Consider the following 114,699-nt stretch of genomic DNA (forward strand, 5'->3'; position numbering starts at 1 on the left):
CCCGGCTCCTTCGTTGTATAACCGCTTTTCATGGCGCGAAATACCCTGCGATCTGGTCAATATCACCATTATCCAGAACGCCAGCCTGCCAGCGTAGGGTTAACCAAGCCAGCAGATAATCATAGCGCGCGCGAGATAGATCGCGTAGTGCCTCGAAACGTTCACGCTCGGCATTTAGCACATCCAGATTGGTGCGCTCACCGCCGAGAATGCTTTTACGCGTGGCTTCCAGGCGTTCTGTTGCGGCGGCAACGGTATATAGATAGGCCTCGATGCGTTGCTGGCTGCTACGGGTTAGACGGTATTGGCGTTCAACATCATTGAGTAGCGCTACTGTTGCGGCATCTAGCTCGTGACGCGTCTGTTCATAGGTATTATCTGCCTGGCGGCTAGCAGCGACAACCCGGCCGCCTGAATAGAGCGGTAGATTAATCTCAACGCCAATGCTGTCGGTGTCGTAACGTTGCCCAATCATATTTTCTGAATTGGAGTCGGATATCTGGCTTCGCGCGTACAAGCGCACACTCGGCAGATGTCCGGCACGCTGCTGATGCAATTGGTGCCGTGCTGCTTCCAATAGACTGCGCTGTGCGGCTAGTTCAGGATTATGGGCGAGCGTAAGTTCGTGCCAGTGTTCCAGAGATAGCACTGGGTTTTCCTGGGTGGTTTGCACATTATGGGTTAGCTGACCGGCCTGCAGTGGGGCGAGTGAAGCAGGTGGGGCTGCTGTGCCGGTCAGAGCGTGCAGTTCATTGCGGGCGTCGTTCAAGCGATCTTCGGCTTCGATCAGTTGAGCTTCCACCAAGCGTGACTGAGCGGCAATCTCCAGTTGGTCAGTACGGGTGCCTTCACCGTAATCGATAAAGCGCTGGCTGCGTTCATTTTCTTCTTGCAGGGCACGTAGGTGGGCTTCAGCCAGCTCGATATCGTCGTTTGCGTAAAGCACCCCGGTGTAAGTCTGTAGGGCTTGAACAGCAAGTGCTTGATGGGCGCGTTCAAGTGTTAGCTCAGCGGCTTCGGCCTGTGCCTTGCCTGCTTGATAGCGGGCGAAAGCTGCAGCATCCAGCAGGGGTTGTGTCAGCGTGAAGGCCGACGAGTAGCTGGAGTAATTCATATCGTTTGTGGTTGTGCCTAGCGGTGTTTCCTGCAGCACCTCCGACCAGTTTTCGGCCCGTGAGTAGCGATAGCTGAGTGAGGGTAGTAACGCTGAGCGGCCCAGGGCTCGCTCCTGTTGCCCTGCTGCACTTTCACTCTGTGCAGCCAGCCAACCTGGGTTGTGCTGTTTGGCTAGTTCATAGGTATTACGAAAATCTAGAGCGAATGCGCTGAGAGGCCAGCAGAGGTAAGTGATCAACAGCCAAGTACGATATCGAAGTAATACTGTTCGGATCATGCATCCCCCCAGGCTGTGCGTGCGCGGTCCAGCAGCGGCTTGAACATATAGTTGAGCAGCGTACGCTCGCCGGTGCGTACAAATGCTTCGACCGGCATACCCGCCTTGAGCGGTTGGCTTCCCAAGGGTGAGAGGTCATCGGCGGATACTTCGACATACAGTCGGTAATAAGGCAGCCCCGTCTGTTCATTGGTAAGCCGGTCGGCGGAAACTTGGCTGACAACTCCGGGTATGCGTGGTGTGCTGCTACGTTCGAAAGCGGTAAACGCAAGCTCAACCGGAAGGCCAGGGTGAACTTGGTCAATCTGCTCAACGGGTAGTTGTCCCTCGACTAATAGGGGTTCACCGCGGGGTACAATTTCCATCAGTAGGGCACCGGGTTGAACGACACCGCCTTCGGTATGCTGCGTCAGCCCCACAACCGTTCCCGAGCGGGGAGCACGTATCTGGGCGTCGGCCAGATCGAATTCACTGCTGGTGAGTTGAGCAGCCAACTGCTGGGTACGTAAGCGTGCTTGGGCGAGTAGATCCTGCACATCACGCTGAGACTCTTCATTGCGCTGGGTGTGCCGTAACTGTAATTCATCGACTTGTCGCCGCGTTTGCTGCAGAGTGCCGGTGGCCGAAGCAATATCGCCTTGCAGCTGAGCGTAGCTACTTTCAATCTCTAGCAGCCGGTTACGAGGAATATAGCCGTCGGTCGCCAATTCGCGCAGGTTATTGCGCTGCTCTCCCAGGACTGACAGCTGAATGTGCTGCTGAGCCAGCGAGGAAATAAGGCCCGATGCCCTTGCTCGCTGCCCTTCCAGGTTAGCGTCGATCCCTGAGAGTTCGGCTGACAACGCATTACGCCGGCTGGCGAACAGTTGGCGCTGTAAGGTCAGTAGCGTTTCGATGGCGATATCTCCGCTGTTAGCGAGCTCTGCCGGGGTGATAAAGGTATCAAGGTGATCACGTTCCGCTTCCAGGCGTGCAGTTTCAGCCAATGATGAAGCCCGCTGCAGTCGCAGCGCGCTTGTCTCGTTTTGCAGCCGTGTTGTATCGAGGCTGATCAGCGGCTGACCTTCTTCCACTTGTTCTCCCTCACGTACCCAAAGCCGCTCAACAATACCGCCGGTTGGATGCTCGACCGCCTGTCGATTGCCGGAGACGACCACTGTCGCCGGTACCGCGATACCATTATCCAGCGGTGCCCAGGCTGCCCAAGCCACAAACAGTGCTAAGCCTCCCAGTAGTAGCCAACTTCCTATACGTAGCGGTCGTCGCTTGCGGCGCATGGCGAGTGCTTGCCAGTCGGGTGTTGCTGAGGAGGTGTATGGTTTTGCAGCAGGCGGCGCCTGTGAGATATCGCGAAGGGTCATGCGCGCTGCTCCTGACGATTGATGGAAACATTGCCGTAGGTATAAGCGCTTTGCGCATACGGGCTGGCCATCGCGCCATTGGCAGGTGCTGCCGCTGGGCGGGCAGCGCTCAGGGTTTGCAATATCTCTTCAGTGGGGCCGAACTTCTGCAGGCGGCCTTCACGTAGTACTAGCAAGTGAGAGGTGGCCTTGAGTACCTGAGGGCGGTGGGTGATCAGCACCACCGTAACGTGGCGTTCGCGCAGTCGCTGTAACGCTTCCAAGAGTGCTTTTTCTCCGGCGTCATCAAGGCTTGCATTGGGTTCGTCCAGCACAACGAGCGCCGGGGGGCCGTAGAGCGCCCTGGCCAGGGCAATACGCTGGCGCTGCCCGCCCGAAAGGCCGACTCCACTGTCTCCCAAATAGGTGTCGTAGCCATTGGGGAGTGCCAGAATCAGTTCGTGTACGCCAGCCGTTTTAGCGGCCTCGACGACCTTCATGGGGTCTGGTTCGCTGAAGCGGGCGATATTCTCCGCCACACTACCTGCAAACAGCTCGACATCCTGAGGCAGGTAGCCGATATGTGGCCCCAGTAGCACTTTGTTCCAGCTCTTGATATCGGCACCATCAAGACGCACGGTGCCGATCTTCGGCTTCCAAACACCCACCAGCAGTTTGGCCAGAGTAGATTTGCCTGACCCCGAAGGCCCGATAACACCGAGCACGCTGCCTGCTTCCAATTGGAAGCCCACTTGAACCAGCGTGGGTACTTTTCCGCTGGGCGGCGTGGCGCTCACCGGCTCCACATTAAGCTTGCCCAGCGGGGCAGGGAGATCCATGCCTGGCTGGCGGGCCGGGTGTGCTGTTAGCAGGTTACCCAAGCGTTGGTAAGCCAGCCGTGTCGATGACCACTGCCGCCAGGCATTGATGACCTGATCAATGGGGCTGAGCGCACGGCCCATCAGGATAGAGCCCGCGATCATCGTGCCAGGGCTGATCTGCCCGCCAATCGCTAACCAAGCGCCCAACCCTAGCACCAGTGACTGCAATGCGACGCGCAGACTCTTGGAGATAGCGGTAACCAGAGCGGTACGCTCGCTGGCCAGCCCCTGCAGTGCGACAAAGCCAGCGTGTAGGTGCGACCAACGGCGGGTAAAGGCCGACAGCATACCCATCGACTCGATGGCATCGGCATGGCGCAATTGTGCTTCCGCCATGGCATTGGCCTGTACAGAAAACGAGCCTGCTTCACGCAGCGGCGGCTGGGAAAGCCGTTCATTCAGCCACGCTAAGCCCACCAGTACCACGGCGCCCCCCAGCGCCAGGCAGCCAATCCAGGGGTGGAACATAAACATCACCAGCAAATACAACGGGAACCAGGGGGCATCGAAGAACGCAAATACCGCGTTGCCGGTGATAAATTGGCGCAGCGAATCAAGATCCCGAGTAGCTTGCCCCGCCTGAGCTGCCTGGCCGCTTAGCCCGCGCTCGAAGGCTGCCGCGTAAACCCGCTCCCCCAGTTGTTCATCGAACCGTTCGCCAATATGAATGACTGCTAGGCTGCGTATGTACTCCAAGGCACCCATTAACGCCAACAGCCCCAGCGCCATGCCCGTTAGCATCATTAGCGTGGTGGTATTGCCGGAAGCCAGTACGCGATCATAGACCTGTAGCATATACAGCGGCGGCACTAGCATCAGTAGATTGATAACCGCACTGAACAGCCCTACCGAGCGCAGTGTGCCGCGATAGCGGCCAAGTGCTCGGTAGAGTTCGTTTCCGGGCTGGCGTTGGGAGGGGGTCATTAGCTATGTCCCTGAAAATAGACGTAACAAATCAACGAATCGCCATAGCAATTCGTCTCGAATTCGTTCTCTCATTAGTGCGTTGGTCACGTCTCTGCTTGACTTCTCGTCTCATCGGGCGAGAATGCCGAGGCACCGCGCCAAGGCATAACGCCCCTGACGCGGTGTTTGAACGTTGCGGCAAGGGGATTCCCCTTGCCTTTTTTATTAGGTGTTTATAGCGATGGCGTTGCTCACGCAGCCAGGGCGAAATCGAATTCGCTGGTAGAGACACCAGTGACGGAAGCTGGGATGGCATCACCGAGAAGGCCTGCATCGTCCAGCACCGCCAATAAGCCGCCGTTGGTGCCAGTGCCAGCGCTGTCATCGGCACCTTCCACCGAGCCGTTCATCAAGCCCCAGATGATGTCGTGCACTTCGTTGCCACGACCGTTATGGCTGGCGACGATGGGATCGTCGAAGGTAAAGGTGATGAAATCGTTGATCACTTCCCCATTATTAAGGCCCGCACCCAACGTAAGCCCCGTCAAGGTGCCCGTCAGTGCATGGTCAGCGAAGTTATAGGAAAGGCTGCCAGTGGCGGAGAAAGCGAAGTCGCCATCATTGTTGGCCATAGCGTAAGTATCGCCCGCCAAGCCTGAGTTAACTCCGTTGGTGAAGAATCCTCCAGTATTGATACCACCTGGGTTATCGTCGCTGTGCTCTCCACCGGCTCCCTCCTTTTGAAACTCTGTTAACAGGAATTCTAGCGTGCCGGTTGAAAACGTATCAGGGAAATAGGCTTCATCATAAGTATAGCTAATGGACATTTTCAGTCTCCTTGATCTATCAATGTTGGCCTTGAGGCCGTGATTGGCAGATAACGTTAGTTATCTGCCCTGCATGCCCACTGAACGGGCATATTCGTTAGCAACACAATCGCGCTGCCATTAAATTAAAAACGCAGTTCTGCCCCGGCCATTAGGGTGCGGCCCGCCCCGTAACTCTTGGAGAAAATATCCGAGTAGCCGGTGACGTAGTTGCGATCACGCACGTTAAGCATGGTGGCGCGTAGTAGCAGGTTAGGGTTGACTTGGTAGCTGGCAAACAGATCCCAGGTGACGTAGCTGGGCCATAGGTCGAAGTCGAAATCTTCTGGCCCGCCTGCGGCGCTATAGTTAAGGCGTGTGCCCACATCCAGGCGCTGGTCGAACCAGCGGGTGCCGAATACCAGACTGCCGCGATCCATCGGCAACTGACGGGCGCTGTTCATACCGATCACGTCGATACCGCAATAGGTCAGGTCATCTCGCATGGCCTCATAAGAGTCGTAGCCAGCCTCGATGGCTTCGTAGTGAGCGTCAGAGTAGTTGCCGTTCTCATCCGGTATATCTTCGCGGATATTACCGCTGCCCAATGGATAGATCTTCTGGCAGAACTGATTATCGCTACCCAGTACATGGGTATAATTGGCCTGGGTGTACCAACGTTCGGCGTCGTAATCGATCTCCAGCTCCAAGCCACGGAAGTTCATCGGTAGCAGGTTGGGCACGAACATGGTGTGGCCCAGCCCCCCTTGCTGCCCTGGCATCACGTTAACCATGGAGGTGATCAGGTAGTTGTCCACCCGGGTGTCGTAGTAGGAGAGCTTGCTGAAGAAGCGATCCCCACTTTTAAACAGGTCCTGGGCGGTAAAGTTGGCGCCAACATCCCAACTGCGTGAGGTTTCCGGCTGGGCGTGGGGATTAGGGAACATCACCGCGAAGGGGTCGCCGGGGTGGCTGCCCTGCATTAGTGTTTCTGTGAGTGCGGGTGGCCGCCAGCCGCGGCCCCAATTAGCAAATAGCTCGACGTTCTCATTGGGGCGATAGGCTGCGGATAATGTAGGCAGCAACTTATCCATGCTGTTATCGACGTCGTAATCTTGCATCACAGTGTCCGATAACCAAGTAGGTTCGTAACGCCAATGTGTCTCATAGTTGGGGAGAGTGGTTGGGTCGTTGGCGTAGCCTTCAAAAGCAGCAAGGCTATCGCAAGCCATCTGTATCGAGCGCTCACTTGAACCGGGGGAGGGGTTATGACAATTTCTGGTTCGACTTGCCAACTGATTCTCTGCGTACCGCGAAGCCCTGGCATAGCGGTCATAGTAAGTCCACTCTACTCCAGGCAACTTTGTTGATCCCTTAAGCTTGTAGTAGTCGTAGCGAAGCCCTGCCGCCAGGGTAAAGGCCTCATTTTCCCACTGTAAGTTACCAAAGGCGCTGGCAATGCTGCGTTCGCCGTTGGGCTGCATGGTGTTGTCGTTAGCGCCAAACTGACGGCCACCGCGCTCTTGCGTCGTCGTCGATTCGCCTTTATCGATAAAGTATTCGATCCCGTGGTTAGAGGAAAAGCCATCCATTCCTCCCAGTGAAAAGCGCGCTGTATTCTCCAGTGTAAAGCCGTAGGTATCGATTTGAGTGCGGTTATTGTTATCCAGACCCGCCCGGCAGGCGTTGTAGTACATATCCTGAACCGGATTGGTCTCGCAGACGCCTATCATCCAGGCCAGCTCGGTCATGTTGGTGCCACCCTGAACCACAGGCCGGCCAGCTTCGGTATAACGCTGCCCTTCTGTTGAAACGAAGTAGGCGTTAGCCTCCAGGTTAAGCAGAGGGGAGGAGGGGTTAAGGTTATAGCGCAGGCTGACCGAATCGGAGGTGGTATTGGCATCGCCAAAGCGGCGCCAGGCATTATCGCCGTCGACTACCTCTCCGGCTCGTAAGACCTGCCGGTCAGAGACGTTGTTGTAAGAAAGTTCGGTGCCTAAGTAGGAAAACGTTAGCGACTGATCGTCATCGATATGAAAACGCGCTTTGAACAGGTTCGAGTCTTGCTCGTTGTCGGTAAACCGAACGCGCTCTACATCTTGCTGGAGTTCTTGGTGAAATTGGTCCTGCACGCCGACTGTCAAGAAATCGTAATTAGGGCGCCGACGGCCAGGCGCATATTCGCCGAAATTACGGTTGCTGCGTGCCGCCAGTAGTTCCCAGCGATCGCCAAGGCGCCCGGCCACAGCCGCGCTACCAATAAAGTTGACTCCATTGCCTTCGCCACCTACGCCGGTCATGCCGCGTAAGCGCACGCCGATATCTTTACCCGGTAAAAGAACATCATCTACATCGATGGTGCGGAAGTTGGCGCTACCGGCGATGGCACCTGCACCATGTACACCCGTGCTGGCGCCTTTCTCGATCACCACATCCGACAATAGTTCTGAGTCAACATACATCGTGCCGTTGCGCTGCTGGTGACCGTTATCGTTGAAATTCTGGCGCATGCCGTCAACCATCATGTTGACGCGTCCGAAATCCTGCATGCCGCGGATATTAACCGACAGTCCTGGGTCCTGGGCATTGACCGCACTGTAGACACCCGGGGTCTCCTGCAACATATCGGCGGCATGGCGAGGCGGCGTTCGATCAATCTGTTCCCGGCTGATAACACTCACCGAACGTGGTTCGTGATAGACCCAGTTATCGCCAATACGATCAGCTGATACCGTCAGAGTGCTAAAGGCTGTTTGGTTGCCCACTGTAAGCGAGGTTGCTGGCTCCAGCAGTTCCGCTGTTCTGCCATTGCGGTATGAAATGGTCAGTGACGAGTCGGCTAGCAGTGTGCGAAGTGCTTCATCGGCGGTCATTTCGCCGCGTAAGGCAGGGGCGGTGCCGTCGATGGGCTGGCCATCCTGGCGAACGACGGAAATCTGGGTGATGCTGGTGAACTCACCGAGCGAGTAGAGCAGGTGCTGCTCGGGCAGGTCGAACGTGTAGCGCTGTTGTAACGGGGTTTGCTGCGTCGCCTTGGATGAGTTCGGTACAGAGGGCTGGGCCTGTGCCAGTGCCAGTACCTGAGTTTGCGCGGCAAGCAGGCCCAGTATCACAGCGGCAGTGATTGGGGATCGGGAAAAAACCTTAAAATGCATTGAAATAACGCTCCATTGTTACGCTAATAATAATCGTTTGTATAATCATTAACGTTTGCAGGGACGGTTTCCATCATGAAAAAACAGTTTTTTAGACAACTATTTCTAAAAACCTGTGATTTATATGGCTTACGTTAGGTGGTTGGTTCGGCTATTACGCAAATGGTTAATGCGAGTACGATCACCACACTATGCAATAGAGCACCCGCTCCTACCGCGAGGAGCAGTGAAAGCCAAACCTCCAGGGTCTCCTGGAAGAGCCCATAAAGAGTGCCTAAGCATCCACTGAATAATGTGACGATACACAGGCTGGCTGCCCACCAGTTGAGTAGCAAAGATGCGATGGGAAGACTGCGAGTAAGTAAGTTGAATGGTTGTCCTTGTATAGTTTGAGTCATTGAAATTCCCTGTGGTGCCATGTTAATGAAAGCGTCTTACAGCGCTATTTTTCTATTGGTTATTTAGTGCTATTGAGGCCAGCGATTTGACGAACTGAAATGCTTCTCTCGCGCCGCTTAGTGCCTGGTTTGTTTGTTCGTCTGACAGTGATATGGCATCCAATTGGGCGGTAAAGCTCCGCCAATGGAGGCCTCGCCCTGAATCGCTGGGTGCAAGGTGCCGGGCGCCAAAGCTAGCAGAGAGTCCTAGTTGGCTGGCGTACTTGAGCAAAAAGGCGGCTCCCAGGTTCGAGCCTTCATTCACATAGAGCCAACCAAGCGCTGCTGCCTGGGAATCGATAGTCGGTTCGGGGGAGAGAGTCTTTAAATCGTTTAGGCTAAGGGCTAGGTCTTGGCAATCGCTAATCACTGCGTCGTAACGGCAACGCTCGGGCAGCCCTTCCAACCAAGCCCCCAGATTTTGCTGATGATAAAGAGGTGCTGTGCGGCGTTGAAATTGGTACTGAACTATAAGAAAACGCTGGTAACCTTTTAGGCTGGAAAATGGGGATAGCGCCATAATGGCTTCATCAACACGCTCATGTGCCGCATGTGTATCAAGTTTTAGCCGTTTGCTTAACGGGAGAGTGTTTGCCCCTTTGGTCGGGGAGAAAAGTGCTTCCATGATGAACTCGCTGCTGTGGGTGGATAAAAACGGCAAGGTTAGTAATTTGTATCCGGCAACTAACACTGCATTGGCTACTCTTAGCGTTATCAACTGGTATGGGTGGGGCGTAGCCAAAGCAGATTGCCAGGCAGGTGATGCACCGTGATGCCAAACACATCGGTTAATGTTTCAATTAGTGCAGCTGGTTGGTTGGCATGAAAACTGCCAGAGAGACGAAGCTCGGAAAATGCTTGATTATCAAGAAGTACACGCCCTGGTAGCATGCGTTCAAGCTGTGCCACGACCTCGCCGATTTCAGCATCGTCAAAAATTATTCTTCCCTCCTTCCAGGCGCGCGTCAGGGGGATTGCCACTGTTGAGACTGGGCCAAGTGCACCACCTTGCAAGGCAATTTGCTGGCCTCCCACTAGCATGGCTTGGTGGTCCAGGTTGTCGCTGACCGCTACTTGCCCCTCTTCCACCGTGACGGTGACACGATCGCCGCTACGCATTACCGAAAAGTGAGTGCCTATAACGCGCACTAAGGTGTCCCCCGCCGTAATGAGGAACGGTCGCTGAGCATCTTTGGCGACATCAATCCAGAGGCGACCGCGGCGTAGCGTTAATCCCCTTTGCGTCTGTTTAAAATCAGCCTTTATCGCGCTATTGCCATCAAGTAGCAGCGTTGAACCATCGGTCAGTTGGAGGTGCTGTGTTTGCCCTGGTGCTGTTATCGTCGCAGCCATTAGGTGATCCCAGTGACCGGGCTCACGCCATAATTCAAAACTTAGCAGCAAGCACAGTACGCACAGCGCAGCCGCTGCCCATCCCCATCCCCGTGCTCGTTCCGTTACCCGTGTGGGTTTGGAGGGTGATGACTGAATAGCAAGAAGGCGAGCAGGGGCTTCAATCGCTTGCCAAAGATGCACTGCCTCTTGGTAGGCTTGATAATGGCTGGGGATGGCGTTTAACCAAACTTGAAAAGCCTGATGATCTTGTGGTGTTGCGCTTTCGTCTTTAATTTTTAGGTGCCAAGCGGTGGCCTCATCAATGACGTCGTCGTCATCAATAGGCTCTTGCGTTTGCTGGCGTGTAGGTTCATTTGGCTTAGTCACGATCTAGCCCTTTCTGAATACATGGCTTGTTATTATTAATACAACGTTTAGCCGTTGCTTCTTCCTCATTAATTGATTGTCGTTTCCATTCACGACACAGGCGCATTGCCCGCATCATGTCTTTTTCAACGGTGCTAATAGAAATGCCAAGGCGTTCAGCAATCGCTTTATAGGTCTCACCTTCAATGCGATTAAGTAAGAAGACACGCTTTGTCCTTGGCGGTAAGTCGTTGAGTTGCTCTGTAAGCCGCTGCCACTGTTGCATCGTATTCGCTATTTGCTCTGGGCTTGGTGCCTGAGGCGGCTCATCAGCAGCATTTAGTTCATTAGTTTGGTAACGCCGCCGTACTGCCTGAGAGCGCAAATAGTCCAACGCTAAATTTTGCGCAGTACGGTGCAGCAAACCCGCGGTATCGGTGTCTTTGGAGGAGCGCTGCCACAGCTTTACGAACGTGTCCTGCGCTAAGTCTTCTGCGACACTAGTACTTCCAACGACTTGCTTGATGCGTTTAACGAGAAGGTGCCTTTCGTTGAGAAACATACGCAGCAGCACAGCAGGGGGCTTAGTCATGCGAAGCTCGCTCATAACATAAATAAAAGCATCAAGGTCTAAGGGCAAGAAAAGGCGCCGCTGCAGGGCTGGCGCGAATGAGCTGGAGTTCCGCTGCATAAATGTCAGCGATAGTGTCGAGGCTAAGCACCTGGTTTGGTAAGCCGTGGCTAATGCGCTGGCCTTTATTGAGCAACCACACCCGGTCAGCGTAGATGCTGGCCAGATTCAGGTCGTGTAGCACACAGACGATCGCCATCTGGTGCTGTTCCGCCCAGACGCGCAGTTGGCGCATGAGCCGCTGCTGTTGGCCAATGTCCAGTGCGCTTGTCGGTTCGTCCAGTAGCAGAAGCCCCCCATCCTTGGCGGTAGCCGAGCGTCTGGAGAGAATCTGGCAGGCGCCTCGTGCGACCATGACACGCTGGCGTTCGCCGCCGGAAAGCGTAAGCGCACTGCGCTTAGCAAGATGGATGAGATCTAAGTCATCGAGCAGTTCGGCAATGAGCGCCTTTTCTGGGTTGCAGCCTAAGCACACTAACTCCTCCACTCGCCAATCAAAGCCCAGCGGTTCTTGCTGTGCGACCAGCGCACGGCGGCTGGCCAGGGCATCTATCTCCCATTCCTGTAGTAAACGACCATCCAGACGTACTTCGCCCTCCTCGCAAGAGCGATAGCCTGACAACATGCTGAGTAGCGTGCTTTTACCGGCGCCGTTGGGCCCGACAATAGCGAGTAGCTCACCAGGGCGAAGGGTGTCGTCGATAGGGACTAAGGAGGGCGTCGTCGATAATCCCGCTTTATGCAGGGTCAGCATGACGGGCTCCGACGCATCAATAAGTAAAGGAAGTAAGGCCCACCCAGGAGGCTCGTGAGCAGACCCACTGGAATCTCTGCCGGTGCGCCTAGCGTGCGCGCCAGCGTGTCGGCGACGACCAACAGTAGTGCGCCACCCAGCATTGACGCGGGTAGCAGCAGGCGATGGCTGGGCCCTAGCCACAGACGCAGACAGTGGGGAACGAGCAGGCCAAGAAAACCAATGACACCGGTCAGTGCAACGCACAGCCCGACGCCTAACGAGGTGGCGACGACGACGCGACGCTTGAGGCGCGAGGCATCCAGCCCTGCCGCATGGGCGGTGGATTCGCCAAGCTGCAGCAGGTCGAGTTCGCTGGCGCTGCGCAACAGCATCCATAGCGCAATGCTAATCAGTACCAGCGCGATGGCGGTAGTACGCCATAACGCGTTAGTGAGCGTACCCATGCCCCATAAACTGAGTTGGCGCAGCTGTTCGTCGTTGGCGATAAAGGCCAGCACGCCGCCACCGGCGCCTGCCAACGTGTTAATCGCCAGGCCCGCTAACAGCAGCGTCATGACCGCAGCACTGCTGCCGCCTTGGCGTTTAGCTAAGCCAAAGACGATGACACAGACGCTTAATGCACCTAAGAATCCGGCGGCAAACTGTCCATAAAGACTGCCCATCGCGCTGCCTTGAAACAGTACGATCCACAGCGCGACAAAGAGTCCCGCGCCGCTGGCCAGGCCGAGCAGCGTGGGGTCGGCCAGCGGATTACGAAACAAGCCCTGCATGGCGGCGCCGCTGCCTGCCAGCATGGCACCAACGGCAACGCCTAGCAGCAGCCGGGGTAAGCGCAACTGCCACCACACCTGCACGCTGAGCTCACTGGCGTTACCACTCATCAGCGCCCAGGGAGAAATGCCCAGCGCACCCGAGGCCGCGCCCCACATTAAGGCGATGATCAGCGCGATGGTTAAGCCCATAAGAACGCGCGGAGCGCGGCTGGCCGGCAGCCAAGTGCGGTGACGGTGCGCGCTTAGGCTAATGCTCATTGATTAACCCGCGCCGTCGTTGGCGCGGTTAATAACGCTTCTACCTGTTGGCGCAGCGCGAGTAGTTGATCCGGCGCACGGGGGCCAAAGCCGAGCAGCGCCTGGTCATCAATGGGTATCAAGCGCTGCGCCTGGCCTGCTGGCGTTAATGCCATTCCCGGTAGCTGCCACAGCGCCGTTTCGCCACTTAGCGCATCTAACCCGCGCTGCGACATAATTATCAGCTCGGGGGCCTCTTTCGCCAGCGCTTCAGCGCCCACATTGTGGTAGCCCTGCATGGCTGAAAACGCGTTTTCTAGCCCAACGGCCTCTAAGGCGGTATGGGCTGCCGTGCCGCTTCCCGCCACCCTAGGCGTCAGCCCACTATGTTGCATCACAAACATGGCACGGGTCGGTGGCAGTGCAGGCAGCGCGGCTAGGCGTTCCAGCTTTGCGGTTAAAGACACTGCTAGCCGCTCTCCCTCACGTTGACGATTAATCTGCTGTGCCACCGCGCGGACCTTGGCAGGAATAGCCTCTAGCGTGTTGGGGGCTGCGATAATGTCGATAGCTACCCCTACTGCCGTCAGCTGTTCCAGCACTTCTTTCGGGCCGGCATGCTCGGCGGCCAGCACGCGGTCAGGCTGAACCGACAGCACGCTTTCCGCAGAGAGCTGGCGTAAGTAACCCACCGAAGGTAAGTCAGCCATGGCCGGGGGATAAAGGACGGTATCGTCGCGAGCGATCACGTTGGCCTCGGCACCCAGTGCGGTCAGTGTTTCGGCGATATCACCACCGAGGACTACCCAGCGCTCGTTAGTCGACGGTTGATCGTCGGCATGGGCGAGAGGCGTGCCCGCACACAGCCATGCCAGTGTCATCATGGCCACCAAGCGGGAAGCCATGCGCTGCTGAGTCATGCGACCTCCGCACAGCTTTCCAGCGTGCTTAGTAGCTGCCGCCAGTCCCGCCTTTCTGCCTGACCTTCTTGGCGTTTAGCGTAAATTTGTAGCGCAAGAGTCCCTTCACTATCGAAAGCTTCAATGCTGGTAACGCCGCCGTCACGGTTGGGCTTGCTGACTTGCCAGATGTGATTAATCGCCGTGTCATCAATGTGCAGGGTGAATTGATCGCCAAATAGGTTCAGCCAACCGCGGGCGCGCTGCGGAGGAGGGACGATGCCCGTACGTATCTGCACGCAGCCGGGGCTTGCCACAAAGAGCATCAGCGGCAGTGCTTGTTGGCTCGCCTGGGTGAGTAATGTTTCTAGTACATTGGTAGGCAAGGCTCGGGTGAAACGACCTTCCATGAGTGTGTTGGCCTCGATACGCTCTAATTGATGCCGTCGCAGTAGCGTGAAAAATTGGTGGACATCGCGCATCGCGCTCCACTCGCTGGCGAGAGAGGGCGCGTCGGGAAGCTGTCGCGGTAAGCGTGGCGCTAACTGGGTAAAGGCCGGCGAATCTCTATTGCCCATGGCCATTAGCTCGCCCCAAGGACGCGGCAGCGGGTTTTCGAGGGCAAAGCATTTGTGGATAGCGCGCCCATGGCGATCAAACACCTGAATGCTCCAGCGCCATGTCTCTTTGCCTTCGAGTGGCGGCATCGTGTCCCGAATTAAGCAGGCCCAGTGCCAGTGGGAATAGAGCAGTCTTAGATCTAAGCCGCCGGGACCAAGCAGCAGCCCCGTTTGCGGCCCGCCGTTTAGTTCAGGGTAATCGCCGTTTTGCTCGAGTACTGCTAAGCGAGAGCGGGTGAGCGCTTTAACACAGCCCAGTTGGGGTAGGTAAGCGGCAAGTTCATTCGGTGCTAAGGGTAGCGTCCACACATCGCGCCCGAGGCGGGCGGCCTGGAGTTCGCCTTCGCTAATCGCTAAGCGCTCGGCAATGTCAATCGCGGGTAGCCGTGGCTGGGCCGCTCGCGCCGCGTCGAAAGCTTCGGAAATAGCGATTTGTTGAGACTCAATCATGACTTACCTCTGCATAGGTCACTGAGTGGGTTGATGACTATCTTGGTTACCACTGCCAGTTGAGCGTCGCGAACAGGCTGCGCCCATCGCCTAGACTGCCATCGGGGCGGTACCACACTTTGTCGCCTGCATTGGCGAGCCGCAGTGAAGTGTCAACGGCCGGAGTAAGACGCCAGGCAAGATGTAAATCGTGAAGGCCGTAGCCAGGTAGACGCTCGTCGTCGCCCTGCTTATCGAAGGATTGAGCGAATCGGCTTTGCCAGCCTAGGCGAATATGGCTGCCATAGAGCGCCAGCTCACTGCCCAGCGTTGCTTCTAGCGGTGTTTGGCTGCCCAGTGGGTCGCCAGAGTCGCGGTCTTTGCCGGAGACTTCCGAAAGGCCGGCAAAACTGGTCAGTGATGGGAGAGCGCTAGGCTGCCATGTCACGCGGGCGTCATAGCCCCATAGCTGAGCACGTTGAATGTTCACCGCCTGGGTAGTGCCTGCCATGATGTCGACCTGAGTGTCGATAAAGTCGTCCGCGCGGGTGTCGAAATAGCTGGCGCGTACCTGCCAATCGCCCTGGTGCCAGACCACGCCGCTTTCCCACGTGGTGCTGGTTTCGGGGGAAAGATTGGGGTTGGGTATCCAGTAGTTGTCCGGGGTGCAGAAAAATGGCCCGGCGCAGAAACCGGCAAAATGACGCTCGTTGGCGTAAAGCTCGGAGAGACTAGGTGCGCGGAAAGCCTCGGCGTAGCCAGAGAACAGCATCAGCGCATCATCAGGACGCCAGGCAAGACGAAAGCGTGGCGATACTTGATCATGGACACTGTCACCATCGTCTTGCCCGGTAGCGTCGTAGCGATCAAAGCGCGCACCCAAACCAACATCAAACTGACCCGCGCCGCCATCAGACAAATAGCGCCCCGCCGTTAGCGTGGTATCTAAATACGCGGCTTGGGTATCAATATCGGCTTTTGGGAAGCCGTTGGCTTCGCCGTCCGGGCGCTGGCGGGCCTGTTCCAGTTCGGCGCCGAACACCAGCGTTTGGGAGAGCCAGCCGTGATCCATACGATGGTAGCCATCGCTTTGCAAGCCGATACGTTCTAATGAGCGGCTGGCCTGGGGCTCATCAATATCCTGCTGGCTAAAGGTTAGCCGCGAGGTGATCTCGGTCGCGGCGCCAGGCTGCCAGCGATGGCCAAGCTGCACGTTATTGCTTTCAACATCGCGGTCGCGCAGTGGGTTGCTGCCATCTGTTGAAAGCTGCTGCGGGTTGGCAGGCTGAGTCGCGCGCTCATCGTAATGCTGCCAACTGATAAATACTCGCTGGTCGTCGCTTGGCTCCCAGCCGCCTTTTAGCAGCAGGCTGTTGAGGGTGGCATCTTCCTCTGCTTGATCGCCACCGGCGCGGCGAATATCGCCTGACTCACTGCGGCCGACTGAAAATAAGCCATCCACCTTGCCGTTGGCGGTATCGCGGCGGCCAAAGGCCGTTAGGCTGCCGCGTAATTCATCGCTAGCGGTGGCGCCACCAACGGAAAGGCGTACGCCGCTGTCTTCGGCAGGTGCCAGCAGGTCATCGGCATCAACGCTCGTAAAGCTGACCACACCCCCCATCGCATTGCTGCCGTATAAGCTGGAGAGGGCACCGCGAGCTACCTGTACTTCCTGAATTAAGCCAGGGTCGAGGAAAAAGTTGCCGACATGGCCCGTCGAAATATCCTGCCGCACGCCGTCTAAACGTACCAGCACGCCTGAACGACCAAAACCACGCATGCTCAGCGTCTGACCGTTGCGGCGTCCCTGGCCAGCGACATGCAGCCCCGGCTGGCGGCTAAGGATGTCTTCCACTCGGCTAGCCGTTGCTAGCACCGCATCATTGCGGTTAATGATGTCGATAATCAGCGGTGCCCGAGAGAGGTCCGTCGGCGCGCGAGTGCCCGTCACCGTTACCGGATTAAGTTCTGCATCGTCTGCAAAAGCGGCGAGTAGAGGGAAAAGAGTGAGGCAAAGGCCGCTGAACGCGCATGTGTATTTCATGAGCCGGATAGTTCCAACAAAGAGAGGTGGAAGACATCGCTGGCTGAGTGCAGTCAGGCTGCAATATGGCTGGCTGTTGCTGTATTAGTTTTTAAAATTAGGGTGTGCTTATGCGTTAAGGATTAACTTGCCGCTTTTGGTGCGCCGCAAGATATAGCGTCTTTGTTCATGATGAATAATCAGCTGGCCAGCGCTGCCCAGCAGCTCTTTACTCTCCACTTCACGCGCCACGATAGGCGCCACTACTGGTGCATGGCGTTGCTCAGCGCCCTTGTCGGGAAACTGCATGCGATAATGACTCCTGTGTTAATGATAACTATTAGCGTTAATTTAACAGAGTTGAGAATGCCACTCAATAGGCTTTGGAAGGTAAACGCTTATTGTCATGCGACTAATGGCAGCAACTGCGCCAAAAGGTGTCTTTAATTTACCTATATACAGGCAGGCAGACCGTCATCGCGCTGTCATTTAGCTCAGCTAGAGTCTCTTGAAATTCAATCGTTAGCTTAAAACGATAAGAGGGAGACCCAGCATGAGTAAAGAGATCGAAGATCACCGTCTGCTTAACACAAGCCGCAATAAACCGTTCGCAGCCGTATTAGCAAAACATGTATCTCGACGCGATGTGATGCGTGGCGGCTTAAGCATGGCGGCGGCCTCAATGCTTAGTTTTGGTGGTGCCGCTCAGGCACTTGCCTCAAACGGCACGCAAAAAACACCGCTGACGCTGGCGTTTGAAGCGGTTCGCGGGTCGCTAACTGATGCTATCGTGGTGCCAGAAGGCTATGTGGCACAGGTGCTAGTACCTTGGGGTACGCCGCTAAACGACGGCGACACCTGGCAGGCTGACCAGCCGATGACGCCTGATCGCCAGGCAGCGAGCGTAGGCATGCACCATGACGGTATGGCTGGATTTGCGCTGGATGCCGATAACGCATCGCGCCGATTTGTACTGGCGCTCAATAATGAATATATCGATCAAGAAGCGCTGTGGGCACCTCAGGGTGGTCCGACTAATGCAGAAAGCGGTAAGCGGCCCGCCGATGAGTCACGCACCGAAATCAACGCCCATGGTGTCACCCTGGTTGAAGTTGAGAAAGACGCTAACGGCCACTGGGCACATGTGCCGGGCTCGTCGTATAACCGCCGCTTTACCAGCGCAACGGTGATGGAAATCGCAGGCCCTGTTGCCGGTAGCGACTACGTCAAAACGCAGTTTTCACCGTCGGGCATGCAGACCCGAGGCACCAACAATAACTGTGGCAACGGTGTTACTCCCTGGGGCACCTATATTGCCTGCGAAGAGAACTGGCCGGATATTTTCGTTAACCGTGGTGAACGCTTCCAGGACGATGCGCGCATCGGTATTCCTACCGATAAAAGCCGCTATGGCTGGGATACCTCGGCAGGCGATGCCTCTGAGGACAACGATGAGTTTGGCCGTTTCGATATTACTCCAAGAGGTGAACACGCGGCTGACGACTATCGCAACGAGGCGCGCTCGTTTGGCTATCAGGTGGAAGTCGACCCGTATAGCGATGCGCTCGCCGTTAAGCGCACGGCACTGGGCCGTTTCCGCCACGAAGGCTGCTGGCTGGGCAAGCTGAAAGCCGGTCAGCCGGTGGTTTACTACTCTGGCCATGATTCGCGCAATGAGTATGTCTATAAATACGTCTCTGACGCCCTCTGGAACCCCGCTGATGCCAACCGCCCCGGCGAAGAGTACGACCGCCTGGCTATCGGTAGTAAATATATGGATAGCGGCACGCTGTATGTGGCCCGTTTCCATGCCGATGGCAGCGGTGAGTGGCTAGCGCTGACGCCTGATGCGACAACGCAGGATGGCCGCACGCTAGCCGTGGCGCTGGGCTTGGCAGACGACGACCACGCAGGAATTATCATTAATACCTGTGATGCGGCGGATTTTATGGGCGCAACACCAATGGACCGGCCAGAATGGGCGGCTGTCGATCCTACATCAGGCGAGGTGTACCTCACGCTGACCAATAATACTCAGCGTACCGCCGAAGAAACCACGCCGACGTTTACCAATACCGGTGATGACATTGAGCAGTTAGGCGTTGGTTATGGCACAGCGCCCACCAATGCGTCCAACCCGCGTGCCAATAACGAAGCGGGGCATATTATCCGCTGGCGCGAAAGCCGCTTGCCGAACGCCTTCACCTGGGAAGTGTTTGTGTTTGGCGCCGCGGCAAGCGATGTGGATAACCACTCTGGCCTGAGCGAAATGAACCAGTTCGCGAGCCCCGATGGGCTGTGGTTCGACGAGCGTGGTTACGGCCAGGGCATTCTTTGGATTCAAACCGATAATGGCTATGGCGGGTTAACGGAATATACAAACGATCAATTGCTTGCGGTAGTACCTAACGGGCTGGGCGATATCCAAGGCACCGGCCCGGTAATTAACAATAGCAATCAGCAGCAGCTAAAGCGTTTCGCGGTAGGGCCTAATGGCAGTGAAGTCACCGGGATCTTTGCCACGCCGGATAAAACCGCGCTGTTTATCAATATTCAGCACCCCGGCAACTGGCCCGCTGACGGCGGCGCGCTGGTTCAAGACGCCACCATTGCCGCCAGCGGCCAAGTGCGCCCACGGGCCGCGACCGTGGTTATTCAGAAGCGCGATGGTGGCCCGGTGGGGGTGTAACCTCAGCCCTGTAGCGCACAGCGTCGAACTACTCGGCGATGGCTCTAAAACCCACCCACAAGCAGCTGAAAGGCAATGGTCGCCATCATAATGGCCACGCCGATATCGATCAGTCGCCAAGTTAACGGCCTTGATAGCCAGGGCGCTAGCCAGGAAGCTCCCAGGGATAGCGCGCTAAACCATAGCGCCGAGCCGCTAGCTGCGCCCAATGCGTAGGCGCTCGGAACTGGCTGCTGGGCACCTAGCGAGCCAATCAGCACGACTGTGTCGAGATAAACATGCGGATTGAGCAGGGTCACGGCCAGTGTCGCCAGCATCACCGAGTGGAAAGAACGCGCCTGCGTGTCGTTTGCCTTAAGCGTAACGGGGCGCCAAGCGCGGCACAGTGCTTGGCTTGCGTACCAAAGCAGAAAAGCTATGCCTCCCCAGCGTGCAATGGCGAGCAGAAGCGGGCTTTGCATCAATATGCTTGCCAATCCGAATACGCCCGCGGCTACCAGCACCGCGTCGCAAACCATGCATACCAACGCTACGGCTAGATGGTATTCACGGCGCAGGCTTTGTGAGAGCACAAACGCATTTTGAGCACCAATCGCCATAATTAGCCCGATAGCAACCAGTAGGCCGTTGATATAACTTTGCCACACACCCTGCCACATAGCGCCCTACTTAATGTTGATGAAATTGCTGGTAAGTGTGCTGACGCTGCGTGTATAAGGAAAACGAATATTGCTGATATACCATTAGGGAAATGAATTGCTTGATTACAAATTATTGGCGGCGTTAGCAGCAGTCATCGAGCAGGGTGGTTTTGAGCGGGGATCACAAGCGCTGGGGTTGTCGCAGTCGGCTATCTCTCAGCGAATCAAGCTGCTTGAAGCACGTATTGGCCAGCCTGTGCTGATTCGCGCGACGCCGCCCGCGCCGACCGATGTTGGCCGTCGATTGCTCAATCATGTGCAGCAGGTGCGCTTGCTTGAACGCGACCTTCAAGACCAAGTGCCAATGCTCGATGACGCCATGCCGGAGCGTCTACGTTTAGCGATCAACGCTGACAGTTTGGCAACGTGGTGGGCGGCGGCGGTTGGCGATTTTTGCGCCCATCAAAACGTACTGCTGGAACTGGTAGTCGAAGATCAGGAAGTGGGATTAAAGCGCATGCGCGCTGGCGAAGTGGCGGGCTGTGTATGCGCCGCCGAGCGCCCGGTGGCGGGGGCGAATAGCGAAGTGCTTGGCATCATGCCCTATCTTGCCGTGGCAAGCCCAGCCTTCATCGCGCGGTATTTCGCAGCTGGCGTTAGGGCGCAGGTTTTACCCCAGGCGCCCGCTATCGTATTTGGTGCAGATGACTTACTGCAGCATCGCTATTTAGCAACGTTTGGCGTAACGGGCAGTTTTGCCTATCATCTGTGTCCCTCTTCTGAGGGCTTTGTACGTTTGCTTGAGAGCGGGTTTGGCTGGGGAATGGTACCGGAGCTGCAAGTGCGTGATGAATTAGCGCAAGGCAAGCTCGTGGAGCTGATCCCAGGACGTTCCATCGATGTGCCGCTTTACTGGCACTACTGGCGTAATGGCGGGCGCCTATTAGCCGGTTTGACGCAGCACCTTCGCCGCACCGCGTTAAAAGCGTTGGTGCCGCTTTAGTGATCCTCGCCAAGCGTCGAGAAGGGCTTTATGCGGTCAATTAAAGTGTTAACGATGATTTAATCTTAAGTTGACGGTGTGCCCAATCCACTGTCGCCTTCATAGGTAAGGTTGGTTTCCCAGCTGTCGCTACTAACGGCAATCGCCGCATGAATGCCCGCGCTATCGCCTGCTTTGAAAGCTTTATAAATCGCTTTGTGATCTTTTAAAGCGGTTTCAGGTAGCGACCGCATTGAGGTTTCCAGCGCGGCCTCAATCAGTTGCAGTAACGTTTCACCCACTCGAATGGTCATGGGATTATGGGTGCTGTGCAAGATGGCGCGATGAAAGGCGATATCGTGCTGAGCGGTTTGAGCGCCTGACCGAATAGCCTCTTCCATGGCGTCGATACTCTGCTGAATAAGCTGATGATCCAGTGCCGTTGCTTCGCCCATTGCTTGAAGGGTATACGCAGGTTCAAACATGTTACGAAATTCCAGCACGTCCCTCGTCATACCGCGCGCTAAAATCATCCCAAAGGCCATAGGATCTACCAGCGGCTTGCCTGGCTCGCGGCGAATCATAGTGCCCTGACCACGTTTGACTTCCACAATGCCGATGGCTTGCAGCATTTTTATGGCTTCGCGCACGCTTGATTTGCCAATGCCCAGGCTGTGGGTCAATTCAGTTTCTGAAGGTAAATAGTCACCCGGCTTTAGGTCGCCGCGTATCAAGGCGCTTTTGATGCGCTCAAGTAGTTGCAGCGCGACTGAGCTGCGCTCCATCGAATCTCCAAAAGAAGTCGTGTTCGTGGGGGTAGTCTCGGGCTGGCGTTTAAAACTCATGTGGGCCTCACGTGGCTCATCGGTATTTATTACATGCTAATAAAGCGTAAGCCTAGCGGCTTAATACGCTTGATTGCATATATTTAAAAGAAATATGCATATTTTTTATTGTTTTATGTGCGCTGCTTGCATAAAGCTCGTTATTAGGTCTAGCATGATATCAGACATCTGATGTCTGGTGTCAGAGTAGATTAGACATTAAATGCGAGAACCTGCATGACCAAAAAACACATCGTGGTGTTGACGACGGGCGGCACCATAGCCAGTAAGCCTGGCGAATCAGGGCGTAGTCAGTCAGGCGCATTAAACGGTGAGCAACTGCTGGAGCGTGTAGTGCTACCGCAGGGGGTCGAAACCACGGTAGAAGTTATTTCGATCCTGCAAAAACCCAGTAACGCCATCACCCTCGCTGATCTCGCTGAATTGTATCTTCAAGGGCGAAAAGCGCTGGCACGCCCGGATGTGGACGGGCTGGTGATCACTCATGGTACCGATACCTTAGAAGAGACCGCTTACTTTCTGTCACTCACGCTGCCAGCTGATAAACCCTGTGTCATTACTGGTTCGCAGCGGGCACCTCATCAGCTAGGCACCGACGCGTTTAAAAATATCTGCGATGCCATTGTGGCGGCGACAAGCCCGCAGCTGCGTCAGCATGGATGTGTGGTGGTTTTTAACGAGTCGTTATTCACTGCGCGCTATGCCCGAAAAATGAGCAGCTTCCAACTGCACGGTTTTAATGCGCCCGGCGCCGGGCCGTTGGGATATATCGATGGGCAGCGCGTAAAGCTTTATCACGCGGCAACGGCGGTGGCGAACCCGATCGAAGGATGGGACTTTCCGCTACCAAGAGTCGATCTACTGACAGCCTATTTGGATGCCTCACCAGACGTATTGAAAGTCTGTGTCGAGAGTGGGGCAAAGGCGATAGTAATTGATGGTTTAGGGCGTGGCCATGTGCCGCCTAGCTGGATGAACGCAATAAGGGAATTGGTTAGCGCGGGTGTGCCCGTAGCGGTTGTGAGCAGCTGTGCTCAAGGACCGGTGAACACCAGCTATGAATTTAGCGGTAGCCTCGACGATTTATTGTCGGCCGGAGTGATAGCGCTCAACGATATCAGTGCACGTAAGGCAAGACTCGCGCTTGCCTTACTGCTGAGTAGTACCCCGCGCGCAGCGTTGGGTAATGCGATGGAACGCATGATGGCATGAGTGGACTCTTAATCTTGCTCAAATGCAGTAACAAAACACTAAAAAAGTAACCCACCATAATTAAATAAGGTGCTGGACATGAAACTAATACTAAAAAAAGTCACCCTATCCGCTGCTATCGCAATGGCCTCTTTTAGTGCAGCTCAACTTCAGGCGGCCGATTACACCTTTAGTTTTGCTCATGTACTAATTGAAGGGACACCTAACGGCCAAGCGGCACTGCAATTTAAAGAAGAGGTAGAGGAAAAATCTGACGGGCGTATTCAAATCAACGTATTACCTGCCGCTCAAGTGGGCGGCGATGTGGAAATTATCGAGCAGATTCAAATGGGGCTCGTGGATATTGGTATTCCACCAACGGCTACGTTAGGCAACTTTGAACCGCGCATGCAAATTTTGGATTTACCGTTCTTAATTGCAGATTACGACACCATGGTTACAACTCTTGATGGTGAGGTAGGCCGAGAAATTCTCGATACTTTGAGTGGCCATAATATGATTGGCATCAACTTCTGGGGAGCAGGTTTTCGTCATATTACTAACAATGATCGCCCTATTGAAGCGCCCGAAGATATGGCAAATATTCGCATGCGCACCATGCAAGCGCCCATCATCATCTCCACGTATCAAAACCTGGGTGCGAATGCGACCGCAATGGCTTTTACCGAGGTTTATAACGGCTTACAGCAAGGGGTAGTGTCGGGCCAGGAAAACCCACTGGCTAATATCTACACCATGCGTTTCCACGAAGTTCAGGATTACCTTTCGCTGACCAGTCATGCTTATCACGCCTATGCTGCGGTGATGAACCAGGATTCCTGGGACTCACTGCCGGAAGACCTGCAGGCGGTCATGCTGGAAGCCTTTGATAATGGTCGAGACACGTCCCGTGAGCTAACGCTGCGGGATGAAGAAACCATTATGGAAGAAATCAAAGACGAAATCGCGATTAATGAACTCACCCCAGAGCAGCGCGAAGCCTTTATTAAAGCCAGTATGCCGGTGCACAAAGAGTATGAAGATATCGTCACGACTGAGTTGCTGCACAAAGTATATGACGCTGTTGGTATTGAGTACTGATTCTAGGATCTCCTAAAACCTAGCTCCTTTCCTTTTACCCAATTAAGGGTGCGGATGTCTCATGTTCGAAGCGCTCAATAAATGTCTTGATCGCTTGGAAAGTGTGGCGATGGTCGTTTTCATGTCGATTGCGACCATCCTCACCACCATCCAAGTCGTCTATCGCTACGGCTTTAGCGGTTCGCTGTTTTGGGCTGAAGAAGTCGTTATTTACTCCATTATCTGTATGAGTTTCGTAGGAGCCAGTATGGGCGTGCGTCATGGCACGCATATTTCGGTGGATGTGATTAATGCAATTGCTTCGCCCGCCGTTAATAGATGGCTGCATATGATCGCGGCGATCATTGGCATCATATTCGCAGGCTTTATGACCTATTACGGCTTCGTCCTCTATTTCAGTACGCTAGACCGTGGACAGCTAACAGCGGCACTTCGCCTGCCGATGGCATGGTTTTATCTGCCTATTGGCGTATCCGGTGTTTTGCTGACTCTTCGCTATCTATGGGTCATTAATGAAGTTTGGAAAAAGCCTCCGGTAGGTCTCTCCGAAGAGCTTGTGGCCGGCTCGGATAAGCTCATTTAATCCCAGGAGAGCGACTATGATTACTGCATTATTACCCATCTTTTTTGCCGTGCTACTGCTTGGGTTACCTATCTTTGCTTCTTTAGCACTAGCGGTGTTTTTAGCGATCGAGTTTTTTGGCACCACCAACCCGGTCATTGTGCCGATGCGCATGTTTACCGGTATGAATAACTTCTCGCTCATGGCGATTCCGTTTTTTATTCTGGCGGCAGAGCTAATGCGCATTGGTGGACTTTCAGATCGGTTGATCAATTTAGCCAAAGCGTTAGTCGGATGGGTGCCCGGCGGTTTAGCAGCGGCTACCGTGCTTTCATGCTTATTCTTCGGTGCCATTTCCGGCTCAAGCCCCGCAACGGTGGTGGCGATTGGCTCGATTATGTTTCCGGCGCTGGTAGCGGCTGGCTACGATAAACGCTTTGCGATTGGTTTGATTGCCACCGCCGGTACGTTAGGGCCGATTGTGCCGCCGAGTATTGCGCTGATTATCTATGGCTCTGTAACCGGAACTTCGGTTGGTCGTCTGTTCGCGGCAGGTTTACTACCGGCCATTGTCATTGCCTCTATTCTGATTGCCTACTGCATTGTATTTAGCAGCATCAAAGGCTATGAGCGCTCCTCATTTCCGACACTGCGTCAAATTTTGGCGGCTTTTAAAGACGCCGCTTGGGGGCTGGGTCTGCCGGTGATCTTGCTGGGTGGTATCTACAGCGGAGTCTTTACCCCCACGGAGTCGGCAGCCGTTGCCTGCATATATGGGCTGTTTGTTGGCATGGTGGTGTATCGCACGATCAATGTCATGGAGCTGATGGGTACGCTGAGAAGTTCAGGGCTGATTTCCGCCACGCTGCTGCTGATTACTGCGGGTGCCTCCGCTTTTTCTTGGCTGCTCGCCATTACCGGCACCCCGAGCCAACTGGCGGGGCAAGTGTTGTCTTGGACAGATGATCCGTTTCAGGTCATGGCGCTCTTTAACGTCGTGATGATTATTGCTGGTTTTTTCCTCGATAGCGCTTCAGCGATCATCGTGCTCTCACCGCTACTGCAGCCTATCGCCGCGCAAGTTGGCGTCGATCCGGTTCATTTCGGCATTATCACGTTAATCAATTTCTCGGTGGGCATGATTACACCACCGGTAGGGCTGAACCTGTTTGTCGCCATGGCAATCTCCAAAATGTCACTTCAGGAAGTATTTAAGGCCTGCTTGCCGCTCATTGGTTTGATGCTAATCGCGCTGATCATTATCACTTATATACCCTGGTTAAGTACCTGGCTGCCATCGCTAATTTATTAATTAATAGCGTGAATACGTTAATCAATAAGGACAACGCACAATGAGTAAAACAATTGAACAAGCGGTGGCGGAGCAGGGCCTTACGCTTCCCGCGATTCCAAAACCGCGTGGCATGTTTTTGCCTTGGTCTCAGTTGGGCAGTCAGCTGTTTTTAGCCGGACAAATTTGTGAGCGCGGAGGTGATGTTCTCTATTCGGGAAAGGTGGGCGCTGAGTTTGACCTTGAAACCGGTAAGCTAGCAGCCCAAGCATGTGCTTTAAATCTGTTGGCATCACTTAGCGATGCACTTGAGGGTGACTTCTCTAGAGTGGTGCGCTGCGTACGCATGAATGGCTTCGTCAATGTGGCGCCGGGCTTTCACGATGTACCGCTGGTTATCAACGGTGCCTCGGAGCTATTTGTCGCGCTGTTTGGCGAGGCTGGGCGACACGCCAGAACAGCCATTGGGGTAGCTACTCTACCTGGCAATGCTGCAGTGGAAGTCGAAGCGATTTTTGAAGTAAGTTAGACACCGGATGGAGGTACGTGACGTATGCAGGATTCACCGATATTTCTACCTTTGCGTGAGCAGCATGCTCGCTTGCGAGCGGGTACGTTAACCGCCACTACACTTGCCGAGGCATCGATAGCTGCTTATCAACAGCGCGGCAAACATGATCATGCTTACCTCACCTGGAACGGTGAACAAACGCTAGCGATGGCCAAAGCCTCTGATACTGTGCTCGCCCAAGGTGGTGATGTCGGTGCGCTGATGGGGATAGCGGTCTCGATCAAGGATATTTACGCAGTGCCTGGATTGCCCACTTATGCGGGTTCTTCTCAGCGACTGCCGAAACGTTGGGAGTCTGCTGGGCCTGTAGTGAGTGCTTTACTGAAACAGTTACCTTCCGTGATGGGTAAAACCCACTCCGTTGAGTTTGCTTTTGGTGGGCTGGGCACGAATGCTCACTGGGGAACGCCGCGTAATCCCTGGGATATTGGTCAGCATCGAGTGCCTGGCGGTTCGAGCTCCGGAGCGGGTGTTTCGCTGGTGAGTGGCACTGCTAGCCTGGCGCTGGGCACTGACACTGCTGGGTCAGTGCGCATTCCTGCGTCGATGACCGGCGTCGTCGGGTTGAAAACCACCGCCGGGCGCTGGTCGACCCAACAAATTGTGCCACTCTCTACCACGCTGGATACCCCAGGCCTGCTGGCGCTGCGGGTGGATGACCTGGCCTTTGCGTTTGATGGACTGGATGGTCAGTTGGGTGATGGCGCGCGAGGTGGCAACGATGACCGAATACCGGCTATCCCAGTGCTTGCGGACCTCACCTTTGGCGTGCCGGAAACGTTTTTCTGGGATGACTGTAGTCCAGGCATTGCAGAAACCGTTCGCGCGGCTATAAAACAGCTGGAAGGCGCCGGAGCAAGGATAGTGACGTTGGAATTGCCAGGCATCGAAGAAGCGTATGAACTCTTCAAACTGGGCGGTGTAGCCGCCGCTGAGCTGGCAGCATTTCTAAAAACCGCACTACCCGAGATGATTGCTTCTCTTGACCCTAATGTGGCTGCCCGTATCGCAGCGGCTGATGATATGCCTGCCTGGGAGTACGTGCGTCGTCGTACGGTGCTGGATTCGCTCTATCAATCCGCCGCCGCTCGCATGGCGGATGTGGATGCCGTGCTTACCCCTACAGTGGCCATTACCCCGCCCACTATTGAGAGCCTGCAGCCGGAAGGTGCTTATTCAAAAGCCAATATGCATGCCCTTCGAAATACGGTGATCGCTAACTTTCTGGGTCTATGTGCGCTAACGCTGCCGGTGGGAAAAGATGCTGCAAGCATGCCCGTTGGCCTGCAAGTGCTAGGCGGCCCATGGCAAGATGCCAAGCTGCTGGCGATTGGCCAGACAATTGAAAATGAGCTGGGCACGGGGTTGGATATTCTTGGTCACCCTCCAATGTTGTAACTGAGTGCAATGCTAAGTACTGCCACCCGCCTGGAGGGTAAAACCAACATCATGCTGGCGGTGTTCAACGGCTTTGCCGCTGAGCCGCTGTATTAAGGTGCTGGCGGCTAGGCGGCCTATCTCTTCTCTGGGTGAGAGAATAGTGGTGAGCTGTGGCGTTACGTGTTGACCAAGCGGCAAACCATTGAATCCGGCAATGGCGATATCTTCTGGCACCCTTAGGCCTTGGCGCTGGGCGGCCAGCAACGCGCCTGCGGCCAAATCGTCGTTAGCGAAGTGGATGGCTTGGGTTTGCGGGTAGTGTGCCAGCACCTGGGCTAGGCCTTCCGCGCCAGCCTGCAGGCTGCCCAGCGTGTTTAACTCTACCAGCGGTGCTGCAAGTCTGTTCGCTTGCAGCACCGCTTTATGCCCTTCAAAGCGCATGCCTGCGCGATAATCCTGAGACAGGCGAGCACCGACATAAACAATATGGCGATAGCCTTTTTTAATAAGATGGCTAGCCATGCAGCGCCCTGCGGTCACATGGTCGAGCCCAACGTTAAGATCCATCGCTTGACCCAGCTCCATCACCTCCATAATGGGATGGTTCCAGTTGGCGAGCAGCGTATGACATGCTTGGTTATGGCGTAGGCCTGCGGTCACTAGTGCCGAGCATGACCAGCCCAAAAAAGTGCGCACCAGCTGATATTCACGATCCAGGTCGTAATCGGTATTGCCGAGCAGGATTTGGTAGCCCTGTGCCTCTAACGTTTCTTGAAGCCCCTGAATAACCTCAACAAACACAGTGTTAACCAGCGAAGGCACAATGACCGCAACCAGCCGTGAGCGGGAGGAGGCTAAGCTGCCTGCAATGAGATTTGGGACATAACCTAAACGCTCTACCGCGGTATGAACGCTGTGCCGAGCGCGGTCGCTAACCTTATCGGGATGATTCAGCGCTCGTGAGGCGGTAATCGGTGATACGCCGGCCGCCTCTGCCACTTGGCTAAGCGTGACCTGATCGGAGCGGCGGCGTTGTTTAGTGCCGCTAATAGGCTCTTTAGACATTGGTCGCGCATCTCTCATGTTCAGCTTGTCGATACGCAAAGAATAATCTAGAAAGGATGGTAGCGCTATCATTCGCAGCACTGCTATAGCCAGTAAAGCGACAGCCAATACAACCGCAGCGAGGTATCGCCAGGTGAGTGAACGTAGCCAACAAGCCCTTCGAATCGGGGTCATAGGCCTAGGCGTTATGGGGATGGGAACCGCTACCGCCTTGCTTCAACGTGGGCTTAATGTGACAGGCTGTGATATTTCGCAGGCAGCCCGCGAAGCCTTCACGGCAGAGGGTGGCAAAAGCGTTGCAACGCCTGCAGAGCTTGCCGACTGCCATATTGTGCTGGTGGTAGTTGTTAACGGCGGCCAAGTTGAGCAAGTGTTGTTTGGTGAGCAGGGAGTCGTCGGCCATTTGGCACCGGACAGCCTCGTTATGCAGTGCGCGACGGTGGCGCCTAGCCAAGCAAAGCAGCTTGGCGAGCGCTTAGCGGCGGAAGGCTTAATGATGCTTGATGCACCCATTAGCGGCGGGGCGGCTAAAGCGAAAAGCGGTGACTTATCAGTGATGGCGTCCGGTTCGCCCGAGGCTTTCAGCTACGCTCAGCCTGTGCTTGATGCCATGGCAGCCAAAGTCTATCGCCTAGGCGATGCGCCGGGCGTTGGTTCTAGTATGAAGCTTGTGAATCAACTGCTGGCCGGGGTGCATATTGCCACCGCTGCTGAAGCGATGGCGCTAGGTATTCGTATGGGACTCGATCCAGAAGTGATTTTTGACGTCATTAGCCATTCGGCAGGCAACTCTTGGATGTTTGAAAATCGCGTGCCGCATATTCTAAGCGGTGACTATACGCCGCTTTCAGCGGTGGATATTTTCGTTAAAGATCTCAATATCGTGCATCAAACCGGGCGGGAACTAGCGCTAACAACGCCGATCGCAGCTAGCGCGCTGCAGCTGTTTACCGCTGCTAGCGGCGCGGGTTTTGGACGTGAAGACGATTCAGCGGTGATAAAAGTTTATCAGCGTTTATCGGGCATCACGTTACCTGAAGCGGCTAACGATGCCTGCGGAGGCTGAGAACAATGCCGCCCATCAAAAGAGCGCCGCTATTAAAAAGAGCACTGCGATGATTCGACTAGCCGCTAACCTCAGCATGCTGTTTAACGAGCACGCCTTTATAGACCGCTTTGCGGCTGCCGCAGAGGCAGGCTTTAAGGGCGTGGAGTACCTGTTTCCGTATGCGTTTGCTGCGGAAGAATTACGCCATGCGCTGGCAGAAGCGCAGTTGGAGCAGGTGCTGTTCAACCTGCCGCCAGGTGATTGGGACGCGGGTGAAAGAGGCTTGGCGAGCCTACCGGGGCGCGAAGGTGAATTTCGTGACTCGTTAATTGAGGGCCTACGCTACGCTGAAACGCTTAACTGCCCGCGGATACATGCCATAGCAGGGCTGCTACCGCAGGGCGCCGATGCCGATACCGTGGCTGAGCATCACGCGATCTATATCAGCAATTTGCGCTATGCGGCGCGCGAGGCGGCGAAAGTCGGCCGAGATATCCTGATCGAGCCCATCAATACTCGCGATATGCCCGGCTTTTTTCTGTCTCGCCAAGCCCAGGCCATGGCGGTACTCGAAGAGGTCGGGGCGGATAATGTGAAGCTCCAATTTGACCTTTATCACTGCCAGATTATGGATGGTGATTTGCTACGTCATCTTGAGCGCCAGTTTAGCGCCATCGGCCATATTCAGATTGCGGGCGTGCCAACGCGCCACGAGCCTGACGTTGGGGAAGTACATTATCCTGCCCTTTTTGAGCGCATGGGCACCTTGGGCTATAGCGGCTGGGTCGGCTGCGAGTATCGTCCGCAGGCGGAAACCCGCGCAGGCTTAGGCTGGGGTAAGCCGTGGGGTTTAACGGATCGCTGAGCTATCTTCAGCTGAAGACACAATAACAATTGCCACATAGGATCGACACAATGCATATCGCTATTACCGGGGCGGCTGGCTTTCTCGGCCAGCGCTTAGTCCAGCAATTACTGGCGCGAGGCGAGCTTCGTCAGCAGCCTATCACCCGGCTAACGCTGATTGACCAAGTTGAGGCGCCGCAGCCATCACAAAGCAATGTCTCGGTGACATCGCTGGCAATCGACATTACTAAGCTCGGTGCGCTGGATAGCGTGCTGGATCAACGCCCTGACGTTATTTATCACTTGGCCGCGGTGGTGAGCTCCGCGGCCGAGGCAGATTTTGACCTGGGGATGCTGGTCAATTTTGATGCCACGCGAGCGCTACTAGAAGGTTGCCGTGCCCGTGAGCTGAGCAATACCCGCTTGATCATGGCAAGCTCCGTGGCTGCTTATGGCGGTGATTTGCCCGACGTACTTGATGACATGACTGCCTTGCAGCCGCAAACGTCTTACGGCACGCAAAAGGCAATGTGTGAGTTGTTAATTAACGACTACAGCCGTCGTGGGTTTATTGATGGCCTCGCGCTGCGCCTGCCAACGATTGTGATTCGCCCTGGGCGGCCTAATGCAGCGGCCTCAAGCTTTGCCTCAAGTATTCTGCGTGAACCTTTGAATGGTGAGAAGGCCGTTTGCCCTGTCTCGATCAACCAGCCGCTGTTCGTGATGTCGCCGGATAAGGTGATTGATGCGCTGATACACGGGGCCGATATTGCTCAAGAAGTGCTCGGTAAATTTCGTGCTTTTATCCTGCCGGGTATCACCACCCATGTCGCTGAGATGCTGGATGCTTTGCAGGAGGTTGCCGGGCCAGAGGCGGTCGCGCTGGTACATCATGAGCAGGACCCTCGCATCGAGCCCTTAGTGGCGAGCTGGCCCGCCCGCTTTGAAACCGAGAAGGCTACTCAGCTTGGATTTGTCGGAGATCGTGATTTTCGGCAGATTGTTGATGCCTATGTGGCCGAGTATCACTGATGTCGCTATTTCTAGATGCCACGACGCCTAGTTGATGGGCGAGCAATAAGGGGAGCCAAGGCTCCCGTCATCCTAACTAATAAATACAACGAAGGAGCATCACCATGACCACTCATTTCACTCAACGCACGCTCGTAACGGCCATTAGTACCGCTATCGCTCTGACGGGGCTTGCGTTTCAAGCCCAGGCGGCCACGGAAGTCAGCGTGGGCTACGCAATCTCCAGTAACTCTCACTACGGTGCTGGCTCGCGCGCTTTTAAAGAAACGTTAGAGCGCCTCTCTGATGGTGAATTTACCGTGTCGGATCATCCTAGCGGCTCACTCGGCGGAGAGCGCGCCATGATTGAGGGGCTGCAGATTGGTACCGTCGATGTCGTGATCACCTCCACCGGGCCGCTGGGGAACTTTGTTCCGGAGACCTATGTGCTTGATCTGCCGTTCTTGTTCACCAGCTACGAGCAGGCGCGCTGTGTGCTTGATGGCGAGATCGGCCAGGAGCTGCTGGATAAAATGGGTGAGCACGATTTGGTTGGCCTGTCCTGGTCGGAAAACGGTTTCCGTCATATCACCAATAGCCAGCGTGCCATCGCAGCACCTGAGGACGTTAGCGGCCTGAAGATTCGCACCATGGAGAACCGTATCCACCAGCAGGCGTTTGAAGGATTAGGCGCAAGCCCTACGCCGATGGCCATGCCTGAGCTGTTCACCGCGCTGCAACAGGGCACGGTCGATGGCCAAGAAAACCCGATTGCGGTCATTGTTGCTGCGAACCTTTACGAAGTGCAGGACCAGCTGTCTTTGACGGGACATGTTTACTCGCCCGCGATTTTGCTGGGCTCCCCCGTGCTACTTGATGGGCTGAGCGATGAAGAGCGAGAGTGGTTTGACGAGGCCGCTCAAGCCGCCACCGATGCTACTCGCGCTGAGGTGTCGCGGTTAGAGGAAGAGGGTGTCGCGTTTCTACAAGAACACGGTATGACAGTGACGGACAATATTGATCCAGCGCCTTTCCAAGAGGCTGTGGAGGATGTCTACGCCCGTTTTATTGAGCAATACGGCGACGAGATGCTAGAGCGCATTCGTAACAGCAGCTGCTGAACCCATCCCGTGGCGCCCGCTGGGCGCCACTTTCCCACAACCTGACGGGGTGAGGTGACTCATGGTGTCTTGGCTTTTGCGTGTCGAACATGTCTTGACTCGTCTGGCACTAACGATCGCTATTGTGATGTTGATCATATCGGTGTCGCTGAGTTTCTATCAGGTGCTCACTCGGTTTATCTTTAATGCACCTTCCACGTGGTCGGAAACGCTATCACGGGCATCGATGATCTGGTGTGTCTTTATGGCAGCGGCGGCTACGTTTCGTGGCGGTTTTATGATGGCGGTGGAGGTGATCTATAAGTTAGTACCCAAGCGCACCCTGCTGGCGCTGGAGTGGCTCATTGGGCTGTGTTGTTTGTTGGTGCTGGCCGTCTTGGTTTATTACGGCATTCAAATGACCCAGAGAGTCAGCCGCCAGACGCTGTCGGCGCTTGAGGTCTCAATGGCGTGGGCATACGCGGCGATTCCCGTGGGCAGCGCGTTTGCGATGTTGGCCGTGCTGGCAAGGTTGCTTGCGCAAAGCTGTGGTCTTGAAGCGCTGGGGCCGATGCATGACGAAGCTATTGAGCAAGATGCGATCCAGCAAAACTTAGGGTCGACCCAGAGAGAGCCACGCCCATGAACTTAGCTATCGGTCTTTCTCTGCTAATTTTATTCGCCACCGGCGTGCCGATCGCGATTTCGATCTTGCTAGCATCGATCATCGGTATCGAGTTTTTCTCACGGCTGCCGCTGGTCATGGTTCCGCAGCAGCTGTTTGTGGGGCTTGATAACTTCCCACTAATGGCGATTCCCTTCTTCATTCTAGCCGGAAATCTGATGGCGGCTGGCGGCATCTCTAGTCGCCTTGTCGACCTGGCAAAATCTATCGTCGGTGGCGTTCAAGGCGGCTTGGCGATGACGTGTGTGCTGACCTGCATGATGTTTGCTGCCGTGTCAGGTTCAAGCGTGGCAACGACCTTTGCTATCGGTGCGATCCTGATTCCGGCAATGGTCAAGCATGGCTACCCGAAGCCGCTCGCCGCTTCTATTCAGGCATCGTCTGCGGAGCTCGGGGTGCTGATTCCTCCTTCTATTCCGCTCATTTTGTTCGGGGTGAGTACCGATACCTCCATTGGCCAACTGTTCATTGCCGGTATTGGTCCAGGGATTCTGATCGGCAGTGCGCTGCTGCTCTTTCTGTATATCTTCTGCAAGCTAAGTGGTTTTGGCCTTGAGGATAGCAAAGGCCGTACTCGTTTCGTGACGGCTTTCCAGCGGGCGTGGGCAGCAATGCTCATGCCCATCGTGGTGATTGGCGGTATCTACGGCGGTGTTTTCACCCCGACGGAAGCTTCGGCCGTAGCGGTGTTCTATGCCTTAGTCGTCGGCGCTTGCTACCGCGAGCTTAAGCTTGCGGAGCTAATGCCGGTGATGCGCCAAAGCGTTATCTCAACGGCCGCTGTAATGCTGATTATTGCCGCGGCGGCGCTGTTCAGCTTTCTTATTAGCCGTTCTGGGCTGCCGGTTCACGTTGCCGCCTGGGTAACGGCCGTGTTCGATAGCCCCTGGGCATTTTTGTTGGCGGTCAATGCGCTGCTGCTCGTTGTCGGCATGTTCATCGAAACCGGCGCTGCCATTTTGGTGCTGGCGCCCATTCTTACTCCGATTGCAATGCAGTTCGGCATCCATCCCGTTCACTTTGGCCTTGTGATGGTGGTGAACCTGGCGCTGGGTATGATTACGCCACCGCTGGGTGTGAATCTCTTTGCCGCCTGTGCTGTCGCCAAAATATCGATTGATCAAATGCTGCCCTGGTTGGTTCAGTTTGTGCTGGTGGTGCTGGTTTGCCTCATGATGATTACCTATATGCCATGGATTTCGATGGGGTTAGTCAATCTTTTTTACGGTTAGATACACGGCTTTTAAATCCTTACATATAGCCACAATAAAGGAGTGAACTATGTCCCATGCGTTGGCCTTGCCACCTCAGCAGGCACTAATTGGCGGGCAGTGGATAGATACCGCTACGACGATTCAGGTCGAAGCACCCGCCTCCGGTGAGCCGTTGGCGCGTATTGCTCGCAGCCAAGCTGCAGAGGTGAATGCCGCAGTGCAGGCAGCCCAAAACGCTTTTGTTGGCCAACTAGGCGAGTGGTCTAGCTGGTCTGCGCGCCTGCGCAGCGAATGGCTGCTGAGCTTTGCCGGGGTGATTGAAGCTCATCACGAGCAGCTGGCGCAGCTTGAGTGTGCCGACACGGGTAAACCCATGACTCAGGCGAAGGGTGATATTGCCGCCTGCGCGCGCTACTTCCGCTTTTACGGCGGTGCGGCGGATAAGCTACACGGTGAAACCATTCCCTTTGAAAATGACTTTGCCGTCATGACGCTGCGTGAACCTTACGGCGTCTGTGCACAGATTATTCCCTGGAATTACCCCGCACAAATTTTTGGACGCTGCGTGGCGGCAGCGTTGGCAGCCGGCAATACCATCGTCCTTAAGCCAGCAGAAGATGCCTGTTTGAGCGTGCTGCGCCTTGCTGAGCTGGCGACCAATCATGGCTTACCTGCCGGTGCGCTTAACGTAGTACCTGGGCTGGGCTCTGAGGCTGGCGCTGTGCTTGCATCACATGCTGATATTCATCACCTGTCATTTACCGGCTCGCCAGAAACCGGTACGCAGGTTGCCCAGGCAGCCGCCCAGCACCATGTGCCGGTGACCCTAGAACTCGGTGGGAAATCACCTCAGCTAGTGTTTGCTGATGCTGATCTTGAGGCAGCGTTGCCAGCGGTGGTGCGCGGGATTATCCAAAATGCGGGCCAGACTTGCTCGGCCGGCAGCCGGTTGTTAGTACAGCGCGATATTGCCGATAGCGTTGTCGCTACGCTGTCTGAGCTCTTTGCGGCACTGCGTTGCGATGTGGGTGAAGCCGATGCCGACTGCGGGCCGCTAATCAATGCGCGCCAGAAATCCAAGCTAGAAGAGCGTTTGGCAGCGGCTGAAGCCGACGGTATTCGGGTGGCCGCCAAAGGCCAGCTGGCTGCCGGCGCACCGGCTGACGGGCACTTTGTACTTCCGCAACTGCTAACCAATATTCCCGACGGGCACGAAGTACTGCGCGAAGAGCTATTTGGCCCCGTGCTGGTCGTCCAAATTTTTGAGGATGAAGCGCAAGCGTTGGCCTTGGCAAATGCGACTGATTTTGGCCTGTGTGCGGGTGTTTGGACGCGTGATGGGGGGCGTCAGCTGCGCTTGGCCAAAGGTATTCGCAGTGGCCAGGTCTTTATTAATAATTACGGCGCAGCGGGGGGCGTAGAACTTCCTTTTGGCGGTATTGGCCGCTCGGGGCATGGTCGTGAGAAAGGCTTTGAGGGGCTGCGTAGTTACACGCGTATTAAAACCATTGCGATTAAACATTAACAGGCGCTTTCTCTTAAAGGAGACTCCAATGACAGCAAAACGCCAGGTAGGCATCGTCGGCGTGGGCCTGATGGGCCACGGCATTGCCAGCAGCCTGCAGCGCGCAGGCCATTTTGTCAGTTTTCTAGAGCACCCGGGCAATCAGCCCGTTGACGATTTGTTAGCCGCCGGCGCCCACGCACAGCCTTCAGGACGCGAACTAGCGCAGAGCGTTGATGTAGTGATTTTGTGCGTGACGGGATCGCCCCAGGTGGAGGCCGTGCTCTTTGAATCTAACGGTGTGCTGGAAGGCTTGAAGCCCGGCAGCATTGTGATGGACTGCTCCACGGCGCTGCCTAGCTCAACGGAAAAAGTTGCTGCCCGAGTTGCTGAGGCAGGCGGCCGCTTTATGGATGCAGCCATGACGCGCACGCCAAAAGAAGCGGCCGAAGGACGGCTCAATCTCATCGTGGGCGCACCAAAGGCGCTGTTTGATGAAACTTTGCCGCTGCTAGAGGGATTTGCGGAAAACATCGCCCATGCGGGCGACGTTGGCGCGGGTCATACCCTGAAGTTACTGCATAACTTTGTATCGTTGGGCTTTTCGGCGGTATTGGCGGAGGCCACCGCTGCCTCCCGCAAAGCGGGGATCCGCGATAGCGCATTGCTTGAAGTGCTAGGGGCCGGCGGCGGCGGTGGGGTCGTGTTAGAACGGCTGCGTCCTTATATTGCCGAGAACGATCCATCGGGCTTTAGGTTCTCCGTCGCCAATGCCAGTAAAGACCTGGGCTATTACCACACGATGACCGATGATCTTGGCGTTGAAGGAGGCGTTGCCGCTGCTGTTCACAGCCTTTACACCTCCGTTGAGGATCAGAGCCTTTCCATTCCCGAGCTCATTGGCGTTTTGGCGAAACGTTAACGGCAAGTCGTCAGTTAGAAAATGGCGCGAACGGCTAGATAAAGCACCGACGGCGCGAGCAATGCGCCAAGCCCGGTGTAAAACGTTGCCGTCATCGCGCCATAAGGAACAAGCTTAGGGTCGGTTGCCGCAAGCCCTGCCGCAACGCCGCTGGTCGTGCCCATTAGGCCGCCGAAGATCATGGCCGAGCGTGGGTTATCCAAACCAATATGACGTGCCAGCATGGGCGTCATAATCATGACCAATATGGATTTGAACAGACCGGCGGCAATGGAGAGCGCAATAATTTCAGAAGAGGCGCCAATGGCGGCACCGGCAATCGGGCCGACGATATACGTGGCGGTACCTGCACCAATGGTGGTTAAGGTGACCGGGTCGCGGTAGCCGAATGCGTAGGCAACCGCAACACCTGCAACGAACGACACTATCACGCCTAGAAATAAGGCCACCACGCCGCTCATGCCCGCTTCGCGGATCTCCTGAAAACGAACGCCGTACGCCGTGGCGATGATGGCTAGGTCGCGCAGCATGCCGCCGCCCATCAGCCCTAGCCCAGCAAACAGGCTGATATCGGCAAGTCCTTTCGTACCGCCGGTCGCGACTCCCCCCACGTAGGCCAGTATCAAACCGACCATGATAGCGATGGCCGACCCATGAACGCGGCCACGGGTTAGCTTATCGCTGACAATATAAGACAGGTACATGGCCCCGCCGACCAGTGCGAAGGCGGCAATCAGGTGCTGTTTTTCCAGCTGGGTAAGCAGTGATTCAAGCATAAATATGGCCTCTTTTTAGCGCGTAGGGCGTGAGTGGCTGCTCGCCACGGAGCGAGCGGATAGCGGATCCTGCGCGGTCGAAGGCGCTTCTGATGAAGGCTTTTTCTTGCTTGAACGACCAAAAAGAGGAATCAAGGCAAAGCTAGCGCCAACGGCAACAAGGCTTGCGAACAGTGCAATCAGGCCGCCATCAATGGCTGCCGCGACGTTCTGGCTGGCCGCCATGGCGACCACAATGGGGATATACATACCGTTCCAAAACGTAATGCCACTCTCGGTGCTGGCCGGCAGTTTCTTCTTGTCACTAAGGTAGCCGCCGATAAAAATGAGCAGCAGCATCGCAATACCTACGCCACCGACATTAGAGTCGATATCCAGCAGCATGCCGAGCACATCTCCGGCCCATAGGCCAACCAACATACACCCTGCGAGGAGGGCAACTCCGTAGATCACCATAGTTAACTTCCTGTTTTATGTTTATTTTGAGTGGCGTTGCATAGGCTTTTGCTACATAGGTTTTAGCCGCAGGGGTTATCTCCCGGTTTCCCTCTGCGGCGTAGGAAAGTATTTAGGATAGTATTAAGCGTTGGCAGCGGTCTGTTTTGATGCAAAGGTATCGGCGAAAGTATCGCGCAGCTGGTTTTTTTGTACCTTGCCCATCACATTGCGAGGCAGGGCGGGCGCAAAGAAGACCTGCTTAGGCTGTTTATAACGCGCCAACTGATCGCTCAGGGCCGCCAGTATGCTTGCTTCGCTGACCTCGCCTTGCGCTTCGCGAACTACAACGGCGATAACGCCTTCACCCAGGTCTGCATGCGGTACACCGACCACCGCCGACTCTGAAACACCTGAGAGATCGTCGATCAAGAGCTCGATTTCTTTCGGGTAGACGTTGTAACCGCCTGAGATAACTAAGTCTTTGTCCCGGCCAACGATGTTCAGATAACCGTGCTCGTCGATGCAGCCCAAATCGCCGGTAATGAAGAAGCCGTCGTCACGAAACTCAGCCTGGGTCTTCTCAGGCATACGCCAGTAGCCCTGAAAAACATTGGGGCCGCGTAGTTCGACCATGCCCGTTTCCCCTTGAGGGAGTGAGGCACCGCTTTCACGGTCAGCAATACGTATTTCCACGCCCGATAGCGGCATGCCTACTGTGCCTGGGCGGCGTTTGCCCTGGTAAGGGTTGGACGTGTTCATATTGGTTTCTGTCATGCCGTATCGCTCAAGAATGGCATGACCGGTGCGTTGCTCGAAGGCTTCGTGAGTTTCCGCCAGTAAAGGCGCCGAGCCTGAGATGAACAAACGCATGTTGCTGACCACTTCACGGCTGAGACGTGGCGATTGCAGCAGCCGGCTATAGAACGTCGGCACGCCCATTAACACGGTGGCGCGTGGCATTAAGTCAATCAGTTGATCGACATCCAGCTTGGGCAGGAATGTCATGGAAGCGCCGTTAAGCAGGGTGATATTGCAGGCGACGAACAGGCCGTGGGTATGGAAAATGGGCAGGGCGTGGATAAGATGGTCGTGCTCGCTATACTGCCAGGCTTGGGTCAAGGCCTGGCTGTTGGATGCCAAGTTGGTGTGGCTGAGCATCGCACCCTTAGAGCGGCCGGTCGTGCCTGACGTATAAAGGATAGCCGCAAGATCATCGCCAGCCACCTCACAAACCTCCTGCGTTTGTGTTGCTGTTGCCACCTTCTCCATGAAGCTGCCGTCAGCATGCGTTCCCAGGCTTTCAATGTGCGTGACGCCGCACTGCTCGGCGGTCACACGAATTGTATCGTGATCCTGTGGGCGGCAGATAAAGACATGGGGCTCAGCGTCGCTGAGAAAATAGTGAATTTCGTTATCGGTATAGGCGGTATTGAGCGGAAGGTAAACAGCACCAACTTGCAGGCATGCTAAATAAAACATGACGATTTCAGGGCTTTTGTCGACCTGTATCGCAATCCGGTCGCCGGGCGTAATGCCTAAGGAAATCAGTACGCTTGCCATGCGGCGGCTGGAGGCAAGCACATCAGCGTAACGGTAGTCAGTGCTTTCCTGGGTATGCATGAGCACTTTGTCGGGCTGGCGCTCGAAATGGGGGTAAAACTGTAAATAAAGGTTGTCGCTCATGGGGACTCCTTCTTGTTGTCGTTACGCTCAGGCGCTGGGCTCTAAGCTCAATGGTTGTTTGGCTTGGCTGGCCAAGCGCCGAATGTCGCTAGTACATACCACGCTGTAGTCGCGGCTGAAGGTCTCGTGATTATGTTCGATACGGTCTAATTGATAGAGATAGTTGACCATCAGGCCCTTCGATTGCTGCAAGCCTTTTGCGGACATATCTGCTTGAAAATTAATACGATGTAAGCTTGCGCCATTGCCAAGGTGGAAACGTGCAACGGGATCTAGCGGCTGACCACTGCGATGTTTGGCGTTAACTAAATACGTGGCGGCAAGGCGCGACAATTCTTTCTGAGTGCCGCTATCGGGCGTAGGTTCCTCGCCAGACTGCGGGCTTTCCAGCTGCTGATCCAACCAGGCTGAGAAGCCAGGAATTGGCGACAGCGTGACAAAGTTCTTTAATTGAGGCAGTTGCCGGCTGAGTTCTTGGACCACCTGCTTAATCAGGAAGTTGCCGAAAGAGACGCCTTTAAGGCCCGCTTGGCAGTTGCTGATGCTGTAAAAAACCGCTGTATCCACCTCGTCTAGCGGCACCTCCTCGCCGTGTTCGAGTATTTTTTGCACGTTGCCAGGAATGCCGCGGCACAGTGCTACTTCAACGAATATCAGCGGCTCATCGCCGGTAGCGGGGTGGAAAAAGGCGTAGCAGTGGCGGTCTTCGGGGTCTAAGCGGCGGCGCAGGTCATGCCAGTCACCAATCTCATGCACGGCCTCGTACCGAATCAGCTTCTCCAGAACGGCTGCCGGTGTATTCCAATCGATACTTTCTAGTACTAAGAAGCCACGGTTAAACCAAGACGCAAATAGATGAGCAAAGTCTGCGTCTAAGGCTGAAAGCTCAGGGTTCTGCTTGAGTCGTTTAAGCAAGTCCGCACGCATGTGAACCAGCTCAAAGGTGCCGCCAGGACATAGGTTCAGGCGTCGTAGTAAATCCTGCCGGCGTGGCTCGCAGGCATTAAAGAGGCGCTCCAGCGCAGCGTTATCTTGATGCTCGCAATAAAGCTGGTAAGCGGCATGAATAGGAGCAGGATCAGCTGAATAATCGTCGGCTAGCAGCGTGAAAAAGGCCAGCTTCTCCTCATCGTTTAAGCGTCGATAGTGCTCCAATGCCCGCTGGGCGGTCAGAATTTGCGAGGCCTCACCGCCGCGATGCATCAGCGTATCGCAAGCTGATATCAGGTTTTGCAAAGAACTGGCGCCCTTGTCCAGCGTGCCGAACAGACTGCTTCGGCCTCGGGTGCGCATGCTAATGTTGGAAAGCAGGTCCTGTAAAAACGACATGTTCATATTCATGCGCCAACCTCGACATTAAAAACGGTGATTCCAATAAAATGATTAATAAATTTATCATTCGCAATTGATATATATAACAGATAGCCTCTTGAAATATATTAGTCAAGGCGGACACCCCCGACCTTTGGCCAAGGCGCACGCATTCGGCCCATTTTTTAAGCGACTGGTTTTAAGTGACTGATTTTAAGTGACTGATTTTAAGTGACTAGCTTTAAGAGCTAGTTTTAGAGATTAACTAAATGGGACGCGCATGTTTGAAGATGACGGCGCTAGATGCAGGGAAGGGCGGGGCGAAAAGCGGGGCCAGAGAGACGCTAGGCGACCATGCCATGGCTTATCGTAAGCAATGACGTGGTCGCGTGGATAACGCTGCGGTAGCGAGGGCTAACTATTTAGGATCGCGATCAATCGCAAAGGGTGACCATGCTTGGCGTACCGACATAATTTCAAGGCGGTTTATATTGATGTGCGCAGGCAAGGTTGCCAGATAGAAAAGCTGCTCGGCAATGTCCTCTGCCTGGAGTGGCGTGGTGCCTTGATAAAGCGCGTCGGAGGCCGCTTGATTGCCTTTCGTCCTTACCAGCGTGAACTCAGTTTCGGCCATGCCGGGGGCAAGGTCGGTGACGCGCACGCCCGTACCCAGCAGGTCACAGCGCAGGTTGTAGCTGAACTGTTGGACAAAGGCTTTGGATGCCCCATACACATGACCACCAGGGTAGGGCCACTGCCCCGCGACTGAGCCTAGGTTCAAAATGCTCGCACCAGCTCCGGTTTTAAGCAGTAACGGCATCGCTGCGTGAGTCACGTTGACCAACCCTGTGATATTGGTGTCGATCATGGTGTGCCAATCTTGCAAATCCACCTTTTGCGCCGGTTCTGGCGCTAGCGCTAGCCCCGCATTGTTAATTAAACAGGTGAGCGGCAAAAAACTTTCTGGCAGATTGCTAATGGCGTCGGTCACCGCGGCGCTGTCGCGTACGTCGAGTGTCAGCGTTAGCACGGGCACGTGCTCAGAAAGCTCTTTCTCAAGTGCTTTTAGGCGCTCTTCTCGGCGTCCCGTGAGAATCAGCGACCAGCCTGCTTTAGCAAAGCGCTGGGCGGCGGCTTTACCAAAGCCGGAAGTAGCACCGGTGATGAGTACACTAGGCATTTTTATATCTCCATGTTACTTAACGCATTAAAAAGCGAAGGTGGCGATCTTTCACTGTATTTGTGTTGAGCCTTATGATGCTCTTTTGCCTGCGCTAGCATTTTAGCTGACAATGCCATGCTTATCCTTCTCAGCCTTGGGTATTATCAATGCAAGCAAACGCGATGCAGGCAAACGGCTTTTTTGACGAAATAGGTGAAACCATCGGCGAAGCAATCCGCGTGGTGGTTGAGTTCCTACTAGGCATTTTCACTAACTTCTTTGGTGCCTTCGGCGATTTTATTGATGGCCTCACCCGGTCTCTAGGTATCAATGATTCGTTTTTCAGCATTGCTGTGTTGATCGTCGGGCTATTGATCCTATGGGGTGGGCTGCGGGCATTTTTACGTGGCTCACTGATAGGCGGCATTGTGCGCACTTTACTGGGATTATTTATCCTCTCGTGGTTGATGATGTAATCCGAATTGCGGACTTGGGGTTTAAGTAAGCTTGCTAAGTATTTGTGTGGAAAGCGTTAATTCGCACTGACGGTAAGCGCCTGAACTTCATTCATAACGCTATGATCAATTGTCATTTGCCTATTTGGTGCAATTTGCCATTATGTCGCACTTATTTTGTGCAAAGCGGTGGCGATGAAAACTTATCTGGGCAAGATGCGGGGGCAACGAAGAAAACGCGCCCGAGTGGGCTGGCAGGATGCGCTTTGGTCATGGATCGGAGCCTTTACCGGTATGGCGGTCATTTGCTGGCTTAGCTCGGCTTGGCTATCGCAGCAACTGCTAATCGTGGGCTCCTTTGGGGCAACGTCAGTGCTGATTTATGCAGCGCCTGAAAGCCCTTTTGCGCAGCCAAGCCACGTCCTATTTGGCAGTATGTTGTCGGCAGGTATTGGCGTTGCGTGCTATCAACTGCTGGGTACTTCTCCGCTTTCCATGTCGCTGGCCGTATCGCTATCGGTGCTTGGCATGCAGTTAACGCACACGGTCCACCCGCCAGGAGCGGCAGCGGCATTGATTGCTGTGGCGGGAGGTGCGAGCGTTCATCAATTGGGCTGGTGGTACCCGCTATTGCCGATTGGAGCGGGTAGCGTACTGATGCTGATCATCGCGATATTAGTCAATAATCTTGCCCGGCATCGCCGCTATCCAAACTACTGGTAGCGTTAAAGAATCCTCAGCTGATGTTCTAAAGCAAAGATATGGTCGTCTTCGGCGCCCAGTTCACGTAGAGCGGTTGCAAGGTTTAGTAAGTACTCTTTATTAGCGCCGCTGGGCCCGTGTGCATTAGCAATTTGCTGGGCAATATCGGTAAGCGGTGCTTCACCTAGAAAGGCCGGATTATCGTCGCTGGCTAAATAAATAAGCCCTTCGCTTTGTTCTGTTCCATTGCCCTGCTTATCGACAAACGTCAGCGGCACTTTCTCCCGCAGGTATCCGTTTTTCTCCCTTACATCCAGGGGCGCCAAAACTTCAGGCGTAATGCGGTAGGCCATGCCGTGGCAAATCGCATTCTTGGCGCGTATCAGCGTCGCCACCCGCCCTGGCGTTTCAGGGGTGCCACGGTGATCATGGGAGCCCTGCCAAAACCGCCGCTCCCAGCCGGTGATAAACGCCGGGCGGCGCTCTAAATAGGCAAAGTCCGCCTTCCAGATCAGCGAACCATAGCCAAATAGCCAAATCTCGGCATGGCCATCGAAGAAATTTCTTTGCTGGTTAAGCGCAGTGGTATCAAGCATCGGTATTAGGCAACGTTTTTAAGTCACATTTTTCAAGTAACATGGTGGGCAGCTATGGTGTAAAACCACCATCTTAACATGTCATGGATGATCACCCACTTGATCGTCAAGACCCCAACATGAGGCTGCCATGCGCGCGATTTTTTTGGTCGATAACGGCTCGCTACGAGCGCAGGCAACGCTGAATTTACGTGGCGTGGCGGCGTCGCTTAGTGAGCTTATGGGTGAAACCGTACAGGCTGCTTCGCTGCTGCACTCCAATAAGATTCCCGTGGAAGCCGTTGATGGCATTCCTGCCACGACGCTTGGCCCCGCCGCTGAGCGCAGCGCCGAGCAGGGGGCAACGGAGATTATCGTTTTGCCGTTTTTTTTCGGTCCGAGTAAAGCTCTCACCGGCTACCTGCCTGAACGCATGGCTACACTACAGGCGCGCTTTCCGCACGTTAAGATACGTGTGGCCCAGCCGCTGGTCGATGAGCGAGGCGATAATGATCTGCGCCTAGCTCATTTACTGGCTGATAACGTGCGCGAAAAGTACCCGACCGGCACTGCGCCTCGCGTGGCCTTGGTCGATCACGGCAGCCCGATCCCTGAGGTCACCGCTGTACGTAATCGCTTAGCGGGGCAGCTTAGCGTGCTGCTGGGCGATGATGTCACTAGCGTTACCGCTGCTTCTATGGAGCGCCGTGAGGGTGAAGAGTACCGATTTAACGAGCCACTGCTGGAAAGCCTGTTGGACTCGCCTGAATTCAGTGTAGGCCCGGTTATTTTAGCCATGCTGTTTCTTTCACCAGGCCGCCATGCAGGTGAGGGTGGTGACATTGCTGAGATTTACACAGCGGCCCAGCAGCGAAATCCACACTTAGAGATCAGCGTGACTCGGCTTGTGGGGGAGCATCCTGGCATTGTCGATATTTTGATCACTCGATTGCGCCAAGCGATTGATGATGAACGCTTTCTGCTCGATATTCTGGCAATTGCCGGAAACCACTAACGGATGGTGGATGAATACGCGCCCAAGAGCGCGTAGAATCGCGAGCCTTTCGTATAGTAAAACTGTCATTACAGGTATGCTAACCAGGGCTTTTTTTTGTGATCGCAACCGCCAATATCACCATGCAGTTTGGGGCTAAGCCCCTGTTTGAAAATGTTTCCGTTAAATTCAATAACGGCAACCGTTACGGCCTGATTGGCGCAAACGGCTGCGGAAAATCCACCTTTATGAAAATTTTAGGTGGTGATTTGGAGCCCTCTTCCGGCCAGGTGATGCTGGATAGCAGCACACGGCTAGGTAAACTGCGCCAGGATCAGTTCGCGTTTGAGAACGAGCGTGTGATCGATACCGTGATCATGGGCAACGTTGAGCTGTGGTCAATAGCCGCTGAACGTGAGCGTATTTATAGCTTGCCAGAAATGAGCGAAGAAGACGGCATGGCCGTCGCTGACCTTGAAGTACGCTTTGCTGAGTTGGACGGCTATACCGCCGAGCCGCGCGCTGGCGAACTGCTGCTGGGTTTGGGTATTCCTATTGAACAGCATACTGGCCCGATGAGTGAAGTCTCACCCGGCTGGAAACTGCGCGTGTTGCTGGCCCAGGCGCTGTTCTCTGATCCTGATGTGTTACTGCTGGATGAGCCTACCAACCACCTGGATATCAACACGATCCGCTGGTTGGAAGATATGCTTAAAGCGCGCAACAGCACCATGATCATCATTTCTCACGACCGCCACTTTCTGAATAGCGTATGCACGCACATGGCGGATCTGGACTACGGCGAGATTACCCTGTTCCCCGGTAATTATGATGATTACATGACCGCTGCTACCGCCGTTCGCGAGCGTCAGCACTCGGATAATGCCAAGAAAAAAGCGCAAATTGCTGAGCTGCAGCAGTTTGTTAGCCGTTTCTCTGCCAACGCCTCGAAAGCCAAGCAGGCCACATCGCGTGCGCGTCAAATCGATAAAATCAAACTCGAAGACATTAAGCCTTCCAGCCGCGTTAGTCCGTTTATCCGTTTTGATCAGGCCAAAAAAATTCACCGTAACGCCGTGAATGTGGATGCGATTACCAAAGCCTACGATGGCAACGCGCCGCTGTTTAAGCGCTTATCCATGACGGTTGAAGCCGGTGAGCGTATTGCCATTATCGGACCTAATGGTATCGGCAAAACCACGCTGCTTAAAACGCTGGCCGGCGAGTTGCACCCGGATGCTGGTGAGGTGAAATGGACGGAAGCGGCGGATGTGGGTGTTTTTGCCCAGGATCATGGCGATGATTTCGCTGTCGACGCTACGTTGTTTGAGTGGATGTCTAGCTGGACCAATGGTGGTGAGCAAGTGGTTCGCGGCGCACTAGGGCGGATGCTGTTTTCCAGCGACGATATCGGCAAGTCGGTGAAGGTGATTTCCGGTGGTGAGCAGGGCCGTATGCTGTTTGGTAAGTTAATCCTTACTCAGCCCAACGTAATGCTGATGGATGAACCGACTAACCACCTGGATATGGAGTCTATCGAAGCGTTAAACCTAGCGTTGGAAAACTACCCCGGTACACTTATGTTTGTGAGCCACGATCGCGAGTTTGTGTCATCGCTGGCCACGCGCATTATTGATATGCAGCCAGAAGGCATTGTCGATTTCAGCGGCAGCTATGACGACTACCTGCGCAGCCAGGGCGTTGTTTAAGGGACAACACGCTGATTAAGTAGCGTCAGTGGCGGGCACTCGATCAGCATCGAGACGCTCGCCCTGGAATATCTCGTGATATTTGCTCATTCAATTAACGTCGATTAAGCCGCCAAATAGAAGCATTGAGTGCCAGCGCAAGAGCTACCCACAGCCAGTAGGGCACCATTAGCCATGCGGCTAGGGTACTCACCTGTGAAAACACCGCAATAGCGACCGTTATCAGGCTCAGTAGCCCCACGATATCGGCAAGCGCTGCAACAATCTGCTTACGGCCAAAGAACAGCCAAGACCACGCAGCATTAACCAGTAACTGCAGTGCGTAAACGACTAAACCCGCTGTCCGCCAAGATGAGTGATCGGCCATATACAGTCGCCATGCGGCTATCGCCATCAATATATACAGTATTCCCCAGGCGATCGGGAACGCGATATCTGGCGGTGTCCAGGAAGGCTTGCTCAGTTCGCGATACCAGCTGTCAGGCCGAAAGCGTGCGCCTGTACTCGCCGTTAATCCCACCAGCGCTATCGAAATCAGTAACACAATCAGTGATTCAAGCATTTTAACGCTGCTCCTTTAGCGCAGAGAGTAATAGCCTACCAGCGTTTGAAAAGGAGTAGGCATAAAAAAAGCACCGCGTGAGCGGTGCTTTTCTCGCATAGCCTTTTAGCCGTGCGCTAAGCGCATACCTTAGCTGCGACGATCATAGCCGTTATCCATAAACGGGTAGTCGGTGTAACCCTTCTCGTCACCGCCATAGAACGTTTCATGGTTCGGCTGGGTGAGCGGTGCGTTAACGCGGAAGCGTTCCGGCAGATCAGGGTTGGCAATATACGGACGGCCAAAGGCAATGGCGTCGGTCGTATTTTCACCAATGCGAGCTTCGGCGCGTTCGGCATCGTAGTTGCCACAGTAAATCAAGCTGCCGCTAAAGCGCTCGCGCATCTGCGCACGGAAACCGTCAGGGAAGGTGATATCGCCACCGGCCCAGTTGGGTTCGTTCAGGTGCAGATAGGCAAGACCGCGCTTGGAAAGCTGCTCGGCCATGTAAAACGCCATGGCTTCTGGCTCGTCGTCGGTCAGGCCAAAGAGCTCGATAAATGGCGTCATGCGGATGCCCACCCGATCACCGCCAAATACATCAACCACTGCGTCGACGACTTCTAGCGGGAAACGGGCACGGTTTTCCAGCGAGCCGCCGTATTGGTCGGTACGCTTGTTAGAGCCGGTCGCCAGGAACTGATTCAGCAAGTAGGCGTTGGCTGCATGGACTTCGACCATATCGAAACCAGCACGCTTAGCGCGCTCAGCCGCTTGGCGGTAGTCGTCGACAATGCCCGAGATCTCATCGGTTTCCAGCGCACGCGGTGTGCTGGTGGGGTGCTGGCCCGCAGTGCCGTCTTCAAACTCGACGAAGCACTGGGCGCCTTCGCCTTTCAGCGCGCTGGGCGCAACCGGCTGCTGGCCGTCCGGTTGAACCATTTCGTGTGACACACGACCAACGTGCCATAGCTGAAGTGCAATGCGGCCGCCTTTAGCGTGCACCGCGCTGACCACACCTTTCCAACCGGCTTCTTGGGCATCAGTCCATATGCCTGGCGTATAAACATAGCCACGGGCGGTGGGAGAAATGTTGGTGGCTTCGCTGATGATCAACCCTGCGCCCGCGCGTTGGCCGTAGTAAGCTTCCTGCATCTTGCCGGGTACGCTGTCCGGGGTACGTGAACGCGTCAGCGGCGCCATGATAATGCGGTTAGGAAGAGACAGGCTGCCCAGCTGAATGGGCGTAAAGAGTGTTTCGAAAGCCATCAAATAAGCTCCTTTGGAACGCTATGATAAACAAGTAAGGCGCAGAATAGACCAGTTTACTAGTTAACGCCAATCGAATCTTTTTTGGCACTGTCTGTGCTTAATACTGTGCTTAATAGCCCACCAAGTGGCCGATGATCAGCGCAACCCACGCCAGACCGTACACCATCACCATAAAGGGCAGAATCGCTTTTAGCCACTGAGCGTATGACACGCGCCCGAGTGCCAGCATGGCCAGCGTACCGCCTGACGTAGGAATAATGAGGTTGGTTAAGCCGTCACCAATCTGAAATGCAGTGATCATCAACTGGCGGCTCATGCCAACGAGATCAGCGACAGGGATAAGAATTGGCATGGTGACTAGCGCCTGGCCGGAACCAGAAGGAATAAACAGGTTGATAACGCCCTGTACTACGCTGGCCATAATGGCAGCAAATACGGATGGAATGCCGTCGATCAACGTACTCAACGCATTAACAATGGTGTCGATAATTAATGCTTGCTCAAGAATCACCTGAATAGACGCCGCTACCCCAATCACCAGCGCTCCTGCAGTGACGCTAGCGGCACCTTCCATCAGCTGTTTAACAATGCCATTCGCAGACAGGCCGTTGATCGCCCCAATGAGGATCGCCAAAATCAGGAAAACGCCGGCAATTTCATTGATATACCAGCCGCGGGTGAAGACTCCTACCAGCATGGCGATCAAGCCACCCACAAACACGACCATCGTCAAAATGTCGCGTTTGGTCAGGCTATATTCGCTGAGCGGTTTGCTAAGCGACTCGGCATTATCAGGCTCGTCAAACTCCATGTTGACGACGCGCTTGCAGATATACAGCGAGAGCAGGCCCAGCGATGACACTACCAATAGCGTGCGCAGCCAAGCGCCTGAGAACGTCGGTAGCTCGGCGATACCTTGAGCAACGCCCACGGTATACGGGTTAATAGGCGACAGCGCAAAGCCAATGCCAATGCCCCCAACGGCCATTGCGACACCCACCAAGCTTGAGCAGCCAATCGCGCTGGCAATCAGTATGGCAATCGGCACTAGGGCAATGTTGTTTTCAAAGCCAACGGCCACGCCAAAAAAACCGTAAATAAAAGTGCCGACTACGATGATGATGTTACGGCGCTCAACGCCTACGCGGTTAACCGCTACGCCAATGGCATTCTCTAATGCACCGGTTTTTTGCAGAATATGAAAGAGCCCGCCCGCGATGAATACGATAAATAGGTAGCGCGAGGCAGCGACAAGCCCTTCAGGAATGGCCACAAAAATATTAAACAGCGGGATGTTGGCTACATTTTCCAAATAGGTAAATGAGCCGGGGACCACCATCGTTCGGCCGTTTTGCGTGACGCGCTCAAATTCGCCGGCGGGAATAATAAACGTCAGTAAATACGTCGCCACGAGGATAAGAAAGATAAGCACCATGGGATCAGGAACCGCCTGATACCATTTTTTAGGCGAGCGAGAAGCCGCTGCCGCAGCATTTTTTTCAACCATGGAAATACCCTTAATGAGATGAGTCGTAGCGTGAGCGCTCACTGGCGTCTTACTTAGCGTGACGCATGATAAATCAAGGGGGTACGGAAACGTATACTGGCCAAGTGTTGATTCCAGTTAAAAACGCATGGGATGCCAAAAATACACGGCGCTGGTTAATGGCGTTGCCAGAGCCACCGGCGTTTGGTGGGCGTATCAATATGCTGTAAGGCATTCGACAGCGACCGCCTGATAGCAGCTAACTGGCGATAGCAGACAGCGCTGCTCAGTACGCCAGGGCACTGCTTGAGTAGCAGTTCGCACTGTTGTGACGCCAGATAAAGCTGTTCCGTTGTCGACGGAGAAAATAGTGGTTGCGACTGATGGCCACAGCGTGAGAGCTCCCGCGCCAGCATGGAAAGCATGCTGGTATCCATCCAGCAGGGCAGCGGGTCTTCTAGGCGGCCAGCAATAGAGTGCTGAACTGCTTCAAAAGAGGTGCGCAAAAACATGACTGTTTGGCGAAGTTGCCGCTGCTCGCTCGTCATCTCACTGATCCCTCGCGCTTATGGCTTTCGATGGTGTTGCTGGCCGGAAAACCAATTTTAAGAAGAAAGTGTTTCTCATTTGCATTTGTGGTGACGATAGCGCTAAGCCGAGTTATTGTCAAAAGTTGTGTATATTCGCTTGAGTGGCCTCGTGTCTTACTGATCGACAAAGGGCACATTCCCCTTTGATAATCCGAGCCGAGTATTTGCATTACAGAGTTGTACCGCGAACATGGCATACGCTTGGGGCGCTAAGTGATTGCTGACTTACTTAACAGGAAAGCGCTACCTTATGCACAAAGTTGCGATATTTGTTGATACACAGAACGTCTACTACACCACGCGTGACGCGTATCGAAAAAACTTCGATTACAACAAATTCTGGGCACAGGCTACCGCTAACAGAGAGGTTGTAGCTGCGTTTTGCTATGCCATCAATAAAGGCGACAAAAAACAGCGCGAGTTCCAAAACATACTCAGAGCGATTGGTTTTGAGGTGAAGCTCAAGCCGTTTATTCAGCGTGCAGACGGCTCTGCCAAAGGTGACTGGGACGTCGGTATTACCCTCGATGCGATTGAGTACGCGGAAAAGGCCGATGTCATCGTTCTGGTCTCAGGCGACGGCGATTTTGATTTGCTCGCCCATAAAATCCGCACGGTGCATGGCAAGAAAGTGGAAGTGTATGGCGTGCCCCAGCTGACCGCCGCCTCGCTGATGAACGAGGCGAGCGAGTTTATCCCTATAGAAGGGGATCTGCTGCTGCGCTAACTGACGTTAGCGCAGGTGGCCTGCCCTAAATCCTATTAACTGACTGTTCATCTATCTATTTACCTATCTATTTATCTATGCGCTCAGCGCTTCTTTTATCATCAAGCTTGCAAGCCGAAAGAGCAATAAAGCAGCCACGCCACATATAAAAAAGGCCCTCGCGAACCCTCAAAAGATTGGAGCAGAATGGCTTTATCACGCGGACGCTCTACGCTGAAGTCCCTCCACGAGTGGAATATACTCTCACCCCGCTGGGCCATTCTTTTCTTGAGCCAATGCAACCGCTGATGGCGTGGGCCGATACGCATCACCGCACCATTGTGGCTGCGCGTCTTCGCTATCAGGCCGCTCAACGGCAGGCCTGATGCCCAGCATGAAAGTATTTGAAGTCATACTGAGGTTATTGGCTGAACAGCTGCCAGTCGTTATTGGTCAGCGGCTTGGCGCCTTGTTCGGTGACCACCACGGTGTCGCTTAACCCGACGCCCCACTGGCCGGGTACCCGCAAGCAGAGCGGCAGGTGGAACACCATATTGGCTTCAAAAGCACGCATCTGGCCTTTGGCGACATAGCCTGTGCCTTCCACCCAGCTAGGCGGGAACTGTGCCCCTACGGAATAGCCAAACACGCCGGAGAAGAAGAATTTGTCACGCTGAGGAGCGAGCAGTGCATCGGCCGCCTGCGCCGCCTGATCGAAGGTATTGCCGGGGCGCATGGTGGCACACAGCGACTCGAACAGTGAATGGCATAGATCTCTAGTCGCCGCCAGAGCAGGGCTTGCAGTGCCGGTGACGGCGGTGCGCATCATTGGCGCTGTGTAGCGTTGAAAGGCCGCCCCAAACTCTAAAAAGACGGGCTCGTTCGGCTGAATAACATGCCTTTTATGATTGACGTGAATGATGCCGATACGATGCCCGCTGGTGACAATCGGCTGCAGGCTCATAAATTCACTGCCGTTTTCCAGCAATGCCTTGGCACCCACCGCTGCGATATCGTTATCGGTCATGCCCGGGCGAATGCTTTGTACCGCGGCTTCCAACCCTAAGGCCGTTATCCGCGCGCTTTCTTGCAGCGCTTCAAGTTCAGCTGAGCTTTTCACCAGGCGGATTTCATCAAGTAGTTCGCCTGCTTCGCTAAACCTGTCACGGCCAATCGTTTGCGTAAGGGCATCAAAAACGCCAAAGCGCAGCCCTGCACCCCAGCTATCAATCCCAATGTTCTGATGCGGTGCGAGTAGATCCGCCAAGGGCGAGGTGATTTCATCCAGGTTTTCCCAGCGGTAGCCGATGATCTCATCCACCCGCGCAGTCACCACCGCCGCGCCTGTTTCAATCGAGGCGACTTGCAGTACGAGGCGTTCCTGCGTGCAGACTAAGCACGCATACACCGAGACCTCAAAGGTGTGATAGCCGGTCAGGTAGTTAATGTCGGCAGGATCGGTGAGCAGCAGTGCACCCAGTTGGCGGTGTGCCATGGCCAGGCGCACCTTCTCTAGCCGCGTTTGATATTCCGACGCTGAAAAGGGTAGCTCACTCTGCGCCAGCGTCTCGGCCAGCGCTTCGCGGTACTGGTAGTAATCCATAGCGACCTCCATCATTAGATAAGGTCAGTATAGGTCGCTATCCCATGCGTGCTTTTGAGGGCTTCAACGCTAGCGGGTGAGCAGGAATACCCCCTGAAGGAAGTAGAAAACCCCAATGCCGGTCACGATCCAGCGGGTCCAAGTGCGGAAGTTAGCATCGGTCAGGCGATGTAAAATGCGGTTGCCCGTGTGAGTGCCGAAAATAGCGAACGGCGCGGCGAGCAGAATAATACTCCATTCACCGGCGCTCAGCGCCAGGGCAGAGCCTAGGTAAAAGAGGATTTTGATACTGTGGGCGACAACTTGAATCATCGCTTTAGTGGCCACGACTTGTCGCCGATCCATGCGAGAGCGTACAAAGAAAATATCAATCAGCGGCCCCGAAACCCCTGCCGCAATCGTCAGCCCGCCGGAGGCGATACCACAGCACACCGCGTGGCTGGCACGGTTGGCGTCCAAATGGAACCAGCGCTTGGGCATCCATACCAAAATAGGCATTAAACCAATGAGCAGCGAGACAGTGGCGGCATTCGGGCTGTAGCTGAACAGCAGCAGTAAGCCTGCGGCACTCAGCACGCCCAGTGTCATTAAGGCAACAATGCGCCAGACGATAAAGCGCCGCGACAGCCACGCGCGTGAAGCATTAGCGGTGAGCTGTATGACGCCGTGCACGGCCATCGCAGTGCCTGCGGGAAAGACCAGCAGCAGAAACCACAGCAGCACCAAGCCGCCTGCCATCCCGAATACGCCAGAAAGCATTGAGGTGAAAAAAACGACAAAAACGAAGGCCGTTCCAATAGCTAATGTCATCGTTAGGCTCCTCAGCTGCGGCAGAACGGCCAGACTTGATAAAATTTGCGGCATTGGAATTCCGCTTCACAGGCGTTGAGCTGGGCCTGATAGCGATTAGCGCGTGCTGCGACCTGGCTGCCTGCGCGCAGTACTGGCGGCTTGCCGCGATAGCTGCCGCGCTGATAGCCGCCAGCGCCTTCGTGATAGGCGTAGTAAAGGTGTTCAGGATTATTGAGCGAGATGCCGGCCTGCTGCTGAGAGCGACGGTTATACCAACCAATAAAATCGGTGGCGTGTTTCATATGTGTACGCCGGGCAAACAGACTGCCCGCTTGGTCTTCATACTCTTCCCAAACCGGGTCTTGGGCCTGGGCATAGCCTTTAGCGGAAGAGGGGCGCGGGCCGGGGATAAAGCCTAGGTAGTATTTGCGGTCTGGCCGAATATGGCTGCGAAAGGACGATTCTTGCTGGATAAACGACATCTGGGTCGCGATAGGCGTTCCCCAGCGCTGTTCTGATTCCTGCGCGTAGTCGTACCAGCTAGGCTGTTCGCGGAATATCTCGCAGATGTTGCTTTGATCCTCTGGTGGGCTGGGCGCGAAGGTGGCGCAACCAGAGAGCAGCAACAAAAAGCCTAGCACCGCCCACAAGCGTAGCCTAGCAATGGCAGGTGAGGGATGAGCGATGAAACCATCAACAGGGCAGCGCATGAAAAGTCCTTGTGGATAAGTGCTGATAAAGTCGTTCTTACCAATCGGGTTGTTGTCATTAACAGGCAACACGCCAGTCCTTAGCGCAGCAGCGCCTCTAAGCAACGGCGCAGCCGCTGTGCTTCACGCACCAGGGTTTCTCCTGACAGCATGCCGACCCCCATGACCAGGCCCGAACGCAGGTCGCCTTTCGCGCATACCGGGCTTAAGGGGCGCACAATCAAGTGCTCTTTAAGCAGCGTTTGGGCAATCAGCACATCGTTGATATGCGGCTCAAACTCAAGGCATAAGCTGATAGCGCTGGTGGGTGGCGAAACGCTGCGCACCTGCGGCAGCGAGCGCAGCTGATCATGCAGTACCTGCTGGCGCCCTAAGTAGTCGCGTTGAATACGCCGACACCAGGCGTCTAAGTCACCGTCAAATATAAACTGCGCCAGTACGGCTTGATCCAGCATGCGTCCTTCGCGGAAAAGCTCGCTACGCAGGCGATTCATGGGCCCGGCTAAATGCCGCGGTACGACTAAATAGCCTAGGCGAAGGCCCGGAAACATCATCTTGGAAAATGAGCCGACCAGCAAGTGGCGTTCAGAATGCGGATCAAAGAGCAGGTTGGCGTGATCGTCACGGTTAAACTCGTAATCATCTTCAATAATATAAGCTGGCGTTAAGGCATCGCATAACCGCTGTTTGTCGATCGCGCTGGTGGGCACGCTGAGCGGGTAGTGGTGTGAACCGGTGAGATAGGCAAGCTTTACAGGGCCAGGCGACGCTGGCAGCGCGTGCCCCTGGCCGGGCTGCCACGCCAACATCTGAATCTCTAAACCTGTCGCGGTAAACACATTGCGCGCGCCCCAATAGCAGGGCGATTCCATGGCAACGGTGTCGCCCACATCGGCCAGCGCCATGGCGCAGAGCTCGATGCCGTTATGGGTGCCGTCGGTAATAATGATCTGCTCTATGTCGCAGCTAAGATTGCGCCAGCGGGCTAGGAAATCGCGTATCGCACGTTTTAGCGGGCCATAGCCACCGGTGGAGTAGGACAGCAGCAGGGCATTTTGCGGCACCGTTACGCTTGAGTAGAGCTGTCGCCACTTACGCATCGGAAACTGCGCAATGTCGGGTATGCCGGGTACAAACGCGCCGCTTTGAATCATGCTGGCGCCGGGGCCATCCAACACTCGCCTGGCTCGTACAGAAAGCGGTGTATTGCCAGCGGGCGACGCGCTTGCCGTAACGGGCCTGCAGGTCCAGGTGCCTTGCCCATGGGCAGTTTTAAGCAGTGCTTCCTCAAGCAGCGTGCGCACCGCCAGCGCCAGCGTTTGACGGGAAACGCCGAGAGCCTCCGCTAGCTGGCGATGGGAGGGCAGTCGCAGCCCAGAAGGCCATTGCTGAGTAATGGCTTGGCGTAACGCCTGCTCAATACGCACTTGCTTACTTAACCGCTCGGGTTGGAGTGCATAAAGTTGTTCAAGCTGGTGCACGACCTGCCTTCGATCCATGTCAACGCCTCCTTTTCCCCGCTTAGCCCGCTATCGCCGGGTGTTTAGACGAAAGCATTAGCTATATTGCGCACTCTTTTGGTGCGCAAAAGAAGTGGTCTAGTCGAACACAAAAGTGGTGCGTTCGCCTTTTCCTCGCTGCCTGCTAGCGTGTTGCTATTCTGTTAGACAGGCCCTTTGAAAACAGGATTAGGACACTGCGCTCCCGAGCGCCCACGACAACATCCAATAACCTATTCCAATAACCCACTCCAATAATTCACAGGACACTGACAATGACCACACCTTCATCAGAGCAGGACGGCTTAGTCCGAGTACTGGCCCGTGGCGATGTGTTAGCGCTGGCCTTCGGTGCGATGATCGGCTGGGGCTGGATTGTACTTACCGGCACCGCTATTCAATCCGCTGGCAGCCTAGGCGCCATTATAGCCTTTATTATCGGCGGTTTAGCGATTGTATTGGTCGGACTGACCTACGCTGAACTGGCCGCTGCGATGCCCAAAGTAGGTGGCGAGCACGTCTACAGCTACCGCGCCTTAGGTCACTTGCCCTCTTTCTTATGTACCTGGGCGATTATTTTAGGCTACTTAAGCGTGGTGGCCTTCGAAGCTGTCGCGTTACCCACAGTGATCGAACACCTGGCGCCCAACTACGCCGTCGGTCACCTGTGGACGATTGCCGGATGGGAAGTGAAAGCCACCTGGGTAGCGGTAGGCGTCGGCGGTTCGCTGGCCATGATGGTGATTAACTACTTCGGCGTCACCACGGCTGCGCTGCTGCAAAAGGTCGTCACCGGGTTGATTCTGTTAGTGGGCGTGATGTTTGTGACCGGTTCGCTGTTCGAAGGCGAAACCATCAATATGATGCCGTTGTTCACCCAGGCCGATACCGGTGTGGTGGCAGGCATTGTGGCGGTGCTGGTCATGGTGCCGTTCCTGTTCGTTGGCTTTGACGTCATCCCCCAGGCGGCGGAAGAGATTAACTTGCCCTACAACGCCATCGGCAAAGTGCTGATGATGTCGGTGATTCTGGCGGTGGTGTGGTACGCGCTGATCATTCTGGCCACCAGCCTAGCGCTCGATAGCACCGAGTTGGCGGCGAGTTCACTGAGCGTGCCGGATGCCATGGGCAGCCTGTTCAACGCCGCGTGGGCCAGCAACTTAATGGTCATGGCAGGTATTGCGGGCATCATTACCAGCTGGAACGCCTTCTACATTGGCGGCTCGCGGGCGATCTACGCCCTGGCTAAAGCGGGCATGCTGCCTGCGACGTTTGCCAAGCTGCACCCGCGTTACAGAACGCCGACCAACGCCATCTTTATGATGGGCTTTCTCTCCTGCTTAGCCCCCTTCTTTGGCCGCCCGGCGCTGGTCTGGATCGTAAACGCCGGTGGCTTAGGCATTGTGATTGCCTATCTGTTTGTGGCGATCTCCTTCATGGTCTTACGCGTCCGTGAGCCGGATATGCCGCGCCCGTTCAAGGTCAGTAACGGCAAACTGTGCGGCACCTTAGCGGTCATTCTTTCCTTCGGTATGGCATGCCTCTACCTACCCGGTAGCCCGGCAGCGTTGAGCGGTGCTGAATGGACCATCTTTGCCGGTTGGGCAGCGCTAGGCATCGTGCTGTATATCCATGCCTTGCGCACCTACGGCCGTGATTACAGCGACCGCCATATGAAGATGGATCTGTAAGCCTTTTACCTCGTTACCTAGGAGTAATGTATGAGCTTTATCGAACAGTGGTTGCACGATGCAGTTCCTGCCCTGGTGGGCGGTGAGTGGCGCATCGGCCAGCAAACCTTTGCCGTCGATAACCCCGCCACCGGCGAAACGATTGCTCGCGTGGCCGAAATGGGCGCCGACGATACCCGTGACGCCGTGGCAGCCGCCTACAACGCTGGCACTGCCTGGCGCGCCACCCCAGTGAAACAACGCTCAGCGCTGCTGCGCCGCTGGTTTGAGCTGATCATTGAGCACGCCGATGACCTTGCTCGCTTGATGACGTTAGAGCAGGGCAAGCCGCTGGCAGAAGCCAAGGGCGAAGTGATTTATGGCGCCTCGTTTATTGAGTTCTTTGCTGAAGAAGCCAAGCGCATGGCTGGCGAAACCTTGCCCAGCCACGGCGCCGACAAGCGCCTGCTGGTGCTGCGCGAGCCGGTCGGCGTGGTCGCCGCGATTACGCCCTGGAACTTCCCGCTGGCGATGATTACCCGTAAGTGCGCGCCAGCCCTGGCTGCGGGCTGCACGGTAGTGATCAAACCTGCTGAAGCCACGCCGCTGACCGCGCTTGCTGCCGCGTATCTGGCACTGGAAGCCGGCCTGCCCGTGGGTACTATCAACGTCATCACTGCTTCTAAACCGGTAGCGATAGGCGAAGTGCTGACGACCGACCCGCGGGTGCGCAAGGTCTCGTTCACCGGCTCCACGCCAGTGGGCAAGCGCCTGCTCGCCCAGTGTGCCAGTACGGTCAAAAAAGCCGCCATGGAACTGGGCGGCAATGCGCCGTTTATCGTATTTGACGACGCCGATGTGGATGCCGCCGTTGATGGTGCGATTGCCTCCAAATTCCGCAACGCTGGGCAAACCTGTGTCTGCACCAACCGCTTTTTGGTTCAGGACGGTGTTTACGACGCCTTCGTCAGCAAACTCACCGAGCGTGTGAACGCGCTAAAAGTTGGTGATGGCCTAGCGGAAGGCAGCATCATCGGCCCGCTGATCAATCAAGCGGCAATCGATAAAGTGCAGCGCCACGTAGACGACGCCCAAGGCAAGGGCGCACGTCTTATGTGCGGCGGCAAACTCCACGCTGCCGGTGAGCGCTTCTATACGCCCACGGTGCTGGCCGATGTCACCACCGAGATGGCCGTGGCCGATGAAGAGACCTTCGGCCCCGTGGCGCCGGTGTTCCGCTTCAAGAAAGACGAAGAAGCCATTCAGATGGCCAACGATACACCGTTCGGCCTGGCGGCTTACTTCTACGCCACCGACTACCGCCGTATCTGGCGCACCATGGAAGCGCTTGAATGCGGCATGGTCGGCGTCAATGAAGGCTTGATCTCCACAGAGCTGGCGCCGTTTGGCGGCGTAAAAGAATCAGGGCTGGGCCGCGAAGGCTCACACCATGGATTAGATGAGTTTACTGAACTGAAGTACGTCTGCGTCGGCGGTTTATAAAGGAATGAAGATGACCAACCAAGAACTGAACGAGCTGAAAAACCGCTTTGTTGCCAACGGTGCCGCGACGCCGACGACCCAGTTTGCCGAGTATGCTGAAAACGCAGAACTGTGGGACGCCGACGGCAATCGCTGGATCGATTTCGCGGGCGGCATCGGTGTCCTTAATCTAGGCCACCGCCACCCGAAAATCGTCGCAGCGGTAGAGGCGCAGCTCAAGAAAGTGATGCACACCAGCGCCGCGGTGATCTCATACGCGCCCTACGTGCAGCTGTGTCAAAAGCTGTGTGAACTAAGCCCTGTGCGCGGCCCAGAGCGCAAAGCGATGCTGGTCAACACCGGTGCCGAAGCGCTGGAAAACGCCGTGAAAATTGCCCGCGCCGCCACTGGCCGCACCGGCATCATCACCTTTGACGGTGCCTTCCACGGCCGCACCATGATGACCCTGGCGATGACGGGCAAAGTGCTGCCCTACAAGAATGACTTTGGCCCGATGCCGGGCGACGTGTTCCGCGCACCGTTCCCGAACCCGCTGCACGGTATTAGCGAAGAAGCCTCACTCAACGCCATTCGCACGCTGTTTAAAACCGATATCGCCCCGCACCGCACGGCGGCCATCGTGATTGAGCCGGTACAGGGCGAAGGTGGTTTCTACATCGCCTCTCCGGATTACCTGAAAGCGCTGCGCGAACTATGTGATGAGCACGGCATTCTGCTGATCGCCGACGAAGTGCAGTCTGGCTTTGCCCGCACCGGTAAGCTATTTGCCCTTGAACACAGCGGCATCGAGGCGGATATTCTGACCACCGCTAAGAGCCTGGCCAACGGCATGCCGCTCTCGGCCGTCGTTGGCTCCGCGAAGGTAATGGATGCCTCTGGCCCCAACTCCCTGGGCGGCACCTACAGCGGCAACCCGCTCTCCTGCGCGGCAGCGCTGGCGGTGATTGAGGTAATCGAAGAAGAGAACATCCTGGCCCGCAGCGAGCAGATGGGCAAAATGCTGGCCGAGCGCTTCGCCGTATGGGAAGAGCGCTTCCCCGCGGTAGCCCACGGCCGCCAGCTCGGCGCTATGGCGGCATTTGAACTGCTTAACAGCGACGGCAAGCCCGATGTGCAGATGACCGGCGCGCTATGTGCCAAAGCCCGCGAGAAAGGCCTGATCCTGCTCTCCTGCGGTTTCTACGGCAACAGCATCCGGATTTTGGTGCCGTTAACGGTGTCGTCTGTGGTGTTGGAAGAGGGCTTGAGCATTATCGAGGCATCGCTGGAAGCGCTTAGCTGATAAACTGAGTTCGGTATTGATAGCCCGCCATCGCCAACAGCGTTCGCTGCTGGCGATGGCGGGTTTCGCATTTTAGAGTCGCATTGACTCACTAGAAATATGCCGGAGCGCCGGCCCTCAAAGCGAAGCGAGCGATGCTACCGCCGCGCTTCCTACATACACCTCGTCGTTTCAATCAGGAGCTTGGATGAGCATATTCTCTTTGATGAGCATATTGATCACGCTCGCCGCCGTATCGAGTTATTTCAATTATCGCTACATCAAGCTGCCGACGACCATTGGCGTCATGCTGGTGGCGCTGGTCGCCTCACTTATCCTGATCGTGGTCAGCCCCTACAGCGATGGGCTACGTAACGAAGCGACGGCCCTGGTGGCGCGTATCGACTTTAACCAGGTAGTACTGCATGGGATGCTGGCCTTTCTGCTGTTTGCTGCCGCTATCCACGTCAAGCTCGATAACCTGAGAAAAGAATGGCTACCCATTGCGCTACTCGCTGTCGTGGGTACTTTGATGTCCACCTTCATCGTCGGCACCTTGACCTGGTTAGTACTGGATTGGATGGGACTAAGCATTCCCTTCCTGCATGCCCTGCTGTTTGGCGCCTTGATTTCACCGACCGATCCTATCGCGGTGGTCGCCATCATGAAATCCGTCGGCGTCTCTGAACAGCTTGAGAGCCAGATAGCGGGGGAGTCGCTGTTCAATGACGGTCTGGGCGTGGTGGTGTTTCTGGTGCTTTTGCAGCTTTCCGGGCTGGACGCGGCCGCCGCCGAGGGATCGCATCTAGCGTCTCCTATCGATGCGGCTGCGATCGGTATGCTGCTGCTCAAGGAGGTGGGCGGGGCGCTGCTATTGGCCTCAATAGCGGGATACCTGACCTATCAGATGCTTAAACGCGTTGATAACTACCAGGTTGAGGTGCTGCTCACACTCGCCTTGGCCATGGGGCTTTATGCCCTGGCGGATAGCCTGCATCTATCCGCGCCTATCGCCGTGGTAGTCGCGGGGCTGTTTGTGGGCAATCACGGGCGGCTGTTCGCCATGTCGGACAAAACTCGCGAAAACGTGGATACCTTTTGGGAACTGATCGACGAGATTCTAAACGTGGTGCTCTTTTTGCTGATTGGCCTGGAGCTGCTTATCCTGCCCATTGAACGTGCCTGGCTGCTAGCGGGTGCTATGGCGATCCCTATCGTTCTGGCCACGCGGGGCTTCTGCGTGTCTATCATCATGGGCCCGCTGAGCCGAGTGACAAGTCAGTCACCGGGCGTGATCCGGATTCTCACCTGGGGTGGACTGCGTGGCGGCATTTCGGTGGCCATGGCGCTTTCGCTGCCGGAAAGTGAGCTGCGTAACCTGGTGCTGACGCTGACCTACTGCGTGGTGGTCTTCTCGATTGTCGTGCAGGGATTGACCATGGGGAAAGTGATTCGGTTGAGTGGCAAGTCGCCGACAAGCTAAGCGCTGTCATGCTCTGGCCCGCCCTCGTCAAACAGCGAAAGCTGCTGGCGATTGGCGGGTTTTTTATGGGCATTGAAAGCCTAGACCTAAGATAATCAGTCGCCCTAAGCACCCTGTGCTAAGCTGGATTTGGTTTGGTAATTGATGTGCCGACAAATGCAGCAGAAGCGCGAGTTTTGGATATGTAGCCTAGTAAAAATTAATAATCATAAAAATCAATGGATTGAGAGAGTATGGTCGGCTACATTTTTCGGACAATAATGTCGGCGCGTTTATCCAATCATAGGATGCGCTGTCTAATACCTGTTAGCCTCAAATAGAGTAGCCTCATGTCTGTTCCAGAATTTCTATTTCACTACACAAGCATTGAAGGGCTGGCGCACATCCTATCTTCAAAAAAAATTAGGTTTTCGCGTCTAGATTTTTTAGATGATATGGATGAGGGTGGTTCGGCCGATATTCTTGATTGGAGAAAGTATTTCTTTGTAAGTTGTTGGAGTTCATCCGAGGAAGAGTCTATTCCTCTTTGGAGTATGTACACAAACGATATGAAAGGTGTGCGGTTGAAGGTTAAAACCGACATGTTTAAAAAGTATCGCTATAGCCTTGATAGTGTGCCAAGTTTTATGCATTTAGCTGACACCAGCTCAGCGCCGCCAGGCGCCCGGGTCATGCTGGAATCATATATGCCCTATGATGAAATGCATGGCGAGAGCTACATGGTGATGCCTCCATCGTGGCGAAAAGAAGACTGGCCATATGCGATCGAGTACACGAATGAAGAGAGCAAACTAAAACAGGAAATCCTGAAACAAAATTCAGTAACAGGCCAAACTACTATCAGCTACAACGAAGTCGCGAGATATAAAAGAAAAGTATGGCGATTTCAAGACGAATGGCGCTTCAGACTTTACTGCCATAACGCAGCCCCGAGAAGCCTGATGGGTAAAATGAGTGAGACGGATTATTACAATTTAATGATTAAATCTTTGTCTATGCTGGGCACGGGGATTTCTCAAGAACATCTGTATTTAACTCTCGATGAAAATGTATTTGAGAATATCGAGATATTGATGGGGCCTAAAGTAGTTGAAGCGGAGAGAATTATGGTAAACGCGCTAAAACAAAAGTACTGTCCGTCAGCTTCTCTATTAAACAGTCAGCTATCGGGTAAAATTAGGTAAGGCTAACAAGGTTGTCAACCTGATGCAGTTTGCTACGCTCCGTTTTGCGGTGGCTTCGCCAATTTGCCGCAAGACTCCACTACACAAACCGCACAGGTTACAACGGCGTTAAATCAGTAGTGGTGCCGAAGCTGGGCAATGAGCAATGCGTCATCCGTGACCTTATAAACGATACGGTGTTCTTCGTTAATCCGGCGGGACCAGTAACCCGAAAGGCTGTGTTTGAGGGCTTCCGGTTTGCCAACACCCTCGAATGGTTCTCGTTTGGTCTCCTTTATCAGCTTGTTGATTCGATTCAGGATCTTTTTGTCAGTTTTCTGCCAGTACAGATAGTCCTCCCAAGCGTTCTCGGAGAAGATGAGTTTCATTCAAGAAGTTCCTTTTCTTGACCACTGCCTTGCTCTAACTCGTCAACGGACTCCAACAAACGACGGGCGTTTTTTGGTGTGCGCAGAAGGTATGCAGTCTCTTGCAGTGCCTCATAGTCATCAAGAGAGATCATTACCACAGATTGTGACTTGCTCCGTGTGATGATCATAGGAGAATGGTCTTCACAGACTTGCTCCATAGTTTTTGCTAGGTTGGTTCTAGCGGCTGTGTAGCTAATGGCATCCATAAGATTTCTCCTGTACAGAATGTTGTTCATGCACATAATACTGTACAAGCAATGATTTAACAATCGACTGCACGGCGACTGATTTTCCACCGCTTCACGGCTCCAAAATTGCCGCAAAGCTTTGCGTTAGTTTGAAGAGTTGGACGTGGGTTTAGAGATATTAGGCCGGTGTGCTGATCGACAAATAGAGTTATAGCTAAGCGTAACGGCTACCTATTCCTCCAACCCGCCCTCATCAAACAGCGAAAGCTGCTGACGATTGGCGGGTTTTGCTTTTTTAACGTGCTGCTTTGAAGGTCGACGCTGGCTGGCGAGTTTATCCACAATCGCTTGGCTGGCTTCTCTCGCATCTGGAGTGCGACGCAGCTCATAGAGCATTTTCTTCCAGTGGCGTGCTTCGGTCTCAAAATCGTTGGGGATTGGGTAGTTTACGCCAGGCTGAAAGTCGAACCGTTTTTGCAGGCTTTCCGGCAGTGCCCAGGGTTTGGCGCGCCACTCTAATGGCAGAACTGTTAATTCCGGCACCCAGCGGGCGACAAACTCGCCAGTGGGGTCGTTATCCTCCGCCTGTTTGATGGGGTTATACACTCGCAGCGCGTTGATGCCCGTAGCGCCTGCTTGCATCTGCACCTGGGGATAGTGAATGCCCGGTTCGAAGTCGGTAAATAGCCGCGCCAAGTGCAGGGCGGGTTCGTACCAGTGCAGCCCAAGGCCAAAGGTGGCGTGGGAGATCAGCATGGCGCGCATGCGAAAGTTGATCCAACCGGTGTTGATCAGGCTACGCATGCAGGCATCCACCAGCGGTACGCCGGTTTGGCCACGCTTCCAGGCGATCAGGTTGGGGGGTTCAGGGTCGCGCTCCCGCAGGCCGCGCAGCGCGGGGTGCAGGGTTTGTGACTCAATGCTTGGCTCGCTTTCCAGCTTTTGAATAAAGTGGCAGTGCCAGTGAAGCCGGGAGGCGAAGGCGCGCAACGAGCGTGACCAAGCGGTGTCTTCAGCATGCTTTTTGCGTTGGCGGCGCAGTGACTGCACCACTTCGCGCATGGAAAGCGTGCCCCAGGCTAAGTGGGGCGAAAGCCGCGAGCCAAACTCCCAGGCCAGCAGCGGTTTAGACAGCGAGCCGCGATAGCGCCGCCCGCGCTGGCTTATAAAACTGCGCCATATTGCACGGCCTTCGCTGCGGCCACCGGGCTGGCGCTCGGGGCAGGGCGTGGTATCAAATCCCAGCGTCAGGCGGTGAAGATGATCAACGTTAATATGGTGAAACGCTTGCCAATCCGGAGCCGCCTGGGCGTTTGAGGGAGCGGTAGCGGTGGGGGCCGTCATTAACGTTTCCCACTGCGTTTCCCATGCACTGCGGTCAGCAACTCTGGATTTTAAACCACGCACGACGCCGTGCTGGCGCGCTTCATGCCACGGTGTGTCGTGCTGTTGGCACCACGCTTTGACGCTAAGGTCGCGGGCAAAGCTCCAGGCATTGCCGGTCTCTTCATGTGAATGAAGGGCAAACTCGCCGTAATGGGTTTTCAGGGCGTTCAGCAAATCGATCATATCGCCTTGCCAAATACACAGCGGCAGGCCCAGTTTTTCGAGTGCGTTGGAAAGGTCGATAAGAGAGTCAGCGGCAAACTGCCAATGGCGCAGCGCGCTGTCGGGTGCATGCCACTGCTCGGGCTCAATGGCGAATAGCGGCAGCACAGGGCCAGCCGCAGCGGCGTTAGTTAGCGGCGCATTATCATGAATACGTAAGTCGCGTTTGAACCAAACGACCTGGATGGGTGCCTTAGCCATTAACCGCGAAGCCTATTCGTCACCAAGCTATTCGTCATGAACCGATGACGTTACCATCAAGCTAGCATTTACGTAATCCATTCAGCAGAACCCTTCTAACAGGAGCGTCATAATGTATATCGCCATGAACCGTTTTCGGATTGCCCCAGGTCGCGAAGAGGACTTTTTAGAGGTGTGGCGCAACCGCGATTCTCACCTGAATGAAGTGCCGGGCTTTAAGCAGTTCAAAATGCTGCAAGGCGAAAGCCAGGAAGATCACACCGTGTTTATCTCCCATAGCGTTTGGGAATCCGAAGAAGCTTTCCGCGACTGGACCAAGTCAGACGCCTTCCGCAAAGCGCATGCCAATGCTAAAGCACCGGAAGGAATCTACCTTGGCCCGCCTAAATTTGAAGGTTATGACGTGGTGTTGTAAGTCTAATTTTATTAACGCTTATACCACCTCCAGCGGTGTCAAAGGCGGCAAAGAGCGCTCCAGTAGTTGGGCAGCATGCAGTACCTTAAGGTCTTGATGTTTGCCTGCCACAAGATGCAAACCTACCGGCAGCCCCTGGTTATCCAGCCCGCAAGGCAGCGATGCAGCGGGCTGTTGGGTAAGGTTGAAGGGGTAGCTAAACGGCGTCCAGTCCATCCAGTCTTTATAGCGCTCGCCTGGCGGCACGTTGTGGCCTGCAGCAAAGGGCGCAATGGGCATTGTAGGCGTGACCAGCAGGTCATAGCGCTCATGAAATGCCGCCATATGGGCCGTTAATTCGCTACGCTCGCGCCGGGCGGCGAGGTAGGCGGAAAGCGACACATCCAGTCCGCGTCGTGCAATATCCAGGAAACCAGGATCGAGTGCCGCCTGCTGCTTCTCATCGAGTTTTTCTAGCGCTTGAGTAGCGCCTGCAAACCAGAGCGTATTAAACATTTTAAGCGGATCGCTAAAGCCAGGGTCAATTCGCTCGACCGTCGCGCCCAATGCTTCTAAATGGGCGATGGCTTCCTCAACCCGCTGGGCAATATCAGGCGCTACCTTTACATAGCCGAGGTTGGCACTAAAAGCGATGCGCCAGCCCTTTAGGCTAGCCGGTGGAGGCGTGAGCCAGTCTGGCCCTCTGGGGTTGCCTGAATAACCATCCCGAGTATCTGGCTGCGCCATCACGCTAAGCATTAGTGCGCTGTCGGCGGCGGTGCGTGTCATAGGGCCTAAATGAGAAAGCGTACTCATGGTGCTGGCGGGCCACTGGGGCACCCAGCCAAACGTGGGTTTAATACCAAACGTGCCGGTAAAACTGCACGGAATACGGATGGAACCGCCCGCATCGCTGCCCTGATGAAGCAGGCCTAGATTGAGCGCCGCGGCTGCCCCCGCGCCGCCGGATGATCCCCCCGGCGTTAGTTCAGTGTTCCAAGGGTTGCGGGTAATACCGTGCAGTGGGTTGTCGGTGACGCCTTTCCAGCCAAACTCCGGCGAGGTGGTCTTGCCAATCACGATGGCCCCGGCGTTGCGTAGGTGGCGGCTGATCGGGGCGTCTACCTCCCAAGGGCCCTCGGCAGAGGTAGTGGTCGACCCAAGACGTGTCGGTAAACCTTTGGTTAAGGTCAGATCTTTAATGGTTATGGGGATGCCATCCAGCGGGCCGCAGGGCGTGCCAGCTTGCCAGCGCCGCGCTGATTCTATGGCGAGGCGTCGCGCCTCTACATCGTTAACACAGGTAAACGCATTGACCTTGGGGTTATCCCGTTCAATCCGCGTCAAGCAGTCCTCGACGAGTGACTCCGGCGAGAGCGAGCCCTCGCCGAAACGGGCCAATGCCTGGACGGCTGTTAGTGTTTCAAAGGTCCCGGCCATGATTATTCACCACCCTCAACACCAGCCGCTTCAAGCATGGCGTGCAGTAGCACGTTACAGCCTGCGTGTACGTGCTCAGGCTTCGCGCTTTCGATCTCGTTATGGCTAATGCCATCTTTACAGGGAATAAAGATCATCGCGGCGGGTGCCACACGGCCAACAAACATTGCATCGTGACCTGCACCGCTGATGATATTCATATGGGAGAGCTGAAGCTTTTCGGCCGCTTGGCGAACAGCATCCACACATTCTTGATTGAAATGCTCTGGTGCGAAATCCGCTGTGGGTGTTAACTCGTACTCCAATCCATGGCGTTGGCAAATATCTTCAACGGCATTGGTAACGGCTTGGCCCATTGCGATAAGGGCTTCCGGCTCCCAGTGGCGCATATCAAGAGTCATTTTGACCTGGCCGGGAATCACGTTGCGCGACCCTGGATACAGTGACATACAGCCGACCGTACCGCGCCCGTGAGGTTGGTGATCAAAGGCAATTCGGTTGAGTGCCTGGGTCACTTCCGCCGCCCCCATCATGGCATCCCTGCGCAGGTTCATCGGCGTAGGGCCCGCGTGGGCTTCAAGCCCGGTTAGCGTTAAATCGAACCACTTCTGGCCAAGCCCGCCTATAACCACGCCAATGGTGGTGTCTGTGTCTTCGAGAATAGGGCCCTGCTCAATGTGTGGCTCAAAATAGGCTTTGATCTCGTCGGGGGAGACCGTATCGCTACCACGGTAATGAATAGCGTCGAGGGCATCGCTTACCGTGACGCCCTCGGCATCGGTGCGCGCTAGCATGGCGTCAAATTCCAGCACGCCACTAAATACGCCTGAACCCATCATACAAGGAGGGAAACGGCAGCCTTCTTCGTTCGTCCAGGCGACGACTTCGACGGCCGATTGCGTCACTATTTTGTGCTCGTTAAGAGTGCGAATAACTTCCAGGCCTGACAGCACGCCAACGCAGCCGTCATACTTGCCGCCGGTGGGCTGACTGTCCAAGTGGCTGCCGGCCATCACCGTTTTCGCGTTGGGGTCACTGCCTTCGCGGCGGGCAAAGATATTGCCGATATTATCAATTCGAATGGTGCAGCCCTCGGCGCGGCACCACTGGATAAACAGGTCGCGGCCTTGACGTTCTAAATCGGTGAGCGCTTGGCGATTGACGCCGCCTTTAGGCGTGGCGCCTAGTTTGGCCATTTCCATCAGCGACTCCCAAAGGCGGTCGCTATTGGTATGCAAGTCGGATACTTCAGGGTTTGGCTTAACATAGGTGTTCATCTTGGCTTCCTCGCAAGGTTAAACGGGCCGTTAGGGCGCAGCGTTTGCCGATGGTAAATCGTGTAGCTTGGAACGATGATGATAGGTATGTAGTAAGTCCCCGCTGATCAACATTTGTGCGGCCATCTCTGCTTCCAGCGCGCTCATGTGGCTTTCTGCATCGGCCATATGCTCGGCCATGATGTGGCGTACACGCAGGCTATCTTCCATGCGGTACGCTTCTACCAGCTGGCGGTGATAGTCCTGATTGGCATAGTCGAACTGCTTTCGCTCCGGCACGTACGCTTTTTTTATCACCACTAAGTCGCGCAGCATGTCGTTTAGAAACTGACACATAAACGCCAGTAGGGGATTAGGGCAGGCTTTGGCCAATAGCTGATGGAACTCAAGCTCTAAAAAGCGCTGGTGACGGTGATCCTCTTCACCACCACAGCAAGCGCAGGCTGCCATGTTGGCTTCCATCTGCTGCAAGTCAGTCTCCGTCAGCGTGCCAACAACGGACGCCGCCAGCTCTACTTCCAATAGCTTGCGCAGTTGATATACCTGCTTGCCATCCAGCTGTTGGAAATGCAGAAAGTTACGCAGCATGCGGCTGGCGGGCTCCATGCCCGGCTGGTTAATCACCGCGCCGCCTTTAGGCCCGGTTTTTAAGGTGATTAGCCCCTCAACTTCCAGAATTTTTAGCGCCTCGCGCACGGTGCCTTTGGCACTGCCGTAAAGCTCCATCAGGGCTTTTTCATTCGGCAGGCGATCACCTTGCCCGAGTGACTCGACGGCAATCCAGCGCTTGATATCATCGCTGATCAGCTCAGCGAGCTTAGGGCGCCGTTTAACGGCTGGACTAGCTGTTGAAACTGTCTTTGAAACTGTCTTGGAAACAGGGGCTTGAGTCATCAGCACACTCCTTATTTGTCGCTAGCGGTGCTGAACGTTTCTTGGTCATATACAGGCAAACGCTCGGGGTGATACTCCGCGTCATAGTCGTAGCGAGCGTGGGTAAAGCGCTCCACGACCGCGGTATCGCGACGATGCAGCGCATGGCTTAGGCCTATAAACAGGGCGGCGTTCAGCAATAGCCCCCAGATGCCCGCATGGTAGCCAAACGGCGCGCTAAATGGCCCAAAGGTCATAAGTAGTACGCAGGCCACACCGGCCCATAATCCAGCAAGCGCAGCCGTCGGGTGGGCTTTTTTCCACGAGATAGCGCCGATAGTCGGAATCACCAGTTGGGCTGTGCCCGCGAGTGCAGCAATACCGATAGTGACCAGTACACCCGGCACGGTAAGCGCCATGATATAAGCCGCAAGGGAGAAGCCCACTAATGAAAGACGGCCGATATAAATGATACGTGCCTGGCTTGCTTCACGATTCACATAACGCTTATAGATGTCCATCGTCACCACGGTGGAGACCGCGTGAATCTGCGAGTTAGCCGTGGACATCGCAGCAGAAGCACCGGCCGCCATAATCAGTGATGCAAGCAGGTAGGGGGCATACTCCATCAGCATAATAGGCAGAATTTGGTCGGGGTTTTCCACATTGGGTTCAAGCAGTACGCCGGAGTAGCCAGACAGCACCGAGCCCACGTAAGCGAAGGCTGCCAAGCCCAGTAGGAAAGGCATTAAGTTAAACAGTTTGCCGTGTTTGACCGAATACATCCGTAGCCAAATTTGCGGTCCCATAAAGGCACCGATAGCAGTAATAGCGAAGAGTGAGAACCACATTGGGTAGCCCATCGTGCCATTAGGCCCAGGCATGGTTAGGTGCTCGGGAGACGTTTGCTGGAGCTGACTAAAGAGCGCGGTTGGCCCCCCCACTTGAGTGGATATGTAGTAGCCCGCGTACATCATGCCGAAGAAAAGTAATGCGCCATAAATCACATCAGTCCAGGCGATAGCGCGAATGCCGCCAATCCATACGTAAATGATAATAATGAAATAGAACAGCAGTGCTGCTAGCCAGAAAGGAATCAATCCGCCGGAAGCTACTTCGATTAAATAAGCGCCGCCAGTGAGCTGTATTTGTAAATAAGGGACGGTGAATATAAGCGTAATAGCAGCAACGGTAATGCGAAGCGCTTCGCTATTGTAAAAATCACCGATTAAATCGGAAGGTGTTAAATAGTTGAATCTTTTGCCTAAAAACCAGACGCGCTTGCCTATCCAGTAATACATAAAGCCAAATAGCAAGTTCCAGGCTAACGCCGTAAGAAACACTGGGCCGTTAGTGTAGAAGGTGGCGTTTGACCCCAGAAAAGCGAAGGCACTCCACCACGTCGCTGCGACGGTGAAGAACACCGCGATGCTCCCCATGGCTCGCCCTTGAACGAAAAAGTCTTCACTGGTCTCTTGCGACTGACGTGCGGATAAAATCCCTACTATCAAGGGGATAATCATAAAGGCTGCGATAATTAATAAGCTACCGGTCATGCTTTATCCCCTTAGTTTGGCTGTTGAGTGGTATTTGTAGTCGCTCGTACTGGGCTACCCCAGTTAGTTAAATACGCCAGTAAAAACAGCGCCGTTAACACAAACCACCAAAACAGATTCCATACAATAAGAAAGGGGATACCGAACACCATCGGTTCTATCCGATTGGCGAGCATAATGGCCGGACTTTCCAGCATTAAAAAACTTAAAATCATACTGCCATAGAGCGAAATCTTTAATGGAGTCAAGAATTTCATAGCATGTTAGCCCTTGGTTTATGTTTGATATGTGAGCTGTTTGGCCGGCAAACGGACGCTAGCAGTCACGTTTAAAACGGTATGACTAACGGCTGAGTGCTGATTGGGCGTGTTCCTAAGATCTGTTGTATTTATTAGTATAAATATAATGATTAGATGGTTTTCAAAGATACGTCAAGGATTGATCGATAATCAAAAAGCCATGTTACGTATGGATTCCCTAACGTGAACAACAGGAAAGCGTAATTTTATAAACAAGTTCAGTGGCGCATCCTGAGGCAACGTCTTAACGCGATGGAGCTGGACACCATGTTTGGAATAAAAAGCAAAACGACACCGAAAACATCAGAGCATTCTTCAGAACTGTCTTCAGAACTGTCTTCAGAGCAGGGCGCCTCAAACAGTGCGCTTAATCAGCATTTCTGGATGCCGTTCAGCGCTAATCGTGATTTTCACGCTAACCCACGCATTATTACGGGGGCGGAAGGGCGCTATTACATTGATGACCAGGGCCGCAAATTATTCGATTCGCTGTCAGGGCTATGGACCTGCGGCGCAGGCCACAATCGTGAAGAAATCCAAAAAGCCGTCGCGGCACAGCTAGGCACTCTCGACTTTGCCCCAGGCTTTCAACTTGGCCACCCGCTGGCGTTTAAGCTAGCGGAAAAGGTCGCCAGCCTTATGCCTACTGGGCTTGATCACGTATTTTTTACCAACTCAGGTTCAGAGGCGGCTGATACCTCGGTCAAAATGGCCAAAGCCTATTGGCGGCTTAAAGGTAAGCCTGAAAAAACCCGCCTGATTGGGCGCGCCAAGGGATATCACGGCGTCAATATCGGTGGCACGAGCCTTGGCGGTATCGGTGGCAATCGAAAGCACTACGGCCAGTTGATGGATGTCACGCATCTGCCGCACACGCTTCAAGCGGGCCACGCCTACACCCGTGGCCAAGCAGAAACGGGGGCTGAGCTTGCCGATGCGCTGCTCGATCAAATCGCCCTACATGACGCCTCGACCATTGCGGCGGTGATTGTTGAGCCAATGTCTGGCTCGGCGGGTGTGATTGTGCCACCCAAAGGCTACCTGGATCGTTTGCGCGAGATCTGCACCGCTAACGATATTCTGCTGATTTTTGACGAAGTGATTACCGCCTTTGGACGTAGCGGTGCAACCACCGGTGCCCAGGCGTTTGGCGTGACGCCAGATATCATGAACGTGGCCAAGCAGATCACTAATGGCGCCGTGCCCATGGGCGCAGTGATCGCATCACGCGAGATTTTTGACACCTTCATGCACGTTGGTGGGTCCCAGCATGCCGTTGAGTTTACGCATGGCTACACCTATAGCGCACACCCGGTGGCCTGTGCAGCGGGGCTGGCGGCGCTTGAGTTAATGGAGCGCGAAAATTTCCCCGCCCAGGTTAGCGCCATTGCGCCGTGCTTTGAAGAGAAGCTGCATGCTCTCAAGGGCCGTAACCACGTCGTGGATATTCGCAATTACGGCTTAGCCGGCGCGATCCAGTTAACTCCTCGTGACGGCGACCCAACGATTCGACCACGCGATGCACATATGGCACTTTGGAAAGCAGGCTTTTACGTACGTTATGGCGGCGATACGCTGCAATTTGGCCCTCCCTTTGGCACCACTGATGCCGAGCTAGAGCGCCTGTTCGACGCCGTTGCGACCACCCTTGATTCATTGGCATAGCCTATTTTCTGATAAAACCGGTTTCGGAGTATAAAAATGAGCGTTATTTCCCACCTGATCAACGGTGAGTTAGTGAAGGGCCAGCGCACGCTGGATGTTACCAATCCTTCAACGGGAGCTGTCATTCGCCAAGTGTCTGATGCCTCAGCGGCCGATGTTGGAAAGGCCATTGATGCCGCTCAGGCAGCGTTTCCCGCCTGGCGAGATACGCCACCGGCCAAGCGCGCGCAGGTTATGTACCGCTTTAAGCAACTGCTCGAAGAGCACGCTGACCGCATCGTGCAGCTGGTCAGCGAAGAGCATGGCAAAACGCCAGAAGACGCTATGGGTGAGCTCAAACGTGGCATTGAAAACGTTGAGTACGCCTGCGGCGTGCCTGAACTGCTAAAAGGTGAGTATTCCCACAACGCAGGGCCTGGCATTGATGCGTGGTCTAATTTCCAACCGCTGGGCGTCGTTGCAGGTATTACCCCGTTTAACTTCCCGGCTATGGTGCCGCTATGGATGTATCCGATGGCAATTGCCTGTGGCAACTGCTTCATTCTCAAACCGTCGGAAAAAGACCCCTCTTCCTCAATGGCCGTGGCTGAGCTGCTTCAAGAAGCCGGGCTACCGAAAGGCGTGATGAGCGTGATTCACGGTGGTCGCGAAGCGGTGGAAACGCTGTTGGATGCCAAGGCCGTGAAGGCTATTTCGTTTGTGGGTTCGACGCCGGTGGCTGAGGCGATCTACACCCGTGGTGCGGCCGCTGGTAAACGCGTTCAAGCGCTGGGCGGTGCGAAAAATCATGCAGTAGTGTTGCCCGATGCCGATTTGGAAAACGCCGCTAATACTCTAATGGGTGCGGCTTACGGTAGCTGCGGCGAGCGCTGCATGGCGATCTCAGTTGCCGTATGCGTTGGTGATGAAACGGCTAATCGTTTGGTCGAAACCATGCTGCCGAAAATCGCGCAGCTAAAAATTGGCCCCGGCACTCAGAAAGGGCTGGATATGGGCCCGTTAGTGACCGCAGAGCACCGCGACAAAGTACTGGGCTTCATTGAAGATGGCGTAAAATCAGGCGCAACGCTGGTAGCCGATGGTCGTGACCTCACGGTGTCAGGCCACGAGCAGGGATATTTCGTTGGCGGCTGCCTGTTTGATAATGTCACGGCTGATATGCGTATTTATCAGGAAGAGATATTCGGGCCAGTGCTCTGTGTCATGCGGGTCGGTAGCCTGGATGATGCCATGCAGCTAATTAATGACCATGAGTACGGCAACGGCACCTGCCTGTTTACCCGCGACGGTGAGGCCGCGCGCCGCTTTACCGACGGTATTGAGGTGGGCATGGTCGGTGTTAACGTTCCGCTGCCTGTACCGGTGGCTTCCCACAGCTTTGGTGGTTGGAAGCGCTCGCTATTTGGTGATCTTCACGCCTATGGGCCTGACTCGGTGCGTTTTTACACGCGTCGAAAAGCCGTTTCTCAACGCTGGCCTTCCGTTAGCGAAGCGACGCGAGCGGAGTTCTCATTCCCCGCCAATCAGAGTTGACGTTATAGCGTAAATAGGAGATCTTCTCAGCACCGCCGCTCTCCGGCGGTGCTTTTTTGTGCCTATCTTCGACGTAAGGGACGAGTGCAGCGTGGCAAGAACCCAGGACGAAATTCGCCAGACCAACGTTAAGAAGATTCTCCAGGCCGCGGAGCAACTGTTCGCGGAAAAAGGCTATGCCGGCGCCTCCATGGGAGAAATCGCACAGCTGGCTGAACTTCCCAAGTCCAACGTGCACTACTACTTCGCCACTAAAAAAGCGCTTTACCAAGAGGTATTGCTAGAGTTGCTGGAAATATGGAAGCAGGACGCGCTCTGCTTTGAACTCTACGATGACCCTCGCGTGGTGCTGTCTACTTACATTCGCGCCAAAATGACCCACTCCCGCAATCGCGCCCACGGCTCGAAAGTGTGGGCGGCCGAAGTCATGCAGGGCGCACCGATCCTTAAAGAGCGTCTGCGCGACAATCTTTACGAATGGGCCAAACTCAAAGAGTCGAAAATTAGTGAGTGGGTCGCGTCAGGCCAGATTCACCCTGTTGAGCCTTCCTATCTACTTTATATGATCTGGGCGTCCACCCAGCACTACGCCGACTTCGACTACCAAATCTACTTGCTCAATGACGACAAACCGCTAGACGACCTGCAGTTTGAAAAAGCCGTGCAGTCAGTGACTACGATGACTTTAAGAGGCATTGGGCTGACGGTATGAGTATTGGCCGGCGATTAGATGGGCTGGCGCATACGCAAAATCGCTACGCCTAAACCGATAAAAGCACTGCCCATGATGCGATTGACCCACTTTACTCGGCGTGTGTTGCTCAGCCAGCGAGTGAGATTTTTCGCGAGCCCGCCGTAGGCCATTAAGGTGGCGAATGAAAGCACCATAAAGGTGCCTACCATCATGGAAAATTGCGGAAGTAAGGCGCGCTGTGTATCCAAAAACTGAGGAAACAGAGCAGTAAAAAACAGGATTGCTTTTGGGTTGCTCATGGCGACCAGGAGGCCTTCGCTGAAAATGCGCCAGTGAGGAATGGGCTTGGCAGCGGTGGACGGTACCGCCAGTGAGCGTTGGCTAAGCCACTGGCGAATGCCTAGGTATATCAAGTAAGCGGCGCCGCCAAATTTCAGCAGGTTAAACAGCGTTTCTGAGGCATTGAATATCACGCCTAACCCCAACACCGCGGCGCTCGCGAGTATTAGCAGGCCGATAATATTGCCCAGCGAGGAAAGCGCCACGCGCTTTTTTCCACCGGCCATGCCATTACGCACCGCGACTAAAAAAGCGGGCCCAGGGCTCGCAATGCTGGCCAGCGCCATGGCAACAAACAGCAGCCAAGTGGAAAGTGGCATGGGTATATCTCCTAAGAGGATAAAGCCGGTTAGTCAGACGACCGGTATCTATCTAAGCGCTGATGGCAAGCCCGCACCTATGGAACGTTAACATTTCACTAGCCCAGTGGCCCGCTGGTAACCGTTGTCTTCAATCCTTTAATAATGGCTTGACCATCCTCACGCTTGAGTTCGTCGTACCAGGCTTGCGTTTGGGAGGCGTCGTGCCCATGAATCATCTCCGCGCGCTTACGGGCGCGCTGGACGATCTCTCCCACTCGGCTAACGCGTTGCGCGTCGTACTGCGTCAAGGCGCTGGCAATGGCAGATGAGGTGTCGGTATGTTCTTCAAGTGCGCGCTGCACGACGTGAGCCAGCACCCAGGCGTCTTCTATCGCTTGGCAGCCGCCTTGGCCAAGGTCGGGTGCCATGCCATGAGCAGCATCACCTAGAAGGGCAACACGCGGTGCGGTCAGTGAATCAAGCGGGGGGATATCGTAGATTTCCACACGCGCCATGCGCTCAGGGTCGAAGCGTTCGATAAGTGCCTGCACCGGCGCAGCCCAGCCTGCAAAGTGTGCGCGTAATTCATCGCGATAGTGGCTGGGGTCGTTGGTGGTGCCAGCGGGGAGCGGTACATCAAGAAAACAATAGAATTCCTGCGCGCCTTCGGCATTGCCCCCGTTGCCCATGGGCATAAACGAGACACGCTTCGCGTCGCCGACATACTGATCCCAGTGACTCTGCGGTGCCAAGGCACCATCGGCAGGCACGCGTACATTCCAGTTCACATAACCCACGTATTGGCGCTCAACGGGGTGCCCCACGACCTTACCGCGCAGCTTTGAATGAGTACCTTCCGCGACGACTAATAAGTCGGCGTGCAGGCTTTCGCCATCGTCAAAATGCGCAGAAACACCGTCGTGCGTCAGCGTGTAATCATGACAGCTGCGGCCAAACTGCACATGCTCGGTGCCTACCGCGTCTAGCAACATTTGTTGTAGGGCGGCGCGAGAAATAGGGCATGCACGCTGCTCGATCTCTTCAAATAGCGGCACCAGGCTAAAATCGGTTAAGGGTTGACCGTCATGCGTCAGATAGCGCATCTGGGTGATGTTGCCACTTAAGCCTTCAATGGCGTTACCAAGGCCCAGTTGATGCATGACTTTCACGCCGTTAGACCATATCGAGAGCGCCGCGCCTACTGGACGCATCGTTGCTACGCGTTCAACCACCGTGACCTGATGCCCTTGCCGCTGGAAAGCGAGAGCGGTGCTCAGCCCGCCAATGCCCGCGCCGATAACGAGAATATTGAGAGGCGTAGTCAGAGGGCGGGACATAGCGAGCTCCTTGAAAAATGGGAAGGCACAACGGCTAACGGGTCATATCAGCTGTTACCGCTAACTGTATACAGCGTTAAACCTTAATGTATAAGCAATCATAGTGCCAAGTCAGTCGTTACTTACCTGGGCGTCAAAACCTAACCGACGCCTGTAGGCTGACCTCTAGGGGATCACCGACCACGACCCGTGTGTTGCCACCGCTTGAAGGGTAGTAAGTGGTGTCGAACAGGTTCTTGGCATTGAGCTGCAGGTGAAGGGTGTCGCCCAGCCAAGGAGTGTCCCAGCCGATAAACGCGTCAGCGACGGTGTAGTCGTCTAATCGGAAACTGTTGTCAGCATCGCCTTCGCGCTCACCCACATAGCGAACCCCACCACCTAAGCGCCAGTTGCCCAGTCCAGGTGCGGTTGTTAAATCGTGTGCCAAGTAGAGGCTGGCGGTATGGCGGGCGGCGTTGGTCAGCCGGTTGCCCTGGGTATCTTCGGTGTCTTTAAGTACTTCGGTGTCGGTATAGGCGTAAGCGCCTAGTAGTGAAAGCTGATCAGTCAACTGGCCGGAAACCGTTAGCTCCACCCCCCGTGAACCCGCTTCGCCTACCGTGCGGGTCACACCGTTGTCTGAGACGGCAACATTCTCCTTGCGGATATCGAACAGCGCAACGGCCAACGAGAACTGGTCGTTCCATAGATGCTTCACACCGATTTCGCTGCCCATACTGTGTTCAGGATCCAGCGCCTGTCCGGTATCGCTGTCGGCCCCATTGGGCACAAACGCTTCGCTGTAGCTGGCATAAACGGACGTCTCCGGGGTCAGGCGATGCAGCAGACTGATTGATGGCAGGAAAATATCGTCGCTGGTATCCGTCTCGGTGATGAAGTCCTGCCCACGGCCGGAAAACTGCTCGTAGTGTGTATAGCGCCCGCCTAGCCCCAGCGTCCAGCGGTCGTTGAAGTGCCAGCGATCATTGAGAAAAACGCCGGTCGTATTAACCTCATCCAAGCGGTTGCTGCGCGAGGTGTTAAGGCTATCGCTATCCAGCGTCAGGCCGCCGTAGCTCATAGCGTAAATGTTTTGATCAGTCACCGACGAGCCGCGATACACCTCGGCCAGATAGTCGCGGCGACGTTCGTGGTCAATTCCTACGGTAAGGTCGTGGCGCATGCCTGCCAGCGTGGCGGTGCCGGTAGTATCCCAGGCGGTGTACTGTACGTGGCGGTCATAACCTTCATTAGCATCTGCACGACGTGTTAATGCACCGCTCTGCTCGTTAACGCTTAGTACTCGCGGTTGGCCATCGCTGTACTGCCGGCGGTTCCAGCCGTAGGTGAGCCGTGTTGACCAGTCGTTGTTAATATCCTGTTCCCACCAGGCGGTGACGGCTTCGTCGTGACCGAAAACCCGCGACCAGGATTCGTCGAAACGGCGCTCACTAGGTACCTTGGCGGGTTCACCATCAATCATCACCGTGCCGCGATCCAGATCCAAGTCGTAGTCGCGATACTCATAGGAGATTTGTGCGCGACTTTCGCGGCCTTCCCAGCGCAGCGAAGGGGCAATAATCGTGCGTCGATCATGACCAAAAACGCGCGCGGAGTCTTCATCTTCATGATGGGCGATAAATCGGAAGGCCAGGCCGGTATCGGCAATTGGCCCGGTGACATCCACGCTGGCATTGCCGCCACCCAAGGAGGTGGCTTCGGCGCTGATTTCGCGCTGCCACTCGTACTCAGGCCGTTTGGTGACCAGGTTGATCACCCCGCCAGGATCCTGCTGGCCTTGAAATAGCGAGGCAGGCCCCTTGAGTACTTCGACATGATCCACCGTTGCCATTGAGAAGGTGCCGCGCGGTTGGCGAATGCCATCGATCAGAATCGAACCATCGCTGTTGCTGCCGAAGCCGCGTTTAATATAGCCATCCTCGGTGCCCCCCATGTTATTGCCTGCGGTCACCCCTGCAACCATCGCCATTGCTTCGTCCAAGCTGTCGACATCATGGTCGGCCATCACCTGGGCGGTGACGGTCTCCACGGCGCGGGCCTCTTCTAAAAACGACACCGGCTGTTTGCTGGCAAGGCTTGAGCGCTGGGCACGATAGCTCCGCGGAGCCACGTCAGTGAGCCGATCTGAGGTGACGATCAGTGTTTTTGGCGCGGTCTCGTTGGCCTGCTGTTCGTAGACCTGTTGTGCCTGGGTCTGTTGTGCATAGACATCGGGCAGTGGGTTCAGCAGTAGCAGTGGCGAAAACAATGCAAAGGTTCGGGAGCGCAGCATGGTCGATACAGATCCTGTTATTGTCAGAGGGGGAGTGGGCCAAGGATTATGGAGCGTTGAGTGCGCCCCAAAAGTGATCTTCGTGACTTAGCGCTGGCGTGATAGGTAGTAGGGCATTGAAGGTGGCGGCCGGATCAAGGTCAGTGAAGTGTTCGGGATAGAGCCATTGGACGATACGTTCGAGCGCTACAATGGCGAAAGGACCCTGATGAAAACCATGCCATAGCGCATAAAACTGTCCATTCTGAACGGCGTTAAGATGCGCCCAGCCGGGAAGCGATTGGCTCAGATGCCGCAAATCCTGGCTGATATCATCAGCACTGATATCAAGTCCAACGCGCACACCATCACCCGCTGTCCACTGCCCCGCGGTATTGAGGATGACGTCGGGTGGGTGGCTGAGCACCCATTCATTGCTCAGCGTTGCCGATGCGCCGGGAATTAATGCATCGGCAAGATTATCGCCACCTGCCCGGGCTACTAGGTCGGCTAGCCCGTTGCGTAGATTGGTACGGCAGCAGTCCACTTTTAGCCCAGGGGCGACATTGATTAGCACGGTGGGGGCATCGGCGGCCTGTTCCGCCAGCTTCAAGTCTGCCAAGCCCTGGTCGATACGCGCCAAGCGTTGTTCAATTAGAGCAATCATTGCGCTAGCTCGAGGCATCGCGTTCAAGGCCTCGCCTAAAAGCGCAAGGCTTTTGGGCGTGTTCTCCAGCGGGTGGCGGTTAAAGTCGATAAACAGATAGGCAATACCTAGCTCGTCCAGTAGCTGCGCCAGCGGAGAGCCTTCGAAGTTACTAGCGCGCGCGAGATCAAGCAGTACTAAGTCTGGGGCCAGGTTAAGCAGCGCTTCGCTATCGAGTTGGGGTGTCGGCGCGCTTGAAAGAGCGGGCAGTTGATCAAGCGCAGGCCACTGGGTGAGAAACCGTTGAGCCATGGCGGGGTCAAATACGGCCAGCGGATAGGCCCAGCCCGCTAAGCGCGGTGTTGGGTCATCTAGAAGTGTTGCCAAGGCATAAAGCTGGCGTGGCTGGGTAAGAAACAAGCGTGTGGGCGGTGCTGAAAGCGTTACCTGACGCCCGGCAAGATCAGTCAGTGTTTTAGGAAAGTCTTTAGACGCGCCCGCCTGTGAATCGGTTGCCCAGCAAGCGGCAGCGATTAACAGGCTCATCCAGCACAACACATTAATAGCCAAGCGGCGCATCGGATGAGCATAAATGGTGGTTGTTGGTATAAACATCACAATGGCTCGCTGACGCGATCACTGAGCACAAGTGGCCGCCCTAGCGAGCATCGCTCGACCCGGGACTCGACCCCATAGGCGGTGTGCAGCACGTCGGGGGTGATCACCTCGTGAGGATCGCCTGCAGCCAGTAGCCCCCCGTTACCAAATAGCAGCACTTGATCACAAAAGCGTAGGGCGAGATTGATATCGTGGATGGCCATTAGGCAGACCGCCTGACGCTCCGCTATTACCGAGCGCACGGTATCAATCAGCGCCAGCTGCCAGCGCAAATCTAGCGCGCTGGTGGGCTCATCCAGTAGTAATAGTGCGGGCTGGCGGGCGATCGCCTGAGCTAGGCCAACCATCTGACGCTGCCCGCCGGAGAGCTCACTCAACGGGCGCAACGCTAACGGGCGAATGGCCAGTGCATCGAAAACGCGCTCGATTAACGTGTCTATCTCTGTACGGCTTAGGTCGGGGCGCACGGCACGACAAGCGCTCAGTACCGCTTCGTAGGCCACTAACGTGGTGGCCTGAGGGAGCGTTTGCGGTAGATAGCCCACATGACGCATCCGCGCGGCGCCACTGAGGGTGGTGAGGTCGATATCATTAAGCTGCATACGTCCGCTGGCTGGCTGTAAGCCCGCGATGGCTTTTAACAGGGTCGATTTACCCACCGCATTGGGCCCCAACACTGCGACCAGTGAACCGGGTGGCAGTGTGGGCAAGCTTAGCTGCTCGAAAACGCGCCGTTTGCGGTAGCCGGTCGTGACGTTGCTGAGCGTAAAGCCTGCTTTCATCGCGCGCGCCCCTGCAGCATGATTAACGCCATAAAGAAGGGGATGCCTACCAGTGAGGTTACTAAGCCCACAGGCAGCACCAGCCCATCGACCAGCGTTTTACTGGCGATCGACGCGAGCGATAGCACCAGCGCCCCCGCCAAGGCGCTGCCCGGTAAGTAAAAGCGATGATCTTCACCCAATGCCAGGCGTGCCATATGCGGGCCGACTAGCCCAATAAAGCCAATGGTGCCCACAAACGCGACTGCTGCAGCGGCGAGCAGGCTCACTCTAAGTAGCGAGATAAGTCGCAAACGCTCAACCGCAATCCCGAAGCTGCGCGCATGTTCATCACCCGAGCGCAGTGCCGTCATTGCCCAGGCGCTGCGCAACGAGAAAGGCATACAAATGGCTAATACCACTGCCACGATGGCCACCGTGTCCCAAGAGGCGCGTGAGAGGCTGCCCATCGTCCAGAACACTAATTGCTGTAGCGCATCGGGACTAGCGATGAGCTGCAAAAGTGCCACCAGCGCGTTGAGTACAAATACCAACGCAATGCCGAATAACACAATAATCTCACGGCTGGCGCCGTAGAGACGAGATAAGGCATTGATAGTCAGCATCGACGCCGCCGCAAACATAAATGCCATTAAAGCGGTGGCGTAGTGGGCGTTTAAACCAAACAAGGTGAGATTGAAAACAATGACCAGCGAAGCGCCTAAGGTGGCCGCCGCACCAACGCCCAGCGTGAACGGGCTGGCCAGCGGGTTATTCAGCACCGTTTGCATTTCTGCCCCTGCCAGCCCCAGCGTTGCGCCTACCAGCACTGCCATGAGTGCGGCAGGGAGGCGGATTTCCCAAACAATGGCTTGCTGAATCGGCCCTTGAGCATGAGGATCCAATAGCAGTGCGATTAAATCAGTCACTGAGATATTCGCAGGGCCACTGGCAATATCAGTGAGCAGCGATATTGCTAACGCTATGGCTAACCCCGCGACAATCAGCAAACGGGTAACAATGAAGCGCCGATAGGTGGATGCCAACGGAGCAGCAAGCGGCGAAGACGCGGGCATTGTGAAGGTGTTTCCAGGTGAGAGCGAAAATTTATCAGGATTAGTCTTATTTGCGACTAAAACTCATTCGTGATTGTATTTTCATCCTTTAGTCGTAGCTTTGTCAACCGCAGGGAAACCAAGCGTTGCCTGATTGCGGTGGGGTTTCCGCTATGCTCTATTGAAAGACTAGGCTCTATTAAAGCAGTATCTGATCCGTGCTTACTTTTTGTTACGAAATCCCTCAAGGAGTTCATCATGATTGATTTACCCGCTCTGCTAGGCAGTGACGCCGATAGCTTGCTTAACCATACGTGCCAGGGAGTTCGTCGTGAGGACTTGCATCTTCCTGGCCCTGATTTTATTGACCGCGTGATGGCCGATAGCGACCGCAGTCCATTGGTACTGCGCAATATGCAGGCGTTTTTCGATCATGGGCGTTTGGCAGGCACTGGCTATCTCAGCCTGTTGCCGGTAGATCAGGGCATTGAGCACTCGGCAGGCGCCTCTTTCGCGCCTAACCCGCGTTACTTTGACCCGGCCAATATTGTCGAGTTAGCCCTTGAAGGGGGCTGCAACGGCGTGGCTTCAACGCTAGGAGTACTCTCTTCCGTAGCGCGACGTTATGCTCATAAGATTCCAATGATGTTAAAGCTCAATCATAACGAAACCTTGAGCTACCCGGCGATATACGATCAGACGCTATTTGCCGATGTGGAGCAGGCCCACGACATGGGCTGCGTGGCAGTGGGGGCGACGATTTACTTTGGCTCTCACGAGAGCCGTCGGCAAATCATGGAGATTAGCGAGGCTTTCGAGCGCGCCCACCAGTTGGGAATGGTGACGGTATTGTGGGCTTACCTGCGTAATCCTGAGTTCAAACAGGGTAGCAACGATTATCACGCCTCGGCTGACCTCACCAGTCAAGCCAATCACATGGCCGCCACCCTTAAAGCGGATATCGTTAAACAGAAACTGCCTGAGAATAACGGCGGCTACAACGCGGTTGGCTTCGGGCATACCCACGATAAAGTGTATAGCGAGCTGACGACTGATCATCCCATTGACCTGGCCCGCTATCAGGTAGCCAACTGCTTTATGGGCCGTGCGGGTTTGATTAATTCCGGCGGTGGCTCCAAAGGACACTCTGATCTTGGCGATGCAGTACGCACGGCGGTTATTAACAAGCGTGCGGGGGGAATGGGCCTGATTTCTGGGCGCAAAGCATTCCAAAAACCGATGCAGGAAGGCGTTGATCTGCTGCATGCGATTCAGGATGTCTATCTCTCTACCGACGTGACGATAGCCTGACCGGTCTCTACGGCAGCGCTTGGGGGAATGAGCGGGGCAGGGCGTGCTGGGTACGCCCTATTGATGAAGTTTAAATGTGCCCTGACCCACTACGACGGCATTACCGCCAACCGTGACGAAACCAGGTTCGATCTCTCCATTGGCGGCGGTATGAATAACGCTGGGCCGCCCCATTTCATCGCCCTGATGAATCGTGCACTGCAAGGCATCTGGCTGGAGTGAGGCCAAATAGCCCGTTAAAGCGGCTGCGGCGCTGCCGGTGGCCGGGTCTTCACAGATACTCGCGTGCATACAGAACATACGGCTGCTGATCTGGATGGTTGTGTTGTTTGATGGCTCCGTTACGTATAGGTAGACCTGCTCTGCGCTGCTCGTCATCACCGAACTTTCCCATAGTGCGTTGTCGATGCTGATGCGCACCAACGCTTCATGATCGACTAACTCGATCAGATGAAAGGGTAGTCCGAAGGACGAAAATACGGGGCTGCCAATCACCTGGTGGCTTTCCAATCCGAGGAGCTTAGCCGCGGTGGCATGATCAATAGTGCTGCCCATGACCTTGGCCCGCTGAGCGGTAGTAAAGGTGGCTCTTCCCTGTTTATAACTAACCATTAGCTCGCCGATAGGGGGCTGTAGAACAACCTCTTGCGCAGGGTTGACTAGGTTCAGCTCTGCTAACAGGCGCGCGGTGCCTACCGTGGGATGTCCGGCGAAAGGCAGCTCACGCGTGGGCGTGAAAATACGCATCGGGTAGTGATTCGGCCCAGCAGCCGCGCCTAAAAACACCGTTTCAGCAAGATTAAGCTCATTGGCCAAGGCCTGCATAGTGCTGGTCGCCAGCCCATCGGCCTCCAGAAAGACGGCCAATGGGTTGCCGGCAAACGGCTGGTCGGTAAATACATCGAGTAAATAGTACTCAACGGTTTTCATACCGTTCTCCCTTTAAAGTGAGCGTTTCCAAAAGGCTTTTTGGCCCTCTTTTTTTGCCTGGGCGCGGCTGATACCAATATCTTTTAGCAAGCGGTCATCAAGTGTCAGTAGTTGGCGGCGGCTGCGACGGCGCTGATGGTATTTTCGTAACGTGGCGCTTAACTGGTAGCGAAGCTGAGTAAGGTTGAGGCGTAGCATGACGGTGCTCCTTGAATGCGATATGCCTCATTAGGTTACTCAGCGTCGCTATGACGATACAGATATAGAAATTTATATTATAAAGATACAGATGAAGTGTTTTATTACTCTGTATGGGCTATAAATAGCTATCTGTATTGTTGCAGCGACAGCGAGGAGCCACTGCCGTGACGCGTTATGAAGAAGTTGCCAATGCGTTACAGGAGCGTATCGAGCACGGTATTTATCGTGTGGGCGATCGTTTGCCTTCTATTCGCGCGGTTTGCCAAGAGTTAGGCGTTAGCATTTCCACTGCGCAGGAAGCTTACCGGCAATTAATGGACGTGGCGTTGATTGAGTCACGGCCTAAATCGGGTTATTTCGTGTTGCCGAGCAGGGTGCCGCCAGTTCTGCCGTCCATGTCGCGACCCGCGCAGCGCCCATTGGACGTTTCTCAATGGGATCAGGTGCTGGAACTCGTCGCTACCCAGCGGGATGATGCGCGGCTGTTGCTTGGGCGTGGCGTGCCGAATCTTGAGTATGAGACGCTGCGGCCGCTGTCACAAATTCTTGCCAGCCTACATCGCCATAATGACTTAATGGGATTCAATTACGACAAGCTGAGCGGCAGCCCCGAGCTGCGTCAGCAGGTGGCTCGACTGGCGATTGCCTCCGGCTGCTTGCTGCACCCTGACGACATTATGGTGACCACTGGCTGCCAGGAAGCGCTGTCCATTTCGCTGCGCACTCTCACACAGCCTGGTGATGTGGTGGCCGTGGACTCGCCCAGTTTTTATGGCACCATGCAAATTCTCAAGGCGATCGGCTTAAAAGCGCTGGAAATTCCCACGGATCCGCAAACGGGTATCAGCTTAGAAGCATTGGAAATGGCGCTGGAGCAGTGGCCTATCCGTGCGATACAGGTGACGCCGACCCACAATAACCCATTGGGCTACACCATGCCCGAGGCGCGAAAGCGGGCTTTATTTCAGCTCGCTCAACGCTTTGATGTCGCTATTATTGAAGATGATATCTACGGTGATTTGGCGTTTAGTCTGCCAAGACCACGCACCGTGAAATCCTTCGACGACGATGGACGCGTGATGCTATGCAGCGGTTTTTCCAAAACAGTCGGGCCTGGCTTGCGTGTAGGCTGGCTGGCGCCGGGCCGTTATCGCGATCAGGCGCTGCATATGAAGTACGTCTCGACCGGTGCGTCGGCCACGTTGCCACAGCTGGCGGTGGCGGAGTTTGTCGCTAAAGGTCACTACGAACGCCACCTTCGCTATGCTACCCGCCAGTATCAGCGCCAGCGGGATATTATGATCAGTTGGGTGCAGCGCTACTTTCCTGAAGGTTCGGGCATTAGCTACCCACAGGGGAGTTTTTTGCTCTGGGTGGAGTTGCCTGCTGCGGTGGACTGCGTGAAGCTTAACGAGCGCTTAGCCAAGCGTGCAATTCACGTAGCACCAGGGTCGCTGTTTTCAGCTTCTGGAAAATTTCGCCAGTGTCTGCGCCTTAACTATGCCTTCACGCTAACACCGGTTATAGAGGATGCCGTGCGTACAGTGGGGGAGTTTGCCGCAGACATGGTGGAAGAGGCGCAGCAGCATGAACATGGCCTGTCTGCGCTATAACGTAGCCGTGTGTCATAAACTAATGGTGCTGCCGCGCACCGGCGTTAAGCGGCCATGGTCGATAATGGGGCCAGTGGGCTGCCCAGCGGGTGCGCCTCCATGAGGCTCAATACTGACGGCTAAATCGGCAGTGAATAACAGCTCGCGTAGTTGAGCGCTCGGCTGCAAGCGCTGGCTGCCTTGGTCGGGTAAAAGGCCTAGCGAAACTGGCGTGCCGTCGGCGATTAGCCACAGCTCACCCGTTTGTTCACGGCCCAGTTGGGTCGGTTGCACAGTCTGAACGAGCAGCTCTCCATCGGCGGTTGCGCTGATAATCCATCCCGGCGTTTGTGATTCATCCTGAACGACGAATACGGCCTCCCCGGAAGGAATCATCGTCAGCGCGGCCTGTTGCCATAGCAGTCCCAATGCAACGGCGATCGCGCCAAAGCTGGCAGCCATCGCCTGCCAGGCACCTAAGCGCTGCCACCACGGGGTGGTACGCGTCCCCGTCGCATGGGTAATGCGCTGCCAAATCTCTTTTGGTGGCGTTTTAGGATCAAGGCGCTCATTAAACAGCTGCAGATGCTCGCGCCAGTTGTCTACGTCATTACGTACGTCGTGGCTGACAGCAAGCAGCGCTTCAAAGCGTGCTTTTTGGTCGCTGTCCAGCACTCCTAGTACGTACTCGCCAGCGGCTAGATGACGTTCCTCAGCACTGGTTAAATCCCACTGGTCAGACATGTTTTTAACCTCTCGAGTCCACGGCGAATCCAGCTTTTGACGCTACCCAGTGGCTGGGCTAAGGAGTCGGCCAGTTCGCTGTGGGTTAGCCCCTGAAAGAAAGCCATTTCCATGACTTGGCGCTGCTGACGGCTAAGCGTGTCTAAACAGTCTTGGAGCTTGCTGTTCTGCTGTGCGCTCATGCTGTCGTCTTCAGGATCATCGGTGCTAAACAGTGTTTCCAGCAACGGCTCATTAGCGGTTGCATCCTGTGGTTTTTGGCGTCGCAACCAGTCAATACCAATGTTGCGAGTCATCGTTGACAGCCACGTCATCGGCTTAGCCCGCGTTTCATCATATTGGTCGGCAGCGTGCCATATCTTGATAAACACATGTTGTAGGCAGTCCTGTGCAGCGCTCTCGTTTCTGACTATACGCAGCAACTGCGCATACAGATGCGCCGATGAGGCACGATAGAGGCGTTCGAGGGCCTGGCGATTGCCATGCGCACAGCCATTGAGCTGGTCGATCAGGTATTGATGACGTTGAGTCGCGTCTAACATTCAGGATCTCTGCAGAACGAACCGATCCACCAGTCTTGGCGAGTCGCGCGTTGAAGGCAAGCGTACTGAGTCAGTTGGCTAGAATTTTTTTGTGAGAATTGTGCATCCACACAGATCTTAGCCACGTAAACATTGGTGAGCCTGCATTAAAGGGGCCTTTTAATGACAAACCAATAATGATCATCAGGAGATGCCCGAATGAAACTCAAACTTCTTGCTGCTAGCCTATGTGCAACCGCTTTATGGACCAGTGCTGCTTTGGCGGATCATGGCCCCACTAATGTTGGTGGCGCTAGCATGTTGCCTGAGCGCAATATCATTCAGAATGCCGTTAACTCCGGCGACCATACCACGCTAGTCGCAGCAGTTAAGGCCGCTGAGCTGGTGGATGTGCTACAGGGTGAAGGCCCATTTACCGTATTTGCCCCGACGGATGAAGCCTTTGCGGCTCTGCCTGCCGGCACTGTAGATACCTTGTTACAACCTGAAAATATTGAGCAATTGCAGACTGTTCTTACCTACCATGTGGTACCCGGTAATCTAAACCGTGACGCCCTGTGGGAAGAAGTGATGGAGAACGACGGTACCGTTGCCTTCCAAACCGTACAGGGCGAGTACCTGACCGTGGTGCGTAACGGCAATAACCTGATGGTCATGGATGCTCAAGGTAACGGCGCTAACATCACCGTTATTGATGTGGCCCAATCTAACGGCGTGATCCACGTGATTGATAGCGTCTTAATGCCCTAAGCATTAGCCGCTATTTATTCTGCGCTAACTCACTCGTCGCCGGGCTTCCCGGCGACGAGTGTCGTTTGTTGGCGGGGCGTGTAAATAGTCTGCGTGCCTGGGCTGCTTTCTTTCGTGTGATGCACCCGCTGGCATGATCATTAATAAGCCCCATTGCCTGCATAAATGCAAAGGCCGTAGTCGGGCCCACAAACTTCCAGCCCCTTTTCTTGAGTGATGTTGATAGTGCTACAGACTCAGGCGATGTTGTCTGCGACTGCGGCTCTTGCAATGCATCTAACGCGGGCTCAAACCCCCAGAAAAACGCGGCAAGCGACCCCTCTTCAATCATTTCCAATGCGCGCTGCGCGTTATTAATGACGGCTTCAATCTTGCCGCGGTGGCGGATAATTCCCGCGTCCTGCAGTAAGCGCTGTACGTCATCTTCGTTAAAGCGGGCGACCTGATGAATGTCGAAGTGGTGGAAGGCCGCGCGAAAGTTCTCGCGCTTGTTAAGAATGGTGCGCCAGCTCAAGCCTGATTGAAAACTTTCCAAGCACAGCTTTTCAAATAGCCGTTGGTCGTTGTCGACCGGGAAGCCCCATTCATTGTCATGATAGGGAAGAAACTCCGGTGCGCCGCCACACCACAAGCAGCGCGGGTGTCCATCGGGGGCGATAAACTCGTTAGCCATGCCTTGCCTACCTCTCAATCAAACCATTCTTTGGCAGTACGCCATAAGCACATACCGATGAAATAGGCCGATGCAATACCCCACCCCCAGAGTGCCCAGGCTGCGTGCTCGGAGCTTGAGAGCAGCAGTGACGTAACGCAGGCGCACCACGCTAGAGTGATCGCAATATTGAACGGCATGAACAGACGCACCCGGAAGGGATGCAGGAACTTCATCTTTGTGACGGTGAGGATGGCCAGCAATACGATCGTGGCAAACGTGATGAACGGTGAGAGATCGAGAATATAGAAATAGGCGGCAGCGATATTCCAGGCCGCAGGAAAACCCACGAAGTAGTTATCCTGACTCTTCATGCCAACGTTGCAGAAACAGAACATCGATGACAGCAGAATGATGAACACCGACAGCAGTTCAAGATAAGACGGCAATTCAACAAAGAAGTAGATAAACAAGGCGGGAATAAAGGCCCAGGTTAGGTAATCGATCACCATATCCAGGGTCGAACCGTCGAAATGGGGCAGTATGGCCTTCACTTCGTATTTACGGGCGAGCGCGCCATCGACACCATCCACCATCATCGCGGCGCCTAACCAGAGAAGGCAGGCTACCGGATCGTTGTCGATCAGTGACAGCAACGCCATCGTGCCAAGTAGTACTCCACTTGCCGTAAATGCGTGTACGCTCCATGCTTTGCATCGCGATGCGTGTGAGCCTGCTTGCGAAGAGAGCGGTTGAGCCACATTAACCCCGTTGAGAACATCGTGTTCTACTGTTGTTTGGTGTATGGATAAGCGTTTAACTCGCTACACTACTATAAGTAGGCACCTAGAGAATACGCAGGCATGCTATCTAAGGAAGATTCCTGATGACTATCGTTCGTGCAGCAAACATTAATGACCTGGATGCCTTAACCGAGCTGTTAGATGGCTACCGTCAATTTTATCAGCAGCCGAGTGATATGCAGGCCGCTCGTGAATTTTTAGGCCAACGCATGGGGTTAGGAGATTCATTCATTTTGGTAAGTGAAAGCAGTGAAGGCACACTCACTGGTTTCGTGCAGCTTTATCCCGGTGTTTCTACGGTAGGCTTGAATGCGCGCTGGACGTTAAATGATCTATTTGTATTACCTGGTTGCCGTGAGAAAGGTACCGGTAGGGCGCTAATGGATGCTGCTACCCAGCTTGCTCGCGATCATGGCGTTCCCCGCCTAATATTGATGACGCAGGTTGAGAACGAGCGAGCCCAACATCTTTATGAATCGTTGGGCTGGCAGCGCAATACGGCGTTTTACGGCTATCTATTAGACGTCAAATAATCTTTATGGGATTGCCTTAGCCAAGCCACGGTGGGGTGACGATCTTAGCCGGCTCGCGCTGCATGATGACCTCGCCGTGGCGTACTGAAAGCAGTACTTCGCCTTGATTACGCAGTACGCTGTAGTCGTCTTCACCCTCCAGTAAGTTGAAATTGCCGGGTTTGCCCACTTCTATGCCATAACGATCTTCAATATTCAGGGTACGCGCACTGTTATCGGTAATCAGTGACAGCGCCTGGCCGAAGTCTTGGTAGCCCATCATTTGGCAAATATGTAGGCCGAAATCTAGCGTTCGCAAAAGTTTACCGTTGCCCAGGGAATACCAGGGGTCAAAAATAGAGTCTTCGGCAAAGCACACGTTAATGCCCGCTGCGTTTAACGCTTACTAACGCAATCGTAGCCGTGCCCCAGGCGTACCAGCCGATTTGAGTAAAACCAAGGATGAAGTCGGAGAGTTTGCTGCCTTTCTCGCCAAAGCAGAAGCGCCCCATTAGCACGGAGTTAAGCCCGCTTTTACAGGCGATATAAGCAAGCGCTGCTGCATAAGCACCCAGCAGTAAGTTGCCTATCAGAATGATCCATAGCAGCTGGCCGATAGGAAAGGCCTGGCCCAGCGTGCCGCCAGCCCACATGGTGGCGGTGAAAAAGGTGAAGCCCAGCAAAATCACGGCGGTGGAAAACAATCCTTTGCGGGCGCTGGTAGGAACTTCGCTGAGCGGATAGTCAGAGTGGTGCATGGCAGTGTACCCCGATGTAAGCCCACAGCCGGTTAGCTGCTGGCTATATACGAAGCAAGAGATGTGCCATAAAGGCTATGCCCAGTGGTTAGGTGCTGAGGCATCGTTTGATAACAAGCCCCGTGTTGCCTAAGTAAGAACAGGGGCTCAGCTGAAATGAGTAAGCGCTCAATTTACAGAGCGTTGACAACTTCGTCGATTTGTAGCTTCAAACTTTGCAGGCCACCACCTGAGAGGTACCAGAGCGCGGGTGTGAGCAGTACGAGTTTCGTGTTGGCTCCAGCATCGTCAAGCGCTTGTGCGAGTGCTTCTGCGTCAGCGGGCTCGTCGCCAATCGCCGCGCTGCGGTCAATCACTAGCACCACGTCCGGGGCAATCTCGGCAATCGCGTCAGGGGAAAGCGGCGTGAAGGTACGCGTGCCACGCGTTTCACTGGTAACGCTATCGGGCATCTCCAGGGCTGCAACGCCCAATACGTCATGCACTACCGGATGTTGATTAAGCATCAAGTTGCCGCCGTTGTGTGTCACCACCAGCGTACGCGGTGCGTTGCTGAGCGCTTCGCGCTGGGCTTCAATGTCGGCGTGCAGTGCTTCGAGGGCTTCTTCGGCACGCGCTTCGGCGTCTATGTGACTTGCGATCTGACGAACATTTTCATCGAAGGATGCCAGGTAATCATCGCCTTGTAAGCGGGTATTTAGCAGCGGAGCAATCTCTGCTAACTCGGTTTCCCAGTCGCTTTGGCGGCCGGTATAAAAGATTAGACTTGGTTCGCTTTCCGCAATGGCTTCAAAATCAGGATTTTTTAGTCCACCTAAGTCGGTATAAGCATCGCTGCTATATGCCGATAAATAATCAGGCAGGCTCTGTTTGGGAATACCGACTACCTGTTCACTGGCGCCGAGCGCATCAAGCGTATCCAGGCTGCCTAGGTCAAACGTAGCGATGCGCTGGTCGGCATTAGCGGTGGCAGCGATTGAGACAAGCAGCGTTGCCGCGAGCGTTTTTGTAAAAATGGGGGAGAAAAGTGAAGACGTCATTAGGCTTCCTTTATAAGAAAACATTTATAAGAAAAAATAGCATATGCGATAGTTTCTCATTTTCTCAAGAATGCCGTGCTTTGTCGCTATTTGTTGATGGAACAGCGTGTTGCAATAAGTGCCACCGCCCTTGAGCGGTGCTGGCGGTGGCATTGGATAACGTGAGTCGCTTTAGCTTGCGACCTGGAAAGGGTTGCGTGGGTCGTTATCCCAGGCCAGGAAGGGTTGGCCGGTTTCTTGAGGCACCATGGTGATGCAATTTTCTACCGGGCAGGTGATTTGGCACAGGTTGCAGCCCACGCATTCGTCTTCAATCACCTCGTAGCGGCGGGCGCCGTCCTGCTCGGTGAGCTTGGCAATCGACTGGTGGGAGGTATCCTCGCAGGCGATATAGCAACGGCCGCACTCTATGCACAGGTCTTGATCGATCTGGGCAATGGTTTTGAAGTTGATGTCGAGGTGTTTCCAGTCGGTGGTATGCGGTATCGCCTTGCGGGAAAACGCCTCAATCGAGTCGTAGCCCTTGTCTGCCATCCAGCGGGAAAGGCCATCTTTCATCTCTTCTACAATGCGAAAACCGTTGAGCATTGCCGCAGTACATACCTGAACGCTACCCGAGCCTAGTGCGATAAACTCCGCCGCATCCCGCCAGCTGGAAATACCGCCAATGCCGGAGATGGGCAGCGTGGGGGTCGCCGGGTCGCGGGCAATTTCAGCCACCATGTTCATAGCAATAGGCTTCACGGCGCTGCCGCAGTAGCCACCGTGAGTGCTTTGATGGCCCACCGTAGGCTTGGCGGCCATGGCATCGAGATCGATACTGGTAATCGAGTTGATGGTATTGATCAGCGATACCGCATCAGCACCGCCGCGCAGTGCCGCCTGAGCGCCCACGCGAATGTCGGTAATGTTGGGCGTCAGTTTCACAATCACCGGTTTGGAGTAGTGCTTCTTGCACCAGTAGGTGACTTTTTCAATCAGATCAGGATCTTGGCCTACCGCCGCGCCCATGCCGCGCTCGGGCATGCCATGTGGGCAGCCTAGGTTAAGCTCAATGCCGTCTGCGCCGGTCGCTTCCACAAGTGGCAAAATATACGCCCAGGCCTCTTCATTACACGGCACCATGATGGAAACGATCAGCGCGCGGTCGGGCCAATCTTTCTTCACCTGGGTGATTTCTTGAAGGTTGATCTCCAGCGAACGGTCGGTAATCAGCTCGATGTTATTAAAGCCGATCACTTCGCGGTTTTTGCCATAGTGCGCTGAATAACGCGACGAGACGTTGACCGCCGCAGGCTCTTCACCCAGGGTTTTCCATACCACGCCGCCCCAGCCCGCCTCATAAGCGCGCACCACGTTGTAAGCTTTGTCGGTAGGTGGGGCGGAGGCCAGCCAGAACGGGTTGGGGGCTTTAATGCCGGCAAAGTTAACCGATAAATCAACGCCGTTAACGATACTATCGCCGCTGCTTTTTTTGCCAAATGAGGGAAAAGGGCTAGATGTAAAAGTATCCGTTTTCATGCGGCCTCCTGCTTGGCGGCAAGCGCCTGATGAATGGCGTGAGCCGCCAGTTTGCCGTGCTGCACCGCTTGCACGGTAAGGTCCTGGCCGGCTTGGACACAGTCGCCGCCAGCATAAACATTGGGTAAAGAGGTGCGAAACATCTCATCGACGTGGATGCGTTCGCCGTCTCGATCAAGCTCAGCGGCCGTTGCGTCGCTTAGGCTTGTGTCGTCGAAACCCTGACCAATAGCTTTGAAGATGGCCTCGGCGGCAAGTTCAAACGTCTCGCCTGTGGGCATTAAACGCCCCGCTTGTTCAACGGTCTTGGCAAAGCGCATCCCCGCTACGCGCCCTTGGGTATCCAGCATAATCTCGTCAGGCTGTGCCCAGGTCACTATGCGTACGCCGTTGGCCTTGGCGATTTCCTGTTCATGGTCGGTGGCGGACATTGCCTCAAGGCCACGGCGATATACCAGCGTGACCTCGGTGGCGCCTAGGCGAGACATCTGCGTGGCCATATCAATGGCGGTATTGCCCGCACCGATGACAATGCAGCGTTTGGAAACGGGTAGGCTGCCCAGGTCAGTGGCTTGGCGTAACGTTTTTATATATTCAACCGCCGGCATTAAGCCGGGTGCTTCTTCGCCGGTGAGGCCTAAAGCGCGGCTGGCGCCCAGCCCTAGGCCTATGAACACGCTGTCGTACTGCTGGCGAAGCGTGCTCAGTGCTAAATTGCTTCCCAAGCGCTGGCCGTACTGTATATCGATGCCGCCGATTTCGAGTAAAAATGCGACTTCCTTATGCGCAAAGTCATCGGTCATTTTATAGCGTGCAATACCGTACTCGTTCAGCCCGCCGGGTTTCTGTTCGGCTTCAAAAATCGTTACCTGATGGCCAAACATGGCCAAGCGGTGAGCGCAGGAGAGCCCTGCAGGCCCTGCACCCACCACCGCAATATGCTGGCCAGTTGAGGCTGCACGCGTAAAAGGGTGTTGTTCAAACTGCATGTTGTCGGTGGCATGGCGCTGCAATAGGCCAATCAGCACCGGCTGGCACTCGGCATCGTGATTGCGTACGCAGCTACGCTCGCAGAGAATTTCGGTAGGACATACGCGGGCACAGCTGCCGCCCAGAATATTGGCTTTCAAAATGGTTTCTGCCGCGCCGTTGATGTTGCTGTCGCTGATTTGGCGAATAAAGCTTGGGACATCGATATCCGAGGGGCAGGCCTCAACGCAGGGCGCGTCATAGCAGTAGAGGCAGCGCTGGCTTTCGATGATCGCCTGGCGATCGGTGAGTGGGGGATGAAGATCACTAAAGTTATTCACCAGCGCTTGCGGGTCGTAGGTGCCGACCTCTTTTGCGCTGGGCAGGTAGTCCAGTGGATTGGTCACGGTGTTACTCCCATTCTCTAGTCTTGTCTTGCGCTGTATTTTTTATTGGCTCATTTTTAACGTGCGACAGCCTTCGGGGCGTTTAACTCGGCCCGCTTGGCCAGAAGCTCAAATACACCGGGATAGGCGGGGCGTTTTAGATAGCGGCCTGCACCGCGTTCGGCGCGTAGCTCGCCATCTCGCCACACCCATTTCCCTTGGCTAATCGTGTGACGGGCGATGCCGCGGACTGTTTTACCCTCGAAGATGTTGAAATCGATGTTCTGGTGATGGGTCTTGGCGGAGATGGTGCGGGTGCCGTTGGGATCCCACACCACGATATCAGCGTCGGCACCGACTTGAATCGCACCCTTGCGCGGGTAGAGATTGAAAATCTTGGCGGTGTTGGTCGAGGTGATAGCAACAAATTCTTGGGGCGAAAGTCGGCCGGTGTTAACGCCTTCATCCCACAGCACGGCCAGGCGGTCTTCGACACCGGCGGTGCCGTTGGGGATTTTGGTGAAGTCATCCTTGCCGGCCGCTTTTTGCTCCTCGCAGAAGCAGCAGTGGTCGGTAGCGGTCGTTTGTAGGTTGCCGGATTGCAGGCCGTGCCAGAGTGCTTCTTGATGGCCCTTGGGCCGGAAGGGAGGGCTCATTACGTGGGCCGCTGCCGTTGCCCAGTCGGCGTGCTGGTAGACGCTGTCATCAATCAGTAAATGGCCTGCTAAACACTCGCCAAACACCTGATGGCCCTGTTGGCGGGCGTAGGCGATTTCATCCACCGCATCTTTGGTGGAAACATGTACCAGGTACACCGGCGCGCCTAGCGTGCTAGCAATGCGGATCGCGCGGCTAGCCGCTTCGCCTTCTACTTGAGGCGGGCGGGAAAGCGGGTGCGCCTCTGGCCCAGTTATGCCTTGAGCGAGCAATTTTTGCTGCATGTGGTACACCAGCTCGCCGTTTTCGGCATGTACCGTGGGAATGGCGCCTAGCTCTAGGCAGCGCGAAAAGCTTTCCACCAGAATATCATCGGTGGCCATAATGGCGCCTTTATAGGCCATAAAATGCTTAAAACTGTTAACGCCATGCTCGCGCACCAGAGTGCCCATTTCCTCTTTAACGCTTTCATCCCACCAGGTAATGGCGACGTGAAACGCAAAGTCAGTGGCGGCTTTTTCTGCCCAGCCTTGCCAGGTTTCGAAGGCTTCTAGCAGCGACTGGCCGGGGCTTGGGATGACAAAGTCAATAATCGTTGTGGTGCCACCTGCCATAGCCGCGGCGGTGCCGGTGTAAAAATCTTCGCTGGCCACCGCGCCCATAAACGGCATCTGCATATGGGTATGCGGGTCGATACCGCCGGGCATTACCAACTGATGGCTGGCATCAACCGTCTCACAGCCTTCAGGGATGTCTAGATCCGTGCCAATGGCATGAATCTTACCGTCTACGCAGAGCACGTCGGCCCGGTAGGTGTCTGCGTGAGTGACCACCGTGCCGCCTTTGATTAATAAGCTCATCGTTCGCTCCTTGGATGATTGTTTGGACAGTGCTATTCGCCGTCGGTGAGACGGGTGTAGGTTTCCGGGCGGCGGTCGCGGAAGAACTGCCAGTTGTTACGGGCTTCTCGCACCATGTCCAAATCAATCTCGTGGACGAGGAGTTCATCGTTGGTTTCGCTAGCCTGAGCTTCGATTTTGCCGCGGGGGTTGACGATGTAACTGGAGCCGTAGAAATTGCCGATATTCCACGGTGCTTCAGTGCCTACACGGTTGATGGCAGCAATAAAGCAGCCGTTGGCTGCCGCAGAGGCGGGTTGTTCAAGCTCCCAAAGATATTGAGAAAGCCCCGCCACGGTGGCAGAGGGGTTGAAAATCACTTCGGCACCGTTGAGCGCAAGCGCCCGCCAGCCTTCGGGGAAATGGCGGTCATAGCAGATATACACGCCAATTTTGCCGTAGGCAGTATCAAACACCGGCCAGTTGGATTGCCCAGGTTTGAAGAAGAACTTCTCCCAAAAACCGGCCACTTGAGGGATATGCGTTTTGTGGTATTTGCCCAAGTAGCTGCCATCGGCATCGAACACGGCGGCGGTGTTGTAGTAAACGCCGGTTTCGGTTTCTTCATAGATCGGAACAATAATGACCATGCGGTGCTCAGCGGCCAGTTTTTGCATCATCTGGCAGGTGGGGCCTTCGGGTACGCGCTCGGCGGCGGCGTACCATTTGCCGTCTTGGCTGGGGCAAAAGTACGGCTGATTAAAGACTTCCTGAAAGCACAGCACCTGCACGCCCTGGTCTGCGGCTTGCTGAATCATCGGTAGATGGGCTTCGTTCATCGCGTCACGAATGGCCGCGGGCGAAAGCTCGGTGCTGGTTTTTAAGCCCATTTGAATTAAGCCGATTTTCATCTTCTGCATTAGACGCTCCCTCTAATTGTTGGTGTAAAGCGTTTGTTTCAGTCTTAAGCGTTGTCTAATAAAGCTGACAATCAAGACAGCTTTTCTTAAAAGTATCGTTGGCTTGGTAGTTTTGGCAAGTCATCATTTATTGTTTTTTAAATTAACGTTAACTCTTTGAGTTTGTTTGATTTTATTTATATAAATAGCAGTGTTCACTCTTTTGGTGATCATGCGCACTGTTTTGGAATTTTTTATTAATTGTTTTGAATCATGCTGTTATCTATTTTAGAGGGCTTATTTTAAATTCTGAGATGTTTAAAGTTGGTGCAAATATTTTTTTTGATCTAGCTTTGTTTAGTCGACGTTTGTTCGAGAGGTAACATCGTCAAAGGTAATGATCTAATAATAATATTGTTGTCCATAAAGGCAGCTTTTTAATCAATGAGTTAATTGGCATGCTCGCTTAGCTAGGCACACTTATTGCTTTGAATCCTGTCTAGGAAACTTCACTGACCGTGGGGATTAAGGTTTGTCAGGATTTAGCCGCTGTCGCTAGCGTTCAGACACCGCCTGGGTTGGACAACGCAATGCTGAGGAGATACAAAAATGCCAGAAACAACCTCTCAGATGGTGGATCGAGATGGTCTGATTGAGCTTGAGGTAGGGGACGATGTACGCAACAGTTCGCGTTTTAATGAAGATATTGCACCGACCCAGGCTAGCGAGCGCACCTGGACCAAATGGAATATCGCCGCCCTGTGGGTCGGCATGTCGATCTGCGTGCCTACCTACACACTGGGCGGCGTTTTAACCGCCTATTTTGGTTTAAGCGTGGGCGAGGCGTTATTCGCTATTCTGTTGGCGAATATCATCGTGCTGATCCCGCTGACGTTGAACGCTTTTCCAGGCACCAAGTTTGGTATTCCTTTTCCCGTGGTTTTGCGTTCTTCATTCGGCATTTTAGGCTCTAACGTGCCCTGCCTGGTGCGCGCATTGGTAGGCTGTGGCTGGTTTGGTATTCAAACGATGTTTGGCGGTCTGGCGATTCATCTGCTGCTTTCAGAACTGGTGCCTGCTTGGGCAGCATTAGGTGGGGTTGGTGAAGTTATTGGCTTTTTTGTCTTTGGCGCGATGAACCTTTACGTGGTTATTCGCGGGGCTGAATCGATCAAATGGCTGGAAACATTGGCTGCGCCGCTGCTGCTAGCGGTGGGTATTGGGCTAATGATGTGGGCATGGCCGAATATGTCGATGACCGAGCTTCTCGCGCAGCCGCCATCGCGCCCTGAAGGGGCATCGGTTTACGGCTATTTTTTCGCGGGCTTGACCGCTATGGTCGGTTTTTGGGCCACGCTATCGCTTAATATCCCCGATTTCAGCCGCTTTGCGAAAAGCCAAAAAGACCAGATTGTTGGTCAAGTAATCGGCCTGCCACTGACGATGTTCTTCTTTGCAGCTCTCGGGGTAGTGTTGACTGCCGCGTCTGAGACGTTAGTGGGCCAAACCGTTGCCGACCCGGTGCGCTTAATTGGCTATATCGACAGCCCCTTCTGGGTCGTGATGGCGATGCTGCTGATCATTATTGCTACCATTTCTACGAATACCGCCTCGAATATTGTCTCGCCCACCAACGATTTCCAAAACATTGCCCCTAAGCTGATTAACCAAACGCGCGGTGTATTGATCACTGGGGCTGTTGGGGTGCTGCTAATGGGTTATGACCTGCTGCAAAAGGCGGGTGTTATTCCTCCTGGGGTTTCCCTTGAACAGATGTATTCCAACTGGCTGCTGGGTTATTCAAGCCTGTTAGGGCCCATCGCTGGCATCATGGCAGTGGACTACTTTCTGATTAAAAAGCAGCGTTTGGATGTGCCGAGCCTGTACATGGATGATCACGCCTATCCTGCTGTGAACATCGCTGGCTTTATTGCTTTTGGTGTGCCGGTGCTGCTCACGTTAATGTCGCTAGTGACAGACACGATGAACTGGTTTTATGACTATGGCTGGTTCACAGGCTCAGCGCTTGGAGCCATCGTTTACTACGTGGCGAGCCAAGTGTTGTCATCGTCGCCACAGGTTGGGCCGGTACCCATCATGGCGCGTGACGCAGCAGAGCAACGTTCATAAAACGCACTGTTTTTTGCTTACTGTTTTTTTGCTTACTCTGCGTTTTTAATAAAACTTAAAAACGCATCCACTACGCGATTAGGGCGCCGGTCGTGGCGGGTGATGAGTACAAAGGGGATGCGATAGTGCTGGGCGCTTGCATGTAGCGCCCGCATCTTGCCGGCGGCCACCCACTGGGCAGCCACGTGTTCGGGTAGGAAACCGATAAAGCGCCCGGTAAGAATCAGAAAGGCCGCTCCTTCGCGGTCTGATGCCGAGGCGCGCAGGCAAAGCGCATCATGCGCCTCGCGCGCTTTTGCAGGAAGCGGGTAGCGCGGTGAAATAGCGGGGTGCTGGGCAATATTGGCATTATCAAGAATGTCATCAGGCTCAGAAAAAAGCGGATGCTCTGCCGCACAGTAAAGATACGAAGGCTCGTCGTAGAGGTGTCGCGTTTCTAAACTGGTCGGTAGATTCACCGCGGGCACAACGCCAACGTGAAGATGGCCATCCATCACGCCACGAATTACCGCATCGGAAGGCTCCATATGAATATGCAGCGTGACATCATGCGCCGGTGCACTCAGCTCGGCCAGCGCATTGGTGACATGCATGGCCGGTAGCGTGACCAAATTATCGGTAATGCCAATGTTAAGCTCACCTTTTATGGTTTGATGCAGAGCATTTACATCGCTTTTAAAGGTTTCCAACGCAGTGAGCAGCGTAAGCCCTGCCTGATAAATCTCTTTACCCTCTTCGGTTAAGCTAAACCCGCCACGCCCTCGCTGGCAGAGAGAGAATCCTAGCCGCCCCTCCAGGTCGTTCATATGCTGGCTAATCGCCGAGCGACTAATGCCGAGCGTCGTTTCAGCCGCGGTAAAACCGCCGCATTCGACAACCGTTTTAAAAATACGAATTAAGCGTATTTCGTAGTCGCTCATTTGACCTAGCGATGCCATCACAGCCCCTGGGTATCTAAATAATTAATATATAGTGCCATGCTTTTTTAATGAATCAACTACGATAAAAACTGATATACATGGCATAGCCGCTTGTTGTGAGTGGGGTATAGCATTTCTAATTTTTCTTAAACTGTACTAGGTGTTTTCATGGCATACCTAGATAAGGCCCCTGTGCGATGCCCGTCATCTCTATTGATGCAAAAGACGATGTGCTGAAAGCGACGGCTACCTACCGCCAGCAGCGGCGACATGTGATAGCGCTATATGTGCTAGCGCTTAGCATCATTATGGCGCTTTTCGGTTGGCTGTTGAGTGAGCAGTATAAGCAAGAAATGGCCGCCGCAGAGTCGCATATTAATGCCCGCGCCAATGTCGTTATGGCGTGGGCAAAAGGAGGCTTTTCTCAAAGTGGGCAAGCTCTGTTCGGATTAACCGAACTACTCGCCTTACAAGATATATCGGATAGCAATACTAATCCGCAGCTTCAACAAGCGTTAGAAAATCTCACCCAGTACGTGCCCCTGATCGACGAAATAGTTCTTTTTGATATCCAGGGGCGCTTGCTGGCAAGCGGTGGCGGAAAGTGGAATACACGTTTTAATATCAGCGAGACAGCGTTTTTTAATGCCTTGACGAAGGAGGGAGAGCGGGAGCTGATTACGCCGTTGCAGGTATCGACCGGTGATCAACGTCTCTACTTTTACCATGGAAGGCGATTCGAGAACTCCAATAGCGGCGTTGCAGGTGTCGTAGTGTCACGCATCGTACCGGGCGTATTTACCGACGTGCTTGAGCAGATGAATGTCTATGACGGCGAAAGCATTACGCTAATCGACACCGATTTAAAGCTGATCGCTAGATATCCGCCATCAGAGGGATCAATGGCTATTGGTAGTCAAATCGTTAGCCCTAATATGACGCAATGGTTAGACAGTGGCGAACCCGCGCTTGCACTAAAGGGAGTGTCACCTATTGACGGCCGCATGCGGCTGATGCGCATGCAGCGAGTCGGAGCATATCCCATGCTGGTCATTGTCGGTATTGATCTGCATGCGCTGCTAGCGGATTGGCGCCAACGGACGTGGATTTTTGTGCTGATAGTAGCTGTGATGGCGCTGCTAGGGGCTTGGGGGGCGCGTCATTATCTAAGCCGTTTAACGCTAGCGGATCAATTACGCCAGCGCATTGAAGAGCGAGAACAGGCGCGTGCTGAAGCGCAAGTCGCTGCCGCCGCCTTTCAAACACACTTAGGCATTTTAATTACCGATGCTCAGGGCTTGATTCTGAAAGTGAATGACACCTTCACGCGTATTACCGGTTACAGCCAAGTCGAAATTGTCGGTAAAACCCCGCGCGTCTTTAGCTCCGAGCTACATAATGCAGCATTTTATCGTCGTTTATGGAAGCAAGTGCTCAAAACCGGCAACTGGGAAGGCGAGATATGGAATCAGCGCAAGAACGGTGAGCTGTTTCCTGAGTGGCTCACGGTGAGCGCGGTTTATGGCAACGGCGGCGTGTTGACGCATTACGTGACTACGATGAGCGATATCAGCGAGCGCAAAGCCGCTGAGCAGGAGATTCATCAGCTGGCATTTTATGATTCATTAACGGGGCTGGCGAACCGGCGCCTATTTCTAGATCGCATGGATGCTGCGCTCAAAGCGCTTCAGCGCCATCAGCATGGTGTCGCACTGTTGTTTATCGATATTGATAACTTTAAGCAAATTAATGACACCCTTGGACACTACCAAGGGGATCAGTTATTGCAGTGTGTCGCTCAGCGGATGGGCCAAATGCTGCGCGATACGGACACGCTAGCACGCTTGGGAGCCGACGAGTTTGCGGTGTTAATTGAAGGTGCTGAGAGTAGCCGTACTCAAATCACACAGCTTGTTGAGCGTATTGGGCATAAATTATTGGCAGTACTCAATGAGCCCATCTTACTTGGTGAAGAGACTGTTACGATCACGGCCAGTATTGGTATTGCGGTGATGGAGGGCGATGAACACAGCGTCGATGAGTATTTGCAGCAGGCGGATCTGGCACTCTTTAAAGCCAAAGACAATGGCCGCCACACGCTGTGTTTTTTTGATCCCGCCATGCAGGCAGCGCTGTTGGCCCATGTGAAGTTAGAGGCAGATTTACACCAGGCACAGGAAAACCAGCAGTGGTTGCTTTACTACCAGCCTCAGGTCAACTCCTGCGGTACGATCATTGGCGTAGAAGCGCTATTACGCTGGGAGCATCCAGAGCGTGGCATGGTGTCTCCCTGTGAATTTATTCCGTTGCTAGAAAGCACTGAATTGATTAATGACGTGGGTGAATGGATATTGGCCGGTGCCTGTCAGCAATTAGCGCGGTGGGCGCAGCATCCGCGTTTAAGCACGTTAACCATATCGGTCAATCTTAGCCCGCAACAGTTTCGCGATAAGCATTTTTTATCCCGTGTAGAGGGGGTTTTTGCCCGCACCCAAGCGCCGCTTAGCCGCTTAAAACTAGAAGTGACTGAGTCACTGTTCGTGGCAGCCCAGGATGAAACTCGGCATAAAATGCTCGCCTTAAAGGCGCAGGGCGTGCGCTTTTCGCTGGATGATTTTGGCACCGGCTATTCGTCATTGGCGTATCTGGCTCAGCTGCCGTTGGATCAATTGAAAATCGACCAGTCGTTTGTTCAACAGGTACTGGATAGCCAAGCGAATGCGTCCATTGTGGAAAGTACGATTGCCCTGGCTGGTAGTTTAAATCTAGAGGTCATTGCGGAAGGAGTGGAGACAGAAGCACAGCAGGCGTGGCTATTGGCTCATGGCTGCCACGTTTACCAGGGCTATCTGTTTGGGCAACCGGTAACCGTAGATGAAATGGAAAGACGGATTGAAAAAGTCTGAATGCTCAGCGCAGCTGTCAGCCTGTTAACTGACGGGCAGGGCGCATAGGTGGGGTTCAAGATCCAGGCTAGGGGTGGGCAGCGTGTCGGGAAGAATCATTTCCAGTCGAGAGTCTTGCCGCCATGCGCTGCTTTCAATGCTGAGTGTGCCGTCCGCACGGTTAAGGCGCTTCCAGCCATTATCGGTATGAAAAACGCCTTTAATGCGCGCCTCTCTTGGCAGTTCCCCTAGATGCGCGGCGAGGCTGTCCAGGTCAAAGCGCTCGCTGGGATGCCAGCGTAGTCCTGTGCTGGTATAGCCTAGCGACGTGCCGGTTTCACGTTGGGGTTTGCCCGGTGGCGGCGGGAAATCAAAAAACGAACCCGCTAGGCTGGGCATTGCCGCGAGCTGCTGATGACTGCCTGGCATTTCTTGGCCGCGAACAGCGGCGCTGCTACTTTGAGTGAGCAGCGTGAGCGATAGTTCGCCTTGTAAGGTTTCCTGCACCCATTTGCGCGGAGGCCAGCGCTCGGCGACAAACGCATGGGCAGCCGCTAGCTGGCCTGAAGTGCTCTGGTCGAGCATCGTAAGCGCCACGGCGTCTGCCATATCGAGCTGATCGAGGAAGGTGTCGTGCTGGCGAGCGCGGGCGTCATCCAGGCGGCGCGGGTCGAGAGTGGCAATAATGTCGCGCACGTCGACCACATCGTTAAATGCCTCACCACGCAATAAGTCCAGCAGGCCTGCGGGGTGTCCAAGGCCTGAAGGCTCAATGATTACCCGGTCGGGTTTGCTACGTGCCAGTAAATTAACCAGAGCCGCTTGCAGTACAAACGCCAATTGACAGCATAAGCAGCCGCCAGGCAGGCCTTTTACAACGACATCATCGCGGGCATCAAACATCGCCTGATCGATGCCGATTTGACCAAACTCGTTGACTAAAATTGCCCATTTTTCATCCACAGGCTTTTGCTCGATCAGGCTGTGGATAAGCGTGGTTTTGCCGCTACCTAGAAAGCCAGTAATAATATGCACAGGGACTTTCGTTAACGCTGACAAGGCCTAGCCTCCTGTCATATTCATAAAGCGTACCACCTGCACATCGCCATCGGTGGTGAAGTGATGGCGCTCCGGCTTAAGCGGCAAGGCATCAATGATGGCCTGCTTAAGTATCTGCATATTGCCCGGATGGCGGCGCAGCACGGCGCGAAGATCTACTGAATGTTCATTGCCTAAGCAGAGCAGTAGACGGCCTTCCACGGTGACCCGTACGCGGTTGCAGGTATCACAAAAGTTGTGGCTATGCGGTGAGATAAATCCAACGCGGCTTTCGCTGTCGAGCATCTTAAAGTAGCGCGATGGGCCCGGTGTGGTTTCGGCCGTGGCAATCAGCGGGTAGCGGGACTCAATCATCGCCTGCACGTCGTCGCTGGAGTAGAACGTCTCCGCCCGTGAGTGATCGGAGACATCGCCCAGCGGCATTTCTTCGATAAAGCTAATGTCCAGGCCTTCTTGGCGGGCAAAGGTGACCAAGTCGATCACTTCATCGTCATTACGGCCTTTTAAGATCACCGCGTTGAGCTTAATGCGCTTAAACCCAGCTTCCTGAGCGGCGTGAATGCCGTCAATCACTTTGGCGAGATCGCCGGTGCGAGTCAGCTGCTTGAAGCGTTCCGGAACCAGTGAGTCCAAGCTAATATTGAGACGCCGCAGGCCGCTGGCATACAGCTGTTTAGCGTGCTTACGCAGGCTGGCGCCGTTCGTGGTCATGGTGAAGTCGGTAAGGCCCGGCATGGCGCCGATCTCATCGACCAGTTGGTCAATGCCGCTGCGCACGAGCGGTTCGCCACCGGTAAGGCGAATCTTTTCAACCCCCAGCTCGGTGAAGGCGCGGGCCACCATGGCAATCTCTTCCAGCGTCAGTACCTGAGCACGAGGCAGAAACGTCATCTCTTCGCTCATGCAGTACACACAGCGGAAATCGCAGCGGTCGGTGACCGAAATACGCACGTAGCTAATACGGCGGCCAAAATCATCAATCAGTGGCTGGTCAGCATGTGGTTGGTCAAAATGTGAGTGGCCAGCGCGTTGCTGAGTCGTTCGTTGCTCGGTCATAGCCATCCCGTTAGTGGTTGTATGCTGACTACCTCGCCTGGTTGTGCGCCGTCTTGGTCATCGGCAAGTTCAATCAAGCAATTAGCAGCCACCATCGAGGTTAAAATACCCGAACCCTGGGCGCCGGTGCTACGTACGTGTAACTGTCCTTCTCCATCAGTATGGTAGACACCGCGAATAAAATCAGTGCGCTTTAAGCGGCTTTTTAAGACGTCATCGGCAATCGCATAAAGGCGATGGGGCGGTGAAACCGGCAGCCCTTGAAGTCGATCCAGCAGCGGCGTCACAAACTGTAGAAAGGTTACCATGACCGCCACTGGATTGCCGGGAAGGCCGACGAACGGCGTGTGCTGTTCGCCTAACCAGCCGCAGGCCATGGGCCGGCCTGGGCGAAGCGCTACGCGCCAGAACGCTAAGCGGCCCAACTGCTGCAGCGCGGTGCGGGTAAAATCAGCCTGACCCACGGATACGCCGCCGCTGGTGATCACCAAATCGCTTTGCTGGGCGGCTTGCTCCAGCGCTGTTTGGATAGCGTCCTGTTCGTCCGGCAAAATGCCGAGATCAATCACGTCAGCGCCGTACTCGGCAAGCATGCCGATCAGCGTAAAACGATTCGCGTCATAAACCCCGGCCGGAGCAATAGGCTCGCCGGGGGCCGTGACCTCGTTGCCGGTCGAGAAAATCGCCACCTTCGGGCGTTGGCACACGGTAACCGTGGCATAGCCTAGCGACGCTAATAAGCCCAGCTTGGCGGCATCGAGTCGCGAACCTGCCGCAAGTGCCGTATCGCCAATCGCCATGTCTTCACCGGCCTGGCGTACATGCTGGCCGTGCTTGAGGCGCTCAGGCGACTCAATAATCACATGCTCAGGCTGTTCGTCTGACGGTTCGCGCAGCTGTTCACTCATCACCACTGTGTCGGTGCCTGGCGGCAATGGGGCGCCGGTGGTAATGCGTACACAGTGGCCGGCAGGCACCATTTCGCTGCGATACTGGCCTGCTAATACCTCTCCGGCCACGGGCCAATGGGTTTGCTTGGCCCCAACACCTTCTCTCGCCAAGGCCAGCGCCACGCCATCCATCGCCGCATTGGTATTTTGCGGCACGTTAAGCGTCGCCAGCACAGCGGTGGCCAAGCGGCGGCCATGGGCCTGTGCCAGAGGCACCTGTTCGCTGTCTAGCGGGCGCTCAATCAACGTAGCGAGCGCTTGACGGGCTTCGTCAACGCTAAGCATTTTCTCACCGAGATCAAAGCAGGAGAGCGTCACGTTGCCTCCTTGCCTTTAGTCGACAGCAGAACAGTTTCAAGGTGCAGCTTTTCCTCTTCAGTGTTGAGGTTAGCAAAGGCCTCGGGGCAGTCGGACATATCGACTTTGCACCAGTGATGGCGCGCATACCAGCGGTCGATTTTGCGCTCACCCTCGGCCAATACGGCGGCTAAGTCATCGGCGAGTGACGTACGCAGCAGCGCTACCACGGGGTGCAGCCGCTCACCGTCAAAGGCCACGCCAATATCATGATCGCCAATCCCTGCGACCAAACGTGCTACTAAGTCATCTGACAGGGCGGGAGAGTCACAGGGAACAATCAGCAGCCAAGGCGTTTTGGCTGCGCGCAGCCCGCTATAAATCCCCATGAGCGGGCCTTTGAAGCCTTCGTCGGCGCCCTCTATTACCAGATCAGCGATCACACGGTCAGCAAAGAAGCGGTAAGCATCGGCATTGCGATTGGCATTAATCAGCAGTTCGCCTACTTGGCCCTCCAGGCGTTTAACCGCATGGGCGACAAGAGGTAAGCCCGCAAAAGGCTCAAGTCCCTTATCGCGACCGCCCATTCTACGACCTTCGCCGCCGGCTAGAATCATACCGGTTAGTTCTTGGGTAGGAATCATGAGCGTGCCTGTGTTGATGAATGTGCCTGCTTTGATGAGCGCGCCTGTTTTGATGAATGTACTGTGGACGGTCGCTCAGGAATCGCGTCCAGCGTCAGGCGATGCTGGGTATTGATCGACTGAAAATGGCGGCCTTTAGCGCGGGCGATAAGCATCACGCCAAAGCGCTCGGCCAGCTCAACGCCTTTTTGCGTTACGCCTGAACGCGACACCAGTACGCTAATCCCCATTTGCGCCACCTTTAGCACCATCTCTGACGTCAGCCGCCCTGTGGTATAAAAAATATCTGCATTGGCACTATCTGCCTGCTGAAGCCATTGGCGCCCCGCCAGGGTATCTACGGCGTTGTGTCGCCCAACGTCTTCGACAAAATCGAGCACCTGTGCTTGATCGCAAAGTGCGCAGCCGTGAACGGCGCCAGCGCTCCGGTACGTTTCATTATAGGCGTTGAGATTTTGCAACAGCTGATAAAGCGTCGATTGTGCCAGCTGCGTATCGGGCAGCGCCATCAGCGCGGTTTGATCCAACAATTTACCAAACACCGTGCCCTGGCCGCAGCCGGTGGTGACCGTGCGAGTACTTAAGCGTGCTTCCAGGTCTTCAGGTAGGTGGCGGGTAACCACCACGGCGGCTTCTACCTCCCAGTCGACCTGCACGGCAGTCAAGTCCTCGGCAGCTCGCAGCAAGCCTTGATTGCGTAAATAGCCGACCACCAGCGCTTCGGGGTCGTCACCCAGGGTCATCAGCGTGACAATTTCGCGCTTATTGAGATACACGGTTAGCGCCCGTTCAGCGGCAATCGCCTGCTGGCGCGTATCGCCATATTCGTCAACGATGCTAATCTGAGTAGTAGCCGGTAAGCGGGCTCGGCTTAACTGAAGGGCAGGCATCCATGAACCTCGCTAAATAGTTCTCGCAAAACGTCGGGGTTGACGATGATGGGGCTGGGGATGCTTACTTGTCTACCCATTCAAGCTCCATCTATTCAAGCTCCTTCTATTCAAGTTCTGTCGACTCCAGTTTCAGGGTGCTAATGCCATGAGTGATAATTTACGCTCCATCAGTATCACATTGGTTGCCGAAGCCAAGCAGGTAAAGCGCTTTACCCTAACGCAGTGGCGCATTGCGGAACTTGCTTTGGGCGATCAGGGGCCTATCGCGCTGCAACTACAGCTTTCGATGACCGAGCGCGCGGCGTATCGCTTTAACCTCACCTCTAGCGCGCCGCGTCTGTTTGTCCGCGCAGGCTTTACCGGGCAAGCACCGCAACCCGATGCAATCACGGCTAGCCAAGATGTGGCGGCAGGCTGGATGGATGGTGAGCAGCAGGTGCTGGAAGCCTTGATGCCGATGGCGATTCAGGTATGGATTGAGAGCTACCTTGCTCGCCACGGCGAGGCGCCCGTCGAGGTACGCAAGAAAAAACGCAAGGGGGCAGGGCGCGCAAAAGAGATGCCTGCCAATGAGCCGCCGCGATGAGCCGCCTGGAACGCTGGTCGCGCCTAAAGCGCAATGCCCAAAAGGAAGGCGGTGTCTCGCCAAGCGTAGTGCCTGCCAGCGAGCCTGCAGATGACATCACCGTGGAGCCAACTGGCGCGTTTCATAGCGGCGCCGAGCAGCCGCACGCTACCGTTGATCAACGGTCGGCACCGGCACTGGACGCACAAGAGCCAGAACGCGAACCCGCGCCCGGCAGTCTCGATCACACGTTGCCCGACCCCGATACCCTGGGTGTCGGCAGCGACTTTAGTGCATTCATGTTGCCGGGCGTCAGCGGAGCCCTGCGCCGGCGCGCTTTGAAGCGCCTTTGGGCCACCGGTAATTACAACGTGCGCGATGGTTTGGATGACTACGATGCTGACTATCGCCAGCAGCTCAAGCCCATGGCCTCTGGGCTTGCCAGCAAACTGCGCAGCTGGACCCATAAAGTAGACGAGACGCTGGATAAGCCGCTAGAAGATGCTTCTGCTGAGCCACAAAAAGAGCAGGTGGCCAGCGAGCAATCCAATGATCACTTGATCGCGTTTGAAAACGAATCTGCTATACCTGGCAGCGCCAACGGTAGCGCTGCAGAAAAGCCCCTCCTAGACGACCAGTCTGATTTAATATTTACTCCCCAAAGAAAGTCTGAATACTCTCATTAATGGCTATAGAATCAATTTGTTAAAGTTAATTTTCTTCCTTTTTGCAGACTGCATTAAACGCAATTAAGTTGGCTAAACACCGCGTTACGCCTAGGCTCAACTTAGTGTCAACGAAACGTTATGCCATAATAGTTAAATAATATTACTCAAAATTATAATAAGAATTATTCACTGACCGTGAGAATGCATGAATCAAAGAATCCAACTGGCGTCGATAGACGACCAGCGTAATGCCGAGGCTCGGGAAACGGTACGTCGACGTATTTCGTGGCCTGCTAATTTAACGCCTGCTAATGTGACCTATCACAGCCGTGGCCATGCGCTGCTGATAGGCGCGGCCGCCGACGTATACCCGGCTGCCCGCGCTCTTCAGGGGCGCGGTCTTGCATCGCTTACGTTGCTTGTTACTTGGCCTGTTGGTAATGGTGCTGAAAGCGAGGCGGCAGAGCTAGTCGGCGCCAGCGAGCCGTTAGTGACGCAAATGCTCACCCACGAGCAGCTAAGCCAGCTACACATAAGCGGTTATTTGGGGGCGTTTAGCGCTCGGTTAGATGACGGCGATGCTCCGCTGGATCTCGCCAGGGCGCTGATTGAGCGCGCCGGATTTGACCTTGTGCTTGATCTTACCGCGATGGCTCATCCCCAGCGTTCAGAATTGCCGCCACCTGGCTACGTGGTGATGTCTTGGCAGGATGTTGAGCAGCGCAGCGAAACACTCGAAAATTTTGCCGGGCTGGTCGGTGAATTCGACAAGCCGCGCTATTTTCAGGTCAACAGCGACCTATGTGCCCACTCCACAAGTGGCAATATTGGCTGTACCCGCTGTTTGGATGTCTGCCCGGCGGATGCTATCTCCAGCATTCAAGGGCGCATTGAATCCCATATTGAAATTGACCCCTACCTTTGCCAAGGCGTGGGCAGTTGCACCAGCGCCTGCCCGACGGGGGCGATCGAGTTTCGCATGCCAGAAACACGCCGCCAGCAGGATACGCTATCTACTTGGCTCGCGGCCTATCGTGATGCGGGTGGCCAGGTGCCGGTGCTACGTTTTCTTACCCATGATTCGCAAGACGCTGAGCGCGCAACCGGCGTGGTGCCTGCAGGCCATGTGATTGATGCCCCACTGGAAGAGTTGGGAGCGGCGGGCCACGACCAGTGGCTAACCGCACTGGCTGCGGGTGCCGCCGAGGTGCGTATCCAGCTGCATCCTAGTATGCCTGCACGCCTAAGTACTTTTTTGAACGACCAGATCGCTCAAGCGCACGCCATGCTAGATGCTTTGGGGCACGACCGCGCTCGTGTACAGCTGATTGGCGTCGCCGATGGGGCCGCGCGTGATGCACTGCCGACGCTTCCTCCTTTAACAGAGGCGCCGCTGCAGCTGCCTGAGCCTGAAAAGCGCACACGCTTGAACCGCGTGTTAGCGCGCCTTGCCGAGCTGGGTAGCCCTAACGGGGCACGCACCACGATGCCGGTAGGCGCTGCCTACGGCGCGATTCAGGTCGACCGCGACGCCTGTACGCTGTGCCAGGCCTGTGTCAGCAACTGCCCTACGCCCGCGTTAAAATCTGGCGGCAATACGCCCGCCCTTAGCTTTCTTGAAGCGGACTGCGTGCAGTGCGGTCTTTGTGAGCAGGCGTGCCCGGAAAACGCGATTACGCTGATGCCAGGCTTTTTGGCAGATGGCGCCCGTGAAACGCGGCATATCTGCCATGAAGAAGCGGCCTTTGAATGCATCAACTGTGGCAAACCATTTGCCACCGTGAGCACGGTAGCCGCGATTAAACAGAAGCTTGCCCATCATCCCTACTTTGCCGGTGAGGCGATGAGCCGCCTGGAAATGTGCGAAGACTGCCGGGTGAAGGATGTCTGGAAAACCATGATTCGCGATCCTGACGCGCAACTGAAGGTATAAGCCGATGACGGATGGATTGCCCGCGCTGAAAGAAGCGGATGCCCTACGTGCCGATATCTACCGGCTGTTGGCCACCTTATTGCGTCAAGCCCCGGATGCAGACCTGCTGGCATGGCTAGCTGAGCTGGCGATTGAACAAGATGGCAGCCAACTTGCAAAGCGCTGGCAAGCATTGGCAGATGCGGCAGTCGCCATGGATGAGACAGGCGCTGGCGTAGAGCCGCTTCAGCGCGCTCACTTTCGTCATCTGGTGGGCGTCATTCAGGGCGACGTCGTGCCGTATGCCTCATGGTATCGCAATGGTGAGTTGATGGAAGCCGCGCTAGTGGCGCTGCGCCAAGACCTCCGAGTGCTGGGCTTTGAACGCAGTGAGCACACCCGAGACCCTGAAGACCATCTGGCGGCGCTATGTGAAGTAATGGCCATGCTGATTGCGTCTGAAAGCCATGAACAGGCCTATTTTTTTAGTCAGCATATTGCCCCGTGGGCAGCCAGTTGTTTCGACGATCTAGGGCAGGTAGGCACCGCTTTTTATGCAGCGCTGGGAGCGTTAGGCAGCGCTTATGTGGAAAGCGAGAGGGTGAGCTTAAGCATTGATGCTGACCACGCTCCGGTGCGCATTATTGAACGCAAACGTGGATAGATCGTCGGCGATAGTCGCGTATAAAAAGACCCAGTATAAAACATAGGCGAGAGGAGAAACCCATGCACACCCCCCACAATTCTGAGCGCCGCCGGTTTATGAAAACGGTTGGGTTAGGAGCCGCTGCCGCTGGTGCCGCGGCCGCCGCCGGTCATGTCACCTTAGCTCAGGCTGATAGCGCCCCGGCGAAAGAAGCAAAACAAACGGCTAACTACCGTGAGACCGACCACGTTCGGGCGTATTACGCCTCGTTGCGTGATTGACGGCAGAATGCCAGGAGATTTGCCATGCGCTTAACTCGCAAAACAGACGCCCCCAAGGCTCCCGGGCTGGGTATTTCACGTCGTCAGTTCCTTAAACGCAGCGGTGCTGCCACGGGTGGCGTTGCCGCGGTGGGATTTATGGGCGCGCCGATGATGCGGCGTGCCGAGTCCGCCGGTAAAACGCCCGTGCTGGATTCACCCGTAGAAACAAAGCGCACCATTTGCTCGCACTGTTCGGTGGGCTGTGGCGTCTATGCGGAAGTGCAGGAAGGCATTTGGACCAAGCAGGAACCGGCATTCGATCATCCGATCAACCGCGGGGCGCACTGTGCAAAAGGCGCCTCACTGCGCCAACACGGCCACTCTACGCGGCGCCTCAAGTACCCCATGAAGCTAGTGGCGGGCGAGTGGGAGCGCATGAGCTGGGATGACGCCATTGACGAAATTGGCGACAAGCTGCTTGAACTACGCGAAGCGCATGGCCCTGATAGCGTTTACTGGCTGGGGTCGGCCAAGTTTAGTAATGAGCAAGCCTACCTGATGCGTAAGCTTGCTTCGCTGTGGGGCACCAACAACACCGATCACCAGGCACGCATTTGCCACTCCACTACCGTTGCGGGCGTGGCCAATACCTGGGGTTACGGAGCGATGACCAATTCGCTCAACGACATGCACAACAGCAAGTCGATGCTGTTTATAGGCTCGAATCCCAGCGAAGCTCATCCGGTAGCGATGCAGCATATCCTGATCGCGAAAGAGCGCAACAACTGCGACATCATCGTGGCAGACCCGCGTTTTACGCGCACAGCGGCTAAAGCTAACAAGTACGTGCGCCTGCGTCCGGGCTCTGACGTGGCTTATATTTGGGGCCTGCTGTGGCATATCTTCGACAACGGCTGGGAAGATAACGAGTACATCAACCAGCGCGTTTACGGCATGGATGAAGTGCGCGCCGAAGTCGCCAACTTCCCTCCCAATGTGGTTGAAGACGTGACGGGCGTTTCCGAAGCCGACATGTTTGACGTGGCCAAGCGGCTGTCTGACAACCGCCCTGGCTGCGTCGTGTGGTGCATGGGCGGCACGCAGCACACCACGGGCAACAACAATACTCGCGCTTACTGCATTTTAGAGCTGGCGCTAGGCAATATCGGTAAATCCGGCGGTGGTGCCAATATTCTGCGCGGCCACGATAACGTACAGGGCGCGACCGATTTGGGCTTAGGCTCTGATTCGCTGCCGGGCTACTACGGCCTAGCGGAAGGCGCGTGGCAGCACTGGGCGCAGGTATGGGACGTTGACTACGAGTGGATTAAAGGCCGCTTTGATGACGCCGAATATGCCGATGGCCAGCCAATGTACACCAGCGGCATTACCGTCTCGCGCTGGGTTGACGGTGTGCTTGAAGATGATGAAAACATCTCTCAACGTACTGCATTGAAAGCCATGTTCTATTGGGGGCACGCGGTTAACTCTCAAACACGTGGCATTGAAATGCAGCA

104 protein-coding genes and 3 pseudogenes (1 of these 107 only partly in view) are annotated in these 114,699 nt (G+C 54.9%); 44 read left to right on the forward strand and 63 right to left on the reverse strand.

The genetic code is table 11. The features are described 5' to 3' along the window. Window positions 1-28 precede the first annotated feature (28 nt). The 14 genes from CIK78_RS04140 to hemP form a co-directional block, all read right to left on the reverse strand. Window positions 29-1,393 (reverse strand): TolC family outer membrane protein, encoded by a 1,365-nt coding sequence (locus CIK78_RS04140; RefSeq protein WP_096277493.1) that lies wholly within the window; start codon window positions 1,391-1,393, stop codon window positions 29-31. Continuing rightward, window positions 1,390-2,754, reverse strand: a complete 1,365-nt coding sequence (locus CIK78_RS04145) for an HlyD family type I secretion periplasmic adaptor subunit (protein ID WP_096277495.1) — start codon at window positions 2,752-2,754, stop codon at window positions 1,390-1,392. Before CIK78_RS04145 ends, CIK78_RS04140 begins: the two co-directional genes overlap by 4 nt. Continuing rightward, window positions 2,751-4,538 carry a type I secretion system permease/ATPase gene (locus tag CIK78_RS04150; RefSeq protein ID WP_096277498.1) on the reverse strand — a complete coding sequence of 596 codons (1,788 nt, stop codon included), beginning with the start codon at window positions 4,536-4,538 and terminating at the stop codon, window positions 2,751-2,753. The genes CIK78_RS04145 and CIK78_RS04150 overlap by 4 nt, the downstream gene beginning before the upstream one ends. A 233-nt stretch (window positions 4,539-4,771) precedes the next feature. Further along, entirely contained in the window at window positions 4,772-5,347 is a 576-nt protein-coding gene (locus CIK78_RS04155) for a heme acquisition protein HasAp (protein ID WP_096277500.1), read from the reverse strand. 125 nt (window positions 5,348-5,472) lie between these two features. Then, window positions 5,473-8,481, reverse strand: coding sequence for a TonB-dependent receptor (locus CIK78_RS04160; protein ID WP_096277502.1), 3,009 nt, complete (start codon window positions 8,479-8,481; stop codon window positions 5,473-5,475). 450 nt (window positions 8,482-8,931) lie between these two features. Next, window positions 8,932-9,543, reverse strand: coding sequence for a biliverdin-producing heme oxygenase (locus CIK78_RS04170; RefSeq protein ID WP_096282253.1), 612 nt, complete (start codon window positions 9,541-9,543; stop codon window positions 8,932-8,934). Window positions 9,544-9,632: 89 nt separating this feature from the next. Beyond that, entirely contained in the window at window positions 9,633-10,640 is a 1,008-nt protein-coding gene (locus tag CIK78_RS04175; protein ID WP_096277506.1) for a FecR domain-containing protein, read from the reverse strand. After that, entirely contained in the window at window positions 10,633-11,211 is a 579-nt protein-coding gene (locus tag CIK78_RS04180) for an RNA polymerase sigma factor (protein ID WP_176483358.1), read from the reverse strand. The genes CIK78_RS04175 and CIK78_RS04180 overlap by 8 nt, the downstream gene beginning before the upstream one ends. A gap of 31 nt (window positions 11,212-11,242) precedes the next feature. Beyond that, the gene (locus CIK78_RS04185; protein ID WP_096277510.1) at window positions 11,243-12,004 is read right to left on the reverse strand and encodes an ATP-binding cassette domain-containing protein; all 762 of its coding nucleotides are present in this window, start codon (window positions 12,002-12,004) and stop codon (window positions 11,243-11,245) included. Beyond that, a complete protein-coding gene (locus CIK78_RS04190; protein WP_096277512.1) occupies window positions 11,998-13,038 on the reverse strand; it encodes an iron ABC transporter permease in 1,041 nt (346 codons plus the stop codon). Before CIK78_RS04190 ends, CIK78_RS04185 begins: the two co-directional genes overlap by 7 nt. After that, complete coding sequence (locus CIK78_RS04195) at window positions 13,035-13,937, reverse strand: ABC transporter substrate-binding protein (RefSeq protein ID WP_225734171.1); 903 nt, start codon at window positions 13,935-13,937, stop codon at window positions 13,035-13,037. Before CIK78_RS04195 ends, CIK78_RS04190 begins: the two co-directional genes overlap by 4 nt. Next, entirely contained in the window at window positions 13,934-14,986 is a 1,053-nt protein-coding gene (locus tag CIK78_RS04200) for a ChuX/HutX family heme-like substrate-binding protein (protein WP_096277514.1), read from the reverse strand. The genes CIK78_RS04195 and CIK78_RS04200 overlap by 4 nt, the downstream gene beginning before the upstream one ends. A 46-nt stretch (window positions 14,987-15,032) precedes the next feature. Further along, window positions 15,033-17,009, reverse strand: coding sequence for a TonB-dependent receptor (locus CIK78_RS04205; RefSeq protein WP_096277516.1), 1,977 nt, complete (start codon window positions 17,007-17,009; stop codon window positions 15,033-15,035). A gap of 108 nt (window positions 17,010-17,117) precedes the next feature. Then, the gene (gene hemP / locus CIK78_RS04210; protein WP_096277518.1) at window positions 17,118-17,297 is read right to left on the reverse strand and encodes a hemin uptake protein HemP; all 180 of its coding nucleotides are present in this window, start codon (window positions 17,295-17,297) and stop codon (window positions 17,118-17,120) included. A gap of 244 nt (window positions 17,298-17,541) precedes the next feature. On the opposite strand from hemP, the gene CIK78_RS04215 reads away from it, so the two are divergent. Continuing rightward, complete coding sequence (locus tag CIK78_RS04215; RefSeq protein ID WP_096277520.1) at window positions 17,542-19,677, forward strand: alkaline phosphatase PhoX; 2,136 nt, start codon at window positions 17,542-17,544, stop codon at window positions 19,675-19,677. Window positions 19,678-19,721: 44 nt separating this feature from the next. Here the strand turns inward: CIK78_RS04215 and CIK78_RS04220 are convergent, their stop codons facing one another. Beyond that, window positions 19,722-20,336 (reverse strand): LysE/ArgO family amino acid transporter, encoded by a 615-nt coding sequence (locus tag CIK78_RS04220; RefSeq protein WP_176483359.1) that lies wholly within the window; start codon window positions 20,334-20,336, stop codon window positions 19,722-19,724. 97 nt (window positions 20,337-20,433) lie between these two features. Here CIK78_RS04220 and CIK78_RS04225 point away from each other — a divergent pair, with 97 nt between their 5' ends. Beyond that, on the forward strand, window positions 20,434-21,321 hold the full coding sequence (locus CIK78_RS04225) for a LysR family transcriptional regulator ArgP (protein WP_096277522.1): 888 nt from the start codon (window positions 20,434-20,436) through the stop codon (window positions 21,319-21,321). A gap of 65 nt (window positions 21,322-21,386) precedes the next feature. Here CIK78_RS04225 and CIK78_RS04230 read toward each other — a convergent pair whose 3' ends face one another. Continuing rightward, complete coding sequence (locus CIK78_RS04230; RefSeq protein ID WP_226938567.1) at window positions 21,387-22,085, reverse strand: FadR/GntR family transcriptional regulator; 699 nt, start codon at window positions 22,083-22,085, stop codon at window positions 21,387-21,389. A gap of 276 nt (window positions 22,086-22,361) precedes the next feature. Between CIK78_RS04230 and CIK78_RS04235 the strand changes: the two genes are divergently transcribed. The 6 genes from CIK78_RS04235 (at window position 22,362) to CIK78_RS04260 (ending at window position 28,259) form a co-directional block, all read left to right on the forward strand. Next, window positions 22,362-23,357: an asparaginase gene (locus tag CIK78_RS04235; protein ID WP_096277526.1), complete on the forward strand. Its 996-nt coding sequence runs from the start codon at window positions 22,362-22,364 to the stop codon at window positions 23,355-23,357. Between the two features lie 78 nt (window positions 23,358-23,435). After that, window positions 23,436-24,437 carry a DctP family TRAP transporter solute-binding subunit gene (locus CIK78_RS04240; protein WP_096277528.1) on the forward strand — a complete coding sequence of 334 codons (1,002 nt, stop codon included), beginning with the start codon at window positions 23,436-23,438 and terminating at the stop codon, window positions 24,435-24,437. Window positions 24,438-24,498: 61 nt separating this feature from the next. Beyond that, complete coding sequence (locus tag CIK78_RS04245) at window positions 24,499-25,020, forward strand: TRAP transporter small permease (protein WP_096277530.1); 522 nt, start codon at window positions 24,499-24,501, stop codon at window positions 25,018-25,020. Between the two features lie 16 nt (window positions 25,021-25,036). Next, window positions 25,037-26,311: a TRAP transporter large permease gene (locus tag CIK78_RS04250; RefSeq protein ID WP_096277532.1), complete on the forward strand. Its 1,275-nt coding sequence runs from the start codon at window positions 25,037-25,039 to the stop codon at window positions 26,309-26,311. A 40-nt stretch (window positions 26,312-26,351) separates the two neighbouring features. After that, window positions 26,352-26,819, forward strand: a complete 468-nt coding sequence (locus tag CIK78_RS04255) for a RidA family protein (protein WP_096277534.1) — start codon at window positions 26,352-26,354, stop codon at window positions 26,817-26,819. Between the two features lie 24 nt (window positions 26,820-26,843). Further along, the gene (locus tag CIK78_RS04260) at window positions 26,844-28,259 is read left to right on the forward strand and encodes an amidase (RefSeq protein WP_096277536.1); all 1,416 of its coding nucleotides are present in this window, start codon (window positions 26,844-26,846) and stop codon (window positions 28,257-28,259) included. 12 nt (window positions 28,260-28,271) lie between these two features. Here CIK78_RS04260 and CIK78_RS04265 read toward each other — a convergent pair whose 3' ends face one another. Next, window positions 28,272-29,306, reverse strand: a complete 1,035-nt coding sequence (locus CIK78_RS04265; RefSeq protein ID WP_176483360.1) for a LacI family DNA-binding transcriptional regulator — start codon at window positions 29,304-29,306, stop codon at window positions 28,272-28,274. Between the two features lie 133 nt (window positions 29,307-29,439). On the opposite strand from CIK78_RS04265, the gene ltnD reads away from it, so the two are divergent. The 8 genes from ltnD to CIK78_RS04305 all read left to right on the forward strand — a co-directional run bounded on the left by ltnD (window position 29,440) and on the right by CIK78_RS04305 (window position 37,636). Then, window positions 29,440-30,372, forward strand: coding sequence for an L-threonate dehydrogenase (gene ltnD, locus CIK78_RS04270; protein ID WP_096277541.1), 933 nt, complete (start codon window positions 29,440-29,442; stop codon window positions 30,370-30,372). A gap of 49 nt (window positions 30,373-30,421) precedes the next feature. Further along, complete coding sequence (otnI, locus tag CIK78_RS04275) at window positions 30,422-31,219, forward strand: 2-oxo-tetronate isomerase (RefSeq protein WP_096282256.1); 798 nt, start codon at window positions 30,422-30,424, stop codon at window positions 31,217-31,219. 50 nt (window positions 31,220-31,269) lie between these two features. Then, complete coding sequence (gene denD / locus CIK78_RS04280) at window positions 31,270-32,232, forward strand: D-erythronate dehydrogenase (protein ID WP_096277544.1); 963 nt, start codon at window positions 31,270-31,272, stop codon at window positions 32,230-32,232. A 104-nt stretch (window positions 32,233-32,336) separates the two neighbouring features. Continuing rightward, window positions 32,337-33,332, forward strand: coding sequence for a TRAP transporter substrate-binding protein (locus CIK78_RS04285; protein WP_096277546.1), 996 nt, complete (start codon window positions 32,337-32,339; stop codon window positions 33,330-33,332). Between the two features lie 61 nt (window positions 33,333-33,393). Beyond that, the gene (locus CIK78_RS04290) at window positions 33,394-33,957 is read left to right on the forward strand and encodes a TRAP transporter small permease (protein ID WP_096277548.1); all 564 of its coding nucleotides are present in this window, start codon (window positions 33,394-33,396) and stop codon (window positions 33,955-33,957) included. Then, window positions 33,954-35,228 (forward strand): TRAP transporter large permease, encoded by a 1,275-nt coding sequence (locus tag CIK78_RS04295; RefSeq protein ID WP_096277550.1) that lies wholly within the window; start codon window positions 33,954-33,956, stop codon window positions 35,226-35,228. Before CIK78_RS04290 ends, CIK78_RS04295 begins: the two co-directional genes overlap by 4 nt. Window positions 35,229-35,277: 49 nt before the next feature. Continuing rightward, a complete protein-coding gene (locus CIK78_RS04300; RefSeq protein WP_096277552.1) occupies window positions 35,278-36,735 on the forward strand; it encodes an aldehyde dehydrogenase family protein in 1,458 nt (485 codons plus the stop codon). Window positions 36,736-36,763: 28 nt separating this feature from the next. Further along, entirely contained in the window at window positions 36,764-37,636 is an 873-nt protein-coding gene (locus CIK78_RS04305; RefSeq protein WP_096277554.1) for an NAD(P)-dependent oxidoreductase, read from the forward strand. 14 nt (window positions 37,637-37,650) lie between these two features. Here CIK78_RS04305 and madM read toward each other — a convergent pair whose 3' ends face one another. From madM to CIK78_RS04330, 5 genes are all read right to left on the reverse strand, one after another. Then, window positions 37,651-38,412 carry a malonate transporter subunit MadM gene (gene madM / locus CIK78_RS04310; protein ID WP_096277556.1) on the reverse strand — a complete coding sequence of 254 codons (762 nt, stop codon included), beginning with the start codon at window positions 38,410-38,412 and terminating at the stop codon, window positions 37,651-37,653. 15 nt (window positions 38,413-38,427) lie between these two features. Next, window positions 38,428-38,868 (reverse strand): malonate transporter subunit MadL, encoded by a 441-nt coding sequence (madL, locus tag CIK78_RS04315; RefSeq protein ID WP_096277559.1) that lies wholly within the window; start codon window positions 38,866-38,868, stop codon window positions 38,428-38,430. Between the two features lie 123 nt (window positions 38,869-38,991). Next, the gene (locus CIK78_RS04320; RefSeq protein ID WP_096277561.1) at window positions 38,992-40,533 is read right to left on the reverse strand and encodes a malonyl-CoA synthase; all 1,542 of its coding nucleotides are present in this window, start codon (window positions 40,531-40,533) and stop codon (window positions 38,992-38,994) included. Window positions 40,534-40,560: 27 nt separating this feature from the next. After that, complete coding sequence (locus tag CIK78_RS04325) at window positions 40,561-41,868, reverse strand: malonyl-CoA decarboxylase (RefSeq protein WP_176483427.1); 1,308 nt, start codon at window positions 41,866-41,868, stop codon at window positions 40,561-40,563. Window positions 41,869-42,262: 394 nt separating this feature from the next. Beyond that, the gene (locus tag CIK78_RS04330) at window positions 42,263-43,024 is read right to left on the reverse strand and encodes an SDR family NAD(P)-dependent oxidoreductase (RefSeq protein WP_096277563.1); all 762 of its coding nucleotides are present in this window, start codon (window positions 43,022-43,024) and stop codon (window positions 42,263-42,265) included. Window positions 43,025-43,188: 164 nt separating this feature from the next. On the opposite strand from CIK78_RS04330, the gene CIK78_RS04335 reads away from it, so the two are divergent. After that, window positions 43,189-43,482 (forward strand): hypothetical protein, encoded by a 294-nt coding sequence (locus CIK78_RS04335; protein ID WP_096282258.1) that lies wholly within the window; start codon window positions 43,189-43,191, stop codon window positions 43,480-43,482. A 174-nt stretch (window positions 43,483-43,656) separates the two neighbouring features. After that, window positions 43,657-44,184: an HPP family protein gene (locus CIK78_RS04340; RefSeq protein ID WP_096277565.1), complete on the forward strand. Its 528-nt coding sequence runs from the start codon at window positions 43,657-43,659 to the stop codon at window positions 44,182-44,184. Window positions 44,185-44,186: 2 nt separating this feature from the next. Here CIK78_RS04340 and CIK78_RS04345 read toward each other — a convergent pair whose 3' ends face one another. After that, window positions 44,187-44,759 (reverse strand): gamma-glutamylcyclotransferase, encoded by a 573-nt coding sequence (locus CIK78_RS04345; protein ID WP_096277567.1) that lies wholly within the window; start codon window positions 44,757-44,759, stop codon window positions 44,187-44,189. Between the two features lie 130 nt (window positions 44,760-44,889). On the opposite strand from CIK78_RS04345, the gene CIK78_RS04350 reads away from it, so the two are divergent. Together CIK78_RS04350 and CIK78_RS04355 are read left to right on the forward strand one after the other, a co-directional pair. Further along, a complete protein-coding gene (locus CIK78_RS04350; RefSeq protein WP_096277569.1) occupies window positions 44,890-45,753 on the forward strand; it encodes a CbiX/SirB N-terminal domain-containing protein in 864 nt (287 codons plus the stop codon). Window positions 45,754-45,851: 98 nt separating this feature from the next. Further along, window positions 45,852-47,441, forward strand: coding sequence for an ABC-F family ATPase (locus tag CIK78_RS04355; protein WP_096277571.1), 1,590 nt, complete (start codon window positions 45,852-45,854; stop codon window positions 47,439-47,441). Window positions 47,442-47,535: 94 nt separating this feature from the next. Here CIK78_RS04355 and CIK78_RS04360 read toward each other — a convergent pair whose 3' ends face one another. From CIK78_RS04360 to CIK78_RS04375, 4 genes are all read right to left on the reverse strand, one after another. Further along, window positions 47,536-48,003 carry a TspO/MBR family protein gene (locus CIK78_RS04360; RefSeq protein WP_096277573.1) on the reverse strand — a complete coding sequence of 156 codons (468 nt, stop codon included), beginning with the start codon at window positions 48,001-48,003 and terminating at the stop codon, window positions 47,536-47,538. Window positions 48,004-48,132: 129 nt separating this feature from the next. Next, complete coding sequence (locus CIK78_RS04365) at window positions 48,133-49,251, reverse strand: alkene reductase (RefSeq protein ID WP_096277575.1); 1,119 nt, start codon at window positions 49,249-49,251, stop codon at window positions 48,133-48,135. A 112-nt stretch (window positions 49,252-49,363) separates the two neighbouring features. Further along, the gene (locus CIK78_RS04370) at window positions 49,364-50,761 is read right to left on the reverse strand and encodes a TIGR00366 family protein (protein WP_096277577.1); all 1,398 of its coding nucleotides are present in this window, start codon (window positions 50,759-50,761) and stop codon (window positions 49,364-49,366) included. A 155-nt stretch (window positions 50,762-50,916) separates the two neighbouring features. Beyond that, the gene (locus CIK78_RS04375) at window positions 50,917-51,288 is read right to left on the reverse strand and encodes a hypothetical protein (protein ID WP_096277580.1); all 372 of its coding nucleotides are present in this window, start codon (window positions 51,286-51,288) and stop codon (window positions 50,917-50,919) included. 292 nt (window positions 51,289-51,580) lie between these two features. Between CIK78_RS04375 and CIK78_RS04380 the strand changes: the two genes are divergently transcribed. Beyond that, window positions 51,581-52,057, forward strand: coding sequence for an NYN domain-containing protein (locus tag CIK78_RS04380; protein ID WP_096277582.1), 477 nt, complete (start codon window positions 51,581-51,583; stop codon window positions 52,055-52,057). 173 nt (window positions 52,058-52,230) lie between these two features. Continuing rightward, a pseudogene (locus tag CIK78_RS04385) lies at window positions 52,231-52,422 on the forward strand (helix-turn-helix domain-containing protein); the annotation flags it as partial. A gap of 35 nt (window positions 52,423-52,457) precedes the next feature. On the opposite strand, the gene CIK78_RS04390 reads toward CIK78_RS04385, so the two are convergent. The 4 genes from CIK78_RS04390 to CIK78_RS04405 form a co-directional block, all read right to left on the reverse strand. Beyond that, entirely contained in the window at window positions 52,458-53,639 is a 1,182-nt protein-coding gene (locus CIK78_RS04390; protein WP_096277584.1) for a Xaa-Pro peptidase family protein, read from the reverse strand. Window positions 53,640-53,708: 69 nt separating this feature from the next. Further along, window positions 53,709-54,449, reverse strand: a complete 741-nt coding sequence (locus tag CIK78_RS04395; protein WP_096277586.1) for a sulfite exporter TauE/SafE family protein — start codon at window positions 54,447-54,449, stop codon at window positions 53,709-53,711. Between the two features lie 11 nt (window positions 54,450-54,460). Then, window positions 54,461-55,141 carry a lysozyme-like domain containing protein gene (locus CIK78_RS04400; protein ID WP_176483361.1) on the reverse strand — a complete coding sequence of 227 codons (681 nt, stop codon included), beginning with the start codon at window positions 55,139-55,141 and terminating at the stop codon, window positions 54,461-54,463. Window positions 55,142-55,221: 80 nt separating this feature from the next. Continuing rightward, window positions 55,222-56,640: a PLP-dependent aminotransferase family protein gene (locus CIK78_RS04405; protein WP_096277588.1), complete on the reverse strand. Its 1,419-nt coding sequence runs from the start codon at window positions 56,638-56,640 to the stop codon at window positions 55,222-55,224. Window positions 56,641-56,915: 275 nt separating this feature from the next. Here CIK78_RS04405 and CIK78_RS04410 point away from each other — a divergent pair, with 275 nt between their 5' ends. The 5 genes from CIK78_RS04410 (at window position 56,916) to CIK78_RS04430 (ending at window position 63,741) form a co-directional block, all read left to right on the forward strand. Next, window positions 56,916-58,331: an APC family permease gene (locus CIK78_RS04410; RefSeq protein ID WP_096277590.1), complete on the forward strand. Its 1,416-nt coding sequence runs from the start codon at window positions 56,916-56,918 to the stop codon at window positions 58,329-58,331. Window positions 58,332-58,361: 30 nt separating this feature from the next. Next, entirely contained in the window at window positions 58,362-59,813 is a 1,452-nt protein-coding gene (locus CIK78_RS04415; protein WP_096277592.1) for an NAD-dependent succinate-semialdehyde dehydrogenase, read from the forward strand. Between the two features lie 10 nt (window positions 59,814-59,823). After that, window positions 59,824-61,095: a 4-aminobutyrate--2-oxoglutarate transaminase gene (gene gabT, locus CIK78_RS04420; protein ID WP_096277594.1), complete on the forward strand. Its 1,272-nt coding sequence runs from the start codon at window positions 59,824-59,826 to the stop codon at window positions 61,093-61,095. Window positions 61,096-61,282: 187 nt separating this feature from the next. Beyond that, complete coding sequence (locus CIK78_RS04425; protein ID WP_096277596.1) at window positions 61,283-62,557, forward strand: sodium:proton antiporter; 1,275 nt, start codon at window positions 61,283-61,285, stop codon at window positions 62,555-62,557. Window positions 62,558-62,886: 329 nt separating this feature from the next. After that, window positions 62,887-63,741 carry a DUF2971 domain-containing protein gene (locus tag CIK78_RS04430; RefSeq protein WP_096277598.1) on the forward strand — a complete coding sequence of 285 codons (855 nt, stop codon included), beginning with the start codon at window positions 62,887-62,889 and terminating at the stop codon, window positions 63,739-63,741. 113 nt (window positions 63,742-63,854) lie between these two features. Here CIK78_RS04430 and CIK78_RS04435 read toward each other — a convergent pair whose 3' ends face one another. The 3 genes from CIK78_RS04435 to CIK78_RS04445 all read right to left on the reverse strand — a co-directional run bounded on the left by CIK78_RS04435 (window position 63,855) and on the right by CIK78_RS04445 (window position 66,148). Continuing rightward, window positions 63,855-64,109 (reverse strand): Txe/YoeB family addiction module toxin, encoded by a 255-nt coding sequence (locus CIK78_RS04435; RefSeq protein WP_096277600.1) that lies wholly within the window; start codon window positions 64,107-64,109, stop codon window positions 63,855-63,857. Continuing rightward, on the reverse strand, window positions 64,106-64,357 hold the full coding sequence (locus CIK78_RS04440; RefSeq protein ID WP_096277602.1) for a type II toxin-antitoxin system prevent-host-death family antitoxin: 252 nt from the start codon (window positions 64,355-64,357) through the stop codon (window positions 64,106-64,108). Before CIK78_RS04440 ends, CIK78_RS04435 begins: the two co-directional genes overlap by 4 nt. Before the next feature lie 213 nt (window positions 64,358-64,570). Continuing rightward, window positions 64,571-66,148 (reverse strand): FAD-binding domain-containing protein, encoded by a 1,578-nt coding sequence (locus tag CIK78_RS04445; RefSeq protein WP_096277605.1) that lies wholly within the window; start codon window positions 66,146-66,148, stop codon window positions 64,571-64,573. A gap of 112 nt (window positions 66,149-66,260) precedes the next feature. Between CIK78_RS04445 and CIK78_RS04450 the strand changes: the two genes are divergently transcribed. Continuing rightward, window positions 66,261-66,563, forward strand: coding sequence for an antibiotic biosynthesis monooxygenase (locus CIK78_RS04450; RefSeq protein WP_096277607.1), 303 nt, complete (start codon window positions 66,261-66,263; stop codon window positions 66,561-66,563). 18 nt (window positions 66,564-66,581) lie between these two features. On the opposite strand, the gene CIK78_RS04455 is transcribed toward CIK78_RS04450, so the two are convergent. Genes CIK78_RS04455 through CIK78_RS04470 form a run of 4 tightly spaced genes read right to left on the reverse strand, consistent with a single transcriptional unit; the run spans window position 66,582 to window position 71,688 of the window. Then, window positions 66,582-67,982: an amidase gene (locus CIK78_RS04455; protein WP_096277609.1), complete on the reverse strand. Its 1,401-nt coding sequence runs from the start codon at window positions 67,980-67,982 to the stop codon at window positions 66,582-66,584. A gap of 2 nt (window positions 67,983-67,984) precedes the next feature. Further along, entirely contained in the window at window positions 67,985-69,259 is a 1,275-nt protein-coding gene (locus CIK78_RS04460) for a Zn-dependent hydrolase (RefSeq protein WP_096277611.1), read from the reverse strand. A 30-nt stretch (window positions 69,260-69,289) separates the two neighbouring features. Further along, a complete protein-coding gene (locus CIK78_RS04465) occupies window positions 69,290-70,153 on the reverse strand; it encodes an FCD domain-containing protein (protein ID WP_096277613.1) in 864 nt (287 codons plus the stop codon). Window positions 70,154-70,164: 11 nt separating this feature from the next. Then, window positions 70,165-71,688, reverse strand: coding sequence for a sodium:solute symporter family protein (locus CIK78_RS04470; protein WP_096277615.1), 1,524 nt, complete (start codon window positions 71,686-71,688; stop codon window positions 70,165-70,167). A gap of 566 nt (window positions 71,689-72,254) precedes the next feature. Between CIK78_RS04470 and CIK78_RS04480 the strand changes: the two genes are divergently transcribed. From CIK78_RS04480 to CIK78_RS04490, 3 genes are all read left to right on the forward strand, one after another. Next, window positions 72,255-73,652 (forward strand): aspartate aminotransferase family protein, encoded by a 1,398-nt coding sequence (locus tag CIK78_RS04480; protein WP_096277619.1) that lies wholly within the window; start codon window positions 72,255-72,257, stop codon window positions 73,650-73,652. A 36-nt stretch (window positions 73,653-73,688) separates the two neighbouring features. After that, the gene (locus CIK78_RS04485; protein WP_096277621.1) at window positions 73,689-75,185 is read left to right on the forward strand and encodes a CoA-acylating methylmalonate-semialdehyde dehydrogenase; all 1,497 of its coding nucleotides are present in this window, start codon (window positions 73,689-73,691) and stop codon (window positions 75,183-75,185) included. 91 nt (window positions 75,186-75,276) lie between these two features. After that, window positions 75,277-75,897 carry a TetR/AcrR family transcriptional regulator gene (locus tag CIK78_RS04490; RefSeq protein ID WP_096277623.1) on the forward strand — a complete coding sequence of 207 codons (621 nt, stop codon included), beginning with the start codon at window positions 75,277-75,279 and terminating at the stop codon, window positions 75,895-75,897. A gap of 14 nt (window positions 75,898-75,911) precedes the next feature. On the opposite strand, the gene CIK78_RS04495 is transcribed toward CIK78_RS04490, so the two are convergent. The 6 genes from CIK78_RS04495 to CIK78_RS04520 all read right to left on the reverse strand — a co-directional run bounded on the left by CIK78_RS04495 (window position 75,912) and on the right by CIK78_RS04520 (window position 83,209). Next, window positions 75,912-76,538 (reverse strand): LysE family translocator, encoded by a 627-nt coding sequence (locus CIK78_RS04495; RefSeq protein ID WP_096277625.1) that lies wholly within the window; start codon window positions 76,536-76,538, stop codon window positions 75,912-75,914. 98 nt (window positions 76,539-76,636) lie between these two features. Continuing rightward, window positions 76,637-77,857 carry an FAD-dependent urate hydroxylase HpxO gene (gene hpxO, locus CIK78_RS04500; RefSeq protein WP_096277627.1) on the reverse strand — a complete coding sequence of 407 codons (1,221 nt, stop codon included), beginning with the start codon at window positions 77,855-77,857 and terminating at the stop codon, window positions 76,637-76,639. Between the two features lie 133 nt (window positions 77,858-77,990). Next, the gene (locus CIK78_RS04505; protein ID WP_096277630.1) at window positions 77,991-80,129 is read right to left on the reverse strand and encodes a TonB-dependent siderophore receptor; all 2,139 of its coding nucleotides are present in this window, start codon (window positions 80,127-80,129) and stop codon (window positions 77,991-77,993) included. 46 nt (window positions 80,130-80,175) lie between these two features. Beyond that, window positions 80,176-81,369 (reverse strand): ABC transporter substrate-binding protein, encoded by a 1,194-nt coding sequence (locus tag CIK78_RS04510; RefSeq protein WP_225734163.1) that lies wholly within the window; start codon window positions 81,367-81,369, stop codon window positions 80,176-80,178. Then, entirely contained in the window at window positions 81,369-82,154 is a 786-nt protein-coding gene (locus tag CIK78_RS04515) for an ABC transporter ATP-binding protein (RefSeq protein WP_096277632.1), read from the reverse strand. The genes CIK78_RS04510 and CIK78_RS04515 overlap by 1 nt, the downstream gene beginning before the upstream one ends. Beyond that, window positions 82,151-83,209, reverse strand: a complete 1,059-nt coding sequence (locus CIK78_RS04520; protein ID WP_096277634.1) for an iron ABC transporter permease — start codon at window positions 83,207-83,209, stop codon at window positions 82,151-82,153. Before CIK78_RS04520 ends, CIK78_RS04515 begins: the two co-directional genes overlap by 4 nt. 237 nt (window positions 83,210-83,446) lie before the next feature. Here CIK78_RS04520 and CIK78_RS04525 point away from each other — a divergent pair, with 237 nt between their 5' ends. Next, window positions 83,447-84,499: a class I fructose-bisphosphate aldolase gene (locus CIK78_RS04525; protein WP_096277636.1), complete on the forward strand. Its 1,053-nt coding sequence runs from the start codon at window positions 83,447-83,449 to the stop codon at window positions 84,497-84,499. A gap of 57 nt (window positions 84,500-84,556) precedes the next feature. Here the strand turns inward: CIK78_RS04525 and CIK78_RS04530 are convergent, their stop codons facing one another. Beyond that, complete coding sequence (locus CIK78_RS04530) at window positions 84,557-85,429, reverse strand: PhzF family phenazine biosynthesis protein (protein ID WP_096277638.1); 873 nt, start codon at window positions 85,427-85,429, stop codon at window positions 84,557-84,559. Window positions 85,430-85,441: 12 nt separating this feature from the next. Then, window positions 85,442-85,627, reverse strand: a complete 186-nt coding sequence (locus tag CIK78_RS04535; RefSeq protein ID WP_096277640.1) for a DUF1127 domain-containing protein — start codon at window positions 85,625-85,627, stop codon at window positions 85,442-85,444. 167 nt (window positions 85,628-85,794) lie between these two features. Between CIK78_RS04535 and CIK78_RS04540 the strand changes: the two genes are divergently transcribed. Next, window positions 85,795-87,243, forward strand: coding sequence for a PLP-dependent aminotransferase family protein (locus CIK78_RS04540; protein WP_096277642.1), 1,449 nt, complete (start codon window positions 85,795-85,797; stop codon window positions 87,241-87,243). A 12-nt stretch (window positions 87,244-87,255) separates the two neighbouring features. Here the strand turns inward: CIK78_RS04540 and CIK78_RS04545 are convergent, their stop codons facing one another. Beyond that, the gene (locus CIK78_RS04545) at window positions 87,256-87,966 is read right to left on the reverse strand and encodes an anti-sigma factor (protein ID WP_096277644.1); all 711 of its coding nucleotides are present in this window, start codon (window positions 87,964-87,966) and stop codon (window positions 87,256-87,258) included. Beyond that, complete coding sequence (locus CIK78_RS04550; RefSeq protein WP_096277646.1) at window positions 87,945-88,508, reverse strand: sigma-70 family RNA polymerase sigma factor; 564 nt, start codon at window positions 88,506-88,508, stop codon at window positions 87,945-87,947. The genes CIK78_RS04545 and CIK78_RS04550 overlap by 22 nt, the downstream gene beginning before the upstream one ends. 198 nt (window positions 88,509-88,706) lie before the next feature. Between CIK78_RS04550 and CIK78_RS04555 the strand changes: the two genes are divergently transcribed. After that, window positions 88,707-89,258: a fasciclin domain-containing protein gene (locus tag CIK78_RS04555; RefSeq protein ID WP_096277649.1), complete on the forward strand. Its 552-nt coding sequence runs from the start codon at window positions 88,707-88,709 to the stop codon at window positions 89,256-89,258. 10 nt (window positions 89,259-89,268) lie between these two features. On the opposite strand, the gene CIK78_RS04560 is transcribed toward CIK78_RS04555, so the two are convergent. Together CIK78_RS04560 and pcsA are read right to left on the reverse strand one after the other, a co-directional pair. Continuing rightward, on the reverse strand, window positions 89,269-89,931 hold the full coding sequence (locus CIK78_RS04560) for a DNA-3-methyladenine glycosylase I (RefSeq protein WP_096277651.1): 663 nt from the start codon (window positions 89,929-89,931) through the stop codon (window positions 89,269-89,271). Window positions 89,932-89,945: 14 nt separating this feature from the next. Beyond that, window positions 89,946-90,671 (reverse strand): phosphatidylcholine synthase, encoded by a 726-nt coding sequence (gene pcsA / locus CIK78_RS04565; RefSeq protein ID WP_176483362.1) that lies wholly within the window; start codon window positions 90,669-90,671, stop codon window positions 89,946-89,948. 125 nt (window positions 90,672-90,796) lie between these two features. Here pcsA and CIK78_RS04570 point away from each other — a divergent pair, with 125 nt between their 5' ends. Continuing rightward, on the forward strand, window positions 90,797-91,246 hold the full coding sequence (locus tag CIK78_RS04570) for a GNAT family N-acetyltransferase (protein WP_096277655.1): 450 nt from the start codon (window positions 90,797-90,799) through the stop codon (window positions 91,244-91,246). A 16-nt stretch (window positions 91,247-91,262) separates the two neighbouring features. On the opposite strand, the pseudogene CIK78_RS04575 reads toward CIK78_RS04570, so the two are convergent. Further along, a pseudogene (locus tag CIK78_RS04575) lies at window positions 91,263-91,625 on the reverse strand (amidohydrolase family protein); the annotation flags it as partial. Next, window positions 91,612-91,983, reverse strand: a pseudogene (locus CIK78_RS04580) (cytosine permease); the annotation flags it as partial. The pseudogenes CIK78_RS04575 and CIK78_RS04580, both read right to left, overlap by 14 nt. Here CIK78_RS04580 and CIK78_RS18005 point away from each other — a divergent pair. Next, window positions 91,982-92,116: a hypothetical protein gene (locus tag CIK78_RS18005; RefSeq protein WP_255249087.1), complete on the forward strand. Its 135-nt coding sequence runs from the start codon at window positions 91,982-91,984 to the stop codon at window positions 92,114-92,116. The pseudogene CIK78_RS04580 and the gene CIK78_RS18005 sit on opposite strands and share 2 nt — an antisense overlap. Window positions 92,117-92,156: 40 nt before the next feature. On the opposite strand, the gene CIK78_RS04585 is transcribed toward CIK78_RS18005, so the two are convergent. The 5 genes from CIK78_RS04585 to CIK78_RS04605 form a co-directional block, all read right to left on the reverse strand. Beyond that, window positions 92,157-93,023, reverse strand: a complete 867-nt coding sequence (locus CIK78_RS04585) for an ABC transporter substrate-binding protein (RefSeq protein WP_096277658.1) — start codon at window positions 93,021-93,023, stop codon at window positions 92,157-92,159. A gap of 171 nt (window positions 93,024-93,194) precedes the next feature. Continuing rightward, on the reverse strand, window positions 93,195-94,544 hold the full coding sequence (gene preA, locus CIK78_RS04590; RefSeq protein ID WP_096277660.1) for an NAD-dependent dihydropyrimidine dehydrogenase subunit PreA: 1,350 nt from the start codon (window positions 94,542-94,544) through the stop codon (window positions 93,195-93,197). Beyond that, the gene (locus CIK78_RS04595) at window positions 94,541-95,920 is read right to left on the reverse strand and encodes an NAD(P)-dependent oxidoreductase (RefSeq protein ID WP_096277662.1); all 1,380 of its coding nucleotides are present in this window, start codon (window positions 95,918-95,920) and stop codon (window positions 94,541-94,543) included. The genes preA and CIK78_RS04595 overlap by 4 nt, the downstream gene beginning before the upstream one ends. A gap of 56 nt (window positions 95,921-95,976) precedes the next feature. After that, on the reverse strand, window positions 95,977-97,416 hold the full coding sequence (hydA, locus tag CIK78_RS04600) for a dihydropyrimidinase (RefSeq protein WP_096277664.1): 1,440 nt from the start codon (window positions 97,414-97,416) through the stop codon (window positions 95,977-95,979). Between the two features lie 32 nt (window positions 97,417-97,448). Next, entirely contained in the window at window positions 97,449-98,315 is an 867-nt protein-coding gene (locus CIK78_RS04605; protein WP_096277665.1) for a nitrilase-related carbon-nitrogen hydrolase, read from the reverse strand. A 588-nt stretch (window positions 98,316-98,903) separates the two neighbouring features. Between CIK78_RS04605 and CIK78_RS04610 the strand changes: the two genes are divergently transcribed. Then, window positions 98,904-100,424 (forward strand): NCS1 family nucleobase:cation symporter-1, encoded by a 1,521-nt coding sequence (locus CIK78_RS04610; protein WP_096277667.1) that lies wholly within the window; start codon window positions 98,904-98,906, stop codon window positions 100,422-100,424. Between the two features lie 32 nt (window positions 100,425-100,456). On the opposite strand, the gene CIK78_RS04615 is transcribed toward CIK78_RS04610, so the two are convergent. Next, window positions 100,457-101,362, reverse strand: coding sequence for a LysR family transcriptional regulator (locus CIK78_RS04615; protein ID WP_096277669.1), 906 nt, complete (start codon window positions 101,360-101,362; stop codon window positions 100,457-100,459). A gap of 179 nt (window positions 101,363-101,541) precedes the next feature. On the opposite strand from CIK78_RS04615, the gene CIK78_RS04620 reads away from it, so the two are divergent. After that, entirely contained in the window at window positions 101,542-104,250 is a 2,709-nt protein-coding gene (locus CIK78_RS04620; protein WP_096277671.1) for an EAL domain-containing protein, read from the forward strand. A gap of 24 nt (window positions 104,251-104,274) precedes the next feature. Here CIK78_RS04620 and CIK78_RS04625 read toward each other — a convergent pair whose 3' ends face one another. The 5 genes from CIK78_RS04625 to CIK78_RS04645 are packed head-to-tail and all read right to left on the reverse strand — an operon-like array spanning window position 104,275 to window position 109,125. Then, window positions 104,275-105,288, reverse strand: coding sequence for a CobW family GTP-binding protein (locus CIK78_RS04625; RefSeq protein ID WP_096277673.1), 1,014 nt, complete (start codon window positions 105,286-105,288; stop codon window positions 104,275-104,277). 3 nt (window positions 105,289-105,291) lie between these two features. Then, window positions 105,292-106,344, reverse strand: coding sequence for a GTP 3',8-cyclase MoaA (gene moaA / locus CIK78_RS04630; protein ID WP_225734161.1), 1,053 nt, complete (start codon window positions 106,342-106,344; stop codon window positions 105,292-105,294). After that, on the reverse strand, window positions 106,341-107,612 hold the full coding sequence (gene glp / locus CIK78_RS04635; protein ID WP_096277675.1) for a gephyrin-like molybdotransferase Glp: 1,272 nt from the start codon (window positions 107,610-107,612) through the stop codon (window positions 106,341-106,343). The genes moaA and glp overlap by 4 nt, the downstream gene beginning before the upstream one ends. Next, window positions 107,609-108,235: a molybdenum cofactor guanylyltransferase MobA gene (mobA, locus tag CIK78_RS04640; RefSeq protein WP_096277677.1), complete on the reverse strand. Its 627-nt coding sequence runs from the start codon at window positions 108,233-108,235 to the stop codon at window positions 107,609-107,611. Before mobA ends, glp begins: the two co-directional genes overlap by 4 nt. After that, window positions 108,232-109,125, reverse strand: coding sequence for a formate dehydrogenase accessory sulfurtransferase FdhD (locus CIK78_RS04645; RefSeq protein ID WP_096277680.1), 894 nt, complete (start codon window positions 109,123-109,125; stop codon window positions 108,232-108,234). The genes mobA and CIK78_RS04645 overlap by 4 nt, the downstream gene beginning before the upstream one ends. A 148-nt stretch (window positions 109,126-109,273) precedes the next feature. On the opposite strand from CIK78_RS04645, the gene CIK78_RS04650 reads away from it, so the two are divergent. The 6 genes from CIK78_RS04650 to CIK78_RS04675 all read left to right on the forward strand — a co-directional run. Continuing rightward, entirely contained in the window at window positions 109,274-109,714 is a 441-nt protein-coding gene (locus CIK78_RS04650) for a DUF3305 domain-containing protein (RefSeq protein ID WP_096277682.1), read from the forward strand. Continuing rightward, entirely contained in the window at window positions 109,711-110,379 is a 669-nt protein-coding gene (locus CIK78_RS04655; protein ID WP_096277684.1) for a DUF3306 domain-containing protein, read from the forward strand. The genes CIK78_RS04650 and CIK78_RS04655 overlap by 4 nt, the downstream gene beginning before the upstream one ends. Before the next feature lie 187 nt (window positions 110,380-110,566). Next, window positions 110,567-112,294, forward strand: a complete 1,728-nt coding sequence (locus tag CIK78_RS04660) for a 4Fe-4S binding protein (protein WP_096277686.1) — start codon at window positions 110,567-110,569, stop codon at window positions 112,292-112,294. A 4-nt stretch (window positions 112,295-112,298) separates the two neighbouring features. Further along, window positions 112,299-112,937, forward strand: a complete 639-nt coding sequence (locus tag CIK78_RS04665; protein WP_096277688.1) for a molecular chaperone TorD family protein — start codon at window positions 112,299-112,301, stop codon at window positions 112,935-112,937. Between the two features lie 62 nt (window positions 112,938-112,999). Continuing rightward, on the forward strand, window positions 113,000-113,200 hold the full coding sequence (locus CIK78_RS04670) for a twin-arginine translocation signal domain-containing protein (protein WP_096277690.1): 201 nt from the start codon (window positions 113,000-113,002) through the stop codon (window positions 113,198-113,200). Window positions 113,201-113,224: 24 nt separating this feature from the next. After that, window positions 113,225-114,699, forward strand: partial view of a molybdopterin-dependent oxidoreductase gene (locus CIK78_RS04675; protein WP_096277692.1) — the 5' portion only. It continues 1,378 nt past the right edge of the window; 1,475 of the gene's 2,853 nt are visible here — the first part of the coding sequence; it begins with the start codon at window positions 113,225-113,227; its stop codon lies off the right edge, out of view.

Source organism: Halomonas sp. JB37, from assembly GCF_002332255.1.
GTDB classification, from domain to species: Bacteria; Pseudomonadota; Gammaproteobacteria; order Pseudomonadales; family Halomonadaceae; genus Vreelandella; species Vreelandella casei.

Coding starts and splice junctions, on each gene's coding strand:
- CIK78_RS04450 (WP_096277607.1), top strand. CDS start 66,261: ATGTATATCGCCATGAACCGTTTTCGGATTGCCCCAGGTCGCGAAGAG.
- CIK78_RS04320 (WP_096277561.1), bottom strand. CDS start 40,533: ATGAGCGACAACCTTTATTTACAGTTTTACCCCCATTTCGAGCGCCAG.
- CIK78_RS04550 (WP_096277646.1), bottom strand. CDS start 88,508: ATGTTAGACGCGACTCAACGTCATCAATACCTGATCGACCAGCTCAAT.
- CIK78_RS04350 (WP_096277569.1), top strand. CDS start 44,890: ATGCGCGCGATTTTTTTGGTCGATAACGGCTCGCTACGAGCGCAGGCA.
- CIK78_RS04245 (WP_096277530.1), top strand. CDS start 24,499: ATGTTCGAAGCGCTCAATAAATGTCTTGATCGCTTGGAAAGTGTGGCG.
- CIK78_RS04605 (WP_096277665.1), bottom strand. CDS start 98,315: ATGCAGAAGATGAAAATCGGCTTAATTCAAATGGGCTTAAAAACCAGC.
- CIK78_RS04160 (WP_096277502.1), bottom strand. CDS start 8,481: ATGCATTTTAAGGTTTTTTCCCGATCCCCAATCACTGCCGCTGTGATA.
- moaA (WP_225734161.1), bottom strand. CDS start 106,344: ATGACCGAGCAACGAACGACTCAGCAACGCGCTGGCCACTCACATTTT.
- CIK78_RS04215 (WP_096277520.1), top strand. CDS start 17,542: ATGAGTAAAGAGATCGAAGATCACCGTCTGCTTAACACAAGCCGCAAT.
- hydA (WP_096277664.1), bottom strand. CDS start 97,416: ATGAGCTTATTAATCAAAGGCGGCACGGTGGTCACTCACGCAGACACC.
- CIK78_RS04140 (WP_096277493.1), bottom strand. CDS start 1,393: ATGATCCGAACAGTATTACTTCGATATCGTACTTGGCTGTTGATCACT.
- CIK78_RS04660 (WP_096277686.1), top strand. CDS start 110,567: ATGAATCAAAGAATCCAACTGGCGTCGATAGACGACCAGCGTAATGCC.
- CIK78_RS04335 (WP_096282258.1), top strand. CDS start 43,189: ATGCAGGCAAACGGCTTTTTTGACGAAATAGGTGAAACCATCGGCGAA.
- CIK78_RS04200 (WP_096277514.1), bottom strand. CDS start 14,986: ATGATTGAGTCTCAACAAATCGCTATTTCCGAAGCTTTCGACGCGGCG.
- CIK78_RS04430 (WP_096277598.1), top strand. CDS start 62,887: ATGTCTGTTCCAGAATTTCTATTTCACTACACAAGCATTGAAGGGCTG.
- CIK78_RS04325 (WP_176483427.1), bottom strand. CDS start 41,868: ATGAACATGTCGTTTTTACAGGACCTGCTTTCCAACATTAGCATGCGC.
- CIK78_RS04435 (WP_096277600.1), bottom strand. CDS start 64,109: ATGAAACTCATCTTCTCCGAGAACGCTTGGGAGGACTATCTGTACTGG.
- CIK78_RS04390 (WP_096277584.1), bottom strand. CDS start 53,639: ATGGATTACTACCAGTACCGCGAAGCGCTGGCCGAGACGCTGGCGCAG.
- CIK78_RS04410 (WP_096277590.1), top strand. CDS start 56,916: ATGACCACACCTTCATCAGAGCAGGACGGCTTAGTCCGAGTACTGGCC.
- CIK78_RS04505 (WP_096277630.1), bottom strand. CDS start 80,129: ATGCTGCGCTCCCGAACCTTTGCATTGTTTTCGCCACTGCTACTGCTG.
- CIK78_RS04495 (WP_096277625.1), bottom strand. CDS start 76,538: ATGCCACTTTCCACTTGGCTGCTGTTTGTTGCCATGGCGCTGGCCAGC.
- CIK78_RS04650 (WP_096277682.1), top strand. CDS start 109,274: ATGAGTGATAATTTACGCTCCATCAGTATCACATTGGTTGCCGAAGCC.
- CIK78_RS04370 (WP_096277577.1), bottom strand. CDS start 50,761: ATGGTTGAAAAAAATGCTGCGGCAGCGGCTTCTCGCTCGCCTAAAAAA.
- CIK78_RS04235 (WP_096277526.1), top strand. CDS start 22,362: ATGACCAAAAAACACATCGTGGTGTTGACGACGGGCGGCACCATAGCC.
- CIK78_RS04145 (WP_096277495.1), bottom strand. CDS start 2,754: ATGACCCTTCGCGATATCTCACAGGCGCCGCCTGCTGCAAAACCATAC.
- CIK78_RS04485 (WP_096277621.1), top strand. CDS start 73,689: ATGAGCGTTATTTCCCACCTGATCAACGGTGAGTTAGTGAAGGGCCAG.
- mobA (WP_096277677.1), bottom strand. CDS start 108,235: ATGATTCCTACCCAAGAACTAACCGGTATGATTCTAGCCGGCGGCGAA.
- CIK78_RS04520 (WP_096277634.1), bottom strand. CDS start 83,209: ATGCCCGCGTCTTCGCCGCTTGCTGCTCCGTTGGCATCCACCTATCGG.
- CIK78_RS04240 (WP_096277528.1), top strand. CDS start 23,436: ATGAAACTAATACTAAAAAAAGTCACCCTATCCGCTGCTATCGCAATG.
- otnI (WP_096282256.1), top strand. CDS start 30,422: ATGATTCGACTAGCCGCTAACCTCAGCATGCTGTTTAACGAGCACGCC.
- CIK78_RS04460 (WP_096277611.1), bottom strand. CDS start 69,259: ATGAACACCTATGTTAAGCCAAACCCTGAAGTATCCGACTTGCATACC.
- CIK78_RS04205 (WP_096277516.1), bottom strand. CDS start 17,009: ATGAAATACACATGCGCGTTCAGCGGCCTTTGCCTCACTCTTTTCCCT.
- madL (WP_096277559.1), bottom strand. CDS start 38,868: ATGGTGATCTACGGAGTTGCCCTCCTCGCAGGGTGTATGTTGGTTGGC.
- CIK78_RS04290 (WP_096277548.1), top strand. CDS start 33,394: ATGGTGTCTTGGCTTTTGCGTGTCGAACATGTCTTGACTCGTCTGGCA.
- CIK78_RS04620 (WP_096277671.1), top strand. CDS start 101,542: ATGCCCGTCATCTCTATTGATGCAAAAGACGATGTGCTGAAAGCGACG.
- CIK78_RS04180 (WP_176483358.1), bottom strand. CDS start 11,211: ATGACTAAGCCCCCTGCTGTGCTGCTGCGTATGTTTCTCAACGAAAGG.
- CIK78_RS04585 (WP_096277658.1), bottom strand. CDS start 93,023: ATGACGTCTTCACTTTTCTCCCCCATTTTTACAAAAACGCTCGCGGCA.
- CIK78_RS04230 (WP_226938567.1), bottom strand. CDS start 22,085: ATGGAGCGCAGCTCAGTCGCGCTGCAACTACTTGAGCGCATCAAAAGC.
- gabT (WP_096277594.1), top strand. CDS start 59,824: ATGACCAACCAAGAACTGAACGAGCTGAAAAACCGCTTTGTTGCCAAC.
- CIK78_RS04510 (WP_225734163.1), bottom strand. CDS start 81,369: ATGTTTATACCAACAACCACCATTTATGCTCATCCGATGCGCCGCTTG.
- CIK78_RS04525 (WP_096277636.1), top strand. CDS start 83,447: ATGATTGATTTACCCGCTCTGCTAGGCAGTGACGCCGATAGCTTGCTT.
- CIK78_RS04465 (WP_096277613.1), bottom strand. CDS start 70,153: ATGACTCAAGCCCCTGTTTCCAAGACAGTTTCAAAGACAGTTTCAACA.
- CIK78_RS04360 (WP_096277573.1), bottom strand. CDS start 48,003: ATGCTTGAATCACTGATTGTGTTACTGATTTCGATAGCGCTGGTGGGA.
- CIK78_RS04655 (WP_096277684.1), top strand. CDS start 109,711: ATGAGCCGCCTGGAACGCTGGTCGCGCCTAAAGCGCAATGCCCAAAAG.
- CIK78_RS04380 (WP_096277582.1), top strand. CDS start 51,581: ATGCACAAAGTTGCGATATTTGTTGATACACAGAACGTCTACTACACC.
- CIK78_RS04545 (WP_096277644.1), bottom strand. CDS start 87,966: ATGTCTGACCAGTGGGATTTAACCAGTGCTGAGGAACGTCATCTAGCC.
- CIK78_RS04190 (WP_096277512.1), bottom strand. CDS start 13,038: ATGAGCATTAGCCTAAGCGCGCACCGTCACCGCACTTGGCTGCCGGCC.
- CIK78_RS04155 (WP_096277500.1), bottom strand. CDS start 5,347: ATGTCCATTAGCTATACTTATGATGAAGCCTATTTCCCTGATACGTTT.
- CIK78_RS04615 (WP_096277669.1), bottom strand. CDS start 101,362: ATGGCATCGCTAGGTCAAATGAGCGACTACGAAATACGCTTAATTCGT.
- CIK78_RS04185 (WP_096277510.1), bottom strand. CDS start 12,004: ATGCTGACCCTGCATAAAGCGGGATTATCGACGACGCCCTCCTTAGTC.
- CIK78_RS04150 (WP_096277498.1), bottom strand. CDS start 4,538: ATGACCCCCTCCCAACGCCAGCCCGGAAACGAACTCTACCGAGCACTT.
- madM (WP_096277556.1), bottom strand. CDS start 38,412: ATGCTTGAATCACTGCTTACCCAGCTGGAAAAACAGCACCTGATTGCC.
- CIK78_RS04470 (WP_096277615.1), bottom strand. CDS start 71,688: ATGACCGGTAGCTTATTAATTATCGCAGCCTTTATGATTATCCCCTTG.
- preA (WP_096277660.1), bottom strand. CDS start 94,544: ATGAAAACGGATACTTTTACATCTAGCCCTTTTCCCTCATTTGGCAAA.
- CIK78_RS04295 (WP_096277550.1), top strand. CDS start 33,954: ATGAACTTAGCTATCGGTCTTTCTCTGCTAATTTTATTCGCCACCGGC.
- CIK78_RS04265 (WP_176483360.1), bottom strand. CDS start 29,306: ATGTCTAAAGAGCCTATTAGCGGCACTAAACAACGCCGCCGCTCCGAT.
- CIK78_RS04515 (WP_096277632.1), bottom strand. CDS start 82,154: ATGAAAGCAGGCTTTACGCTCAGCAACGTCACGACCGGCTACCGCAAA.
- CIK78_RS04455 (WP_096277609.1), bottom strand. CDS start 67,982: ATGGCCGGGACCTTTGAAACACTAACAGCCGTCCAGGCATTGGCCCGT.
- CIK78_RS18005 (WP_255249087.1), top strand. CDS start 91,982: ATGGCAGTGTACCCCGATGTAAGCCCACAGCCGGTTAGCTGCTGGCTA.
- CIK78_RS04535 (WP_096277640.1), bottom strand. CDS start 85,627: ATGCTACGCCTCAACCTTACTCAGCTTCGCTACCAGTTAAGCGCCACG.
- CIK78_RS04340 (WP_096277565.1), top strand. CDS start 43,657: ATGAAAACTTATCTGGGCAAGATGCGGGGGCAACGAAGAAAACGCGCC.
- hpxO (WP_096277627.1), bottom strand. CDS start 77,857: ATGTCCCGCCCTCTGACTACGCCTCTCAATATTCTCGTTATCGGCGCG.
- CIK78_RS04170 (WP_096282253.1), bottom strand. CDS start 9,543: ATGGAAGCACTTTTCTCCCCGACCAAAGGGGCAAACACTCTCCCGTTA.
- CIK78_RS04260 (WP_096277536.1), top strand. CDS start 26,844: ATGCAGGATTCACCGATATTTCTACCTTTGCGTGAGCAGCATGCTCGC.
- CIK78_RS04395 (WP_096277586.1), bottom strand. CDS start 54,449: ATGACATTAGCTATTGGAACGGCCTTCGTTTTTGTCGTTTTTTTCACC.
- CIK78_RS04405 (WP_096277588.1), bottom strand. CDS start 56,640: ATGGATCGAAGGCAGGTCGTGCACCAGCTTGAACAACTTTATGCACTC.
- CIK78_RS04345 (WP_096277567.1), bottom strand. CDS start 44,759: ATGCTTGATACCACTGCGCTTAACCAGCAAAGAAATTTCTTCGATGGC.
- CIK78_RS04555 (WP_096277649.1), top strand. CDS start 88,707: ATGAAACTCAAACTTCTTGCTGCTAGCCTATGTGCAACCGCTTTATGG.
- CIK78_RS04480 (WP_096277619.1), top strand. CDS start 72,255: ATGTTTGGAATAAAAAGCAAAACGACACCGAAAACATCAGAGCATTCT.
- CIK78_RS04570 (WP_096277655.1), top strand. CDS start 90,797: ATGACTATCGTTCGTGCAGCAAACATTAATGACCTGGATGCCTTAACC.
- hemP (WP_096277518.1), bottom strand. CDS start 17,297: ATGCAGTTTCCCGACAAGGGCGCTGAGCAACGCCATGCACCAGTAGTG.
- CIK78_RS04400 (WP_176483361.1), bottom strand. CDS start 55,141: ATGCGCTGCCCTGTTGATGGTTTCATCGCTCATCCCTCACCTGCCATT.
- CIK78_RS04425 (WP_096277596.1), top strand. CDS start 61,283: ATGAGCATATTCTCTTTGATGAGCATATTGATCACGCTCGCCGCCGTA.
- CIK78_RS04560 (WP_096277651.1), bottom strand. CDS start 89,931: ATGGCTAACGAGTTTATCGCCCCCGATGGACACCCGCGCTGCTTGTGG.
- CIK78_RS04220 (WP_176483359.1), bottom strand. CDS start 20,336: ATGTGGCAGGGTGTGTGGCAAAGTTATATCAACGGCCTACTGGTTGCT.
- CIK78_RS04445 (WP_096277605.1), bottom strand. CDS start 66,148: ATGGCTAAGGCACCCATCCAGGTCGTTTGGTTCAAACGCGACTTACGT.
- CIK78_RS04330 (WP_096277563.1), bottom strand. CDS start 43,024: ATGCCTAGTGTACTCATCACCGGTGCTACTTCCGGCTTTGGTAAAGCC.
- CIK78_RS04375 (WP_096277580.1), bottom strand. CDS start 51,288: ATGACGAGCGAGCAGCGGCAACTTCGCCAAACAGTCATGTTTTTGCGC.
- CIK78_RS04255 (WP_096277534.1), top strand. CDS start 26,352: ATGAGTAAAACAATTGAACAAGCGGTGGCGGAGCAGGGCCTTACGCTT.
- CIK78_RS04665 (WP_096277688.1), top strand. CDS start 112,299: ATGACGGATGGATTGCCCGCGCTGAAAGAAGCGGATGCCCTACGTGCC.
- denD (WP_096277544.1), top strand. CDS start 31,270: ATGCATATCGCTATTACCGGGGCGGCTGGCTTTCTCGGCCAGCGCTTA.
- CIK78_RS04285 (WP_096277546.1), top strand. CDS start 32,337: ATGACCACTCATTTCACTCAACGCACGCTCGTAACGGCCATTAGTACC.
- CIK78_RS04415 (WP_096277592.1), top strand. CDS start 58,362: ATGAGCTTTATCGAACAGTGGTTGCACGATGCAGTTCCTGCCCTGGTG.
- CIK78_RS04610 (WP_096277667.1), top strand. CDS start 98,904: ATGCCAGAAACAACCTCTCAGATGGTGGATCGAGATGGTCTGATTGAG.
- CIK78_RS04365 (WP_096277575.1), bottom strand. CDS start 49,251: ATGGCTTTCGAAACACTCTTTACGCCCATTCAGCTGGGCAGCCTGTCT.
- CIK78_RS04305 (WP_096277554.1), top strand. CDS start 36,764: ATGACAGCAAAACGCCAGGTAGGCATCGTCGGCGTGGGCCTGATGGGC.
- CIK78_RS04670 (WP_096277690.1), top strand. CDS start 113,000: ATGCACACCCCCCACAATTCTGAGCGCCGCCGGTTTATGAAAACGGTT.
- CIK78_RS04300 (WP_096277552.1), top strand. CDS start 35,278: ATGTCCCATGCGTTGGCCTTGCCACCTCAGCAGGCACTAATTGGCGGG.
- CIK78_RS04250 (WP_096277532.1), top strand. CDS start 25,037: ATGATTACTGCATTATTACCCATCTTTTTTGCCGTGCTACTGCTTGGG.
- CIK78_RS04645 (WP_096277680.1), bottom strand. CDS start 109,125: ATGCCTGCCCTTCAGTTAAGCCGAGCCCGCTTACCGGCTACTACTCAG.
- CIK78_RS04440 (WP_096277602.1), bottom strand. CDS start 64,357: ATGGATGCCATTAGCTACACAGCCGCTAGAACCAACCTAGCAAAAACT.
- CIK78_RS04195 (WP_225734171.1), bottom strand. CDS start 13,937: ATGACTCAGCAGCGCATGGCTTCCCGCTTGGTGGCCATGATGACACTG.
- CIK78_RS04530 (WP_096277638.1), bottom strand. CDS start 85,429: ATGAAAACCGTTGAGTACTATTTACTCGATGTATTTACCGACCAGCCG.